Origin of the sequence: Sphingobacterium olei (assembly GCF_005048855.1) — a bacterium.
GTDB lineage: Bacteria > Bacteroidota > Bacteroidia > Sphingobacteriales > Sphingobacteriaceae > Sphingobacterium > Sphingobacterium olei.
In genome coordinates this window covers 57,672-147,563 of sequence record NZ_SUME01000011.1, presented here as the reverse complement: position 1 = coordinate 147,563, position 89,892 = coordinate 57,672, and the positions used below count along the sequence as shown (strand labels likewise).

The 89,892-nt window shown below is 38.8% G+C and carries 80 protein-coding genes, 2 tRNA genes and 1 rRNA gene (1 of these 83 cut by a window edge); 43 read left to right on the top strand and 40 right to left on the bottom strand.

Annotated elements, in window-relative coordinates; translation table 11 throughout:
* Positions 1 to 83 (top strand): 5S ribosomal RNA (gene rrf, locus FAZ15_RS23190); the annotation flags it as partial.
* 149 nt (positions 84 to 232) lie between these two features.
* Here the strand turns inward: rrf and FAZ15_RS20715 are convergent.
* The 3 genes from FAZ15_RS20715 to FAZ15_RS20705 form a co-directional block, all read right to left on the bottom strand.
* The gene (locus tag FAZ15_RS20715) at positions 233 to 2,098 is read right to left on the bottom strand and encodes a CocE/NonD family hydrolase (protein WP_136903280.1); all 1,866 of its coding nucleotides are present in this window, start codon (positions 2,096 to 2,098) and stop codon (positions 233 to 235) included.
* Positions 2,099 to 2,236: 138 nt separating this feature from the next.
* Positions 2,237 to 3,109, bottom strand: coding sequence for a succinate--CoA ligase subunit alpha (sucD, locus tag FAZ15_RS20710; RefSeq protein ID WP_136903279.1), 873 nt, complete (start codon positions 3,107 to 3,109; stop codon positions 2,237 to 2,239).
* 82 nt (positions 3,110 to 3,191) lie between these two features.
* Positions 3,192 to 3,722, bottom strand: a complete 531-nt coding sequence (locus FAZ15_RS20705; RefSeq protein ID WP_136903278.1) for an RNA methyltransferase — start codon at positions 3,720 to 3,722, stop codon at positions 3,192 to 3,194.
* A gap of 194 nt (positions 3,723 to 3,916) precedes the next feature.
* Between FAZ15_RS20705 and rpsT the strand changes: the two genes are divergently transcribed.
* Positions 3,917 to 4,171 (top strand): 30S ribosomal protein S20, encoded by a 255-nt coding sequence (rpsT, locus tag FAZ15_RS20700; protein ID WP_136903277.1) that lies wholly within the window; start codon positions 3,917 to 3,919, stop codon positions 4,169 to 4,171.
* A gap of 100 nt (positions 4,172 to 4,271) precedes the next feature.
* On the opposite strand, the gene FAZ15_RS20695 is transcribed toward rpsT, so the two are convergent.
* Together FAZ15_RS20695 and FAZ15_RS20690 are read right to left on the bottom strand one after the other, a co-directional pair.
* On the bottom strand, positions 4,272 to 5,066 hold the full coding sequence (locus FAZ15_RS20695) for a 3-keto-disaccharide hydrolase (RefSeq protein WP_238387329.1): 795 nt from the start codon (positions 5,064 to 5,066) through the stop codon (positions 4,272 to 4,274).
* Positions 5,067 to 5,232: 166 nt separating this feature from the next.
* The gene (locus FAZ15_RS20690; RefSeq protein WP_136903275.1) at positions 5,233 to 6,045 is read right to left on the bottom strand and encodes an AraC family transcriptional regulator; all 813 of its coding nucleotides are present in this window, start codon (positions 6,043 to 6,045) and stop codon (positions 5,233 to 5,235) included.
* A 211-nt stretch (positions 6,046 to 6,256) separates the two neighbouring features.
* Here FAZ15_RS20690 and FAZ15_RS20685 point away from each other — a divergent pair, with 211 nt between their 5' ends.
* Positions 6,257 to 7,747 (top strand): succinate CoA transferase, encoded by a 1,491-nt coding sequence (locus FAZ15_RS20685; protein ID WP_136903274.1) that lies wholly within the window; start codon positions 6,257 to 6,259, stop codon positions 7,745 to 7,747.
* A gap of 1 nt (position 7,748) precedes the next feature.
* Here FAZ15_RS20685 and gldG read toward each other — a convergent pair whose 3' ends face one another.
* From gldG to FAZ15_RS20655, 6 genes are all read right to left on the bottom strand, one after another.
* A complete protein-coding gene (gene gldG / locus FAZ15_RS20680) occupies positions 7,749 to 10,148 on the bottom strand; it encodes a gliding motility-associated ABC transporter substrate-binding protein GldG (RefSeq protein ID WP_136903273.1) in 2,400 nt (799 codons plus the stop codon).
* 111 nt (positions 10,149 to 10,259) lie between these two features.
* Positions 10,260 to 10,838 carry a porin family protein gene (locus tag FAZ15_RS20675; RefSeq protein WP_136903272.1) on the bottom strand — a complete coding sequence of 193 codons (579 nt, stop codon included), beginning with the start codon at positions 10,836 to 10,838 and terminating at the stop codon, positions 10,260 to 10,262.
* A 51-nt stretch (positions 10,839 to 10,889) separates the two neighbouring features.
* Positions 10,890 to 11,600, bottom strand: coding sequence for an ATP-binding cassette domain-containing protein (locus FAZ15_RS20670; protein ID WP_136903271.1), 711 nt, complete (start codon positions 11,598 to 11,600; stop codon positions 10,890 to 10,892).
* Positions 11,601 to 11,604: 4 nt separating this feature from the next.
* Positions 11,605 to 12,135, bottom strand: coding sequence for a shikimate kinase (locus tag FAZ15_RS20665; RefSeq protein WP_136903270.1), 531 nt, complete (start codon positions 12,133 to 12,135; stop codon positions 11,605 to 11,607).
* 1 nt (position 12,136) lies between these two features.
* Positions 12,137 to 13,342 carry a BT_3928 family protein gene (locus FAZ15_RS20660; RefSeq protein WP_136903269.1) on the bottom strand — a complete coding sequence of 402 codons (1,206 nt, stop codon included), beginning with the start codon at positions 13,340 to 13,342 and terminating at the stop codon, positions 12,137 to 12,139.
* Between the two features lie 6 nt (positions 13,343 to 13,348).
* Entirely contained in the window at positions 13,349 to 13,894 is a 546-nt protein-coding gene (locus FAZ15_RS20655) for a DUF1599 domain-containing protein (RefSeq protein ID WP_136903268.1), read from the bottom strand.
* Between the two features lie 417 nt (positions 13,895 to 14,311).
* On the opposite strand from FAZ15_RS20655, the gene FAZ15_RS20650 reads away from it, so the two are divergent.
* From FAZ15_RS20650 to cysM, 4 genes are all read left to right on the top strand, one after another.
* Positions 14,312 to 15,109: a HipA family kinase gene (locus FAZ15_RS20650; protein WP_136903267.1), complete on the top strand. Its 798-nt coding sequence runs from the start codon at positions 14,312 to 14,314 to the stop codon at positions 15,107 to 15,109.
* Positions 15,087 to 15,470 carry a DUF3037 domain-containing protein gene (locus FAZ15_RS20645; protein WP_136903266.1) on the top strand — a complete coding sequence of 128 codons (384 nt, stop codon included), beginning with the start codon at positions 15,087 to 15,089 and terminating at the stop codon, positions 15,468 to 15,470. Before FAZ15_RS20650 ends, FAZ15_RS20645 begins: the two co-directional genes overlap by 23 nt.
* 69 nt (positions 15,471 to 15,539) lie before the next feature.
* The gene (locus FAZ15_RS20640) at positions 15,540 to 16,349 is read left to right on the top strand and encodes a serine O-acetyltransferase (protein ID WP_136903265.1); all 810 of its coding nucleotides are present in this window, start codon (positions 15,540 to 15,542) and stop codon (positions 16,347 to 16,349) included.
* A complete protein-coding gene (gene cysM / locus FAZ15_RS20635) occupies positions 16,349 to 17,221 on the top strand; it encodes a cysteine synthase CysM (RefSeq protein WP_136903264.1) in 873 nt (290 codons plus the stop codon). Before FAZ15_RS20640 ends, cysM begins: the two co-directional genes overlap by 1 nt.
* A 51-nt stretch (positions 17,222 to 17,272) precedes the next feature.
* Here the strand turns inward: cysM and FAZ15_RS20630 are convergent, their stop codons facing one another.
* Positions 17,273 to 17,965, bottom strand: coding sequence for a hypothetical protein (locus FAZ15_RS20630; RefSeq protein ID WP_136903263.1), 693 nt, complete (start codon positions 17,963 to 17,965; stop codon positions 17,273 to 17,275).
* Between the two features lie 229 nt (positions 17,966 to 18,194).
* Here FAZ15_RS20630 and FAZ15_RS20625 point away from each other — a divergent pair, with 229 nt between their 5' ends.
* Positions 18,195 to 19,286, top strand: coding sequence for an MBL fold metallo-hydrolase (locus tag FAZ15_RS20625; protein ID WP_136903262.1), 1,092 nt, complete (start codon positions 18,195 to 18,197; stop codon positions 19,284 to 19,286).
* A 48-nt stretch (positions 19,287 to 19,334) separates the two neighbouring features.
* On the opposite strand, the gene FAZ15_RS20620 is transcribed toward FAZ15_RS20625, so the two are convergent.
* The 6 genes from FAZ15_RS20620 to FAZ15_RS20595 all read right to left on the bottom strand — a co-directional run bounded on the left by FAZ15_RS20620 (position 19,335) and on the right by FAZ15_RS20595 (position 28,811).
* The gene (locus tag FAZ15_RS20620; protein WP_136903261.1) at positions 19,335 to 20,519 is read right to left on the bottom strand and encodes a C1 family peptidase; all 1,185 of its coding nucleotides are present in this window, start codon (positions 20,517 to 20,519) and stop codon (positions 19,335 to 19,337) included.
* 75 nt (positions 20,520 to 20,594) lie between these two features.
* Positions 20,595 to 24,341, bottom strand: a complete 3,747-nt coding sequence (locus FAZ15_RS20615) for an ATP-binding protein (protein WP_136903260.1) — start codon at positions 24,339 to 24,341, stop codon at positions 20,595 to 20,597.
* Positions 24,342 to 24,437: 96 nt separating this feature from the next.
* The gene (locus FAZ15_RS20610) at positions 24,438 to 25,211 is read right to left on the bottom strand and encodes a succinate dehydrogenase/fumarate reductase iron-sulfur subunit (RefSeq protein ID WP_136903259.1); all 774 of its coding nucleotides are present in this window, start codon (positions 25,209 to 25,211) and stop codon (positions 24,438 to 24,440) included.
* An 87-nt stretch (positions 25,212 to 25,298) separates the two neighbouring features.
* Positions 25,299 to 27,233 carry a fumarate reductase/succinate dehydrogenase flavoprotein subunit gene (locus tag FAZ15_RS20605; protein WP_136903258.1) on the bottom strand — a complete coding sequence of 645 codons (1,935 nt, stop codon included), beginning with the start codon at positions 27,231 to 27,233 and terminating at the stop codon, positions 25,299 to 25,301.
* 48 nt (positions 27,234 to 27,281) lie between these two features.
* Positions 27,282 to 28,058: a succinate dehydrogenase cytochrome b subunit gene (locus tag FAZ15_RS20600; protein WP_136903257.1), complete on the bottom strand. Its 777-nt coding sequence runs from the start codon at positions 28,056 to 28,058 to the stop codon at positions 27,282 to 27,284.
* A 171-nt stretch (positions 28,059 to 28,229) separates the two neighbouring features.
* Positions 28,230 to 28,811: an outer membrane beta-barrel protein gene (locus tag FAZ15_RS20595; protein ID WP_136903256.1), complete on the bottom strand. Its 582-nt coding sequence runs from the start codon at positions 28,809 to 28,811 to the stop codon at positions 28,230 to 28,232.
* 66 nt (positions 28,812 to 28,877) lie between these two features.
* Here FAZ15_RS20595 and FAZ15_RS20590 point away from each other — a divergent pair, with 66 nt between their 5' ends.
* The 7 genes from FAZ15_RS20590 to pruA all read left to right on the top strand — a co-directional run bounded on the left by FAZ15_RS20590 (position 28,878) and on the right by pruA (position 34,211).
* A complete protein-coding gene (locus FAZ15_RS20590; RefSeq protein ID WP_136903255.1) occupies positions 28,878 to 29,093 on the top strand; it encodes a CsbD family protein in 216 nt (71 codons plus the stop codon).
* Between the two features lie 5 nt (positions 29,094 to 29,098).
* Positions 29,099 to 29,434 (top strand): tRNA-binding protein, encoded by a 336-nt coding sequence (locus tag FAZ15_RS20585; RefSeq protein ID WP_136903254.1) that lies wholly within the window; start codon positions 29,099 to 29,101, stop codon positions 29,432 to 29,434.
* A 2-nt stretch (positions 29,435 to 29,436) separates the two neighbouring features.
* Positions 29,437 to 29,904, top strand: a complete 468-nt coding sequence (locus FAZ15_RS20580; protein WP_136903253.1) for a nucleoside deaminase — start codon at positions 29,437 to 29,439, stop codon at positions 29,902 to 29,904.
* Between the two features lie 95 nt (positions 29,905 to 29,999).
* Positions 30,000 to 30,608 carry a superoxide dismutase gene (locus FAZ15_RS20575; RefSeq protein ID WP_136903252.1) on the top strand — a complete coding sequence of 203 codons (609 nt, stop codon included), beginning with the start codon at positions 30,000 to 30,002 and terminating at the stop codon, positions 30,606 to 30,608.
* 160 nt (positions 30,609 to 30,768) lie between these two features.
* Positions 30,769 to 31,404 carry a peptide-methionine (S)-S-oxide reductase MsrA gene (msrA, locus tag FAZ15_RS20570; RefSeq protein ID WP_136903251.1) on the top strand — a complete coding sequence of 212 codons (636 nt, stop codon included), beginning with the start codon at positions 30,769 to 30,771 and terminating at the stop codon, positions 31,402 to 31,404.
* A gap of 17 nt (positions 31,405 to 31,421) precedes the next feature.
* A complete protein-coding gene (locus FAZ15_RS20565; protein WP_136903250.1) occupies positions 31,422 to 32,291 on the top strand; it encodes an AraC family transcriptional regulator in 870 nt (289 codons plus the stop codon).
* Between the two features lie 282 nt (positions 32,292 to 32,573).
* On the top strand, positions 32,574 to 34,211 hold the full coding sequence (gene pruA, locus FAZ15_RS20560; RefSeq protein WP_136903249.1) for an L-glutamate gamma-semialdehyde dehydrogenase: 1,638 nt from the start codon (positions 32,574 to 32,576) through the stop codon (positions 34,209 to 34,211).
* A 73-nt stretch (positions 34,212 to 34,284) separates the two neighbouring features.
* Here pruA and recA read toward each other — a convergent pair whose 3' ends face one another.
* The 4 genes from recA to FAZ15_RS20540 form a co-directional block, all read right to left on the bottom strand.
* Positions 34,285 to 35,310 carry a recombinase RecA gene (recA, locus tag FAZ15_RS20555; protein ID WP_136903248.1) on the bottom strand — a complete coding sequence of 342 codons (1,026 nt, stop codon included), beginning with the start codon at positions 35,308 to 35,310 and terminating at the stop codon, positions 34,285 to 34,287.
* A 235-nt stretch (positions 35,311 to 35,545) separates the two neighbouring features.
* The gene (gene nth, locus FAZ15_RS20550; RefSeq protein ID WP_136903284.1) at positions 35,546 to 36,223 is read right to left on the bottom strand and encodes an endonuclease III; all 678 of its coding nucleotides are present in this window, start codon (positions 36,221 to 36,223) and stop codon (positions 35,546 to 35,548) included.
* A 59-nt stretch (positions 36,224 to 36,282) separates the two neighbouring features.
* Positions 36,283 to 36,462, bottom strand: coding sequence for a hypothetical protein (locus tag FAZ15_RS20545; protein WP_136903247.1), 180 nt, complete (start codon positions 36,460 to 36,462; stop codon positions 36,283 to 36,285).
* A 74-nt stretch (positions 36,463 to 36,536) separates the two neighbouring features.
* Positions 36,537 to 38,162, bottom strand: coding sequence for a S8 family peptidase (locus FAZ15_RS20540; RefSeq protein ID WP_136903246.1), 1,626 nt, complete (start codon positions 38,160 to 38,162; stop codon positions 36,537 to 36,539).
* Between the two features lie 126 nt (positions 38,163 to 38,288).
* Between FAZ15_RS20540 and FAZ15_RS20535 the strand changes: the two genes are divergently transcribed.
* Entirely contained in the window at positions 38,289 to 40,445 is a 2,157-nt protein-coding gene (locus FAZ15_RS20535) for a S9 family peptidase (RefSeq protein ID WP_317130498.1), read from the top strand.
* A 56-nt stretch (positions 40,446 to 40,501) separates the two neighbouring features.
* On the opposite strand, the gene FAZ15_RS20530 is transcribed toward FAZ15_RS20535, so the two are convergent.
* A complete protein-coding gene (locus FAZ15_RS20530) occupies positions 40,502 to 40,744 on the bottom strand; it encodes a hypothetical protein (RefSeq protein ID WP_136903245.1) in 243 nt (80 codons plus the stop codon).
* Positions 40,745 to 41,247: 503 nt separating this feature from the next.
* Here FAZ15_RS20530 and FAZ15_RS20525 point away from each other — a divergent pair.
* The 4 genes from FAZ15_RS20525 to FAZ15_RS20510 all read left to right on the top strand — a co-directional run bounded on the left by FAZ15_RS20525 (position 41,248) and on the right by FAZ15_RS20510 (position 45,723).
* Complete coding sequence (locus FAZ15_RS20525) at positions 41,248 to 41,964, top strand: GNAT family N-acetyltransferase (RefSeq protein ID WP_136903244.1); 717 nt, start codon at positions 41,248 to 41,250, stop codon at positions 41,962 to 41,964.
* Between the two features lie 56 nt (positions 41,965 to 42,020).
* A complete protein-coding gene (gene argG, locus FAZ15_RS20520) occupies positions 42,021 to 43,208 on the top strand; it encodes an argininosuccinate synthase (RefSeq protein WP_136903243.1) in 1,188 nt (395 codons plus the stop codon).
* Positions 43,208 to 44,227, top strand: coding sequence for an N-acetyl-gamma-glutamyl-phosphate reductase (argC, locus tag FAZ15_RS20515; RefSeq protein ID WP_136903242.1), 1,020 nt, complete (start codon positions 43,208 to 43,210; stop codon positions 44,225 to 44,227). The genes argG and argC overlap by 1 nt, the downstream gene beginning before the upstream one ends.
* A 164-nt stretch (positions 44,228 to 44,391) precedes the next feature.
* Positions 44,392 to 45,723 carry a DUF3472 domain-containing protein gene (locus FAZ15_RS20510; protein ID WP_136903241.1) on the top strand — a complete coding sequence of 444 codons (1,332 nt, stop codon included), beginning with the start codon at positions 44,392 to 44,394 and terminating at the stop codon, positions 45,721 to 45,723.
* 55 nt (positions 45,724 to 45,778) lie between these two features.
* Here the strand turns inward: FAZ15_RS20510 and FAZ15_RS20505 are convergent, their stop codons facing one another.
* Genes FAZ15_RS20505 through FAZ15_RS20495 form a run of 3 tightly spaced genes read right to left on the bottom strand, consistent with a single transcriptional unit; the run spans position 45,779 to position 49,016 of the window.
* Positions 45,779 to 47,053 carry an AI-2E family transporter gene (locus FAZ15_RS20505; protein WP_136903240.1) on the bottom strand — a complete coding sequence of 425 codons (1,275 nt, stop codon included), beginning with the start codon at positions 47,051 to 47,053 and terminating at the stop codon, positions 45,779 to 45,781.
* A 24-nt stretch (positions 47,054 to 47,077) separates the two neighbouring features.
* Entirely contained in the window at positions 47,078 to 48,253 is a 1,176-nt protein-coding gene (locus tag FAZ15_RS20500; protein WP_136903239.1) for an MFS transporter, read from the bottom strand.
* A 1-nt stretch (position 48,254) separates the two neighbouring features.
* Complete coding sequence (locus tag FAZ15_RS20495; protein ID WP_136903238.1) at positions 48,255 to 49,016, bottom strand: TrmH family RNA methyltransferase; 762 nt, start codon at positions 49,014 to 49,016, stop codon at positions 48,255 to 48,257.
* Positions 49,017 to 49,021: 5 nt separating this feature from the next.
* Between FAZ15_RS20495 and tamL the strand changes: the two genes are divergently transcribed.
* The gene (gene tamL / locus FAZ15_RS20490) at positions 49,022 to 51,370 is read left to right on the top strand and encodes a translocation and assembly module lipoprotein TamL (RefSeq protein WP_136903237.1); all 2,349 of its coding nucleotides are present in this window, start codon (positions 49,022 to 49,024) and stop codon (positions 51,368 to 51,370) included.
* On the opposite strand, the gene FAZ15_RS20485 is transcribed toward tamL, so the two are convergent.
* On the bottom strand, positions 51,367 to 51,894 hold the full coding sequence (locus FAZ15_RS20485) for a hypothetical protein (RefSeq protein WP_136903236.1): 528 nt from the start codon (positions 51,892 to 51,894) through the stop codon (positions 51,367 to 51,369). The genes tamL and FAZ15_RS20485 overlap by 4 nt on opposite strands.
* 154 nt (positions 51,895 to 52,048) lie before the next feature.
* On the opposite strand from FAZ15_RS20485, the gene FAZ15_RS20480 reads away from it, so the two are divergent.
* The 4 genes from FAZ15_RS20480 to FAZ15_RS20465 all read left to right on the top strand — a co-directional run bounded on the left by FAZ15_RS20480 (position 52,049) and on the right by FAZ15_RS20465 (position 55,428).
* Positions 52,049 to 52,309 carry a hypothetical protein gene (locus FAZ15_RS20480; protein ID WP_136903235.1) on the top strand — a complete coding sequence of 87 codons (261 nt, stop codon included), beginning with the start codon at positions 52,049 to 52,051 and terminating at the stop codon, positions 52,307 to 52,309.
* A gap of 292 nt (positions 52,310 to 52,601) precedes the next feature.
* Positions 52,602 to 54,296 carry an asparagine synthase B gene (asnB, locus tag FAZ15_RS20475; RefSeq protein ID WP_136903234.1) on the top strand — a complete coding sequence of 565 codons (1,695 nt, stop codon included), beginning with the start codon at positions 52,602 to 52,604 and terminating at the stop codon, positions 54,294 to 54,296.
* 84 nt (positions 54,297 to 54,380) lie between these two features.
* A tRNA-Asn gene (locus FAZ15_RS20470) sits at positions 54,381 to 54,454 on the top strand.
* Positions 54,455 to 54,510: 56 nt separating this feature from the next.
* The gene (locus FAZ15_RS20465) at positions 54,511 to 55,428 is read left to right on the top strand and encodes a PfkB family carbohydrate kinase (RefSeq protein ID WP_136903233.1); all 918 of its coding nucleotides are present in this window, start codon (positions 54,511 to 54,513) and stop codon (positions 55,426 to 55,428) included.
* A 10-nt stretch (positions 55,429 to 55,438) separates the two neighbouring features.
* Here FAZ15_RS20465 and FAZ15_RS20460 read toward each other — a convergent pair whose 3' ends face one another.
* The 3 genes from FAZ15_RS20460 to murB all read right to left on the bottom strand — a co-directional run bounded on the left by FAZ15_RS20460 (position 55,439) and on the right by murB (position 57,517).
* Positions 55,439 to 55,693, bottom strand: a complete 255-nt coding sequence (locus tag FAZ15_RS20460) for a cytochrome b5 domain-containing protein (RefSeq protein WP_136903232.1) — start codon at positions 55,691 to 55,693, stop codon at positions 55,439 to 55,441.
* A gap of 16 nt (positions 55,694 to 55,709) precedes the next feature.
* Entirely contained in the window at positions 55,710 to 56,222 is a 513-nt protein-coding gene (locus FAZ15_RS20455; RefSeq protein WP_136903231.1) for a sigma-70 family RNA polymerase sigma factor, read from the bottom strand.
* Positions 56,223 to 56,506: 284 nt separating this feature from the next.
* Positions 56,507 to 57,517 (bottom strand): UDP-N-acetylmuramate dehydrogenase, encoded by a 1,011-nt coding sequence (murB, locus tag FAZ15_RS20450; protein WP_136903230.1) that lies wholly within the window; start codon positions 57,515 to 57,517, stop codon positions 56,507 to 56,509.
* 116 nt (positions 57,518 to 57,633) lie between these two features.
* Between murB and FAZ15_RS20445 the strand changes: the two genes are divergently transcribed.
* Positions 57,634 to 58,242: a TetR/AcrR family transcriptional regulator gene (locus tag FAZ15_RS20445; protein ID WP_136903229.1), complete on the top strand. Its 609-nt coding sequence runs from the start codon at positions 57,634 to 57,636 to the stop codon at positions 58,240 to 58,242.
* On the opposite strand, the gene FAZ15_RS20440 is transcribed toward FAZ15_RS20445, so the two are convergent.
* From FAZ15_RS20440 to FAZ15_RS20430, 3 genes are all read right to left on the bottom strand, one after another.
* The gene (locus FAZ15_RS20440) at positions 58,231 to 59,208 is read right to left on the bottom strand and encodes a YpdA family putative bacillithiol disulfide reductase (RefSeq protein ID WP_136903228.1); all 978 of its coding nucleotides are present in this window, start codon (positions 59,206 to 59,208) and stop codon (positions 58,231 to 58,233) included. The two genes, FAZ15_RS20445 and FAZ15_RS20440, sit on opposite strands and share 12 nt — an antisense overlap.
* A complete protein-coding gene (locus FAZ15_RS20435; protein ID WP_136903227.1) occupies positions 59,192 to 61,378 on the bottom strand; it encodes an FUSC family protein in 2,187 nt (728 codons plus the stop codon). The genes FAZ15_RS20440 and FAZ15_RS20435 overlap by 17 nt, the downstream gene beginning before the upstream one ends.
* A gap of 398 nt (positions 61,379 to 61,776) precedes the next feature.
* Complete coding sequence (locus tag FAZ15_RS20430) at positions 61,777 to 62,190, bottom strand: organic hydroperoxide resistance protein (protein WP_136903226.1); 414 nt, start codon at positions 62,188 to 62,190, stop codon at positions 61,777 to 61,779.
* Between the two features lie 214 nt (positions 62,191 to 62,404).
* Between FAZ15_RS20430 and FAZ15_RS20425 the strand changes: the two genes are divergently transcribed.
* The 17 genes from FAZ15_RS20425 to moaCB all read left to right on the top strand — a co-directional run bounded on the left by FAZ15_RS20425 (position 62,405) and on the right by moaCB (position 79,640).
* Positions 62,405 to 64,981 carry a phosphoenolpyruvate carboxylase gene (locus FAZ15_RS20425; protein ID WP_136903225.1) on the top strand — a complete coding sequence of 859 codons (2,577 nt, stop codon included), beginning with the start codon at positions 62,405 to 62,407 and terminating at the stop codon, positions 64,979 to 64,981.
* 93 nt (positions 64,982 to 65,074) lie between these two features.
* Complete coding sequence (locus FAZ15_RS20420; protein WP_136903224.1) at positions 65,075 to 65,695, top strand: hypothetical protein; 621 nt, start codon at positions 65,075 to 65,077, stop codon at positions 65,693 to 65,695.
* Between the two features lie 13 nt (positions 65,696 to 65,708).
* Positions 65,709 to 66,734 (top strand): Gfo/Idh/MocA family oxidoreductase, encoded by a 1,026-nt coding sequence (locus FAZ15_RS20415; RefSeq protein ID WP_136903223.1) that lies wholly within the window; start codon positions 65,709 to 65,711, stop codon positions 66,732 to 66,734.
* 101 nt (positions 66,735 to 66,835) lie between these two features.
* Complete coding sequence (locus FAZ15_RS20410; protein WP_136903222.1) at positions 66,836 to 67,714, top strand: Ppx/GppA phosphatase family protein; 879 nt, start codon at positions 66,836 to 66,838, stop codon at positions 67,712 to 67,714.
* A gap of 50 nt (positions 67,715 to 67,764) precedes the next feature.
* A tRNA-Leu gene (locus tag FAZ15_RS20405) sits at positions 67,765 to 67,848 on the top strand.
* 311 nt (positions 67,849 to 68,159) lie between these two features.
* Positions 68,160 to 68,339 (top strand): hypothetical protein, encoded by a 180-nt coding sequence (locus tag FAZ15_RS20400; protein WP_136903221.1) that lies wholly within the window; start codon positions 68,160 to 68,162, stop codon positions 68,337 to 68,339.
* Positions 68,326 to 68,919, top strand: coding sequence for a (2Fe-2S)-binding protein (locus FAZ15_RS20395; RefSeq protein ID WP_136903220.1), 594 nt, complete (start codon positions 68,326 to 68,328; stop codon positions 68,917 to 68,919). The genes FAZ15_RS20400 and FAZ15_RS20395 overlap by 14 nt, the downstream gene beginning before the upstream one ends.
* Entirely contained in the window at positions 68,916 to 69,893 is a 978-nt protein-coding gene (locus FAZ15_RS20390) for an FAD binding domain-containing protein (RefSeq protein ID WP_136903219.1), read from the top strand. Before FAZ15_RS20395 ends, FAZ15_RS20390 begins: the two co-directional genes overlap by 4 nt.
* Positions 69,894 to 69,958: 65 nt before the next feature.
* On the top strand, positions 69,959 to 72,166 hold the full coding sequence (locus FAZ15_RS20385; protein ID WP_136903218.1) for a xanthine dehydrogenase family protein molybdopterin-binding subunit: 2,208 nt from the start codon (positions 69,959 to 69,961) through the stop codon (positions 72,164 to 72,166).
* A gap of 73 nt (positions 72,167 to 72,239) precedes the next feature.
* On the top strand, positions 72,240 to 73,370 hold the full coding sequence (locus FAZ15_RS20380; RefSeq protein ID WP_136903217.1) for an XdhC family protein: 1,131 nt from the start codon (positions 72,240 to 72,242) through the stop codon (positions 73,368 to 73,370).
* An 8-nt stretch (positions 73,371 to 73,378) separates the two neighbouring features.
* A complete protein-coding gene (gene moaA, locus FAZ15_RS20375; RefSeq protein WP_136903216.1) occupies positions 73,379 to 74,359 on the top strand; it encodes a GTP 3',8-cyclase MoaA in 981 nt (326 codons plus the stop codon).
* A complete protein-coding gene (locus FAZ15_RS20370) occupies positions 74,359 to 76,122 on the top strand; it encodes an NTP transferase domain-containing protein (RefSeq protein WP_136903215.1) in 1,764 nt (587 codons plus the stop codon). Before moaA ends, FAZ15_RS20370 begins: the two co-directional genes overlap by 1 nt.
* Before the next feature lie 5 nt (positions 76,123 to 76,127).
* Positions 76,128 to 76,862 (top strand): sulfite exporter TauE/SafE family protein, encoded by a 735-nt coding sequence (locus tag FAZ15_RS20365; RefSeq protein ID WP_136903214.1) that lies wholly within the window; start codon positions 76,128 to 76,130, stop codon positions 76,860 to 76,862.
* A gap of 90 nt (positions 76,863 to 76,952) precedes the next feature.
* On the top strand, positions 76,953 to 77,180 hold the full coding sequence (locus tag FAZ15_RS20360; RefSeq protein WP_136903213.1) for a MoaD/ThiS family protein: 228 nt from the start codon (positions 76,953 to 76,955) through the stop codon (positions 77,178 to 77,180).
* Between the two features lies 1 nt (position 77,181).
* Positions 77,182 to 78,291, top strand: a complete 1,110-nt coding sequence (locus tag FAZ15_RS20355) for a HesA/MoeB/ThiF family protein (protein ID WP_136903212.1) — start codon at positions 77,182 to 77,184, stop codon at positions 78,289 to 78,291.
* A gap of 1 nt (position 78,292) precedes the next feature.
* Positions 78,293 to 78,721 carry a molybdenum cofactor biosynthesis protein MoaE gene (locus FAZ15_RS20350; RefSeq protein WP_136903211.1) on the top strand — a complete coding sequence of 143 codons (429 nt, stop codon included), beginning with the start codon at positions 78,293 to 78,295 and terminating at the stop codon, positions 78,719 to 78,721.
* A gap of 1 nt (position 78,722) precedes the next feature.
* Entirely contained in the window at positions 78,723 to 79,640 is a 918-nt protein-coding gene (gene moaCB / locus FAZ15_RS20345) for a bifunctional molybdenum cofactor biosynthesis protein MoaC/MoaB (protein WP_238387328.1), read from the top strand.
* 5 nt (positions 79,641 to 79,645) lie between these two features.
* On the opposite strand, the gene FAZ15_RS20340 is transcribed toward moaCB, so the two are convergent.
* The 7 genes from FAZ15_RS20340 to FAZ15_RS20310 form a co-directional block, all read right to left on the bottom strand.
* Entirely contained in the window at positions 79,646 to 80,776 is a 1,131-nt protein-coding gene (locus FAZ15_RS20340; RefSeq protein ID WP_136903209.1) for a cysteine desulfurase family protein, read from the bottom strand.
* An 86-nt stretch (positions 80,777 to 80,862) separates the two neighbouring features.
* Positions 80,863 to 81,636, bottom strand: coding sequence for an endonuclease/exonuclease/phosphatase family protein (locus FAZ15_RS20335; RefSeq protein WP_262709323.1), 774 nt, complete (start codon positions 81,634 to 81,636; stop codon positions 80,863 to 80,865).
* A gap of 166 nt (positions 81,637 to 81,802) precedes the next feature.
* Entirely contained in the window at positions 81,803 to 83,365 is a 1,563-nt protein-coding gene (locus tag FAZ15_RS20330) for a DUF5689 domain-containing protein (RefSeq protein WP_136903207.1), read from the bottom strand.
* A 37-nt stretch (positions 83,366 to 83,402) separates the two neighbouring features.
* On the bottom strand, positions 83,403 to 84,962 hold the full coding sequence (locus FAZ15_RS20325; RefSeq protein WP_136903206.1) for a SusD/RagB family nutrient-binding outer membrane lipoprotein: 1,560 nt from the start codon (positions 84,960 to 84,962) through the stop codon (positions 83,403 to 83,405).
* An 8-nt stretch (positions 84,963 to 84,970) separates the two neighbouring features.
* Entirely contained in the window at positions 84,971 to 88,390 is a 3,420-nt protein-coding gene (locus FAZ15_RS20320; RefSeq protein WP_238387327.1) for a SusC/RagA family TonB-linked outer membrane protein, read from the bottom strand.
* Between the two features lie 196 nt (positions 88,391 to 88,586).
* Complete coding sequence (locus FAZ15_RS20315; protein WP_136903204.1) at positions 88,587 to 89,783, bottom strand: FecR family protein; 1,197 nt, start codon at positions 89,781 to 89,783, stop codon at positions 88,587 to 88,589.
* Between the two features lie 93 nt (positions 89,784 to 89,876).
* Positions 89,877 to 89,892, bottom strand: the final stretch of a protein-coding gene (locus FAZ15_RS20310) for an RNA polymerase sigma-70 factor (RefSeq protein WP_136903203.1). 563 nt of this gene lie beyond the right edge of the window; only the last 16 of its 579 coding nucleotides appear in the window; its start codon lies beyond the right edge, outside the window; the stop codon is at positions 89,877 to 89,879.

The following is an 89,892-nucleotide window of genomic DNA, read 5'->3' as shown; positions in this document are numbered from 1 at the left end:
CTTCCCATTCCGAACAGAGAAGTCAAGCCCGCCAGAGCCGATGGTATTGCCGTAACAGGTGGGAGAGTAGGTCGGTGCCTTTTTTTATACAGAGCCCTTGCTGGAAACAGTAAGGGCTCTTTTTTTGTGCAACTCCTTGCAAAATTGCTGTTATTATCTTAATTAAGATAGTTATGTCTTTCCAAAAGGAGACATAGATCCTAACATGATTAAATCCCTAAAAAACAGTTTTCTAGGGATTTAATATTGAAAAGCGAATCACACTTTTATTATCTTGATCGAAATGCAAGCGATGTGTGTTTGGCTTGAAATCTTCGGGCTCAGCATTATAGATGTCCATAAATTGATTTGGGTTTCTGTCTACTAATGGAAACCAGCTGTGCTGTATTTGAACCATCAATTTATGACCTTTTTTGAACGTATGTGCTACATCCGGAAGTTTGACATTAACACTGGTAATTTCATCGGGATTGAATGGTTCGGGATTACTAAAGCTATTTCTGAATTTTCCTCTTAAAATTTCACCACGTACAAGCATTTGATACCCCGGCATCACAATTTTTTCGGAAAGAGGAGATGTAGAGTCACTTGTGTCGGGATAGACATCAATTACTTTTACAACGAAATCTGCGTCTGTTCCTGTCATCGATACCTTTAAATTGGCTGTAATAGGACCGACAATAGTCAAGTCTTCTGTTAGCGGATCAGTTTCAAACACGATAACATCTGGTCTATTTGAGGCGAAACGTTGATCATTTATCATATATTCCCTTGTCCGATCGGTAATTACACCCTCTTGAAAAGGCACGGGTTTCGCCGGATCGGAGTAGTATTGGATGTAGGTGTGTTTCGATTTGTTTTCTTGTTGTCCTAATTTCCCATTTGGAAGCAAAAATAATTCGGTAGATGTTATTTCCTTAGGAGGCCATTGTTCAAAATTTTTCCATTCGTTAGATCCGGATATATATACAGTAGCTTCCGCGGGTCTGAAATCGCCTTTTCCTTTCAAATAATACTCGAAAAAAGGTAGTTCTATGTTTTTTTGATAATAATGGCTTGTTTTCTCACCAAACCTGATATCTCCAAAGCTATCGCCTTTTGATCTTACCCAACCCCCGTGATACCATGGTCCAATGACCAATATATTATTATTGTTAACGTTTTGTTTTTCGATGGTCTTATATGTTTCAAATGTTCCGTAGACATCCTCTGCATCAAAGGTCCCTCCTACAACCATAACGGCGGGCTTTACGGTATTGAGATGATTGGTAATCGTCCTATTCATCCAAAATGTATCAAGAGTGGGGTGTTTGGCTAGATCATCCCAGAATTTTACTGTATGACTTAGATATTTTGCTTTAAGACCCTTTAGTGTCGGATTTTCTAAAAAGAATTTGTAATAGTCTTTGGAAGGTAATTGGAATCCTTTGGGGCTATCTGCGTTCGTAACGGGTTTGGGTCTGGAAGCATCAAAGGTGTACATAAACCTGAATGCGTCCATCAAGAAGAGTGCTCCTCCGTGATGGAAGTCATCGCCTATAAACCAGTCCGTTACGGGAGCTTGTGGGGAAACTGCTTTTAGAGCAGAGTGGGAATCGATCAGCGCTGCTGATGCATAGAAACCTGGATAGGATATACCATACATACCTACATTGCCATTATTTTCCTTTAGATTTTTAACCAACCAATCAATGGTATCGTATGTGTCTGTGCTTTCATCTATTTTATGGCTGTTTTCGATAGTACGGGTTGGTCTGATATTTTCAAATGTACCTTCGCTCATCCATTTACCGCGTACATCTTGATAGACAAAAATATAGCCTGCTTTGGTCATTTCTGGAAAATTACCTAAATAGGTCTTCATTTTTTCTACGCCGTAAGGAGCAACCGTGTAAGGGGTGCGGTTTAATAAAATAGGATACTTTTGCGCATTATTTTTTGGGATATAAATGGAAGTAAACAGGCGTACACCATCTCGCATCGGAATGTATTGTTCAACTTTTGTATAGTTATTTTTGATGTACTCCTCATTAATTTCCTGTGCATAAACAGTAATAACGAGAAGAAAATATAATACGGTAAAGAAAAATCTATTCATATCGGTAAATTTCGAATTATCTAATGATGAAGTGAAATTAAATAAAATTTGTCGTATGAAAGAAGTAGATAGAATTTCAAAACATAAAAAAAGCTCGAAATTATTTCGAGCTTTTTTTATGTTAAATAAACGGACAGTTTATTTTGCTAATTCTTCAGCGATAGCTTTTCCAATTTCAGCAGGAGATTCTACCACGCGAATGCCGCACTCTGCCATGATTTTCATCTTTGCAGCAGCAGTATCGTCTGCGCCACCAACGATTGCACCGGCGTGTCCCATACGACGTCCCGGAGGCGCTGTTTGTCCCGCGATGAAACCAACTACTGGTTTTGTTCCGTGTTCTTTAATCCAATGAGCTGCTTCTGCTTCCATTCCGCCGCCGATTTCGCCGATCATAATGATAGCTTCAGTTTCTGGATCATTCATTAATAGCTCTACTGCTTCTTTTGTAGTAGTACCGATAATAGGGTCGCCACCGATACCGATAGCTGTAGTAATACCCAGTCCTGCTTTTACTGTTTGGTCAACAGCCTCGTATGTTAATGTACCTGATTTAGAAACTACACCTACATTACCTTTTTTGAAGATAAATCCTGGCATGATACCAATTTTAGCTTCTTCAGCAGTGATGATACCTGGACAGTTAGGGCCGATTAAACGGGAGTTTTTATCACTTAAATATGATTTTACCTGAATCATATCTTTAGTAGGAATACCTTCAGTAATACATACAATTACTTCTATACCTGCAGCTGCAGCCTCCATAATAGCGTCGGCAGCGAAAGCGGGAGGTACGAATATGATAGAAACATTAGCACCAGTTTTGTCTACGGCATCTTGTACAGAATTGAATACAGGACGATCGAGGTGAGTTTGGCCTCCTTTGCCAGGAGTTACACCTCCAACAACTTGTGTTCCGTACTCAATCATTTGACTTGCGTGGTAAGTACCTTCGGTTCCTGTAAAACCTTGTACGATAACTTTAGAATCTTTATTGACTAATACACTCATTTGTTCTGTTTTTTTGCATAGCAAATCTACTATTTTGCATTGACTTTCGAAAATTTGCTTGGTTATAAATACCAAATAATTATTAAAATTTCATTTTAGTCATAAAATCCCACAGCACTATTCCAATCGTGACGGAAACATTAAAAGAATGTTTGGTTCCGAATTGCGGAATCTCAATGCAGGCGTCTATTATTCCCATAATCTCCTCACTCACACCGTTTACTTCATTGCCAAATACTAAGGCATATTTTTCTGTAGCAAGGGGTTCAAAATTGTTTAACATAATGCTCCCTTTTGCTTGTTCAACGGCAATAATTTTATATCCTTGTTCCTTTAGGGCTATTATTGCTTGCAAACTGTCTTTCTGATAAGACCATTGAACCGATTGGGTTGCTCCTAGCGCTGTTTTCTCGATTTCACGATGTGGCGGTGTGGCGGTAATACCACAAAGAAAAATCTGTTCTATTGCAAATCCATCAGCTGTCCGAAAAGATGATCCCACATTGTGCATACTACGTACATTGTCTAATACGATAGTGATTCCTGTTTTCTCCTGGTTTTTGAAAGTTTCTAGATCTGTGCGGTTCAGCTGATCCATCGATAATTTTTGCATATCTTCAAAATTAAAAAGTCAAAAGTAAAGATTATCCTTGATGAGCTTGTTAACGTACGAGTAAAAAATTAAAAAGGACATGTTATAAGGAAATAATGAAAGAAACTTTAAAATAGATTTTGATTAGTGGAATTAACTCGTTATTTTTGCAGTCCGAAATATAGTAAAAAAGAAAATAAAATTAGCTAAGAGAAATGGCAAATCATAAATCAGCGATCAAAAGAATTAGAGCTAACGCTGCGAAGCGTTTAAGAAATCGTTACCAAGCAAAAACAACGCGTAACGCAATTAAGAAATTACGTACTACTACTTCTGCAGAAGAAGCACAAGCATTATTGCCTCGTGTAATTTCAATGCTTGATCGTTTGGCTAAGAAAAACGTAATTCACAAGAAAAAAGCTTCTAACAACAAATCTAAATTGACTAAATTAGTTAATAAATTAGGTTAATTTTTTAGAAATAGAAATAAGAAGGGATGTATTCATTTACATCCCTTTTCTTGTTGTGCATGATAGTATAAAAGACCGGCTTCATCAGACGGTCTTTTAGCTATTTAATGATCTGCTGGATGATGCTATTCAACTTTTCCGGACTCTCTTTATATGCGGATAGATCATATAATTCGACTTTTCTAAAATCGATGGGGTGGCTCTCACTTTGTAGGTAAATATAACCTTCTGCTAATGCTTTGCCATCTGGTTTTGCCTGTTTGTCAAAACTAGATACATTACCGCCCCCAACCTGAGGCTTAGTATATTCTAATACAGTTTTACCTTCCAGTACATGTCGTATAATGGAATCTCCCAGGACAACGAAATCTGCTGTTACCCACTCATCTCCATGATAGGTCTTGGAGGTAGAACTGGTACAATGTGGCGTAAAAAGTTCGTTCATGTAATGTACATGGGTGCCTGGAGTGCATAAATTAGAGGTAGTACGCTCAGACGTGCCATCACCACCCAGAAATTGTCCTTCTATGGAAATCGGAAAATCTTGATCTTTTAACATACTTTGTGGAGATTGTCCATGCAGCATTGCGCCACTATTACGCCAAGCCCAGCCTTCGCCACCTTTTGCTTGCTCGCCAACAAACCGGTATTCGACACGAAGGATATAATGCCCAAACGGCTTATTGTAAGCTATGTGTCCATATTGTTGTTTGAACTCATCATAACCATCGTATCTTACTTTTAATAATCCGTCTTCTACGCGGAAAGTCTGGGCATAATTTTCACCTGTTTCGTGAAGTCTGATTTTTGGCGTCCAATCGTTCATATCCTTCCCGTTAAAAAGTTGGATCGGAACAGGCACTTTTACACTCGGGTTATCAATATGCGAATTCATGCCGCAAGACATAGTTGATAACATAAATAGGCTTAGTAGTATTGGGGTTAATTTCATCTGTATATAATTACTCATTATTTGTATTCAATGGAATTTATGAATGCTTGGTATTTACTTCGTGAGCTCTCGCAAGCTCCGTTATTCATTTTCATACTAGGGTAAATGGTTAAATCAAGGTGTTTTTGTTTTTGACGTAATCACTGGGTCTCACACCAATAATCTTATTGAATGTATTGCTGAATGTAGGTAAGCTACTATATCCCACCTTTAATGCGACTTCGTTGATGCTTAATTTATCATCCAATAGAAGCTTTAAAGCCGTTAACATTCTTAAGATGGTATAGTACTGAATGAAAGACATGTTCAGCTCTTTTTGAAATAGGCGGGCTAATGTACGTTCGCTAACGTCAAATTTTGAAGCTAGTGTTTTAAAGTTGATATTTTCGGAAATGTTGGCTTCTAGAAATGCAACGATATCTTTTAGCGTTTCATGCTGTGGGTAGGGTAAGGCTAAGGGAAGTTCGGAACTAGATAGCTCAGGTAATACCAGCTTAAAAGCTTTTGCAATTGTGTATTTAGTTTCTTCTGCCGGGAATATATTGCCATTCCAGCGGTTCGTGAACATAATGAGTTCGATCAGAAGATCGTTGACTGGGTATATGTTGATTTTATCATAAAAATCTGTATCTGTTTCAAATATAGGGAAATAGAGGTTGCGCATAATCACATTTGGAGAACTGGGATGGATGCTGTGCTTAATGCCCGGCGGAATCCAGATATAATGTCTTGCAGGTAGAAAATATGATTTTTGGGATGTTTTCAGAAATACGACTCCGCCTTCTGTATATAGGAACTGACCTTTTTTATGCTTATGTTCGGTAATCACACTGTCGCCCAACAGTGCATGATGACAATATATACTATCTGCAACAGCATCTACTTCGGTTATGTAATATTTGTTTACATATTCCTTCTCCATAAACGTTCTTATATTAATCTTTAAATCTCCTTAATTTTAGTTAGAAAACCAAAAAAGTAGGGAATTATTAAGAAGTTAGTCGTAAGCAGGTTCCGTTAATTAAGTAATTGTCTTGTTTGAATAAAATGCTAACCGTAATAATAGTTAATATTGTAGATCATTTTTATGGATAAGATAGATACCTATATTTGATAACAAATTGAATTATAATATGTCATACGAAAGAATACGTTTAGAAAGTCTGAAAGATAAAGTAATGACTGCTGAGCAGGCAGCTCTTCTTATTAATAACGGTATGGTGGTAGGCTCGAGTGGCTTTACAAAAGCAGGGGATAGCAAAGCAGTTCTTCCAGCATTTGCATCGCGCGCAAAAAGTGAGAATATAAAAATAACATTAATGACCGGTGCGTCACTAGGTCATGATACGGATGGTAAATTAGCGGAGGCTGGAGCGTTGTCTAAGCGTATGCCCTTTCAAGTGGATCGCACGTTGCGAAATAAAATAAATGCTGGAGAAGTACTATTTATTGATCAGCATTTAAGCGAAAGTGCAGAATTGTTGCATAATAAAAACTTACCTCCTGTTGATATTGCTGTGATAGAAGTCGCTTATATTGACCGGGATGGAAGTATTGTTCCCACTACATCAGTAGGTAATTCGGTGACATTTGCTGCTTTAGCGAAACAAGTTATTTTGGAAATTAATACAGCTGTATCTGAAGATGTGTATGGTATCCATGATATTTATCAGGCGGAAGATTATCCATATCGCAATGTGATCCCTATCGTAGCACCTTGGAATAAGATCGGTCGCAAAACGATTCCATTAGATCCCAGTAAGGTTGCAGGGATTGTATTCACCAATATGTTAGACAGTCCGGCTGATATTGCGGCAGCTGATCCAAAAACTACCGCTATCGCAAAGCATATTTTAGCGTTTTTTGAAAATGAAGTTCTTCTCGGTCATTTGACAGACCGTCTTCTACCTATTCAAGCGGGGATTGGTAAAGTGGCAAATGCGGTATTAATGGGGTTTAAAGATAGTAACTTTTACGATCTTACTATGTTTTCAGAGGTATTGCAGGATAGTACATTTGACTTGATCGATGCCGGTAAATTAAGTTTTGCTTCGGCTTCATCGGTTACCGTATCTGCAGATTGTTACCAGAGGGTATTTGGTAATTTGCAAAAATACAGGGACAAGTTTGTTTTACGACCGCAAAATATTTCGAATACACCGGGTTTAATCAGACGTTTGGGTATTATTGCAATTAATACGGCAATCGAATTTGACATATATGGCAATGTAAACTCAACGCACATTTCAGGTTCGAAAATAATGAATGGTATAGGTGGATCCGGAGATTTTGCACGTAATGCCTACTTAAGTATTTTTGTTACGCAGGCGGCTTCAAAGGAAAATGTAATCTCGCACGTATTGCCGATGGTATCACATGTGGATCATACAGAGCATGATGTAGATATTTTAGTTACGGATGTTGGACTAGCTGACTTAAGGGGGTTAGCGCCCCGTGAGCGCGCTCAAAAAATTATCGATAACTGTGTCCATCCAGATTATAAAGAACAGCTACAGTCATATTTTAACCGCGCCTGTGAACGTGGAGGCCATACCCCACATGTATTGGAAGAAGCCTTTAGCTGGCATTTGCGGTTAGCGGATACGGGCACCATGAAAAAATAGGCTATGTATATTTCTTCTTGCGTATATATTGTTGAACGAAACCGATAAGGAATAATAGAAGGAGAGGAAGCGCAATGTTAATCATCTGCCATTCCAATTTTTTGTCCTTTACTTTCGCTTGATCGAGTAAACGGAGCTTAACCTCTCTGTTTCGCAATGAAATCAGGCTTTCTTCATTCAAGAGATAATCAACGATATTTTCTAAGAATATTTTGTTGGCAAATTGTTGTTCCGTATAACGATCCCAACCTAATGGATAGGGAGATTGATCTTTTGTATTTACTTGATTTATCAGCCAGTCCCCATCGGAGATTACGAGCATTTTCGCAGGATTTGAGATACTCGATAGATCGATCGGCGATGTGATACCGGATGGAGTAGGGCGATTTTCAAAGATATAGGGGAACTTTCCGGAAAGTAATACAGCAACAGGTTGGGATTTGGTCTGGAATTTAGCAGGATCAGGTTGTTCTTCCACCATTTGTAAGGATAGCGTAGCAGGGGTGTTGAGTAAGCGGGTAAAAGGGGAAGTCTGCAGAATCACTTCTTTTTTTATCCCTGCCGTTGCAATGGTGTCTATGGTGCCGATAAACTCAGTGTGTATCCCATCTAAATTTTTGACAATGGGATGTGTGCTGGTCGGCATGAGAATCGGAAAGAAATACCAGGGCGCAAGTTCAATCTGCGCTTTCCCAGCAATATTTCCAACAGATAATGGAATCTGCCCACAGTTTAGGTCGGCAACCATGTTATAGTTTAAGCGGGCTCCGTATAGGAAAAGTTGGTCATCTATATTTAACTGTCTTCCTATTAGGGGCTGGCTACCTTTTGATCTTAGGTTTTCAAGACCGGCGTCGAGTTGGTCTATGGCCCAAATGACGCTCCCTCCGTGGCGGATAAAAAAATCTAATTTGTACTTTTCACTTTCCGAGAAAGGTTGAGTAGGTTTGGCGATGACAATAACCTGCATCTGCTTCAATCCGCTAAAATCTATGGAATCCAAATTAATTCTTCCTACTTGATTTCCCGCGGTGAGGGTATGCATCGCATCGTATAGTTCCAAATCACTAGGTTCACCATGTCCTTCGGTAAATCCGATATAGGATTTTTTTTGAGCTACAACTTTTTTAATCGCTGAGGCGAAAGCATATTCCAAGTTTTGAATGGAATTATTTAATACTTGTTCGGGATCTGCTCCGGTTTTATTTTGAAGTAAGTTGACATTGACCTCCAGCTCTTCGGTATTGACAATAGCGGCAGGGAAAATAAGTTTTTGAGAAAATCCGCTTTCGGATTTTACACTTAAATTGGTGGGATAGAGCCCCTGGTTTATCAACGCTTGTGTATACTCCTGTTGCTGGTTTTGATCTCCTTCCAGTGGGTCAACCAGATTTATTTTAATCCGGTCATTAGAATATGTTCTTAAGTCGGAAGCCATGTCGATAGCAGCCCGGCGTAACCGTTTGAATCCGCTGGGGAGTTCTCCGTCCAAGAAAATCGTAATGTAAACCTCACTATCTAAGTTTTTAACAAGGTCTTTAGACGTTTCTGTGAGGGTAAAACGCTTGTCTTCGGTGAAATCTATCCGGTCGAATTGATTGTAAAAAAAGGATTGGTTTAGGAGCAATAGAATGACGATTGTTGTCAAATAAACTGTAAACGTTTTTTTTCGAGGATTAAATAACCTACCCAAATGACCGATGGAAAATGTCAGAAATAAAATAGAGAAACTAACGAAATAAATAAAATCCTTTGCTGCTAAAACTCCTCTACTAACGGCATTGTAATGGGATTGTATTCCTACAGCGTTTAGCTGGTCGGCAACTGCTATAAAAACTGCCAGCTGGCTTATGGCGACAATGCCATAGTAGGCAATGAAACAGAGAAATACCGAAACCAAAAAAGCAATAACGGGGTTTTGCGTAAGTGATGAACAGAAAATACATAACGCGGTAAAAGCGCTGGAAAGTAATATTAATCCCAGATAGGAGCCAATCGTTGCTCCCAAGTCAATATTGCCCTTTGGAAATGCAAGTAAATAAATCGTAATTGCGTAGACTATTGTCGGTAATATCGCTAATACAACAATGGTCAAACTACCTAAATATTTTCCAATAACAATTTGCTTCAATGAAATAGGTCTACTCAGGAGTAGGTCATAGGTGCCATCTGCTTTTTCTCCTGCAATACTACGCATTGTAATAGCGGGGACTAAGAATAAAAGTAAATAGGGAGCAATTGAAAAAAAGCCTTCTAACGAAGCGTAACCTGTATCTAAAATAGAAGAATCCGGAAAAAACCATAGCAGGAGGCCTGTTAACAGAAGGAATAATCCGATGGCTAAATATCCGATAAGCGAATTAAAATAACTTGCTACCTCTTTTTTGTAAATGCTAAACAATACGTTCTCTTTTTAATTTGCTTCGAAATTAGGAAAATGATTGCGCTAAAGCAAGAGAGCACAAATCCTCGCGATCTGTGCTCTCTCAAGTTGTATAAAATTAAGCGTGTTTTACCTGTTTCCTGGTAAGTAGATCTGGAATCCAACTCCAACTCCTAGTCCAGTCTGTTTCTCACTTATATTGACATTTGCCTTTGAATAATTATATCCTAAAGTGGCTTCAAGGGCTACAGTTTGAGTAATAAAGTGTGCATAACCTACGTTTGCACCTAGTGCAAGCCCTACATCACTACCGGCGCTACTTCCAGCAATACCCACATTTCCGTGAGCGAAAAATCTCCCGGTGGAGCTTGCCCCCTCCGGAAAATAATAACGTATAAAAGGAGCTACCCCATATGTCCATTCATTGTCTGTATCGGGGATAGTTTTAAGACCCAGATTCACTTCGGCCCCCAAAGCTATTCCGTCCGAAATAAAATATCCGGCTCTGGGCTGAATGGCAGCATTGAAAGATTCGGCTTCGAAACTGTATCCGATATTACCGATGGATCCACCTACCATCCAATTTCCTGCCTTTATAGGAGTAAGGCCTACATTTGCCGACGTTTGGGGAGTGGTGTTGATTTGTTGGGCATTTGCTAGGGAAACAATACCCATAGCAATAGCTAATAATAGTAAATATTTTTTCATGTCTTTGTTCTTTATAGTTGGTTTATAAACAACCGGCAGGAAAAAAAGTTTTTAGGAGCGGGTAAGTTGAACGAAAATTTCTTCCATACTTTGATTCGGAAATCTTATAGCAGCGTCAGATTTAAGGAAATGATCTTTTAATATTCCCTTATCAAGAACAATGATTTCATCACATAGGATTTCCACTTCTTGCATAATGTGTGTAGACAACAGCACTGTTTTATTTTTGCTTAACTCTTTGATAAGTGCTCTTATTTCCAGTATTTGATTAGGGTCAAGTCCAGATGTAGGCTCGTCCAAAATTAAAATTTTAGGATCATGTATAATAGCCATTGCAAGACCGACACGTTGTTTGTATCCTTTCGACAACTGATGCACTCTCTTGTGTTTCTCTTGTGTTAGACCGGTGAGCGATATTACTTGCTGGATTCGATTTTTAGGATTGGGAATCCGATGTAAATTGGCTTCAAACGTTAATATTTCCTGAACGTACATATCCATATATAGCGGATTATTCTCAGGAAGGTAACCGATTGTTTGTTTTGCTTTGATCGATTCAAGGCGGATATTGATGCCGTTTATTAAACATTCTCCTTGGTCAGCAGGAAGGATGCCTGCTAAAATTTTCATCGTAGTAGACTTTCCCGCACCATTCGGGCCAAGAAAACCTATGATATGATTGGATTGGGTTTCAAAAGTTATGGATGTCAATGCTTTTTGACTGCCATAAGTTTTAGTGAGATTTTTTACCTGAATCGACATACGCTTAATATTGGGTATTCTCTCCCTGATATTTTCTTATAAGTTCGATTATTTCTTCCAAGGGGGTGTGGATCTGTTCGAACTTTATATGAGCTTGCTCGTAATACCTTTTTCTTTCATCAAGTTTATTTTCGATAAAAGAAAATAAACTTTCACCAGATAATCCTTTTAATACGGGACGTTTATTGACGTCGGATTGACTTAGTCTAGCGTAAAGTGATTTTGGCGTATGATAAAGATACAGAGAAAGTCCGTTGTTTTTTATCCACTCCATATTGTCGTAGAAACACGGTGTTCCTCCTCCTGTGGAAATTACAGCATGCTTGTCTAGTTGTTTTTTTAGGAATTCGCTTTCTAACACACGGAATTGTTGTTCTCCGTGTAACGAAAAATATTCGGGAATAGACATTTCAATATGTGCAACTATTTCGTGATCGAGATCAATAAACGGAATTTGTAGTACTTGAGCGATTTTTTTTCCCCAAGTCGTCTTACCACTCCCCATAAAGCCTATTAAAAATATTGGTTTCCCCATATTAATGACCTTGAAAATAAGTTTTTTCTAAATTTTCTTTGTTCGGAAAAGATTGCTTCGACCATTTGTTTATCACTACACCATTTTGTAGAAGTAATACCCCAGGATTGGATCTAACCATGCTTTTTAACGGGACTGCATCAGCATAAAAAATTTCCAGTACTAAGTCTAATTGATCATTCAGGTAGTTTGCATCGCTAGAAGAACTTGATGTTAGTAATGTGGCTCTAATATTGTAATCTTTGGAAAGATTCCTTATGGTTTCATTAAGTTTATCTAAGGCAAGAAAATCTGTGGGCGACAGTTTTGTTACGTCCGTGCTTACGACTACAAAATTGTAATAGGGATTTGTGATGATTTCTTGTGTTACGTTGTTGCCTTCTGCATCTGAAATATTCAGATCAGAGATTGGTATTTGATACCCTTTTTTTATCAGTTTGGTTTCTGGTTCGCCTACGATTTCCCAGTTTTCATCCTCCCATATTTTTTCGTCCATATACACCTTATCGGTCACCTTCTTGTTTTCGCCTGTAGTTTTATGTTTTATGGAATATATATGTTGGTATTCATCTTGCGGTGCGTCTTCGGGAATCTCCATTAATTTTGGGATATTATTACCAACTTTGTAGGGTAAGAAGTCAATGAAAGGTAGAAAATAAACGGTATAGATACCTATTCCGAAGGAAGCAACGATAATTAAAAAGGTAACTAAATTGCGGGAGAAATTGTTTTTAATGACGGGCTTTAGTTGTGCTCTGTAAACGAATATATATAGTACGAAAGCTAATAGGATAAGGTCTTTTATAAAAGATTGCCATGGAGTAAGGGGAATTGCATCTCCAAAGCATCCGCAGGATGTCACTACTTCAAAAAAAGCCGAATAGAATGTTAAAAACGTGAAAAAAATAATCAAAAGCAACAATCCCCAAGCAACTTTTTTTCCGGCAATCCCAAGCAATAATAATGCACCTAGAATAATTTCCAAAGCACAAATGATGACAGCAATCCATGTGCTGTAATCATTTAGAAAATTCATATGGAATACATGAAAATATTCTTGCAGTTTAAAACCAAACCCCATAGGATCATTGGCTTTGATTAATCCAGAGAAGATAAAAAGCAAACCTACAAATAACCGTGATATCCAAAGTAGGATATTGGTTTTTTCGGATCTGGTATTATAAGCGGTGTAATATGAAGTTGACATTTCGTTCTATTTTTGTTCAGCTAATCCTAATTTTATTAATGCAAATACAGCATAATTTAGCATATCTTGATAATTGGCTTTCAAGCCTTCTGACACTAAGGTTTGACCGTCGTTGTCTTCAATTTGTTTGACACGATGAATTTTCATCAAAATGAGATCCGTCATGGATGAGGTACGCATATCACGCCATGCTTCGCCATAATCATGGTTTTTAGCGAACATTAAATCTCGCGTCTCATTTACTTTTTCGGCATATTGTTGAGCGACCCATATGGGATCAAGGTTTTCTTCCCCACCTTCACCGAGTTCAAGTTGCATTAGTGCAATAACACAATAATTAATGATACCAACATATTCATCGATGATGCCTTCACCTACTTTGGATACTTTCTTTATTTCCAACGTCCGTATACGCTGAGCCTTGATATAGATCTGATCTGTAATAGATGAAAGCCGTAAGATGCGCCAGGCTGTACCATAATCTTTCGTTTTTTTAATAAATAAATCTTGACAATAGTTTATTACATTATTGTATTCCGTAGTCGTATCCATATGAAATTTTATATTGCTGTATAAGCAAAGTATTGACACAAACTTAGATAAAATGCTTTGCATTCGCCAAAGCCTAATAGAAAAAATACGATTCGCAATTTATTTTCTATGCAATTGTAGTCGCATTGAATATACTGTTGGAGCCAGCTATATTTGTGTAAGAGGGCATAAATTTCAAGAAAAGGAATAATTATATTATTTTAGACAAATAAATAGTTTCGGTGAGCTCAGAAACTCAGTTCTCCTCAGCGTTTGAGAATTTATTTATAGAGGAAACAATTATGATTTTTCTACCGTAGTTAAGGCTCATAAGTACTAACAAGAAATAATCAAACACAAATAAATTACACGGTGGAATGAATGAAATCATCGTATCTTCATCAACTTTAAAAAACAATTTTTTACGGATGAAATAAAATGAATATAAAGAAACCAGAAATACGACATGTAAACATCATCCGTTATGTACAGCCTTTCCGAGAGGGAGGTTCACTTCCTGCTTTGGTGGATGCGGATGACGGTTTTAGTTACGTCATTAAGTTTAGAGGTGCGGGGCAAGGTAAAAAGGCCTTAATAGCCGAATTAATAGGAGGGGAATTGGCTCGGTATCTAGGGTTGCGAATGCCTGAAATGGTATTTGCTGAGTTGAATGAAGCGTTTGGGCGTACAGAGCCAGATGAAGAAATTCAAGATTTATTGAAGTTCTCTGTGGGTAAGAACCTGGGGGTACATTTTCTGAGCGGTGCGATCACTTTCGATGCCAATGTAGATGTTATTAGTGAGGAGGAAGCTTCGAAAATTGTATGGTTGGATGCCTTGCTGATGAATGTTGATCGTACTCCCCGTAATACCAACATGTTGATCTGGCATAAAGAATTGTGGTTGATAGACCATGGAGCTTCCCTATATTTTCACCATTCGTGGGACAATTGGGAAGCACAGGCCGCGAAACCATTTATTCAAATAAAGAACCATGTTTTAATAAAAAATGCCGCGCAGGTAAGAAAGATAGATGAAGAATATAAGCCATTATTCACGGAACAACATATTCGTAACATATTGGCTATTATACCAGACGAGTGGTTGTTACAAGAAGGACGTGATATTTCGCCAGAAGAATCTAGAGCGATATATGCTGAATTTATTATGCGTAGAATTACCCATTCCGAAATTTTTATAAAGCAGATAGAACATGAGCGAGAGAACCGTATATGAGTATGCCATAGTGCGGGTGGTTCCTCGGGTTGAGCGAGAGGAATTTGTAAATGTAGGAGTGGCGCTCTACTGTAGAAAACAGCGGTATGCTCATGTTAAGATCCATATAGATGCTTCCAAGTGTATCGCATTAGATCCTGCAATCGACTTAGATCTGATTCATCGTCATTTGGAGTCATTCGTAAAAATATGTGCGGGAGAAAAAGGGGCTGGAAAGATTGCCGAATTGGATCAAACGGAACGTTTTCGTTGGCTCACAGCGAAAAGGAGTACACTTATCCAGTGTTCGGTAGTCCATCCCGGGTTGTGCTATTCAGCAGAAGAAACTCATCGGGAATTATTTGATAAATTAGTTCTATAGGCTTGATAGATTTTATCGAAAGGATTATTACCTTTGCTTGTCTAGAGAAATATATGTCTAGGAAATACTATGAAAGATTTTTACAATCACTTATATCAGAAGCAACTCGAAGTTCAGGATATGCCGAGTAATAGACGTATTGCCGAGTGGGCTACACATGTGCTTCACCTGTTGTTTCCGGAGCGGAATTCGAAAAGTTTCCAAAGTGTGGAAGAGATAAAATTGGCTTTCGAACAGGCAGAAGTTGAATTATTTGAACTCTTGCTGAAAACTAAAGCTTGCTCACACTGTGATAATCGAAACGTCGCTACGGTTTTTTTTAAGGAATTGCCAAAGATTTATGCGCGTATGTTGACGGATGCTCAAGCAATAGTAGACGGTGATCCGGCTGCGCGTAGTATTCGAGAAGTGATTCGAACCTATCCAGGATTCACTGCTATCTGTATGTATCGTATAGCACACCAACTTTGGACACTGGGTGTGCCCTTGATCCCACGGATTTTGACGGAGCATGCACATTCTAAGACGGGTATAGATATTCACCCGGGTGCCAGGATTGGCGAATATCTATATATTGATCACGGTACCGGACTTGTAATCGGGGAGACTTGTATTATTGGGAACCATGTGAAATTATACCAAGGTGTCACGTTGGGGGCGTTGAGTGTTGCAAAATCAATGGTGGATACGCAGCGTCATCCTATTATCGAGGATTATGTGATTATCTATGCAGGGGCAACTATTTTGGGAGGAGAAACGGTAATCGGCCACCATTCCATTATTGGAGGGAATGTATGGTTGACCAATAGCGTAGAACCATATACCACGGTATATCATTTACCCAATTCAAAATTCATTGACTCAAAACCACTAGTATAATGGGAAATATAATTGATTCTATCGGGAATACGCCTTTAGTAGAAATTACCTCGTTTCATTCCAATCCGAAGGTACGAATTTACGCGAAAATGGAAGGGAATAATCCGGCGGGTTCGGTAAAAGATCGTGCTGCATTGAACATGATCCGTTCGGCTTTAGAAAGGGGAGAAATCACAAAAGACACTAAGCTTATTGAAGCTACAAGTGGCAATACGGGTATTGCGTTGGCGATGATTGCCGGTATGTATAATTTAAGTTTAGAATTGGTAATGCCATCAACCTCTACTCGCGAGCGTATGTTGACTATGGAGGCGTTTGGAGCGAAAGTGACGTTGTTAGATACGATGGAAATCTGTCGTGATTATGCAGAAGAAAAGGCAGCGACGGGAGAATATTTTATTCTGAATCAATTTTCCAATCCAGATAATTATAAGGCACACATCAAGACTACCGGACCTGAAATTTGGCGTGATACGGAAGGTAAAATAACACACTTTGTAAGTGCAATGGGTACTACGGGGACCATAATGGGGAACTCTATTTTTCTAAAAGATAAGAATCCAGCAATCCAGATTATAGGATGTCAGCCTACAGAAGAATCTTCCATTCCGGGGATTAGAAGATGGCCCAAGGCCTACTTACCGAAAATATTTGATGCGTCAAGGATAGACAGGGTTATCGATATTTCTCAACAGGACGCTACCGAAAAAGCACGGGAGCTCACGAAAAGGGAAGGGATATTTTCAGGTATGAGTACAGGAGGTGCTTTTCATGCTGCGCTGCAGGTTGCGAATGAAATTGAAGAGGGTGTGATTGTATTCATTTCCTGCGATCGAGGAGATCGATATCTGAGCTCTGATTTGTTTGGCTAAGTGCTAAATCATCATGTCAACTGCCTACTGGCAGTCGACATGATGAAATTTTTATTCCCTGCTCCAAATCTCATATATGGGATCTCCTTTTGAACTGTTTCCAGAGTGATGCCATTCGTTATCTTTGATTTCTCCTTTGAAATTCAGATGATTCCCGACACGCGAGTTATCACGGGAAAAGAAAAGTAGATGTTCGGTATATTGTTGGTCTTTGTGTGCGTAATGGCCTCCGCCTGTCCCATAGAAGCCTTTTACCGCGGGATTGATGGCCACCCATTGAAAATAACCATCCACCAGAATTTTTATTGTTTTTCGGTCTCCACGTTGTATGGTACTTATTTCATTGCCCTGTTTCCGCCCGCTAATTCGCCATACACCATCAAGATCCTGAATTTTAGCCGGTTGCTTTTTGTAAACGGTCCCTTTTTGATCTTTGAGATTAGTACCATCTTGTTGTATTGGCAATTCTTGTGTTGTACCAACTTCACTGCTGTCCTGATCGCTGTATTCTAGACTGATGGATAGCGTTTTTCCATCATATTTAAAAGGACCTCCCTTTGTAGAGCGATACGCTTTATCCTGATAGATGATCTGCGAACTGTAACCGTCTGTAAAAAGCCACAGGGTATTTATATCCGACGTCTTAGCATGATATACTCCATTTAATGAGGATGACGGTTGGGAAGAGACCGGAATTGTAAAGAGAAGGCCTATTCCGAAAATGATGGTAGATAGCGATTTCATGTTTATAATATATTGGTATTATTAAGAGTACGTAAAAAATATCAGAAATATATTCGTCTAGTGTTTTTTGAATGCCGGGCGTTGATATCACATAATAGATAACATCTGATAGTTAAATTGGTTTTATTTTATTTCTACATTAAATCAACAATTCGCACAAATTCCGGAATTGCTTATTTTGTATTTTAGCAGCGAAATGAAAAATGCTAAAAAAAACAAATATAGAAAAATGTACATCTTCTTTATTATCATTGCTGTTTTGTTGGGAGTTGGTGTCGTCTTTTTAAAACATCCACTCTTTGGCAAAGCAGCGTCGGGAGAAAGACTTCAGCGTATCAAACAATCTAAAAACTTTCGTGACGGTGAGTTTCAGAATCTCTCGCATACACCTGCAATGACGGAAGGTGTTTCTTACTTTGGTGTGATAAAGGAATTACTATTTGCTAAAGTAGAGGAAGCTTATCCAATTGACAGTATACCACACGTACAAACAGATTTAGCGGAATTTCCGACTGATATGGATGGATTAGTTTGGTTCGGACATTCGTCTTATTATATGCAGATAGAAGGAGTGAAATTTTTAGTTGACCCGGTATTTACTAAGAATGCTTCGCCCCTTTATGGTACAAATAATGCATTTAAAGGAGCGGATCTGACACTTTCTGACGATATGCCGCATCTGGATTACTTAATCATCACACATGATCATTACGATCATTTAGATTATACCACTTTTCAACAGCTTAAAGACAAAGTAAGTCATGTTATTTGTCCTTTGGGAGTTGGAGAACATTTGGAATTTTGGGGATATCCTTCTGAACAAATAACAGAATTGGACTGGTATGAAACTATAAAGTTAAAGAATAATATGTCGCTTACGTCTACGCCAGCAAGACACTTTTCAGGCCGATCTTTTAAAAGAAATCAAACGCTTTGGACATCCTATGTGTTAAAAGCAACCAATTTGAAGATATTCGTAGGTGGGGATAGCGGATACGACACGCATTTCAAGATGATTGGTGAAAAATATGGGCCATTTGATTTAGCTATTTTAGAGAATGGACAATATGATTATAAATGGAAATACATTCATATGATGCCGGAAGAAGTGTTGCTGGCAACACAAGATTTGTCTGCTAAACGTGTATTACCCGTTCATTCGGGAAAATTTAAACTCGCTAACCATCCTTGGAAAGAACCTCTGGAAAAGGTTACTTCGTTAAATGATGACGGTCCAAGACTCTCTGTAATAACACCCATGATAGGTGAGCTAGTTGATTTTCGAAATGAAAACCAGTTATTCCAACGGTGGTGGAAATAGGGAGTTCAAATAAAGAAGGTGGTTTTTTCAACCACCTTCTAATAGTATTTAAATATCTAGTTTTGATCTAATTTCTTTTTGTATAGAATGTTTGTGGACTAGGATTGAAATCGTTTTATAGCGCACAAATTCTTTGGTTACATACATATATCCTTTATAGTCGTTGGATTCACCCCAAGAATTTTTAACAATATAGTACTCTTTTCCATTTTGGTCTTTTACTATTCCTACGATGTGCATACCATGATCATCGGTTGTTGAGTAATCATCAAATGCGGCCTGACGTTGGGCTGGAGTAATTTTTGCTTCCGGTTTTGGACCATTAAACATGTTTTCCTGTTCTTCTTTTGTCATCTGTTCAACAGGTTTTTCAGGAACATATGCTACGCCATTTTTCCAGCTAAAGGATTTTTCAGATACATCGGAAGCCCATGCTACTGTATACCCATTCTGTAGGGCATTGTCAATTATGCTTGTCAAATCGTTGATTTGCACATTGTAAAAACTCTCAAAAGACCAATTGTCTGGAATAAGAAGGACAAATGGTTTGTAATATGCATAAGCATCAAATGAAGATATACCTACATAGTCATCTGGATTAATACCCACTACCTGATCCGCCCATGTGCGGGGTGTATATGTTTTACCATTGTATTGGAATTCTTTAGGAGGAGTTCCCAAATAAGCGTTCATTACACCCGTTACGGCATTTTGCCAGTTAGGTGTTAATTTTTTATTTTTTACAATATTCTCGTTTATACCTTGTATGATATTGCTCATTTCTGAGAAATTGTTTCGGGTTTGCCCTTCTTGTAGTCCAGTATATACTTCTCTGGGGACAGCTCCATATTGACGGAATATTGTTAATACATCATGTAATTGACCGCCTTCGCCTTGCGCTTGGTCACCGTGTAGTCTTACATAATTTTTAGCTTTTTCGAGGTAGGTATAGTAGGCAGTGAAAATTTGAGAGATCTCAACAGGTTTTTTTCCCATTCGAATCATTTCAGATTCAAGGAAAGAGTTTCCAGAGTAGGACCAACATGTACCCGATGAACCCTGATCTTTAATGGAAGTATTTCTAAGGTTGATAACCTCAGTGAAAGTAAAACCTTCTTTGCTTTTATCACTTACATTCGTCTTTAAAGCGTTAATTAGATTGTCCTGCGCATATGAATGAGCCGTATAGGACAATAATGCGGCAGCAACAAATAGAGATTTTCTCCAATTCATAATTTATTAAAATTTATATTGCGCGAATATAGTTGATTAAACAATTATTTCTTTATTGTTTTTGTAAAAATATTATTATGAGTCTTCTAACTCATTTATTAATGGCAGCTGAATATAAAAAGTTGTTCCAACATTTAATTCGGTCTCAAACCTAATATTCCCCCCCATTCCATCAATAGTTTGTTTTACAAAAGCGAGTCCTAATCCTGTACCTGAGCTTTTAGTGGTGAAGTTAGGTCTGAAGATATTGGGTAAAGCATCATCAGCGATGCCTAATCCGTTATCCTTAACTTGTACTTCTATCCAATGATCAGGCATGGAATACAATAAAATAGTAATCCGGTGTTTGCGTTTCGTAGGACTAGCTTCAATGGCATTTTTGATCAGATTATTAAATGATCTTAATAATTGGCTACGGTCTCCCAATACGGTAATATTTTTTAAGTTGGTATTATTAACCAATTGAATGACTGTGTTGTGGTTATTGTTGTATAAATCAATAGATTTTAATATTTTTTCGATTAAGTTAATTTCGACCAACTTAGTCTCTGGTAACTTTGCAAAAGCGGAAAATTCCGATGCTATTCGTGATAAGGCATCTATCTGTTCGATAAAAGATGTAGAAATACGTCCGAATCGTTCCTCCAATTTTGGGTCTTTTTCATAGAATGACCGACTAAGTTGTTGTATACCCAATTTCATTGGGGTAAGTGGATTCTTGATTTCGTGTGCGATCTGTTTAGCCATCTCTCGCCAGGTTATCTCTCGCTCTGCATTCCGAAGTTGTTTTGCATTTTCTTCGAGTTTGACCAGCATGTAATTATACTCCTTAATTAAAGCACCTATTTCATCATTTTTCTCCCAATATAGCGGTTCATTCGGTTTACCACTTAAGTTAGTTTGAGATAATTTTTTACTGATAATGTTAAGTGGAGCTGTAATCTTGTTGGATATAAATGCTGAGAAGAATGCAAATGCAATAATAATGATAGTATAGATATTCAAAATGGTATTTAAAATAATATTCTGATTTGAAGTGTCTTCTTTTTTAGCAGCATAATAGGGGACACTCAAATACGCAATTGTTTGGTATTCACTGTTTCTTATAGTGGAATAGGTAGAAGAATATACAAAATTTCCGATCCTTTCCGTGTGCAAAGTTTCTGTTTTTTTCAACACATTTAAATCAATATATGCATCTTGATTGATGTATTCCGATAATAATTTTTGATCGTAAATCTTGGGTTGTGTTGAATAAATTAATTTTCCATTCTTATTATACAAATTAAAGTCTGTGACTAGAATATCGGTAAGGTATTGAAGAATACTTTCTAAGCGATCAAGAGGAACTGTATTGGAATATGAAATTGTATTTTCTATCCGCTTACTTATTTCAGAAATATAATTCAATCTGTCATTTTTCTTGTTGTTTTCGGACTGATAGCTTATACTAAAAAAAGTAATAATACCCGAAATAATAATAGCGAATAATACGGAGGCGATGACCAGCGTTTGGATGCGTGTACTATATTGTATATTACTGAATAGTAATCGGAAATGATATTTTAGGTTTTTGAATTTAAATTTCCGTGAGCTAAAAACTTTATATATTGAACTAAAGAATTTTAATATGGTCGTGGAAATGTATAGAATTAAAAAAGAAAGTGATACCACCGCTATAAATTCCCAATAGGATTGAAATGGTTTACTTACAATAATAGTGGTAAATGAATTCGGTTTATACAGCATATGATGGAATCCAAAGCTGTCATTTAACTTAATAAATTCATTTTCTTTTTTAGGATAATCTTTGTCTCTGTTTGGATAAGTGAATTTTCCATTTTGAGTGATGAGAGCACCATTTTTGTACAGTGCAAAGCTATCTTTATTGATGTTTTCCTGATTAATAAAGTCCAATCTATTGTCTGTTAGAATAACCGGATAGGGAATGGTTGGACTGAATGCTTTGTTTTTGAAATTCAGAAATAACAATATGTTTTGTGTTTCACTAATGGGGAGGGGTATTTGAGCAAAATATTCATGTGTGCCGACCTCACTCGCGACTTTATAAAAGTATTCGGTTTCATTTAGACGAGACGATCTGCTGATAACTTTCTCTCGATATTCGTCTATTTTGTTCTTATTGTAAATTCCCAACGAATTATTGTTGAAATAATAATAGCCTTGGAACTCGTATTTAGAAAGGTATCCACTTAAATACTGTCTTTTTATATATTCATCGATAAAACTAACTTCCTTAGAAGAAATACCTAAAGTAAAGAGATGTTTTAGTTTTTGGTCATTTAGGATATCATCTTCTATTTCGCTGAATAATGTAATGGCATTTATATCATCTTCGGCTTCTAGATTGGTCAGGATTAGCTTCATCTCTTCCTCCTGATTGATTTTCCAAGCCTCTGTGTACTTGATTGTAGAAATTAATGCAATCAAAACCAAAGCAGCAATGTGGGAAGAGAAGTTGCTTTCATGTATTTTATGATTATCAAAAGACCTGATCATGATCAACAATCCTACAATAACATTGAATAAACTATAATCTTCACAGAGTGCTGAAATGATAATCGCTTGTACCAATACGAATAATTGAATATTGAGATTGGTAGTAGTTTTTTCTATTATTTTTTTACCCAAGTCTAGCACTAAATCGGAGAAGGCGACTAAGGATAATATATTTATACAATAAATAGAAATAAATATAAGAGTAATAGAGTTTAAGTCTAGTAATTGGGTTAAGTCATTATTTCTTACTGAAGTATTAGTCGTTAATGTGTTGAGCTGGAAAAAAAAAGCATTAAAAAGTATGTATAACAAAGATAGTAGCAAATAATAGACCACTGTTCCTTTAACTGTTTTTATAATGGCTTGCGGAATCGTAAGAAACTTCTTAATAGAGATTAGGTAGCAAATAAACCACAGCATACTTACACTATTAATAATAAACGCCCATAGGTGAGGAAAGAATTTATTATATGCATAGTACTTTGGATCAAAAATCGCTAAACTTGAGTTTTGTGCAAGCCAATTCGTTTCTAGATCCACTAGTCGTATTCCAACGATAACAGTTGCAAACAATAATGCAGACAGCCAACTACTGCCTTTTTTTGCTAGTTCATAACAGATATTACTCATTAGAATAATAAAAAGCAATGTGCCGAAAATCCAGCAAATAAATTGGATCTGAATGTAAATATTATTATGCTTTCCAGGTTTTAGCTTTACGGAAAAGAGATATGTTTTATTTTTGGAATAGATATTCCGAATGCTTCCAGTATCATTAAATTCAGCAATTTCTAGATTCTCCGTTTTTAGTATCCAATCAAGAAAAGAGTTTTTTAGATATTCATTATTTGTATTAAAATTTCTTTTAACAGGTAGGAGTGCTAATACGGTTATGTTTCCGTCTATTTGTTTTTGTCGGACAATAAATGAACGATTATCAGATTTGATGAAATTTATGTCGTTTTTTAGGCCGTTATGTGTCTCTGGTACGTACACATTCGAAACCCAGTAAACGGGTTTGTTATTTTTATAAATATAGAGGTATATAGATTGTTTCGTATACGTTTTAGCATATTCTCTTACCTGGAGAGGGTATCTTTCGAAGTTGCTAAGTGTTTTTAATAATAGTGTATCCGAAAAAATTTTGTCAATAACATCTTCTTTTTGATGGATGTTATTTGTTAAGGTTTTTGTATCAAGTTCTAATAGATCTTCTTTACCCACTCGATTGTGAACAGTAATAGCCGTTGCAACGAAACATAAGGTAAGAAGAAGTAATAGAATTCGAATTTTATATCCCATTTTAAGATCGGCTATGCAATTAAACGTAGTAAATATAACTAAAAAAGTCCTCGTAAATATTTTTACGAGGACTTTAAATGATATATATTGAAGAAATTAATTATGAATATCTTCTTCTCTAAAGAATTTTGCTGTCAAATATTCTCTATTCATACGAGCGATATTTGTCAATTTAATACCTTTCGGACATTCTGCTTCACAAGCGCCTGTATTTGTGCAATTACCGAAGCCTTCTGCATCCATTTGATCTACCATAGCCTGAGCACGTTCATAGCGTTCGGTTTGACCTTGAGGTAATAGTGCAAATTGAGATATTTTAGCGGATACAAAAAGCATAGCGGAAGCATTTTTACAAGCAGCTACACAAGCTCCACATCCGATACACGTCGCCGATTCAAAAGCTTCATCAGCAATGCGTTTGGGGATTAAGATATTGTTTGCGTCCTGAGCTCCACCTGTGTTGACATTTACATATCCTCCGGCTTGTTGGATACGATCAAATGATGTACGGTCGACCGCTAGATCTTTTAATACAGGAAAAGCAGCTGCTCTCCAAGGTTCGATGACAATAGTCTGTCCGTCATGAAATGAACGCATGTGAAGCTGGCAAGTTGTAATTCCGTATTTAGGTCCATGAGGACGACCGTTAATTACCAACGAACACATCCCACAAATTCCTTCACGACAGTCATGATCAAAATATATAGGATCTTCTCCTTTACGAGTGAGATCATCGTTTACGATGTCAAGCATCTCTAAGAAGGACATATCATCAGCGATGTCATTTGCTTGAATAGTCACAAATTGACCTTTCGATTTATCATTTTTTTGACGCCATACTTTTAGCGTTAAATTCATATGTGCACTCATATCTGTATATGATTTGAGATTGGAGATTGGAGATCTGAGATACTAGGATTTTTCACTGTCTATTATTTCAGATCTTTTATCTCACATCTATTTATAACTTCTTTGTGTTAACTTAACGTTCTCGAATACTAACTCTTCTTTGTGAAGAACTTCTGGTTGATCATCACCTGTATACTCCCATGCTGATACATAAGTGAATTCCTCATCTATACGTAATGCTTCACCTTCTTCAGTTTGTGATTCTAAACGAAAGTGTCCTCCACAGGATTCTCTACGATTCAACGCATCATCTACCATTAGTTCCCCCAGCTCGATAAAGTCGGCTACTCGGCCTGCTTTTTCAAGAGACATATTTAATTCCTCATTCTCGCCTAAGACTTTGACATTGCTCCAGAATTCTTTTTTCAATTCTTGGATTAATCCTTTCGCTTTGGTCAGGCCTTCTGCAGTACGTGCCATACCGCAGTATTCCCACATGATATGCCCCAATTCTTTATGGATATCGTCAACGGTTTTTTCACCTTTTAATGCCAACAGTGCATTGATTTTTTGCTCTACTTCTTGACGGGTTTGTTCGAATGCCGGATGATTTTTATCTACAGGATTGAAGTTTCCTAGTTTTGCCAAATAATCACCTACTGTGTATGGAATTACAAAATAACCGTCTGACAAACCTTGCATTAATGCAGAAGCACCCAGACGATTTGCGCCGTGATCGGAAAAGTTACACTCTCCTAACGCATAAAGACCTGGGACTGTCGTCATCAAATTGTAGTCTACCCACACACCACCCATGGTATAGTGAACAGCCGGGTAAATACGCATGGGTTGCTTATAAGGATTTTCGTCAGTGATTTGGTAGTACATGTCAAATAAGTTGCCATATTTAGCACGTACCGTATCTTCACCCAAACGTTGTATAGCGTCTGCAAAATCTAGAAATACAGCGACACCTGATTTACCCACACCTCGGCCATCATCTACCGCTTCTTTCGCATTTCTTGATGCTACATCACGAGGAACTAAATTACCGAATGAAGGGTATTTACGCTCTAAGAAATAATCCCTATCATCTTCTTTAATATCTGCAGCTTTCAGTTCTCCTTTTCGCAATTTAGCAGCTAGTTCTGTTGTTTTAGGAACCCATACGCGACCATCATTACGTAACGATTCCGACATTAATGTTAATTTAGACTGGTGATCGCCTGTCACAGGAATACAAGTAGGATGGATCTGTGTATAGCAAGGGTTTGCAAAGAAAGCACCCCGTTTGTGGGCCCTCCAAGCTGCAGTTATATTACATCCCATAGCATTTGTAGACAAGAAGAATACGTTTCCATATCCGCCGGTACACAATAATACGGCATGTCCTTCATGTGCTTCGATCTTTCCGGTTACCATATCACGGGTGATAATACCACGTGCCTGACCGTCAACCTTCACTAGATCAAGCATTTCATGACGGGTGTAGGACTGAACTTTACCTTTTTGAATTTGACGGTTTAACGCCGAATAAGCCCCCAATAAAAGTTGTTGTCCCGTCTGACCACGTGCGTAAAACGTACGGGATACTTGCGCACCTCCAAATGAACGGTTGTCTAATAATCCGCCATACTCACGCGCAAAAGGTACACCTTGAGCAACACATTGATCGATAATATTTGTCGAAACTTCCGCTAAGCGGTAAACATTAGCTTCGCGCGCGCGGTAATCACCTCCTTTGATGGTGTCGTAGAATAAACGGAATACAGAGTCTCCGTCATTTTGGTAATCTTTTGCGGCATTAATACCACCTTGAGCGGCAATAGAATGTGCACGACGAGGAGAATCCTGATAACAAAATGTTTTTACATTATAACCCAATTCTGCCAATGAAGCAGCAGCAGAAGCTCCTGCTAAACCTGTACCAACAACGATAATTGTAAATTTACGTTTGTTAGCTGGATTAACTAGCTTCATTTCAAATTTATGTTTTGACCATTTTTCAGCCAATGGGCCTGCAGGTACTTTTGAATCTAACATATGCTTTATTTATTTTAATAGATCTGCGTAATACGCTATCCTAAAATATTACTTAATGAAATAAAAATATAATGGCATTAATGCAAATGCGATAGGGATAATGATACCAAATATCCAAACACCTAAGAATCGGATAATGGGCACATATTTCTTATGATTAAAACCTATTGTCTGAAATGCAGAACCAAAACCATGAATTAAATGGAATGCTAAGGCTGCCATTGCAATAACGTATAATGCAACCAAACCAATGTTTTGAAATGCAAAATCAACTTGTTTGTATAGATTTCGCGCTTTTGTTACCTCTACGCCATTATCAGTAATTACCGAATATTCCGTGAAGTCTGCGGCTTGCAATTCGTAGGTCGTTATGGCTCCGGTAGAAAGGTCTTTACGATATTCTACATAAGGTACTTGATCATTATGGTATTTCCACCAGAAGTTTTGTAAATGAGTAGCTAAAAATACTAAAATGATAGTACCTAAGATGCCCATGTTGCGAGAATTCCATTTACTATTTGATTGTCCATCATATTGTTTGTATCCAATAGGTCTGGCTTTTCTATTATTCATGGTCAATACTATCGCATAGACAGCATGAATGATAATAGAAGCATAAAGTAAGTAAGAAACTACTTTAATAGGTGTAAAATGTGTCATGAAATATGCATAATTGTTAAATGCATACCCGTCATCGCTTTTAAATAACTGCAAGTTACCGATCAAGTGAATAACTAAGAACGTACATAAAAATAGTCCTGTTAAGCTCATGATCAGCTTCTTCCCAATAGAAGAACTTAAAACTGGCTTCGATTTACTACTCATTATCCTTATAATTTATTTTAAGTGCAAAAATATCTATTTACTTTATAATAAATCCTGTTATAATACAAAAAACCTATAATTTAGAATTGTTCTAATCTCTTATTGCTAAAAGAGGTCGGATGCATTAGCATCCGACCTCTTTTAGCTGGTATTTCTATACAGATATACCGCCTATAAGAAAGCGAAACCTACGCCGATGGTCCACATTCTTATTTTTTGATTATCGTTTCCACTGCCGTTAAGGTTAGTCAACCCATGCTCGTAACGTAAATCTACGGTTAGCTTGCTTATATCCGCGCCAATTCCTCCAATGATTCCTGTTGAAGTTTTCTTGTAACTATCCCAATTTGTCGCCTGTGTGAAATCAATATCACCATCCTGTGCAAAGGAAAATACGGGGCCTGCTTGCACACGGAAGCCAATCGGACCTAAACCTATTTTCGTTCCCAGCAAAACAGGTACGTCAAAGCTTTTGAACGTGGCGTCTCCACTTTCATTTCCGTCTTTAAGGCCTACTTTTTTGTTGGCAAAATACGCCTCAGGTTGTACGTGAAAGCCCGCTATTCCTACACGGCCCCATAACCCCAGTTGATAACCTGTCTTCGTATTGGAGTTGAATAATTTACCCTCTGAATGTAGTGTAGAAAAGCCTAGAGCTCCTTTTACACCCAATTTAAATGATGGAAGTAATTGTGCCTGCGAATAAGTTACCGATAGTAAGCATACAATTGCTGCAAGTATTAGTTTTTTCATGTGATAAGTGTTAAATTTAGCAACTAAAATAAGAATTAATCCTTAACTAACATAAATGATTATTATATGATAACGTTCAAAATCTCAAATTCTGATTGGGAAACACTAAAAATAAAACTGCAACGAAAGTATAACCACCTGACGGATGCTGATTTGCGGTACATCGAAGGCGAAGAAGATGAATTATTGACACGCTTAGCAAAAAGGTTACGTAGAAATAGGGAATATGTACTTTTCACACTTTCTAAAGAATTGAGCGATTTAGACAGTAATAGGTTGTAACGGACATGGAGCAGATAAGTTGGGCAGATTTTGAAAAAGTTGATCTTCGTGTAGGTACAATTGTGGAGGTGAATGATTTTCCTGAAGCGCGTAAACCAGCGTATCAACTTCGTATTGATTTTGGCGAATTAGGCGTTAAAAAATCCAGCGCTCAAATTACGAGATTATATACTAAAGAAGAATTAATAAATCGGCAGATTATAGCGGTTGTCAATTTCCCTAAAAAGCAGATCGGCAAGTTTCTATCCGAATGTTTGGTCACTGGATTTGAAGATCAAAATGGGGATATCGTACTCTCCGGTGTGGAGCGCCGATTACCGAATGGCGCCAAATTAAAATAAAAATGCGGGTTTATAATTTTGAAAATGACACGTCTTTATCGACAGACGAGCTATATATGAAGGAGGCACTGCGCTTGGCGCAGCGTGCATTTGAAGAGGATGAAGTACCAATAGGTGCTATAATTGTTTCGCAAGGAAAAATCATTGGAAAAGGCTATAATCTGACTGAGCGCCTGAATGATGTTACGGCGCATGCTGAAATGCAGGCATTTACCGCCGCTTCTAATTTTATTGGAGGGAAATATTTAAAAGATTGTACCTTGTATGTTACTATAGAGCCCTGTGTAATGTGTGCAGGAGCATCCTATTGGACCCAAATATCCCGAATAGTGTATGGTGCAAAAGACGAGAAGCGGGGTTTTACTAAATTTAACCAACAAATTATCCATCCTAAGACAGAAATAATTGGAGGAGTAATGGAAGAGGATTGCGCAACATTAATTAAATCATTTTTTCGTAATAAACGCTGATTTATCCACAAAATCACGATTTGGATAAACAAACGTCGAACGAAATTTGTTATATTCGTGCATTCAATTTTAAATAATTAATAAACATAAAAACTATGGCATTTGAATTAGAGGCATTACCATATGCTGCAGAGGCATTAGAACCACATATTGATAGAGAGACCATGGAAATCCACCATGATCGTCACCATCAAGCTTATATCGACAATTTAAATAAGGCTATCGCCGGAACGGATGCGGAAAATGCGTCTTTAGAAGATATCCTTAAAAATGTGAGTAAATATTCACCAGCTGTTCGTAATAATGGTGGTGGACATTTTAATCACCAGTTATTTTGGTCTGTTTTAGGCCCTAATGCTGGCGGTACTCCAACAGGTGAATTGGCACAAGCTATTGAGGAAACTTTCGGATCTTTTGATGAATTAAAAAAGAAATTGCAAGAAGCAGGAGCAACACGGTTTGGCTCGGGCTGGTCTTGGTTAATTGTTGGTGAGGATGGTAAATTAGCGGTTACATCTACGCCTAATCAGGATAATCCATTAATGGATGTGGCTGAAGTAAAAGGTACTCCAATTTTTGGTATTGATGTTTGGGAACACGCATACTATTTGAAGTACCAAAATAAACGTCCGGCGTACCTAGATGCAATTTTTAACGTTGTTAATTGGGATGCTGTCGCGCAAAACTATGCTTCTGCGAAATAATAATTTTAGAAGTTTAAGGAAGGCGATATAGTATTCTATGTCGCCTTTTTTAGTTCTAGTACCATAATAATTAAGTTGATGGAATAGGAAGTTATCCTGATTTAAGATGAAAAATGAATCGGCACAACTTTATCACCATGGAGAACAAAATTTTATACGGATGAAAAAGATAGGATTGCTGTTGTTATTGTTTCCGGTTTTGGGATCTTGTCAGAATATGAATTCGAAGACAATGGAAATTAAACAAATTAAAAATATGGAAAATGCGTCGAATACGGCAATATTGGCTGCAGGATGTTTTTGGTGTGTAGAAGCACCTTTATTGTTATTGGATGGTGTAGATACCGTAGTATCGGGATATATTGGCGGTCATGTAGCGAATCCGAACTATGCGCAGGTCTCAGCGGGTAATACAGGACATGCTGAAGCGGTTATGATAAAATTTGACCCCTCAAAAATAAGCTACGACGGATTATTGGAAGCCTTTTTCTTAGTACATGATCCTACACAGCTTAATAGACAAGGTAATGATATCGGAACGCAGTATCGTTCTGCTATATTTCCGTTGGATGAGGAGCAGGAAAAAAAGGCGAGATATTATATCGAAAAATTAAACGAGGCTAAAGCTTATGATGAGGCAATCGTTACCACGATAGAGAAAGCCACGGAATTTTACAAGGCGGAAGATTACCACCAAAATTATTATGCCTTGAATCCAAATGAAATGTATTGTCGGTTGGTTATTAAGCCAAAAATGGACAAGTTTAAAAAAGTGTTTGCGGATAAATTAAAATAGGAATTAGTAGCCCAATTATGAAGGCGATACAATTTACTGTTCCGGTGTATGGGGAAGATCTGTTTGCTCTTTTGGAAGATAAGAAGGATAATTTTTATGGTTATTATCATCGACACGAGGAACTTCAGATTACCTATATTCTGAAAGGGAGGGGGACCATCATGATTGGGAATGTTGTTCAATCTTTTAATCAAGACGATGTGTTTATCCTGAAACCGAACGAACCGCATATGTTTGATAAATACGGAGCCGAAAAAGTGGCAGAGGAAGATACGATCCATGCCATCCATCTATTTGTTAATCTCGATAGGATGGCTAAATTTTTTACATTGGCCGAATTCGCCGATCTCAGTACATACTTTCTCGAACTAGATGTAAGTAAAAGAATAGAGTCATCTGTTGCCCAGTCGTTGCGCGATAATTTTTTAAACTTATTGCACAAAGTAGGAATTCCCAAGTTTACTGAATTCATAACACTTTTGCATACCCTTTTGCAATATCGCAATGCCGCTATATCCTTGTATTCCGGTATCCGCAATCTAATTTATTCGGATAAAGACGGAGAGCGGATAAGTTCTGTATTCAAATATACGTTAGATAATTTTGATCATGATATCAGCATTGGTGAAGTTGCTTCCTTGGTTTATATGACTCCCACATCATTTTGTAAGTTTTTTAAAAAGCATACCATGAAAACTTATATTGGTTTTTTAAACGAAGTCAGAATTGAAAAAGCCTGTCAGCTTTTAATGAATAAAAAGACTGAAAGTATTTCTGAAACAGCTTTCCAAGTAGGCTTTAATAACATCGTTCATTTTAATCGTGTTTTTAAGCGTATTATGGGGCTTTCTCCCCATAATTATATGCAGCTACATACAATTGTTTAAGATGTTACGGGTAATGTGTAACATAATTTGTCTTTTGTGCTTCCGCGAAAATCCCCCTCTTTTTTAGTAAAATAAGGTTTTCCGTGGTTAGTTAAGCGATATTTTTTTACTCTTTTCGATTGTATTTTAGTTTGTTATGAATTATTTGATGCGCTAGGGCCGATCATGGCATCGTCTTTTAAGATAAATCCGTTTATGGATAAAATAGGTTAAGTGATGGACAAATGTGGTATACCGATAGAATTAATTATAACGTAACTTTACATAAACAAAAATAGAATTATGTTAAAAGGTTTTTTTAATGTTCCGGCTCCTGTAAATGAACCGGTATATACATACGCTCCCGGGACGAAAGAAAGAAGTTTATTGAAAGCAGCTATTTCTGAGGCGAGAGCAAATGAGATCGACGTTCCGATGTATATCGGTAGCGAAGAAGTTCGCACAGAAAATAAAGTGAAATTAACCCCTCCGCACGATCACCAGCATGTATTGGGATATTATTCTCAAGGTACAAAATCACATGTGACGGATGCTATTCATGCCGCGTTGGCTGCTAAAGCGGATTGGGAAAATCTAGCATGGGAACAACGTGCGGCGATTTTCTTGAAAGCAGCGGAATTAGCTGCTACCAAATACCGGTATAAGTTGAACGCCGCGACGATGCTGGGGCAATCGAAAAGTGCGTATCAAGCTGAAATCGATTCAGCCTGTGAGTTTACTGATTTTTTACGTTTTAACGTACAGTATATGAGTGAGATTTATGCGCAACAACCTCCCGCAAATAGTAAAGGTGTATGGAATCGTGTTGAACAACGTCCATTAGAAGGTTTTGTTTTTGCATTAACACCATTCAATTTTACAGCTATTGCAGGCAATCTGCCTTCATGTGTAGCGATGATGGGAAATGTTGTTGTATGGAAGCCTTCGAATGCCCAAATATATTCTGCAAATATTTTAATGCAAATTTTTAAAGAAGCTGGTCTACCTGATGGCGTAATCAACTTAGTGTACGTATCGGGTCCAGATGCTGGAGATGTTATCTTTAAACATCCAGATTTTGCAGGTATTCATTTTACGGGTTCTACAGGCGTGTTCCAAGATATCTGGAAAACAATTGGACAGAATATTCATTTATACAAAACATACCCTCGCATAGTAGGAGAGACAGGTGGTAAAGATTTTATATTGGCTCATCCCTCTGCAGATTTAGCGGTGTTGAATACTGCTTTAGTGCGTGGGGCATTCGAATATCAAGGGCAAAAATGTTCGGCAGCATCACGTGCATATGTTCCTCAGTCGCTCTGGTCGAAATTACAGCATTCGATGGAAAAAGATATTAAATCTTTTAAAATGGGTGGAACCGAAGATTTCGGTAATTTCATTAATGCTGTAATTGATGAAAAAGCGTTTGATAAGATTACAAAATACATTGATAAGGCAAAAGATTCAGCAGATGCAGAAGTCGTTATCGGTGGAGGTTATGATAAATCCAAAGGTTATTTTATTGAACCAACTGTTATTTTAGCCAAAACACCGGATTATGAAACATTATCTGAAGAGTTATTTGGTCCTGTATTAACGATTTATGTTTATGAGGACAAGGATTGGAGTGAGACGTTGAAATTAGTCGATAGCACATCGATTTATGCACTGACAGGTGCTGTTATTTCTCAAGATCGTTATGCTATCCAAGAAGCGACACATGCATTACGTAATGCCGCTGGTAACTTTTATATCAATGATAAATGTACCGGTGCAGTGGTAGGCCAACAGCCTTTTGGAGGAGCACGCGGTTCAGGTACAAATGATAAAGCAGGTTCGATGATTAACTTATTGCGTTGGGTATCTCCGCGCACAATCAAAGAAACATTTACTCCTGATACGGATTATAGGTATCCGTTTTTGAGTTCTGAAGATTAGAATAGTATAAATAAAAAAGCGACCACTGCACTGCATGCACTGGTCGCTTTTTTATTTATACTTGAATGAAGGTTTAATCCTCTTTACTTAAAGCAGATTGATCTAAATTGACCCCACTAACTTCTGCTCTGATTTTAGCTTCTATTTCATCGCTAAGATCTGGGTTGTCTAATAATAAAGATTTCACCGAATCACGCCCCTGACCTAGTTTTGTGTCACCATAGCTAAACCATGACCCTGATTTTTTGACGATGCCATATTCTACTCCCAAATCTATGATTTCGCCAACTTTAGAAATACCTTCTCCGAACATGATGTCAAATTCAGCTATACGAAAAGGAGGTGCTACTTTATTTTTTACAATTTTTACTTTTACGCGATTTCCTGATACCTCGTCTGCATCTTTGATTTGTGAAGTACGACGAATATCCAAGCGTACTGAGGCGTAGAATTTTAAAGCGTTACCGCCTGTCGTAGTTTCAGGATTACCAAACATTACACCGATTTTTTCACGTAATTGGTTAATGAAGATACAACAACAGTTTGTTTTGGAAATAGTTCCGGTTAACTTACGTAATGCTTGTGACATTAAACGTGCTTGAAGGCCCATTTTTGAATCGCCCATTTCGCCTTCAATTTCACCTTTAGGAACTAAAGCTGCGACAGAGTCGATTACGATAACGTCAATTGCTCCTGATCGAATCAGATTGTCTGCAATCTCTAATCCTTGCTCACCATTATCCGGTTGAGAGATCAAAAGATTTTCAATATCTACCCCTAATTTTTGGGCATAGTACTTGTCAAAAGCATGTTCAGCATCAATTATTGCTGCTATACCACCTTTTTTTTGGGCTTCAGCAACAATGTGAGTGGCTAAGGTCGTTTTACCAGAAGATTCGGGGCCATATATTTCGATCACTCGTCCTTTTGGAACACCTCCAATTCCTAAAGCAATGTCTAATCCCAGTGAACCGGTAGAAATAGATTCGATAGGTTCTACAGCCGAATCCCCTAATTTCATTATGGCACCCTTACCATACGTTTTGTCTAGTTTATCTAATGTAAGCTGTAGTGCTTTTAGTTTGTCTTCTTTACTCATATTGTTAGTATATATAAATCAAAAATAGTATATTAAAATTGTATTACCAAATAAAATACTAAAAAAATTAGTCTATTCTTTCGTGTAATAAAGATAGGATCTAATTCATATAGTTAAACGATTTGTTGAAAAGTTTATTCCTTTTTACAGAAGCTTAATCAGTTTCTAGGAATATCGATTTTCAGTATCCTTCATGTCAAGAATGTCTAGTTCTTCAGCTGTAACAATATTGCTGTTAAGTATCTTTATTAGTGGAAATATTTATTGACAGGGTTTTGTGTGTCTTTTCGAAATACCTGCACATGTAGGTGATGGCACATTCCTCACATTTGGGTCTACGTGCGAGACATGTATAGCGTCCGTGGAGAATTAACCAATGATGTGCAATAGCAATTGTATCTTTTGGTAAATATTTTACTAACTGTTTTTCTACAGCTAACGGGGTAGTCGCGTTGCTGGTCAAACCTAGTCGATTACTCACTCTAAATACGTGCGTATCTACCGCCATCGCAGGTTGGTGGAAAACCACAGAAGATATGACGTTTGCCGTTTTGCGCCCAACGCCAGGCAATTTTATTAAATCTTCTATTTTTTCAGGAACCTCACCGCTAAATTCGGAGAGCAGCTTTTGAGCCATGCCTACAAGGTGTTTCGCCTTATTATTCGGATAACTTACTGAGCGGATAAATGTAAATACTTCCTCTGGATTACTTGCTGCAAGAGATTCTACATTCGGGAATCGTTCGAATAGCATAGGTGTTACCTGGTTAATACGTTTATCCGTGCATTGTGCAGAAAGAATGACGGCCACAAGAAGCTCATAGGGATTGCTATAGTTCAGTTCTGTCTGTGCATCTGGATTATGAGTGGAAAAATAGTCTACAAATTCTTTATACCGTTCTTTCTTTAACATGTTACAAAGATAGTAAAAAGACAAAAGCCACTCTATGATTGAGTAGCTTTTGTTATTACTTACTTAAGTGATTTGGAGTAATTGAGTATTTTTTCAATGATATGATCACTTGGAGCTTTAGTAAATTTTTTGATAGTTGCTTTTAGCTTTTCTTCAAATTGCTCTTCCGTCTCAATTTTGTTATACTCCTCTGTCCCTTCGTAAGTTAGACTTTCATTTTTTGTAAAATTTTCTACCATACGCATCTTATTAATTACAATACACTTACATAACGCAAGTTAAGAATTTATATTATAGAAGATTTAACATTTTTTTACTTTTTATCTGAGATATATTTATTTGCCTCTACGATAGCGTTATAAGCGTTTACGATTCCACCTCCTGTGCTGATCTCATCCAAATAAACTTTTTTAGATGACCCATTTTGATTTATTTTTACTTTTTGATCTACTTTAGTTACTGATTTTAGGATGATATCTTTTGTTTCCTGTGCGGTAAGTTGCGGGTAATAAGCTCTCAGCAGAGCGGCTAACCCTGATACGACCGGCGCAGCCATACTAGTTCCTTGCTGATCTTTGTATTTAGAGTCTGGCATGGTTGAATGGATAGCTACCCCCGGTGCAAATACATCTACCGTTTTGTATCCGTAATTTGAAAATTCTGCTAATAAATCTCCATCTAATTTCCATGATGTTGCGCCTACCGTAATCCAGGAAGCAGCTTCTCCTGCGATAGCACCCAAGCTGTCTGTGAAGTATTTGGTCGGATAATTTTTGGATACATCAATGTTCTTGCCATCATTTCCTGCTGCATGTACAAGCAAAACATCTTTCTCCACAGCATATTTAATAGCTTCATCTACTACTTTTTTATTGTAGGCATAGCCTTTACCAAAGCTCATGTTAATGATTTTGGCGCCATTATCTACTGCATATCGAATCCCATTTGCTACATCTTTATCTCGCTCATCTCCATTCGGAACTACGCGAATAGCCATTATTTTCACTTGATCTGCAACACCATTTATCCCTTTTCCGTTATCCCGTTTTGCGCCAATGATACCTGCCACGTGTGTACCGTGATCTGCGTCAGGGCCTTTTACATCATTGTTGCCGTAAAACTGCTCTGTTGCATCTTCGTAATTATCGCCTACGATGGGGCGTGGATCAAAATCTTTATTTAAATGATATTTTACTTGATCTCCAAAATACGTATCTGCATCTTTGATATCCGCATAAAATTTCTCGAACGAGTTTTTTTCCAATTCTTTTTTTGCAATGCGTACGGCCATTTTCTGGCGGTCAGATACCGCATTAAATGCATCGAAATCGGCTTTGGTAACATCCTTTGGATCTTTTCCAATAGCAGATACAATATTGTCTAACTCCTGTTTTAGTCGGCCGTAGTTGGTTTCTCCAAATTGTGCTTCGTCCATTTTCGTGGTATAATCCGCAATCATTTTTTGATACGCTACAAATTCTCTACGTTCGGATTCAGAAAGTGGGGTAGAGGGTAGGACAGAGATATATTTTGGTTCGTATTTTGCAACTAATCGCGTCACTTCGAGATTGTCGTGGTTTACATTTTCGCCGTTGGCTCCCCCAATAAAATTCCAACCATATTTGTCATCTATATAACCATTCCCATCATCATCTTTTCCATCGTTATTTGAATCCTTTTCATTGATCCACAATACATCTTTTAAATCTTCGTGTTCCACATCTACGCCGCCATCTATCACTGCCACAACTACTGGAGTAGGCTTTTTTCCTTTCAATAGTTCATAGGCTTTTTCGGTACTAATACCCATAATACCATCCGCTTTGTAATCCAAATTAAACCAGTTCGCGGGAGGTGTATCTTTTTTGTCTTGGGCAAAACCCATGAAAGGTAATATACCGATGCCCAGTAAGGCAACTAAATATTTTTTTTTAAGCATATTTTGTAGTTTTTGTTATTGTCTTTATAAGACAAATATAGTGCTATTAATTGCACCAGCTTGTTAAAAAAGGCAAAAAGTCATATACTTTTTACATAACTTTACGCTATACAAACCCTTCATAACATGATGGAAATAACAAAAGTTAATTATATGATTCTAATTGGTGCTATTTTAACCTCCTGTTCGCAACAACCGAAACGATCCACTGTCACTTGGCCCGAAGCAGAAATTCCTGTAGCTGCCATTAAACCGTTTAGTCGTATTATACACAGCGATACGGTAGTGGATAATTATTATTGGCTGAACGATTATTTCAAAAAAGGTCCAGATTCTACACACGTGGTAAAATACCTGGAGGCGGAAAATGTCTATACGTATGAAATGATGAAGAGTACGGAAAGCCTGCAGGCCAAGTTGTTCGATGAAATGAAATCCCGTATCAAAGAAAAGGATGAATCTGTTCCGTATCTTAAAAATGGGTATTATTATTACCGACGTACGGATGAAGGGAAGCAATATTATAAGCTATGCCGTAAAAAGGGAAGTTTGGATGCAAAAGAAGAAGTGCTGTTGGATGTCGACGAAATGGCCAAAGGATACCCCTATTTTGCCGTAGGCGGGTCGTCTGTAAGTCCGGATAACAAATTATTGGCTTATGGAATCGATACAGTTTCAAGAAGGGAGTACACGCTTTATATTAAAAATCTGGAAACAGGAGAAGTATATGCGGATAAAATTGACCGGACTTCAGGAGGTGCAACGTGGGCAGCGGACAATAAAACGATATTCTATACGTCTAAAAACCCAGTTACACTTCTTTCTGAAAAAATAAAAAGACATACTCTGGGGACAGATAGCAAGCAGGATGTAACCGTATATGAGGAGAAAGATAATACCAATTATATAGGAGTAGGAAAGTCGAAAAATGCCCAATATATCTTAATCTATTCGGGTGCTACCCTAAGCTCAGAAGTCTTTTATTTAGATGCCAATGACCCGAATGGAAAATTTAGGGTTTTTCAGCCACGGATGAAAGAAGTGCTGTATTCCGTAATTCCTTTGGCAGATCGTTTCTTGATTTTGACAAATGATGAAGCTACCAACTTTAAAGTAATGCAATGTCCTTTAGATAAAACGGGAAAAGAAAATTGGACTGAATTCATTCCCCATCGACCGGATGTATTGGTTGAGGGAATTGAAGAATTTAAGAATCATCTCGTTATATCGGAACGTAAAAATGGGTTGACTAATCTGGCTATTCGCAATCTAAGCAATCATTCAGAGCACTATCTCGAGATGGGTGAACCTGCCTACAAAGTATTCTCCAGTACAAATGAAGAATATGATTCGGAGGTGGTGCGTTATGGCTATACCTCATTGGTTACGCCTTCCTCTACATACGATTATAATATGGAGAGCAGGGAGAAAACTTTATTGAAACAACAGGAAGTGTTGGGGGGATATAATGCTGAACAATATGTTACCGAGCGCTTGTTTGCTACAGCAAAGGATGGAATAAAAGTACCTATTTCGTTGGTGTATAAACAAGGAACAAAGAAAGACGGTTCTGCTCCCTTGTACCTGTATGCGTATGGATCGTATGGAGCATCAATGGACGCCACCTTTAGTTCCAGCCGGTTGTCTTTGCTTGATCGCGGATTTATTTTTGCCATAGCGCATATACGTGGTGGAGAGGAAATGGGGCGCCAATGGTACGAAGATGGAAAGATGATGAAGAAAATCAATACGTTTACAGATTTCATCGATTGTGGGGAATATCTGATTGCACAAAAATATACATCAAAAGGACACTTGTATGCTGAGGGCGGAAGTGCCGGCGGATTGCTGATGGGTGCCGTGATTAATATGGCTCCTGATCTGTGGAATGGTGTAATAGCTGCGGTTCCCTTTGTAGATGTTGTAAATACGATGTTAGATGAAAGCATCCCCCTTACTACGAATGAATACGATGAATGGGGGAACCCGAATAATAAAGAAGCTTATGAATATATGAAGTCCTATTCTCCGTATGAGAATATTGAAGCTAAAGACTACCCGAACCTACTCGTGACAACTGGCTTACACGACAGTCAGGTGCAATATTTCGAACCTGCCAAATGGGTGGCAAAATTACGGGCAACTAAAACCGGCGATCAGGTAATATTGTTGAAAACCGACATGGATTTTGGCCACGGAGGTGCTTCGGGGCGCTTTGATTACCTAAAAGATCAAGCGTTAGAGTATGCTTTTTTTCTTAAACTCGAGGGTATTGATGACTAATTAGAGTGATCTAAGAATTAAAATAGAAGAGGTGCGTTATACGATACGCACCTCTTCTATTTTAGGGAATCTTGTGATTGTTCCTGCTCGATTTTGCGAGAGTCTATTTGATGTTGTTTGTAATTTTCGATGGCATTTCTGCTTGCTACTTGTGATACATAGATTGCTAAGAGCGCAATAATCGTCACAACTGCTAATCCCCAAGCATATTTTTTTTTATCTTGTTTTACAAGCCAGTACATGACGAAGATATAGGGAACTGCAAAGATGATATAGAAGATAATACTTGGTCCAACCATTATAATGTAATTTAATCCTCAAAATTAGGCTATTTATTATACAATCTAAAAAGTCTTTTTGTTGAATGACAAATAACTGACAACTTCGGGAAATTTTAAACGTTTTAACAGAACTGAGGTCAAATTGATAGTTTATTGAAATATATTTTATATAATTGATTAATATTCAAAAAAACTACAGAAAGATTGCATAAAAGAAAAAAATAATTTTTTACTTTTGCGCTGTCAGATTTAAAGAAAGAACAATCGTTTAAATGTATTGTAGTAAGGCAAATATGGGATGGCTAAAACAAACTTCGAGAAAGTTTGTTGGCTCTTATATGGCCGAAATATATACATTGAACTGTCCAATTTTGCGATTTCGACGACCTATTCTGCCTCGAGCTTGATGCGGAGGCAGGCTAATTCCATTTTTTTAAGATCATCCGGCTCGGTGATTCTTTTCAAATTTAGTTTATATCATAAAGCACTAAAGTGCATTAATTTTTAGGTCGACATCTTAGATGACAATTTCAGATTTTTTAATTACTCCCGCTACATCTGCCCATCTGCATTACGCTGAGCAAATATGTGAGGAAATGTTTGAATCCGCGAAAGCTCGTGGAACAGGTATCGCCCGTCGTAAGCCTGAGTACGTAGCCAAGAAAATGGATGAAGGAAAGGCTGTTATTGCGTTGCACAAGGACGGTACTTGGGCGGGATTTTGCTATATTGAAACATGGGGACATGGCGATTATGTTGCTAATTCCGGATTAATTGTCAACCCGGCTTTTCGGAAGGTCGGATTAGCAAAAGCAATTAAAAAACGTGTGTTCGATCTTTCTCGCGAGAAATACCCCAACTCCAAGATATTTGGTCTGACTACGGGATTGGCGGTTATGAAAATAAATTCCGACCTAGGCTATGAGCCCGTTACCTATTCTGAACTGACACAGGATGAAGAATTTTGGAAAGGTTGCAAGAGCTGTATTAATTACGATATCCTGATGAGTAAAGACCGTAAGAACTGCATGTGTACGGCGATGCTATGGGATCCGGTAGAAAAAGAAAAAGAACTCAAAGAAAAAATTCAACGTAAAGCGGAAGCAAAGGAACGTTTGGATCGTATCGCCAAAAAGCAATCACTCTTAAAACGTATTGAAGCAAAATTGTGGAAATCTACGAAGAAATTTGTAGCGTCAATAATTCCCGTTGGTGCAAAACCGATAAAAGGATATTAATTTGTTAACTTTGTTCGGCTTGATAATAAGCCGCGTATAAATCTTTATAAAGAAGCATGAAAAAAGTAGTTTTAGCATTTAGTGGTGGTTTAGATACATCATTTTGTTGTATTTATCTAACTCAAGATCTAGGTTTGGAAGTTCATTCAGTAGTTGTGAATACAGGTGGTTTTTCAGAAGAAGAAATTCAACATATTGAAAAGCGTGCTTATGAATTGGGTGTAAAATCACATACTACGATCGACGAAACTGAAAACTACTACCGCGAAACTATAAAGTACCTGATTTTTGGGAATGTATTGAAAAATGCTACCTATCCGCTATCGGTGTCCGCAGAACGTGTCTGCCAAGCAACGGCTATCGCAAATTATGCAAAAAAAATAGGTGCAGAATGTGTGGCTCACGGTTCTACGGGAGCAGGTAACGATCAAGTTCGTTTTGATATGATCTTCGAAACGTTAATTCCGGGAATAGAAATCATTACGCCTATTCGTGATCTAAAATTAAGCCGGGAAGCAGAAATTGACTATTTAAATAGTCACGGCGTAGAATATTCGGCCGAAAAAGCGAAATATTCGATTAATAAGGGACTGTGGGGTACTTCAGTAGGAGGGGCGGAGACATTGACCTCGAACCAATATCTTCCGGAGACAGCGTGGCCTACAGCAGTGACGTCGACAGAACCCCGCCAAATAACGATTGATTTTGAATATGGTGAACCAGTCGCTTTAGACGGAGAGAAAATAGGCTCCGTAAAAGTGATTCAGCAGTTACAGGATCTTGCTCAACCTTATGGTATTGGTCGTGACATTCACATAGGTGACACGATCATCGGCATCAAAGGTCGTGTTGGTTTTGAAGCAGCTGCCCCTTTGATCTTGATTAAAGCACATCATACATTAGAAAAACATACGTTGACAAAATGGCAATTGTCCTGGAAAGACCAGATTGCTGCATTCTATGGGAATTATATGCACGAAGGTCAAATGCACGATCCCGTGATGCGTGATATCGAAGCTTTTTTACAAAGTGCTCAATCAACGGTTTCTGGTCGCGTAATTGTCGAATTGCATCCTTACCGTTTTGTAATCATTGGTATCGAGTCGGATCATGATTTAATGTCCAATAAATTTGGTAGCTACGGTGAGATGAATAAGGGATATACGGGTGATGACGTGAAAGGTTTTTCTAAGATATTTGGAAATCAAACACTGATTTGGCACAAAGTGAATAAAGGAGACTAATGAATAATATTAAAGTAGGGATAGTAGGTTCTGCAGGATATACCGGTGGTGAATTATTGCGTATACTAATTTATCATCCAAACGTAGAAATTGTATTTGCAAATAGTGCTTCTAATGCCGGCAATAAGTTGTATAAGGTACACAACGACTTATTGGGCGATACAGAGTTGACATTTTCTTCTGATTTTCATTCGGATATTGATGTCCTTTTTCTTTGCGTCGGTCATGGAGACGCCCGGAAATTTCTAGATGCTCATCCTGTTGATGCTTCCGTAAAAATTATCGATTTATCGCAAGATTATCGTCTCCGTGCAAATACAATGTATCAAGGAGAGAAGTTTATTTACGGCTTACCCGAATTAAATCGGGACGCTATAAAGTCAGCACGGTACATCGCTAATCCAGGCTGTTTTGCCACGAATATTCAATTGGCGTTATTACCATTGGCAAGTGAAGGAATATTACCTAATCAAATTCACGTTAACGCGACTACAGGTTCTACGGGAGCTGGGCAAAAGCCAGGGCCTACAACCCATTTCTCTTGGCGTAATAATAACCTTTCCGCATATAAATCTTTTGAACATCAACATTTACAGGAGATATCAGAATCTTTAGATCAGCTGCAAAATGGATTTTTGCCGCAATCGGAAAAATCTTTATTAGATAGGGCTGCAGAAAAAATCAATTTTGTGCCTCAACGTGGAGATTTTGCCCGGGGAATTTTTTCGACGATTTATCTTGAATCGGATTTGTCGGAACGAGAAGCATACGAATTGTACGAAAGGTATTATGCTTCACATCCTTTTACGCATGTTTTTAAAGAGAACATTGATTTAAAACAAGTTGTCAATACAAATAAAAGTATTATTCATCTAGAAAAACATGGTAATAAACTATTGGTATTGAATGCGACAGACAACCTGTTAAAAGGAGCTTCCGGTCAGGCCGTACAGAATATGAATCTGTTGTTTGGTTTGGATGAGCGTACAGGTTTGAATCTGAAGTCGATCGGATTTTAAGCAAAATATTAACGTCTATACAAGAAAGCCAATTTCAGAAGGAATTGGCTTTCTTGTAGCCCCATTTTTTTTAACGCATTTTGCGCAAACGTTTGATGATGCAACGGGTATATTTTTAACAGAATGCATATCGTATTTTTAGTGCTTATTCTAATTCTAAATGTATGATAGGACAATATTTAAGAAGTGTTATTTTGTTAGGAGTGGTATTCCTAAATAGTAGCTACCCTTTAGAAGCTCATGTTACAGCAGACCATTCTTTTTCTGCCACTAGATTTGAGGACAAAACGTATGAAATTCCGTTGGCAGGAAATGCCTTTTTCACCCATAAAGATTCTCGTGCAAAAGAATCTATTTCTAACACCGGTTTGACAAATTGGTCGGAATCTTCTACCGTTACCAGTATTTATTTTAGAACGTCAAAAGGAGGGGCTTTTTCTTTAAAACTTCGCGCCAAAGCACCCGAAGGTCAAAAGTCCAAGGTTCGGGTTTCTGTTGGTGAAAGATCAAAAGAGGTTGAACTGTCTTCACCTGGTTTTGGGGAGATTAATGTCGGCGAGTTTCACGTAGCGGAAGAAGGTTATGTGAAAGTCAGTGTTCAAGGTATGAATACTTCAGGCAATAGCTATGGAGAGATTTCGCATCTCTTAATTTCAGGTGAAGCTGTAGCAGATGGTGTGTTATATTCTGATGATCCAAATTATTACTATTGGGCAAGAAGAGGACCTTCATGTCATATCAACTACAATGTCTCAGGGATATCGGATGCTACCTATTACTATAATGAAGTTACAATTCCCGAGGGGGAAGACAAGATTGGTTCATATTTTATGGCCATAGGTTTCGGACAGGGCTATTTCGGTATCCAAGTGAATTCCGAACGAGAAAGAAGGATACTGTTTTCTGTATGGAGTCCATTTCAGACGGATGATCCAAGAACAATTCCTGATGATCAGAAAATTGTTTTAAATAAAAAAGGTACAGGTGTTCATACCGGAGAATTTGGTAATGAAGGATCGGGAGGTCAAAGTTATTTGCGGTATAGTTGGAAAGCCGGTATAACCTATCGATTTTTGCTAAAAGGAATTCCTGACGGAAATAACCATACCGATTATTCAGCATGGTTTTTTAATCCTGATACCCGGCAGTGGCAAATTGTCGCAAGCTTTAAGCGCCCGAAGACGAATACCTATTTGACTAGTTTTCACAGCTTCTTAGAGAATTTTAGTCCTAACCAAGGATATTTGGAACGTCAGGTAGAGTTCAAAAATCAATGGGTGTACAATGGTGAGTGGAATAAAATTACGTCAGCACGATTTACAGTAGACAATACATATCATGCGAAACAAAGAATAGATGCCGTAGGAGGAGTAACCCCAAATGGATACTTTCTGAAAAATGGAGGTTTTTTTAATGAAATCGTAACACCAGGTAGTACCTTTTCATTTGACAATAGAAATACCGCTCCAAATATTGATTTTGCAAAATTGCCGTAATGTTGACGAAAATATAAAAAGATGGTGAAAAATAAAAGAGCAAGTAATTGCTCTTTTATTTTTCACCATCTTTTTCGTTACCTGACTCTTCGCTTAAGTTTTCATACGGATTTTGTACCGATTCATTAACTTCTTTATAATTTAACGTCGTTTTTGCGGGCGTAGATTCGGTGTCTACATGTACGTCCAAATGAACTTTCTGTTTATTCCTGGGTTTCCGTACTATTCCCCATTTCATCAACAGTTCCTGTGTGGAATTCGTTTTCAAATGTTCTTTTTCTGGCTCTCCGATTAAAAATCCGATAGCCTGCATACTTGGAATAGCATCGAATAGAACTTTTAAAGTCGCAATAAATGGTAAAGCTAATATTAAACCTGATAAACCGAATAGCATACCACCCAATAAGATACCAATAATAGCCATTAAAGGGTTAATGCTTACCTTACTTCCTACTATATTCGGAGTAATGATGTTGCCCTCTAAAAATTGAACCACTTGAAACCAGGCAATGACACCTATTGCATACCAGGCACTATCTTTTACGGCCAATGCGAATAAAGCAGGAAGAATGGATCCAATAGCAATACCGATATACGGAAGGAGCATCAGCAGGGAGGCCAAAGATCCAAAAAACCATGCGTAGTCAATTCCCATCAACATTAAACCAGCTGTGTTTAAAACGGCTACTATTCCCATTACCGTCACAAGTCCCAATAAATAACTCTGTACTACTTCGTAAATCTTATTTAATACTTCGTTCACCTTACGTTGTGGTGTAGATTTAAATGTTTTGAAGAAAAATTCGCGAAAAAAATCGCGGTAGTAAAGCAAGAAAAAGCTAAAAAGTGGTACTAATACGGTACCGGCTAAGGTGTTGCCTATAGAACCAAAAGTACTTGATAGGAGACTTCCAGTATTTTCCAGTGCCTTGTTGCCCTGCTCCTGAAGTTTGTCCATCATTTGACTGCGTTCTATACCAAATGTTTGTTGAATCCACACCTGCAAACGCTCAAACACAGAAAGAACTTTTTCGGTAATTGCGGATGCATCCTTACTGATAATAATGCTCTGATGAACAATAAACCAGCCAATTGTAGAAATTATGGCAATGGCGACGATAACGGATAGAATCGCGGAAAATGCTTTCCCAAAGCGCAGTCGTTCGAAAAAGCGTGCTAAAGGAAATAATATAATCGATATCAGGATAGAGAATAGCAAGGGCACCAGTACACTTTGCGTTAAATACATCAATGTGATGATAAGCAGTGTCGCTAATAAGCTCGAAGCCAAATCAAGTGAATACGGCCTTTTTGATGAATTATTTTCCATACGATTTAGTTTGTTAAACAACAGTTAAGTTTGTTTTTTGTTTATCAAATCCCAATATAAAATATAAATTACGGAAAATAAAATGACTATTCCATTTCCATACATAATATAAGGAACCCGGGAAATATCGTCGCGATAGATGTAGCCGGCAAACAGTGCTCCTCCGCCGATTCCTATTTCCAAAGCGATATACATGGTCGCCATTGCCTTTCCTCTATATTGCGGTAGTGAAAGATCAATTGTCCAGGCATTTAGTGCGGGCGAAAGGATGCCAGTACCTATTCCATATAGGCAAGCACCGAGAAGGAGACCGTCAATACTATCTCCGAAACCCAATAAGAATAAAGAGACGGATATAATGAGTAACCCCACTAACATGACCTTGATTCTTCCATGACGGTCAGCAACCTTACCTGCAACGAATCGGACACCTATAGATGTTAATGTATATGCGGTAAAAAATAATCCCTTGTTTCCGATACCTAAGTGTTCACTCCAATCAGGAATTAGCGTCAGGATTACACCATAAGCCGAGTACGATAATAATGTTACGATGCCGGCCGGAATTGCTCGTCGCTCAATAATATCGGATCGCGAAATGCGAAGCATATTCCCTGAAAATTTTTGCTTCGGAATCAATGTTTCCTGTATATTCATCACAATCACAATAGAGAGCAAGGCGAATGCTGACGAACAGTAAAACATCGTGTGTATATCAAATGTCTGAGCTACGGCACTTCCTACGGCCGGACCGATTGCACCCCCCAGACTAAAACACAATCCATGCATACCTAAAGCCTCACCCCATCGATTGGATGGAATGATGTCTGCCACATATGCCGATGTTGCGGTGGGTTTAAAACCCGTAGAAAAGCCGTGAATTAATCGTAAAAGAAAAAATCCGGCGACAGAACTTAAAAGCGGATAAAGTAAACTGCAGATTACACAGACAATTGATCCAATTGCCATCACAGGCACTCTTCCCCATTTGTCCGTAAGCCGCCCACTAAAAGGTCTCGATATACCAGCAGTAAGTGTGAAGAGTGCAATGATCAATCCTTTGTGTTCCGCTCCTCCTAAAGAGGTAAGGTAATTTGGAAGTTCGGGAATGATCATGTTAAAACTTGCCGAGAATAACAATGAGCTCAAGCACAGTAAACCAAATTGTAAGGTATATATCGATTCCGGCTTTTCCGACATCTTATTGCTTTTTGGCTAACATGTTTTGTCTCGCTAATTCGGAACAAAATATCGTCGTAGCTACGGCGACATTTAAGGATTCGGCACGACCCATTCTTGGAATGGTTACAGCCTGTTGTATTTTACCAATTATATTTTTTCGAATTCCGTTCCCTTCATTCCCCATAATAATTAACCCTTCGTCTCCGAAGTTCGTTTCGTAAATATTGTTCCCCTCCAGTAAGGCACCGAATGTCGGTAAATTACATTGCGACATGAATTCTTCTATGTCGATATAATAGACTTGTATCCTGGAAAGTGAGCCCATCGTTGCTTGGACTACTTTTGGGTTGTAAATATCTACAGTGCCTGTCGAACATAAAATAGTGCTGATGCCAAACCATTCGGCCGTGCGTATGATGGTGCCTAGATTGCCCGGATCCTGAATGTCATCCAAAACGATACTGTGTTTGCCTTTTAAGGTGCTTACTTCCAGTTGTGCTGTCTGCGGAATTTCTACCAGTGCTAATGCCCCCTGCGGATTTTTAAGGCTGCTTATTTTAGATAGTTCAGCTTCTGTAACTTCTTCACATTTTATATTTTGAGAGATTTTACCCAATTTTGCCCGTATATCGTGTGTAGTGAATATTTTTTGTACATTGTAAGAAGAGTGGACAAATTCTACTACAGATTTGATACCTTCGACCACGAATAAATTGTATTGTGTTCGGAATTTTTTATGTTGCAGTGATGTTATAAAACTGATCTGCGCTTTTGACAGCATATTTAATGACTAAAAATAGAAGCTTTTTAATTTTTACAAGTATAACGCTTTTACTGTTAATTTTTACATCCTGCCGTTCTGCAAAATACTTGGAGGATGATCAAGCTTTAGTAACTGATATAGATTTAAACGGTATTCCCAACGAGTTAAAAGAACAATCCTCTCTCTATATTTCTAACGAAATTAGACCTAACTCTGCGTTGAATTTGACAATTTATAATGTTTTTAATACCCACAATGGGAAATATAAAACAGATAATATACGCCAGGTAGGAGAGGCTCCCCATATTTTAGATTCCTCTTTAGTAGAACTATCTAGTAGTCAGATTCAAAGTTTCCTTAGGACAAAAGGGTATTTCAATGCATCGGTAAATACACAAATAGATATAAACCAAAAAAAGGCACGTCTTGATTTTAATGCAAATCTTGGAAATCCATATCTTTTGGACAAAATAGACTATGAATTTAAGGATACTTCGATACAGCGTATATATATAAATGAGGTATTGCCGACTACCAAAATTAAAATCGGTGAAAAATACGACGCTGCTAAGCTACTGGAGGAACGTGAAAGACTTTACATGGCTATAAAAGACAAAGGTTATTATGACTATGTAAGACAGTATATGCGCGTAGGTGTAGACACCAATGTAAGAGGAGATCGAGTAGATCTCACTATCCAGGTGTTAAATCCGGAAAACGATAAACACCGTATTTATAAAATTAATAATATCTCGCTTTTAATTCGACCTACTTCGGAGGAAATGAATAGAGAAGTAAAGGTATATCACGACAGCAGTTTACATATAGATTTCATGGACGAAACCGGTCATTTCAGGTTGCGTCCGATTGCGCGTTATATGTACCTGCGGGGTGGGCAAACGTATAGTTTAAGTAATGAAAATTTGTCTTATGACCGTTTATATGAAATGAACGGCTTTCGGAGCGTAAAAATTAACTTCGAAAAAATAGATAGTAGCTTGTTAAATGTTAAATACGAATTGATACCGCGTTCGTTGATGGCCAATCAAGTGGAGGGGGAATACACATTCAGCTCCGGGATGAGTGGCTTTAATATCGGAAATACTTTTTCGCATCGAAATGTTTTTGGAGGTGCGGAATTATTGGAAGTAAAATTGCGTTACGGTGTGTTATTCGATCCTCGTTTGGAAGGCAATCTTTCCCAAAAGATTTTTAATAACGATTTTCAAGTAGGTGTCAATTTAGTTATACCCCGGTTATTGTTACCATTCCAGATACGTGGAATCGGGAAATATGGATTGCCTCGCACCACTTTTTCTTCCAGTTTACAGCTATTCAATCAAGATAATACGTATTCTAATCGTTATTTGATCAATACACTGAATTATTCTTGGTGGCAATCATCTACTTTACAGCATAGTTATACTCCTGTCGTGTTGGAATATCGTGTAGGGAAATTCAATGAGACTTTTAAGCAAAATTTACGAAGTGAAGGATATGAGCTATATGTAGAATCCAATGACCGGGAATATTTTGGGTTGGGATCGCAGTATGCGATCACCTGGAATGCGCCCAAGTTGCTTAAACTGGAAGATTTTTCCTATCTGAGAAGTTCACTCGATTTAAGTGGCAATCTATTGGGCTTAGTTAGTCAGGCCTTCAATTTTCGGCGAAACGAAGACAATCAGCGTATTTTGTTTAAAGTCCCTTATCTGCAATATATTAAAGGAGAGGTAGATTACAGGTGGTATAAGCACTTGGAGGGCAATAGGCAATTTGTCCTCCGTTTTAATGGTGGTTTGGCCGTTCCATATGGTAATAATTCCAGACTGCTGATTTTTGAGAAAAGCTTTTTTGCCGGTGGAATGAATGGCATTCGAGCTTGGCAGGCGCGTACGCTAGGTCCCGGTAATTATAATCGCAAGAGTATAGAAGATGAAAATCTTCGACTGAGTCTCCGAAACTTAGATCAGTTGGGAGAGGTGAAATTAGAAACAAATTTAGAATACCGTTTTCGATTGTTAAATAACTTCTTAGGAGCGAAAATGAACGGCGCTACATTCGTCGATATGGGGAACATTTGGCGGCTCCGGGAAGATCGGTTTAATCCGAATGGCCAATTTGAAATCAATAAATTCTTTTCACAGATAGCAATAGGAACGGGGTTCGGTCTACGCTTTGATATGGACTATTTTATCATGCGACTTGATGCTGGGTTAAAAGTAAAGGATCCTCAGTTTGAAGGCAACAATCAATGGGTTATACAGAAATTATTCAATACTAAGGATTTTAAGCGCGAGTATTACAATTCTAACCGTCCGGATCGTTATAATTTTATCCAATATAATTTTGGCGTTGGCTTACCATTTTAGAACAGGTTTTTTATAATTTGCAATGCACTTTCTATAATTTGCGTGAACGCTAAGCCCTTGCTAAAAGATAAGTAGCCAAAAATCAAACCAAGGATTACCAGGGTTAATAGCATTCTTTTGAAAACGTATGCTATTAACAGTAGTAACGCAGGAATGATCAGTAATAATAAACCATTTACTTTGTAAGGTATTAGACTATTATCTTTTTTATAGATAAAATAAAGTCGACCGGTCGAGTTATCGTGGTTTTTATGCTTAAAAAAAACAAACGTTGATCCATCTATTTTTTGGGAAGGTACTGCTACACCTTGATGGAACTGCAAACTATGTTGCAATCCATTCATAGAAAACAGAAATGTACCATCGATACGTTCATCCGCAACCTCTGCCGAATCGACAGCAATAATCGCTATCTTCCCATTTTGTGTTAAATTTTCTTTTATAATAAAATTGTCTATCCGTTGTTCTTGGGCAGCAGAAAGAAAAGGAGTAAGTGCAATTAGAAAATATCGAATGTGTTTCATTTCAAAAATTTACTACAATATTAATGAAAAAAGACAGGACTTCTGAATTGGATATAAAAACGAATTCCGCATAATTGATTTTTTTGCATTAAGTGTTCGTGAATACAAAGCATTTTATCTAAGTTTGTACAATTAATAAAGAAAACGCACTGATATGGAAAATACAGCTATTGAGAGACAACCCAAAAAAACGGATAACAACGCAAATCAAACAAGTTATTATGTATCATTAACCATTGCTATTATTATTGGTTTATTTGGTGTATTCGTGAGATTTGTTCCTGATGTGATCCCTTCGTTGGGTCAATCTACCTTTCTATTTTCGTTAATAGCTAATCTTGCAATTTTGGTGGCGTCGTTTTTAGCTTTTAAAGTTGTTTTCGCTATTTTAGGATTTGGTAGTAAGAAAAACTAATTTAGTTGATGTTCTTCTAAAGAATTTCATATAACATATAGAAAAGAGTAGCGGATTCGCTGCTCTTTTTTTTATCCATTATATTTTGATATACCCACCGCATAGTATAAATGTACCACGTACATTTATAAATAATTTTAATTTGTATGGATTCATTATTTTGGTAATCTTATTTATAATGAAATGTGTTATTTTTTATTAAATTATTAAAGAAAAATAAAAAGCGTTATGAATTTCATTTTTTTATTGCTTCCTTTGTATTATTAAATATTGAACGATAAAAGTTATATGTATGTGCGGAATTATAGGAGCATTCGATTTAAAAGAAGAAGAAGGTAAGATTAGACCTCAAGCCTTAGAGATGTCTAAAAGAATTAGGCATCGTGGGCCAGATTGGTCTGGTATCTTCAGTTCAGAAAAAGCTATTTTAGCCCATGAACGTTTGGCTATTGTAGATCCTAAATCAGGAAGTCAACCGTTATTTAGTCCTGATGGAACAGTTGTTTTAGCTGTAAATGGAGAAATCTATAACCATCAAGAATTAAGAAATTCCCTGCCTAATTATAATTTTGCGACACAATCAGATTCAGAAGTTATACTTGCCCTATATCTAGAAAAAGGTTCTTCATTTGTGGAGGATTTGAACGGTATATTTGGTTTTGCTTTATATGACTCGCGCAATGATTCCTATTTCGTTGCTCGTGACCATATGGGGATTATTCCTCTTTACTATGGTTATGATGAAAAAGGGCAGTTTTTTGTTGCTTCGGAGTTAAAATCATTGGAAGGATTTTGCGCTAGAATAGAACAATTTCCCCCGGGACATTATATATATAGTTTAGAAAGTGCCGAGCCACAAAGATGGTATACCAGAGAATGGGAGTCATATGATAGCGTAAAAGAAAATCAAACGGATATTGCTAAGTTGCGTAAGGCCTTGGAAGATGCCGTGCATCGTCAATTAATGTCGGATGTGCCTTATGGTGTTCTTTTATCAGGGGGGCTAGATTCTTCTGTTATTGCCGCGATTACTAAAAAGTTTGCATCCAAGAGAGTTGAATCTGGTGATGAAGAAGAAGCGTGGTATCCACAGCTGCATTCTTTTGCGGTAGGACTAAAAGGTGCTCCAGACTTAATCGCTGCACAAAAAGCAGCCGATCATATTGGTACCATTCACCACGAAATTAATTTTACCATCCAAGAGGGTTTAGATGCGATTCGTGATGTTATCTATCATTTGGAGACTTATGATGTAACAACGATTCGGGCATCAACACCGATGTATTTATTGGCAAGGGTGATCAAATCTATGGGTATTAAAATGGTTCTTTCGGGAGAGGGGTCCGATGAGCTATTTGGTGGATATTTGTATTTTCATAAAGCGCCAAATGCACAAGAATTCCATGAAGAAACAGTTCGAAAGCTTAAAAAACTATATTTATACGATTGTTTGCGTGCTAACAAGTCTTTGGCAGCATGGGGTGTAGAAGGTCGTGTGCCGTTCTTGGACAAAGAGTTTATGGATGTGGCCATGACAATCAACCCATCGGATAAAATGATAACAGCCGAGAGAATGGAGAAATGGGTCGTTCGAAAAGCATTTGAAGATTATTTGCCAGAAAGTATTGCTTGGCGTCAAAAAGAACAATTTTCGGATGGAGTAGGATACAGTTGGATTGATACCTTGAAAGAGCAAGCAGAAAACAAAGTTACTGATGCTGAATTTGCCGGTGCCGCAGAAAGATTTCCAATTAATCCGCCAAAAAATAAAGAAGAATATCTATACAGGTCTATTTTTGAATCGCATTTTCCTTCGGAAGCCGCTGCGTTGACAGTACCCTCTGTTAAGTCGGTTGCATGTAGTACACCCGAAGCACTGTTGTGGGATGCGTCATTTCAAAACCTTAACGATCCCTCCGGTCGTGCGGTCGCTAGTGTGCACAATGAGAGCTATGGAAAGAAACAAGAAGAAACTGCTGTCAATTAGCGAGGAAAAATGTTTTTTTTCTTTGAATTTTAATTGCGAAGTTTTATCTTTGTAACACTTTAGAAGGAAGTACTTCTAATATGATCCTGAATAGCTCAGCTGGTTAGAGCATCTGACTGTTAATCAGAGGGTCGCTGGTTCGAGCCCAGCTTCAGGAGCTAAAAAAAACCGGCCTAGATGCCGGTTTTTTTATTTACTATATAATATACTACGCATGAGTTTGGTTATAGTTGGTACAGTGGCATTTGATGCAATAGAGACCCCATTCGGTAAAACCGATAAAATCGTAGGTGGTGCAGCTACATTTGCTGGATTGTCTGCATCATATTTATATGACAACGTAAAGTTAGTTAGTGTAATAGGAGAGGATTTTGGGGACAATATAGATATGCTTACACACAAAGGTATTGATGTTGAAGGTGTGGAAGTGATACCTGGAGGAAAGTCATTCTTTTGGTCTGGTAAGTATCATAACGATATGAATAGCCGGGATACGCTAATTACAGAGCTAAATGTGTTGGCAGATTTTGATCCCAAAGTACCAATTTCTTATCAGGACTGTGAATTTTTATTGTTAGGAAACCTTACTCCGCAAGTACAGCAATCTACTTTAGATCGTTTAGAAAAAACACCTAAATTGGTGGTTTTGGATACTATGAACTTTTGGATGGATGTTGCGTTGGACGATTTGAAGTCTGTATTGAAAAAAGTAGATGTACTTACTATTAATGATGCAGAGGCAAGACAACTTGCGGGCGAATATTCGTTAGTAAAAGCAGCTAAAATTATTCAAGATATGGGGCCTAAGTATCTAATTATCAAAAAAGGGGAACACGGCGCTTTGTTGTTTGGAGACGGGCAGGTTTTCTCCGCGCCGGCATTACCTTTAGCCGACGTGTTTGATCCTACAGGAGCAGGAGATACATTTGCCGGAGGTTTTATTGGCTATCTCGCTAAAGTGAAATCCGTAAACTTTAACAATATGAAAAATGCAGTAATCTACGGTTCAGCATTAGCTTCATTCTGCGTAGAGAAATTCGGTACAGAGCGTCTTCAGAATTTGACGCAAGAAGATATCTCTTTGAGACTTAAGCAGTTTATAGCCCTTTCAAAATTTGAGATAAGCGAATAAGCGGCTTATCTCAAATTAGAATTCCAATAATTGAAAATTTTTTAAACACCTCGGCTGAATGAGGTGCATCAGCGAGTTCTTCGGTAAGGTCTTGGCCGGCCCAATGTTCGTAATGCATGCCTTTTTTCCAGAGTCTGCTTTCCGACACATCGTAGATATACCCTTTGTAAGCCACCCAAATCGAAGGCTTATCCTGACCATTCCGAAGCGCTAATTGCGATTGTGTGTATTTTGTGAAGTCTGTATTTTGCTTTTCGGATTCCATTCCGCTAAAATACACCTTAAGCGTGGTATTTATAAGCTGAAAGTGTTTTTTTCATTGCTTTCCGAGCGACATGTATTCTTGTTTTTACAGTTCCGATCGGAATGTTTAGGTGTTCGGAAATTTCGTGGTATTTGAATCCTTCAAAGTACATGGTAAATGGAATGTAATATTCGTCCGAAAGATTAGTTAACGCAGTATTTATATCTTCCATTACAAATTTATCTTCACCTTTGTTTTTGGTGGCCGATACAACCAGGTTAGCCGGCGATATTTCTTCTTCTTTTGTAATAAATGAATTAGTTTTTACAATACGACGATAATTGTTGATGAATGTATTCTTCATTATCGTATACAACCATCCCTTTAAATTCGTTCCCTCCCTAAAATTATTGAAATAGGTTACAGCTTTTAATAGGGTGTCTTGTACAAGATCATTCGCATCGTCATGGTCTTTTGTGAAGTTTTTAGCATACAATTTTAAGGAATCTGAATGCTGGATTACTAAGCTGTTGAATTCTACTCTGTTCATACTAGATTGGATTTAATTCGTTCAACAATATGTAGTTACTTACAAAAAGAGCTGAATATCTAAATGTTCAATAAAGCAATTTTGACGACATCATTTTATAAATAACTACGGTTTCAGTATACATATTTACAAAAGTTATGCTAGAGATTAGGACTAACCTGGATAATTGATATTAATTTTTTGTTAAACGGCAAGAGAATGATTGAAAATTACGCTAACTCTATGTTTAAGGTAGATTTAAATGTTTGCAACATTTAAAATTATCAAGAAATGTGGAAAACTTTTTATAAAACGTTTACTTCCCGTTCCAGTCTAATGCCAAATGTTTTTAGGACATTGTCTATGATTTTGGTCGAAAGGTCATAAATCTCTACACCTGTAGCGTCTTCAATATTGGTCAGTACTAGCGCTTGATTTTTCCAAACGGCGACGTTACCAATTTGTTTACCCTTCCATCCACACTGTTCGATCAACCAGCCTGCTGCAATTTTAACTTGACCGTTTTCCATTGGATAGAAAACGACATTTGGAAAAAGACTTTTTACATCGTCTAATTTAGCCTGCGTTACAATCGGATTTTTAAAAAAGCTTCCGGCGTTTCCTACTGTACTGGGATCAGGTAGTTTTTCAACACGGATGTGTGATACAACTTCCGCAATATCCTTAATGGTAGGTGTGGCAATATTTCTTTTTTTCAATTCTTCTTCAATGGCGCCATAGCTAGTATTCCGTTTGCTATGTAAAAATAGTTTATACGTTACGGCAGTAATGATAAACCTTCCTTTGTATTTGCTTTTAAATATGCTATCTCTATACGTAAATTGGCATTCCGCATTGGTAAAGATAGTGAATTTACCCGTCTTCGTGTCAAAAGCCCTGCAAGAGGAAAAAAAATTCATCAGTTCAGCTCCATAAGCACCGATATTCTGAATAGGAGATGCACCTACTGTACCGGGAATGAGTGCCATGTTTTCTAAACCTGGAAACCCTTGATTGACGCAGTACCATACTAAATCATTCCAGACCTCTCCACCATTCGCTGTGACATATACATAGTTACCTTCGATAAAATGTTGGATTCCTTTGCTGGATATTTTTATAATTGTGCCGTTATAATCCTGTGTGAATAAGACATTACTTCCACCTCCCAAAACAAAAAAATCCTCGTTAAAAACACCATTATCGTATAAAGAATAAAGCTCTTTTTCTTCTTTAATTTCAATGAATTTTTTTGCAAGAGCGTCTACACCAAAAGTATTGAAGGGTTTTAAGGAAATGTTTTGTTCTATATTCACAGTTTGTATTATTTGACTAATTCTTTTAAATATTCAATATAAAATGATAACTTTAATTAATTTATTTGTAAAGATAAGATAAAGAGCAATTTTTGAACAAACTTATTTTACTGATTATGCCTAAAAGTGCTGACGAGAAACGTATTAAAATATTAGAATCTGCGAAAAGACGTTTCGCCCATTATGGAATGTCAAAAACGACAATGGCCGAGATCGCAAAAGATCTTTCTTTTTCAAAAGCTTTATTGTATTACTACTTTCCAGATAAAAATAGTTTGTATTGCGCTGTGTTGGATTATGTAATTACAGAGCAGGAAGAAGATATTTTAGAGGTACTAAAACCTGTGAAGAATACGGAACAGGCTGTAATGATTATATTAGAAAAACGAATGGAGTATATTAAGAAATACTACAATCTTTTTGAGTATACGTTTAATGCGAGTAAAGATGTGCCCGAAGATCTCGGAAAGGTAATAATCTGCTCTTTTGAACAACAACATCTGCAGATAATATCGATTCTCAAAAATGGTGTGAAATGCGGAGAGCTGATCATCGATGATTACGACGAAACGGCCCGTTTACTTTTATTCTCTTTGATGGGCATGCGTATGATTGTAATCAAAGATATCAAGCATTCTTTTTTCCCAACAAAAGAAGAGTTTGATGCAATACTTGAAATGCAGAAAAAAATGGCCAAAATATTTATAAAAGGGTTAAGCGTCTAATTTTTGAGTGATATGGGCAATAATTATCTCAGCATGTATTCTTGAGTTCTCTATAAACCAAAGATGTGTATTTAATCCTCCGCACACCACGCCAGCTAAATACATATTTTTGATGTTTGTTTCCATGGTGTTCGGATCATGATATGGAATGCAGGGCGACTCCTCAGGAATTGTAATACCTAGTTTTTTCAGCAATGCGAAATTGGGTCTGTATCCGGTCAACGCGAGCACAAAATCATTTTTAAGACAAATCCTGTCGGTTGGTGTTTGGATTTCAACCTCCGTCTCGGTGATAGCCGTTAATTTGCTGCTGTAGAACACACTAATTTCTTTCCCCGCTATTCGGTTCTCGATATCCGGTCGTACCCAATACTTGACCCGAGGACTTATTTCAGGGCCGCGAACCACTAAAGTGACCTGTGCTCCCTTACGGTACGTTTCCAATGCTGCGTCGATAGAAGAATTACTGGCGCCAACTACGACGATATGTTGTCCAGCATAGTAATGCGGGTCATTGTAGTAATGTCTTACCTTTGGAAGGTTCTCTCCGGGAATATCGAGCAACGTAGGGATATCGTAGAATCCCGTAGCTACGATAATATGTGCAGCTTCATACGCCGCTTTTGAGGTTTTTACATTGAATCCCCCGGTGTTTTCCTTATCAACAGACAATACCTCTTCAAATAAGTGGATATTTAGCTCAAATGTAGTCTGAATTCGACGGTAATATTCCAACGCTTCAGCTCGCTGTGGCTTAGGACTTGTCGTTACAAACGGTATGTTGCCTATTTCCAGTTTTTCCGATGTGGAAAAGAAAGTCATATTTATAGGGTAATTGTATAATGAATTTACGAGGCAGCCCTTTTCGAAGATCATATATGATAATCCTGCTTTTTTTGCCTCTATCGCACTCGCTAGTCCAATAGGCCCCCCCCCAATAATAATGATGTCAAATCTTTTTTTCATTCGTACTTGATTCTTCTACTGCTTGCACATCTTTAAAGATAATTTCGGCTGTTATTTTTTGTAAATCTGCTGAAATTTTCATCAAAAATTGTAATTGATCTGTAATTAATTTCGCTTCGTCGCTATCAATAGAGATATGTACGATTTTGTCAACGTGGCTAGTAGGAGTGAACGTCTGTGCTTTTTCCAATTCGAGAGATTGGATCGTTTTCTCCAGATTTTGAAGGGTTTTGATCAAAGACTTCAGATGGTCATTGTTGAAATTGATGTTTTCAGCTTCTTTGAGCTGTGTTAATAATGTGGCCGAATATGAAGAAAATATATGATTCAAAATTACGAATCTATTTACTTCTTTCGTGATTTGTTGTCTCCATTTAGGTTCCGTTAAAAGACGTTGAAATGTAGAACCCATATTTGCAGATGCAATATAAACCTCTTTGCGCGCTAATTTATAATCTATGACAGGTAAGGGTTTTCCGGATAGCAGCTTCAATGCCTGCGCTAAATAATGGTAATTTGCAGCTAAAAGGCTTTTTATGTTTGATTTTATTTGAAAACTCTCCCAGTTTGGAAATACGATATAGCTTGATAAAAACGCGATGGTTCCACCCAGAAATGTATCTAAAATTCGTTCTTGCGCGATTTCAAAAGTATTCATTCCTGTAAAACTCGACATAATGAGTACGTAAGGGGTCATAAAAATAACCGCCATAATATAGTTTATTCGGAATAAACTATAGGCTATGAGAAAGAAAAAAATGAGCAAAACAAACCGAATGGATAAATCTTCTATTGTAATTAAAATGATCGCACCGATAATACCGCCTATAACAGTCCCGCCCAACCGCTGAAGATTGCGTTCTTTTGTCAGGCCAAAACCGGGTTTGAGAATCACAAGAATGGTTAACAAAATCCAGTAAGTGCCGAAATTTGAATACTCAAACAAATTTAAAATTAAATAAGTTGAAGAAAGTACAACGCCCATTCGAAGTGCATGTCTAAAAATGCTGGATTCGATACTGATGTTATCTTTGAAATTCTGCCAATTGATTAAATCTGTTTTTATAAATTTTTTCGTATCTATTGTGTCTTCGTCCTGAACTTCAATAACTTTAAATTGGCTATAATGGTAAATGGTGCGTACTTGTTGCGATATTTTACGGATATTAATTAATATTTTTTTGAGTGGAATAGAATTTATTTTTTCTTCTTCGTCTACTTTCTCGATAGCATACCTGATTTTTTCAATCTCCTTATCAAAATCATAGACAGACGTGGGGGTTTTGTTCGCGTTGATTTTGTATGCTAAATTATCTAACTCGTGCGTTACTTTGTACAGCAAGTTCTTAATCTGTTCTAATATCCCCGTTTCCCCATAATTGTTACGAATAGTTTCATAATCATAATGAGTAGTCATACTCTGCTCAAATAAATCGACAATATCTGCAAAGATCAACGTCAGGTATCTTCCCTCTTTGGTTGTATCTTTTATTGATCTTTTACTTTGAAATAAAATGTCTCTTACATTTTCCTGATGTATATTGACGATAACCTGTTTGTCAATTAATTTGAGGTAGTTGTTGTCTAAATTCTGTTTGATGTCGTAAAAATTAGCCTTGAGGCGAATGTAATCTGCAACATGTAAAATTGTTTCCGATAACTCCTGCTGTGCTAGCCTGTATGGTCTCGCCTGCGTAATAGACATACTTATGATCATATACCAGCATGCACCGATTATAAAATACAGAAGATAGGTAAGTTCTTCCTTGAAGGTGTATATATCGTCTACATTGATAAGCATGACCAATATACACATGGTTCCGACTGTAGCTGCTCTCGCATTAAAAACGGCAAACATGGAAAAGACAAAAGACAATATGCCAATTGCAAGTGTCATTGCAATTAAGGAACTATTAAGTAAAGCAGTGATAAAGACCGTAAGAATGCATAAGACGGTGCAATAGAACATGCCTATTCTACGGTGTGTCGGAGCTCCTGGTGTATCGGATAATCCCACGATCAATGCCCCTAGGGAAATCAATGTACCTGTAATAAATTCACCTATTAAGGCGCAAATCATTATAGGAACAATACTTCCAAGTGTGATGCGTAAGCCATCTGCAAAATATTGACTATAAAAAAAACTGCTAAATTCTTCTGTCCTCTTCATCCGTTAAATTAAATTCAGAAACCATATGTCGGACAATTCTCTTATCTCAGCTAAACCTCCGAGAGCTCATGAACGCAAATTCAATACTTTAAAGTCCGCGATAAATTATATTCCACTATGTAACAAAAAATAATTTAAAACACGAATGGTTCACGTTATTTCGTTATGCAAAGATAGCACAAAACCTTCAGGGTAGATACAAATTACGTCACTGCGAGGAGGTACGACGTGGCAGTCTTAAAACATAGATTGCCACGTCGTCGTTTCTCCTCCTCGATGACGATAAAAACACATCAGAACCTTATTACAGGCAACGGGCTAGTGAAAAGCAGACACTTTCAGAAAAGAAGATGTGAAAATCGAAATATAAAAAAAGATAAAAGCAGTTAACCTTCCGGTCAAACTGCTTTTAGAGATGTGTCAATATTTCCTTTAGTGGCTTTTGAATAGGGGCATACGCGATGAGCCTTTTCAATTAAAGCTTGCGTTTGGGCTTTATCTAAAGAAGGTACATAAGCTTCTAGCTCTGCGGAAAGAAACGCACTGTTACCTTCCGAGTTGAAAGAAATTCGCACAGTTACCTGAGTATCTTTCAGGTCTACGTTGTCTTTTTCGCTAACAGCTCCCATCGCTCCGAGAAAGCACGACGACCATGCGGCGGCAAATAACTGTTCCGGGTTAGTCGCTCCGCCCTTTCCGCCCATAGATTCTGGTTTTCTCACCGCGAAGTCTAAAACGCCATCAGATGACTTGATAACGCCATCTCTTCCGCCAATCGCGGTTACTTCTGCTGTATATAGTTTCTCGCTCATTATTTTTTGTTTAATTTATTTTTTAGCATGTATATTTATTAAACAATTCGAAGGAGAATTTGTTTATTTTATACTTTTTTAAAAAAAATTAATTTTAATTGTAATTTTTGTAAAAAATTAATGATTTTAATATAAATTACATATATTTGAAGGGCTGCCATCGTATGGTAGATTTGAATACGCCCAAGCCTTATAGTTATAATTAAAGTAAGTAATGAAATTACATCAAAAAAAAGCGACTTTCGAAAATGAGGTGCTTACACGATTCGATCTGTTCAAGAGTTTGTTCTTGACACTTCCTTTTCAACGTGTAAAACATACAGGAACACTTTTACCCTTTTTTACGACACATTGCGAAAAAGGAGTCGAAGAGCATCTGCCTCCTGAAGATATTATCGACAGTTTCTTTGGCCAGTATGAGCAGTATGTTCAAGAAGAAGATCGTCTTGATCTACTCTTTCGGATCGTACAATATGTAGAACGTCAAGTTGTACTCTTCGATGCGGTTGAAGATTCGGCGTATCAAGTTATCGGTAAAGGAGATGAAATAGGAGGATTGAATTCATTGTTTAAGCTTACCCAGGATGATGATAAATTGAAAAAGCAAATCGTCGAGAAATTGAAAGATTTCTCTGTCCGGCTGGTACTTACCGCACATCCTACACAGTTTTATCCGGGGCCTGTATTGGGGATCATAAATGATCTGATTGAAGCAATAAAGCTTAATGATATTTCCAATATCCATTTACTACTTCAGCAGCTAGGTAAGACCCCGTTTATAAACAAGCAACAACCCACGCCGGTCGATGAGGCCATCAGTTTAGCTTGGTATCTGGAGAATGTTTTTTATAAAGTAGCTTCTGGTATACAGGCGAAAATTGACGATGCCCTGGAGCTGCCTGCCGAAGAAGTTAAACAACTGATTGAATTGGGATTTTGGCCCGGAGGGGATCGGGATGGTAATCCAAATGTTACGGCAGAAAGCACAAAAACGGTTGCTGCGCTCTTGCGTACTATTCTTTTTAGGTGTTATTATCGTGATTTTCGTCAGGTTAAAAGACGGATTACCTTCCGGGGAGTAGAGGGATATTTAGATAATCTTCAGAACCTTTTCTATGAAAATAGCTTTAATCCGGTAGACAATCCGGAGGACGATACGGCAAAGATTTTAGAAAACCTAAATGCGATAAAAGATGTCTTGAATGCACGGCATGATGGATTATTTGTTGGGTTAGTGGAAGATTTGATTCGTAAAGTTAATACGTTTGGGTGCTATTTTACCACATTGGATATTCGTCAGGATAGTAGTATCTTGCGTAATACTATAAGTTACCTAGTTGAAAAATACGACGATACAAAGTTGAAGAGTTCGGATCTAACGTCTTCGGAAGAAGACAAGCAAAAAGCATTTCAATTCAATGAGTTAACCTTAGATTATGCGGATGATGCGGATAGCTTAGTACAGGACACCGTCAATGTAATTCGTCTATTGAAAGACATTCAGAAATCAGGTAGCGAACGTGCCGCACAGCGTTTTATCATCTCCAACTGCCAACAGGCATCGGATATCTTAGGATTAATGCAGTTGTTTTTATGGGAAGGATGGAAAAGGGATGAGCTCTGCATTGATTTTGTTCCTTTGTTTGAAACCGTGGATGACCTTTCCCGTGCTGCAGACGTGATGAAGTCATTGTATACAAATAAGGAATATGCCAAGCATCTGAAGCTGAGAGGCAATAAGCAGACCATTATGCTTGGGTTCTCAGACAGTACGAAAGATGGGGGATATTTGATGGCGAACTGGTCAATATATAGGGCAAAGATAGAACTAACTGCGATTGCCCGTGAGTACGATGTCGATTTGGTTTTCTTTGATGGCAGGGGAGGACCACCAGCAAGAGGTGGTGGGAAAACGCAACGTTTTTATGCTTCAATGGGATCTGAAATTGAAAATAAACACATTCAATTAACTATTCAAGGACAGACGATAAGTAGTCAATATGGCTCATTGGATACTGCTCAATCCAATATAGAACAATTATTACATGCCGGCTTGGTGTCCGAGTTAAGACAGAACGCATCCGATACCCTGACATCGAAACAAAAGGAAGTTATTGATGGTATGGCGGCAGAAAGCCACCGGAAATTTTTAGCATTGCGGCATCATCCACAATTTTTATCTTACCTCGAAACACTGAGTCCGTTAAAGTCGTTAGCTTCGATTAATATCAGTAGTAGACCAGTAAAACGAAACTCCAATCGAGAGTTGCGCTTGGAAGATTTACGTGCTATTTCATTCGTGACTTCGTGGAGCCAACTTAAACAAAATATCCCTGGTTTCTTCGGCGTTGGAACAGCCTTGCAGTGGGCCGAAGAAAATAATTTATGGTCTTATGTCAAGAACCTCTACGAAAGTTCCGGCTTCTTTAATACACTTATCGATAATTGTATGATGTCGATGACAAAATCAAATTTTCATATCACTTCGTATATGAAAGATGATCCGACATTTGGCACATTTTGGAGTTTGCTTCATGATGAGTATCAAAATACAAAGAAATACCTTTTGAAGTTGAGCAATTCTGAAATTTTGATGCAAAATTATCCTGTAGAAAGAGCCTCGATTTTGGAAAGGGAAAAAATCGTTTTGCCTTTGTTAATTATTCAGCATTATGCCATCCGCACGTTAGAAAGGGATAAGAAAATAAGCGAAGAGAAACAGGATGTTTATAAAAAACTTATTGGAAGAACAATTTTTGGGGTGGTAAATGCCGGACGAAACCTAGCATAATTTAAGATCATTTAATTTGAGAATTATATTAGATATTTTATATTTTTGTTGCACGAAAGATAGAATATCTAAGGGACTTACAAAATTATACAGATGAAATTCAATACATTATTTGTTGCAGCAGTTTGTGCAAGTACACTGTTAAACTCATGTGCTCAAAAGACTGCTGAGGAAAGACAGTTAAAATATACACATACTTCATTGGTGGATGGAGACGCCTATGCATTTTTCCAAATCGTAGGTGAACATGTTGCGACAGGATTAGTGCACGCAGATCAGATACAGAACGATGGAGATGTGAAAGCAAAAGAACTAGGGGCCAAACTGAAAGACTTCTATACACAATTAGATCCCGAATTGGATAGTATCGCTACCGCTTTTCATGTTGATTATCCAATTAAAGGTGTGGCAGCGACCCATTCTTCGGACGAAGGCGTAACTGCTCATGCAGCAGCGGCAGCTCCTTCTACGCCAGATACTACGGTTCACTCTGCTACAGTTACTGTTGAGCAGGAAGCACAACATGCGCATGAACCGGTTAGCGATTACGTAAGCCATACACAACACGAATTGGCAACGCTGAAAACACAATTCGAAAGATTAACACGTAATACAAATAAAGACCTACAAAAATTCGCAAAAAAACACCTAGCGGCTATTTCGGATTTGTATGCACAAGCCGGAGGCAAAGAAGATGCCCACGCACATCATTAAGCACAACTAGGATATGGTGGTACAACCAATCGTAACAGGTATATTGTCGTATGGAATGTCCGGAAGGGTATTCCATGCGCCGTTTGTAGAAAATAGTAACTTTTTTGAGTTCAAGGCGGTGGTTGAGCGTTCGAAAAAGAACGCACAATTAGATTATCCCCATGTCATCAGTTATGATAGTATCGACGAGTTATTAAACGATGCCGACATTGAGCTAGTTATTGTTAACACGCCGAATGATACGCATTTTGATTTTGCAAAGAGAGCGCTTCTCTCGGGAAAGCATGTGTTGATCGAAAAACCATTTTCGCCCACTGTAGCCGAAGCACAGGAACTCTTTGAAATAGGCAAAGAAACCGACCGTTGCGTTCTTCCATTTCACAACAGACGCTTTGATTCTGATTTTAAATCTCTAAAATATATCCTGGATAAAAATTTAGTAGGCAAACCCATTGAATTGCATTTGCGTTTTGATCGATTCAAGCCTGAAATTGGGCCTAAGATTTTTAAGGAGACTCCTCGTCCCGCTAGCGGAGTTCTTTATGATCTTGGTTCTCATTTGTTGGATCAGGTTATTTCTTTATTTGGCAGTCCAAAATCTGCAACTAAAATTCTATCGCAAAATAGACCAAACACCAAGGTAGACGACTACGCTTCGTTGATTTTGAACTATCAAGATGGTTTGAATGTATTTATCACAACTAGCCTGTTAGTCGCAAATCCTCAAAAAAGTTTTGTTTTACATGGAGCGAACGGTACGTTTATTAAAGACCGTACTGATGTGCAGGAGGCTCAACTTCAGTTTGGAATGAGTCCGCTAGACTCATCTTATGGCATCGAACATGAAGGTCAGGAAGGGTTGTTAACGGTTATTTTGGATGATGTAGCTGAAGAAATAGAGGTTTCGGCGGAGAAGGGGAATTATATGCACCTATTTGATGCGGTTTACCAGACCATTCGTTTGCGTGAACCTTATTTCGTCACGGCCGAGCAAATTCTTTGTCAGCTTGAAATTTTAGCTCCTGCAAAAAAGAAGTAAATTTCTTATTAACTTAACGTTATTTTAATACAGAAAGCACTGTTATTGGTTGAATTATCAGTAGCTTTATTTCGTTATACATTATTTATTAAAATATTTTTGTGAGATACGCAGCTATAGATATTGGTTCCAATGCAGTCAGGTTACTAATTGCAGATATTCTAGAAAAACAAGACGAGATTACCTATTCCAAAAATACCCTTTTACGTGTTCCACTTCGTTTGGGTGACGATGCATTTATAGAAAAGCATATTTCAGAAACCAAGTTTCAGGATATGGTGAAAACGATGTCGGCATTTCGCCATTTAATGGATGTCTATAAAGTTACGGACTATATGGCCTGTGCCACTTCGGCGATGCGAGATGCAGACAATGGACAGGAGGTCGTGGAAGCCTGTAAGAACATCGGAGTGGATATTCAGATTATAGATGGGGGCGTAGAAGCTCAGATTATCTATAATTCGCATTTAAGTGATAAAATGGATAAAAACAAGGTATATCTATATATTGATGTCGGCGGAGGGAGTACAGAGATTTCTCTTTTTGCTAATGCCAAACTGGTCGACTCTTGTTCGTTCAATCTGGGTACTATTCGTATCTTGGACAATCAAGATAAGCCCGAGACATGGGATGAAATGCGCAGATGGGTAAGAGAAATAACAAAAGGGTATAAAAATATCTATGGAATAGGTACTGGTGGTAATATTAACAAGCTATCGCGATTGGCAAATGAAAATGCGGACAAGCCTATTTCTTATGCTAAGCTTAAAGCATTATACGATTATTTGATTTCTTTCTCGATGAAAGACCGTATTCACGAATTAGGTTTAAAGTCTGATCGTGCCGACGTAATTATTCCGGCTTCGGAGATTTTCCTGACCATTATGAAGGTAGGGCATCTTAAAAATATCGTTGCACCACGGGTGGGATTGGCAGACGGAATTATCCAGACATTGATTGATAAAAACAACAATAAATAGCAGAAAAACAATTGTAAGTTTCCAAAAAAAGTATATTTTTGCGTGAGCAAGCCCAGGTGGCGAAATTGGTAGACGCACCATCTTGAGGGGGTGGCGCCTGAATAGGCGTGGCAGTTCGAATCTGCTCCTGGGCACAACAGAAAAACCTTTGCATATGCAAAGGTTTTTCTGTTTTAACACAAGCTGAAATCGTCCATCTCATTTGCGATATCGCCATCCTGCTAAATTGTTCTGTTTAGCAATCCTGTCTTGGGCAAGTGAATAGAGTATAATCTACCTGTTTCGTAACTTTTATTTTTTATCTTAACAAAATTACGTATTCTGCTATAACAATAACGGCAGATGTATCGTAATCAGTAATATTGGTAGTAATTTCAGTAATCCGTATACCATAGAAGCGTGAGGGTATCACGTACTTTGTATATCAAGAAAAAAGGGAATACAGTTGAAAGCATTAAAAGCAGGTGATGAGAGGGAGCGTTTTTACTTTTTCAGAATGCAGCAAAAACGTAGTAAAAAACCTTTATGCCTTTTTAGTTGTTTCTATGGTAAGCATATTATTGATAGATTGGCTATAAGTCAATATGATACGAGTGAAAATAAATCCGATTATGGCAAAGAATGAAAAATTAAGTAGACGATTTTTTTTAAAAACAACCGGAGTATTGACTTTATTGGCCGCAATTCCCGCTTCCTTAAAGTCTGCTTATAAACAGGTCAAAGACTTTATCGTTATACAAAAGAAGACCGCTCCCTTAACCATCTCTGTAAATAAAAAGGCTTACACATTAGATTCGGATACACGGACCACCTTGCTGGATTTATTACGGGAGAATTTAGCCTTAACCGGTACTAAGAAAGGTTGCGACCATGGCCAATGCGGAGCGTGCACCGTACATGTGGATGGCGAACGTGTCTTAAGCTGCCTTACCTTATCGGCGATGGTTAGCGGAAAAGAGGTAACTACAATAGAAGGAATTGCCAATGACGGCCAATTACACCCCATGCAAGAGGCTTTTATCGTCTGCGATGGTTTTCAATGTGGTTATTGCACACCAGGTCAAATTATGTCTGCCATAGCCTGTATCAAAGAAGGGCATGCCAATTCAGTTACTGAAATCAAGGAACATATGAGTGGTAATCTGTGCCGATGCGGAGCGTATAATGGAATTGTCGAATCTATTCAAAAAGTTGCTACATCATGAAACCATTTAATTTAATAAAAACTAAAGATCCTAAGGATGCGGTGTCACAAAAAAAGGAACAGGTTCAATACATTGCCGGGGGCACCAATCTGGTTGATCTGATGAAAAAAAACATTCAGTTGCCCGATACGTTACTCGATATTACCGATGCTTTAAGTCGTCAGGTGGATAACCAAGGTAGGGCCATTCAAATAGGCGCGATGACACGCAATGCGACGGTGGCTACAAATGTTATGATTTTGCGGGACTTTCCTTTAATCGCAAAGGCAGTACTCGCAGGAGCGTCTCCGCAGATTCGAAACATGGCTTCTACGGCAGGAAATCTTCTGCAACGTACGCGGTGCCCCTACTTTTACGATGTCACGACTGCTTGTAATAAGCGTAAACCTGGTTCGGGATGTAGTGCCTACGATGGACACAATAGAATGAGCGCGGTGGTCGGGTATAGTGCAGATTGTGTGGCGGTACATCCGTCAGATTTATGCGTAGGATTGGTAGCGTTGAATGCAAAAGTGCATATTACTGGTAAGGACCAAAAAGAATCCGTCATTCCTTTTCAAGAGTTCCATCGTTTACCCGGTAACACACCACATCTGGATAACAATCTTCCTGAACATGCCTTGATCACTTCCATTGAAGTACCTGAAAATCTTTTTGGTAAAAATTGTGCCTATCTCAAGATTCGGGATCGCGATTCCTATGCTTTTGCCTTAGTTTCGGTAGCGGCGGCATTACATTTGGATGGCGACCGGATTATTGAAGCACGCTTAGCCTCCGGAGGAGTGGCACATAAGCCTTGGCGCTGGCTTCAAGCAGAACAGTTTTTGAAAGGTAAAAGAGCGACAGCTTCAACCTTCGGCGAAGCAGCTAAACTTGTAGTTAAAGATTTAAAACCATTGACGCACAATGGTTTTAAAATAGATATGTTGAGAGGAGCTGTCGAGACGGCTCTCGGGCAATGCTTACTTGATTAATGGGTATAAATAAGCATGCTCCTTGCTAATCTAAGGGCATCGGGTTTGCTATAAAAAAATAGAGAATGAGATTCTTCGATAAACAGAATAAAGTAATACCGGAAGGCCGTGTGGAGGCAGTAGATAAAGTGACGGGTGGAGGTAAATATGCCGCGGAATACAAAGTTGATAATCTTTGTTACGGCATTTTAGTAGACAGTACGATCCCGAGCGGTTCGATAAAAAATATTGATTTAACAAAAGCGCAACAGGTGAAGGGGGTCGTTGGCTTTGTTACACATCTTCAAAAGCCGAATGTTCCCGGTTTTGCAACGGAGGATTTAATAAAACAATCTCGCTTTGGCCTACCTATTTTTCATACCGATAAAATCTATTTTAAAGGTCAGCCAATAGCGCTAGTTATAGCAGAGACACTCGAAGATGCTACCTACGCCGCCACGCTGATCGAGGTAGAATATAATACGGCGAGTTTCCAAGTTGATTTTGATGCCGTGCACCACAATATTCCCCTACAGGAGGCGGGTAGGGAGCGGGGTCAAATCGATTCATGGCGTAATGCACCGTATGTGATAGAAGAGGAATATAACATCAAGTCGGAAGTGCATAACCCTATGGAAATGCATGCCACTATTGCGGAGTGGACAGGTGAACGTCATTTAAAACTTTATGATAAAACACAGGGCGTCAATAATGTACAGCAGGTGATTGCCCCTTTATTTAACTTAGAGAAAGAAAATCTGGAGGTTGTGAGCGAATTCGTCGGCGGTGGATTTGGTTCTGGTCTGCGCGTATGGCCACATGTATTGGCAACGGTAATGGCGGCGAAACAGGTTAGTCGGCCTGTCAAACTGATGTTGACCAGACCTCAGATGTTTACCGGTACGGGGTACCGTCCAGCTTCTTGGCAAAAAATCAAGCTCGGGGCAGATGCATCTGGAAAATTTTTGGGAATACATCATCAGGCTAAAAATGAAACTTCGCTCTATGAACGTTTTTCGGATCAAATTACGCGTGTTACACGCCTGATCTACAACTTTGACAATTTAAAAACGGAAGATGCACTCGTGCCGCTCAATCTAAGTGCTGCAACTTGGATGCGTGGACCAGGCGATTGCACAGGTGATTTCGCCATTGAATGTGCCATTGATGAATTAAGCTATAAGCTGAAAATGGATCCTGTAGACTTGCGATCCAAAAATATTGCAGCTACACACCATCCAGAAAATAAACTACCATGGTCGTCCAATTATCTGTTGGAATGCATCAGTATAGGGGCAAAACACATTGGTTGGGACAATCGAAGTCCAATGCCTAATTCAATGAAAGATGGCGATTGGCAAATCGGGTATGGTATGGCTGTGGGGATGTGGAACGCGGGAAGAAATAAAACGAGTGCAGCTATTAAAATGTTGGCAGATGGACGTATTATCGTTCAAACGGCTATGACAGACATTGGTACCGGAACAGGTACAGGGATGAAAAATATTGCTCATGAAACGACAGGAATTCCGCAAGATAAAATTACGGTTGAGCTGGGTAATTCAAGCCTGCCTCCAGCGCCAAGTCAAGGAGGCAGTACAGGGATGTCGTCCGTAAGTGGAGCCATCGTAGAAGCTTCTAATGCATTGAAATTAAAACTTGCCGAGTACGCGGCTTTAATCAACATCGATTTTAGAAATCTTTCTCCCGATGCCATTCTCTTGTCCGGAAAAGGGATTTCACGGAAAGAAAATCCAAATGAAACAGTCACTTACGCCGACTTGTGGGAACAAAATAAGCTGGATAATGTAGTGGTGGAAGCAACTTCTGGACCGGGAGAAGAGCGTAAAAAATATGCGTTCTGTTCCTCTGCAGCTCATTTTTGTCAAGTTCGGGTGAATGTTAAGACAGGTAAGGTCAAGATCGAAAAATTAGTATGTATTGCCGATGGCGGCAAAATAGTGAACGAAAAAGCTGCTGCCAATCAAATGTCAGGTGCCGCAGTCGGCGGAATTGGAATGGCATTGATGGAGGAAAAACTGATTGATGCTAAAATAGGTGGATTGATAGGGGACGACTTAGCGGGCTATCATTTTCCAGTAAATGCAGATGCCCCAATGATTGATGTGCATTTTATAGGTAAGCCCGATCCCTATATTAATCCCACAGGTGCCAAAGGTTTGGGCGAAGTCGGTATAATAGGTACAGCTGCCGCTATTGCTAATGCAATTTATCATGCGACAGGCAAAAGATTGCGCAATCTGCCAATTACGCCGGATACGATAGTAGGTTAAAATTAAAATGAATGTTTTGATTTTAGATAATAAATTTATGTATATTATTTTGAAATTAATATAGAGTTGTACGATGAGTGAATTACGGGGCATTATTGAAGCGTACCGCCAAGCCGAACAGATCCATACCAGGACTGTTTTAGCTACTGTGGTAAAGGTAGATGGGTCGTCGTATCGTATGCCTGGTGCACGGATGCTGGTGTCGGAATATGGTGAAATGACAGGAGCTATTAGTGGAGGCTGTTTAGAAGGTGATGCGCTCCGTAGGGCAATGCTAGCGCTGAACCAGCGTACCAATAAATTGGTGACTTATGATACCTCTAAGGATGATGATTTGAGCATGGCAATACAGTTAGGTTGTAATGGTGTTGTTCATATCCTATTTGAATACATTGATCCAACCAACCCGCAAAATCCCATTGCATTATTAGAAAAGCTTCTTGATAAACGTATCGCTTCTGCGGTAGTCACGGTGTGTTCCTTAGATCGTCATGCTGAACAACTGGGGACATGTTGTGTACAGGTAGGGAACGAAGTGATGCTAAAAGAAAATAACCTTGTCTCCATATCCGAGTTAACCAATTCCATCCAACAGGTGTTTGAGCGTCAACGGAGCTTACGCTCGGCAATAGAGCGGAATCAGACAACATACGAAGTGCTATTGGAATATTGCTTGCCTACAATTCAGCTTGTGCTTGTGGGAGCCGGCAACGATGCACAGCCATTAGCCCAAATAGCTTCCCTTATCGGCTGGGATGTCTGTATCGTCGACGGACGTAATAGCCACGCGACAGACAGACGATTCCCTTACGCCAAACAGATAGTAGTTGCTTCTTCGGACGCTTTCCAGCAATATGTCACCACCGATGAATACACGGCCGTAGTGCTGATGTCACATAATTATAACTATGACAAAGCAATATTAAAACAACTTGCCACAAGCAACTGTGTGTATATCGGGCTATTGGGACCTAAAAAACGTTTTCAACGCATGGTAGATGAATTACAAAGGGAAGACCTTGTGCTAGGTGAAAAACAATTAAGCAAGATGTATGGGCCAGTGGGATTAGATATTGGTGCAGAAACATCTGCAGAGATTGCACTTGCCATAACGGCCGAAATAAAATCCGTACTTCAGCAGCGATCATTAAACTCGCTTCGAAACCGGACCGAAAAGATGCACCAGAATATTCCAATTATTTAATTATAACTATGCTTTTTGACAAATTTGGCCGCCAACATACCTATCTCCGCATATCGCTTACCGACAATTGTAATTTGCGTTGTTTTTACTGTATGCCTGAGCAAGAGTACGCATTTGCACCGCCTTCAAAGCTAATGCAGCCCCATGAGATTGTAGAAATTGCCCAGACATTCGTAGAACAGGGAATCACTAAGATACGCCTTACAGGTGGAGAGCCCTTCGTTAGAAAGGATGCCGATAAAATTTTGGCGGGCTTAGCGCCGTTGCCGGTTCAACTTACGTGTACAACCAACGGTGTGCGTACAGATGCCTTATTACCCATGATCAAAGCCGCAAATTTTAGCAGCATAAACATTAGCTTAGATACTCTTAACGCACAGAAGTTTCACAAAATAACGGGGCGTAATCTCTTTGAAAAAGTCCGCTCAAATATTGATCTCTTATTAAACGAAGGTATTCCCTGTAAACTAAATGTCGTCGTGATGAAAGGATTGAATGACGATGAAATTTTGGATTTCGTTGGCCTTACAAAAGAATTACCTTTGGAAGTACGCTTTATTGAATTTATGCCTTTTAGCGGTAATAAATGGACCAGTAATCAGGTATTTACATTAAATGAAATAAAGGAAGTGATTCAACGGCGCTATACTATTCATGCACAAATAGGGGATATACATGATACCGCCAAACGATTCGGAATAGCAGGCCACCAAGGATCCTTTGCCGTAATCAGTACGATGAGTGAACCATTTTGTGCAGGCTGTAACCGTATCCGACTGACAGCCGATGGAAAATTAAAAAATTGTCTATTTTCTACCCAGGAGACTGATTTATTAAGTGCCTTTCGTCGAGGGGAACCAATAATACCACTTATAGAGGCTAATATAACGTCAAAGGCGTATGCTTTGGGTGGACAATTGGAGAAAGACTATATGCAGATAGATGCCGATAAACTCGAAAATAGAAGCATGATAACCATTGGAGGGTAATGAAGGATACAGGAATAATAATTTTAGCTGCCGGTAGTTCCTCACGACTGGGAACCGCTAAACAACTTCTGGAGTATCAGGGAAAAACATTATTAATGCATGTTGTAGAGCAAGCTTTAGCAAGTCAGCCTGCACGTGTTGTCGTTGTTGTTGGGGCGCATGCTGAAGAGATTACCGCAACACTTGCAGGAAAGGATGTAGCTGTCTGTTATAATACGGATTGGTCAACAGGAATGGCATCTTCCATTAATAGAGGAATAACACAGCTATTGATTGAAAATCCCGGTGTAAAGAGTTGTATCTTCTCTGTATGCGATCAACCGTATATATCCGAAGAAAACTTCACCCAATTATTCGTGCGCCAGTCTGAGATAGGTAAAGGAATAGTAGCTTCGACCTATGCGGACACAGTAGGTGTTCCTGTCCTTTTTAGCAAATCATATTTTGAGATGTTGCTTACACTTCATGGTGATCAGGGTGCTAAAAAAATAGTGGAACAACATAACGATGACCTGGCTACCATTCCATTTGATCTAGGGGGTGTTGATATTGACAGACCAAAAGACTTAAATCATTTATGGCATCAAATGGTTTCTGTGTCTGTAGCACGGGAGATTATTAAAAACAATTGTACAAATGGATCCAAGGGAATTAGAAATATAAGAAATGCCGGCGGATATACCGTCGCAGAGTCCATTGTATCAAACCTCGATATTCCGCATTTTAGACAGTCGGCTATGGACGGCTATGCCATCAAGTTCGAAGACAGGCTTAAAACCTTGAATGTGGTAGGCGAGATGCGTGCTGGACAGCCGTTTGTTGAAAAATTGATATCTGGAAATGCTATACGTATTTTTACAGGGGCCCCGTTGCCGGAGGATGCAGATACGGTCGTCATGCAGGAGAAGGTGAAGCGTGACGGCGATTGGATAACGATCACAGATGATCATCTTGCAATGGGTTCGAATGTGCGGCAAAAAGGAAGTGAAGCTCAGAAGGGGACATTAGCCCTTGCAGCAGGCACTTTAATGACACCTGCCGCTATTGGATTTCTGGCGGGAATAGGATGCCAAGAAGTCCTGATTTTTGAACCCCCGAAAATTGCCATCATTTTGACCGGTGACGAACTGCAAGAACTCGGCAAACCACTCTCTTTTGGACAAGTTTATGAGTCTAATTCGTTGCAGCTTCATGCCGCTTTAAAAAAAGCTGGAGTTGTAGCGGTTAACGTATACCACTCCCAAGATGATCCAGATAAATTGAAAGCTGTACTGGCGGAAGCATTGCAGGAGTCGGATATGGTCTTGTTGGTGGGCGGTGTGAGTGTCGGTGAGTATGATTTTGTCGTTCAAACCGCGTTAAGAGAAGGGGTGCAACCACACTTTCATAAGGTGAAACAGAAGCCCGGGAAACCGCTTTTTTTTGGAACAAAGGAAGGGAAAATGGTGTTCGGTTTACCCGGAAATCCTTCTTCCGCGTTAACCTGTTTGTATTTGTACGTACTGCCTGCCATCGATCAGATCATGCAAAGGCCTGATTCATTGACGACTATTTCGGCCATTACGACAGCTGATTACAGTAAAAATGTCGGCTTGACCTATTTTATTAAAGCACATTTAAAAGATGGTAAGGTATCGCCGTTACATGCACAAGAGTCTTATCGCTTGCAGTCCTATGCCCAAGCCAATTGTTTGCTTGTCTTGGAAGAGGCATCAGCGGGGGCTAAAGTGGGGGACGTAGTACAGGTAATCTTATTGTCCTAAAGGCTATGGAAACCGAATTATTTTATCTTATCTTATTTATCGTTGCTTTTTTGTACGCAGCGGTCGGACATGGTGGGGCAAGTGGTTATTTGGCTTTGATGGCGTTGTATGGCATAGCCCCCCAAGAAATGAAACCTACTGCACTCTTTTTGAATTTATTTGTGTCGCTTACCTCTTTTATTCAATATTATCGCGGGCATCATTTTAAGAGGGATATTTTTATTCCCATAGCACTTGCTTCGATACCCTTTGCATTTTTAGGTGGTATGTTGTCCATTGACGATTACATCTATAAAAAAATACTAGGTATTTTGTTACTGCTGCCCATCATCCGCTTTTTCTTTTTTAGGAATGTAGGGGATGACCGTTTGGTTAGACCCATAAAGTGGATCTCGATTCTTTTGGGAACGATCATAGGCTTGCTGTCTGGAATGATTGGAATTGGCGGAGGGATCATACTTTCACCCATTTTGATTTTGTTGTTATGGACCAACCAAAAACAAACTGCGGCTATTAGCGCTGCCTTTATTTTTGTAAATTCGCTAGCCGGGTTGGGCGGCATGCTAACACAAGGAATTTCGTTGACTTCCAATATGATTTTATATATTGTGGTTGCATTCACAGGAGGCTTACTGGGAGCTTATTTAGGATCTAAAAAATTTAACCAGGAAATATTAAAATACGTTTTAGCAACCGTGTTGGTACTGGCGGCCTACAAACTACTCTTTACTTCGGCTTAAGGTGGGTTTTATAGGCATTACGGTAATTAATTAAATAAAAACAACAGATGAAGCCATCATAGCTACATCGCCTTGAATAAATTTATACTGATGAAAATTAAAGTACGTGCATTTGGACCACTGTTAGACGTTATGGAGAGTGAATTTTTTGTGGAAGCTTCAGATACAAAAGCCTTAGTGGATGTTCTCATACAACAATTTCCGGGGATGGCCGATCGTAAAATAGCTGTCGCTGTCAACGGAAAGATAACAAACACTTTGGTGAAATTGCAGGATCAAGATACAGTGGCACTTTTACCCCCTTATTCCGGAGGTTAAGATGAATTGGGATCCTCGTTACGAAAGACATTATACCTTGCCTGGGTTTGGCCATGTGGCACAGGAAAAACTAGCGACATCCAAAGTGTTGGTGGTGGGAGCGGGCGGCCTGGGTTGTCCTGTACTGCAATATTTAACAGCATCGGGAGTAGGGTATATTGGTGTCATGGATTTTGATACCATTCAATTAAGTAACCTCCAACGGCAAACGATTTATCCCACCGCTTCGGTAGGGCAATTAAAGACTAAAGTAGCTGCAGAACAACTTCGACTAAATAACCCTTCCATTGAGATCATCGAGCATCCCGCCCGACTCAGTAAAAGTAATGCAGGTAAAATTTTGCAGCAGTATGATATCATTGTGGATTGTACTGATAATTTCGAGGCTCGCTATGTATTGAACGACTACTGCGTTGTACTGCAAAAACCACTTGTTTTCGCCGCTATATATCAATACGAAGGCCAGGTGGCCATATTCAATGTGTCGGATGAACAAGGTACTGCCTGCAATTACAGGGATCTATTTCCCGAAATCCCCAATGCAAATGAAGCGCCTAATTGTTCAGAAAATGGTGTGCTGGGCGTGCTGCCTGGAATAATTGGTCTTATACAGGCGACGGAAGTGATTAAGTTGATTACGGGGCTCGGTGATCCTCTTGTAAATAAATTAATGACCTGGAATGTGCTAAATTACCAATCCATGATTCTGGAGATCACGCATCGTGCAGACTTTCATATACCGGATATCGAGTCTTTAGACAGCCAGCAGGATGTAGACGACGCTCACCGCTATAGGAGTGAAGATCCTATCGACGGAATACACCCACGGGAAATAGAAACATACCTTCACAATCCTGAAGTGTGTTTGCTTGATGTACGCGAGCTATATGAAGAACCACCGTTTCCTTTAGTGCACCAAGGGATACCATTATCTACTTTATCCCAGCGGATAAATGAATTATCGGCAAGGCATATTATTGTAGTTTGTCAAAGCGGGCAGCGCAGTATGCATGCTGCTCAGTATCTGAAAGAACACTTTGGGAAAAATAGAAGAATTAGTCATCTGGTAGGCGGGATCGTACATTATTTAAATTATAAGAAAGCAGAATAATATGAAAAATATATTTGTACAAGGGGCAATATTGCCAGAACAAATTGCTGAAAGCATAGCAAAACATAGCCATAAAAAGAACATCGGAGCCCATGAAATATTTTTGGGCCAGATAAGGGCAGATGAAATAAATGAGCAGAGAGTGACATCTATCGTTTATACAGCTTATGAAGATATGGCCTTGACCAAGATGGATGGTATACGGGAGGCACTTTTTTCCAAGTACGATTTAACCTGTATGCATGTATACCACAGCCTTGGTGAAGTGTATGCAGGACAACTTTGCCTCTTTGTATTTGTGTCTTCTAAACATCGTGCTGATGCCCAAAATGCCTGTCAGGAACTTGTTGAGCAAATCAAAAAAGAACTTCCTATTTGGGGGAAAGAAGTATTCGAAGACGATACATATCAGTGGAAACAAAATAATTAAGATGGTCGACATTACGCATAAGCAGTGTACCTTGCGTAAAGGTATTGCTACAGCATCCGTGCTCACTTCCAGTGAAATAACAATCGAAGCAATAAAAGCCGGTCAAGTTCCTAAAGGAAATGTATATGAGTTTGCCCGAGCGGCCACTTTATTGGCCATTAAAAAAACAAGCGATATTATTCCTGACTGTCATCCATTACCTATTGAATATGCGGCGGTGGATTTTCACATCGAAGGTCTTTCGATCGTGATTACAGTGACCGTTCATACCATTTATAAAACTGGCGTAGAAGTCGAGGCCATGCATGGTGCTTCTGTCGCGGCATTAGTACTATACGATATGCTGAAACCCATCGACAAAAATATCGAAATTGGTTCCATCCGTTTATTACATAAATCGGGAGGTAAAAGTGATCATGGTCATGTCGCAAAGGAACGAGCTATTCGCGCTGCAGTGGTCGTTTGCAGCGATTCTGTTTTTGCAGGTGAAAAACAGGATCGTTCCGGGTTACTATTAAAAGAGCTGTTGGAAGAGCAGGGCATTGAAGTCCTCAAGTTTGAAGTCGTTCCAGATGATATTGCGGCCATTCAAAATCAATTAAGAGCTTCTCGGCAGGCTGGTGTTGATATCCTTGTATATACTGGCGGGACTGGTGTTTCAGATAGGGATGTTACACCGGAGGCTATTTTGCCCCTATTAACTAAACAGTTGCCGGGAGTGATGGAAATAGCAAGACAATATGGACAGCAATTTGTTCAAACTGCTATGTTGTCCAGAGCTGTCGCAGGATTTGCGGACGGTATGTTAGTGCTGACATTTCCCGGATCTACAAATGCGGTCAAAGAAAATATGAAAGTGCTATTTCCGCAGATTCTTCATGTATTTCCTATTAAAAATAATCAGGGACATAACGAGTAAGGTTGCTATTGTCTCAATTTGTTAACGAGTTTTTTAACAGTTTCGATAGTATAGCTAATTTCATCGACTGTCGTAAACCTTCCCAAACTAAAGCGTATAGAACTCAGACTATAAAGGTTTTCCAGTCCCATTGCTTGTAGTACATGGGAAGGTTTGTTGGTTATCGCGGAACAAGCGGATCCGTTAGAAACAGCAATATTACCGAGTGATAGAATAAGTTGTTGTGCAATTACTCCCGGGAAGCAGACATTAGATGTATTATGGATTCTTGTGGCCGAAAAGCCATTAATAAAGACATCCTCAATTTCCAGCAATGCGCTTTCCAAGTAGTCTCGCAAAGATTTAATTTGTTCCGTTTCGATAACCATTTCTTTTTGGGCTATATTGGCAGCTTCTCCCAGCGCGATAATTCCGGGAACGTTCAATGTGCCGCTTCTGATCCCACCTTGTTGTTGTCCGCCATGTAGAAGAGGGGTTAACCTCGGTACATTCGCGTTGACATACAATGCACCTATACCTTTCGGGCCGCAGAATTTATGTGCAGACAGCGGCATTAAATCAATACCTAATTTGTTTACATCTATTGGGATTTTTCCCACGGCTTGGGTTGCGTCACATAATAACAAGGCACTTGACCGATGTACGATACCTGCAATGCTTTCTATATCCTGTATTACACCGGTTTCGTTATTCACCAACATAATACAGACCAATAAGGTGTCTGATCGAAGGCTGTTTTTGAGAAGATCTAAATTAATAACTCCATCCTTGGACACGGGAAGATAGGTCACGGTATACCCATTTTTTTCCATAAAACTGCAAGAGTCCAATACGGCTGTATGTTCAGTGGATGCACATATGATATGCCTGCGATTTTGATTTTCTATTCCTTTTAAGGCAAGATTAATAGCTTCCGTGGCACCGGAGGTGTAGATAAGCTCGGAAGGCCCGCACCCGATAAGATGGGCTAAGTCTTGTTGGGCACACTCTATTTGCTCCAATACCTCTATACCAAAAAGATGTGGGCTACTTGGATTGGCGTATTGGGAGCTGAAGTAGGGTAACATTTTATTTAACACTCGGTTATCAACTGGTGTCGTCGCATTGTAGTCGAGGTATACGATTGATGATTGCATAGGTTATAAATCTAATAAATTAAATTGATTAGACTATCCGTAAAACCTACGAATCTGATAAATCTAAGAAGTACTTACCTTATGGATCAAGGTTCAATTTTTACCGTGATCATCAGAGGATTGTGATCTGATGGATAGAGATCTCCTCGGTGTTCATCGATATTCTCAAAACGGACTACAGGAATTCTTTTATTCGAGAAAATGTAATCAATTTTTGATCGTTTTTCTATAGGCATCAATCCAAAGTTATGTAACGTCCAAGCGGGGCCAAGGTAGTTTTGGGCAAGTTTACTCGTATCATAGAGTGGTTTTGTTATGTCCTGCTTGGTGGTGAGTATCTTATAGTAAGGGCTTTCTTCCGTAAAATTGAAATCTCCAGTAATAAAAGCCTGGTTATCTCCCGCTATGTCCTCAATCTTTTGTAATAGGAGCTTGGCGCTTTCTTCTATGGCTTTTTTTCCTTTATGATCGAAATGGGTAACGAACAAATAAACCTTCTGGCCATTGGACTTGATCTGGAATGCTCCCCAGGTAACCGTTCTTCTCAAATTGGCATCCCATCCCACACTTTGTTCTTCTGGTGTTTCCGAGAGCCAGAATGTTCCTGAATCGAGACATGTTAACTGATTTTTTCGATAGAATGCAGCAACCGATTCGGCTCCCTGTCTGCCCTCTACCGGACCGAAAGAATCATAATCAGGAAGCAGGTCTTTCATGTCCACATATTGGGGATAATAGGCCTCTTGTATTCCAAGCAAGTCTGGCTGATAGCGTTTGATAAAGTCGGTCATATAGACGCGCCGATGTTCCCAGTTATTGATACCGTCGTCTTGATAATTCATCCGGATATTAAAGGACATAATATTTAATGAGTTTCCTTTTTGGGCGTAAGTCTCTCTTAAATCAATTAGATATACGGATAATAAAAAGATAAAAAACAGCGGTTGCTTCATTTGATTTGAATCATTTATGAAATCTCCGACAAAATACTTTTGTCGGAGATTCCTATTCCTTCTTATGCATATTCTATTCTACGGCTTTCGTTGGCAGCCAACCTTCGGATGTACCATCCGCTAGCGGAAACTCTGTTTCCAACTCTTCTAATGTCGATTGTAGTGATAAAAGCATCGCCCTATCCATCCGTGCCTTTACCCATCGTCCTAAGCGGACATTGTATTCTCCACCCAGTTTATAAAAATAACCAGCTCCTTTTCGGGTCAGGTAAATGGTATTGGCTCCTTGTTTGTAAAAAGGCTGCTCTTGCAACGTAACCGGATTGATGATGTCGTACCAATCTGTATTGGCTATACGTAAACCGGCTTCTTGTGCTATATTCAAGATAGCACCATTGTAACCTGTCACGATAACATCAATGGGGACGGAATACGCATCTACGGTTGTTCCTTCGAATACAGCGATAGCATCTGTAAATGCGCTGGTTGCGTTGAGGAATAAGTCGGTACTTACATCACCGATACCATCGCCCGGTATAGAGCCGGTCACCCTAGACACGATCCATTTACCATGTGCTATAGAAGCGGATCCTACTCCATTGACCAACTTGGAAGAGTTACCTACATAGAAATATTCTCCTTTGTTAACTGTACCACTGGTAAGATCAAATTTGTAGGAACGTCGGCCACCGGTGGCCCAGCCTTTTAGCGGCACGCCGGTTGGTTGATAACCGGAACTGGTGTTGTGGGTTACAACGGAGAATGGTGTCACTGAAAAGTCGATGTCCTCTGTCGCCAGAAACTGCATATACTCACCGTCCAAATCTGTACCCTGTACGTCACCGATATACCCTGAAATCACGATGGGCGAACGTATAATCGAAGAACTCAACACTGTAATGTCTTCGGGTCGGCGAATACGTAAATGCGGTTTGAAATTCCCGCTATTGTCTTTGTTGTAGGCGACTACCCCAAAGAAATTCGCCATCCCCGGAAGAGGGTCGTTGGCAAAGCTGGCGTTTGGTTCCGTATGCAAAACAAAGTTACCAAAGCCGTCATTGACGAGCCTGTCTCCGCTGTATGTATCGGTAGGGTTCGGTATCGGATCAAATCCACCTTTTACAATTACCAATTCCGTACTTTCGTATTTGTCCGGGTCCGCTAAAATATAACTACTGGGAACTCTGTTGACGGCGATTGGTCTATCTGAAGCAATTTTGGTAACTATCGAACCATCCAGACCTGTTACTTGTAAAATCCCGTCGACACGCGTCAGTACGCCTCCCGCTAGATCAACTGTCACCGAATCTCCCGGAACATATTTTGTTGCATCTGTTCCAATATTAACGGCAATTCCTCTCAGTTCGTTTAAACGCATCTTATCCTGTACCATTAATAATCCGGCAGGGAGATTCTGACCGCTATGGTCGGAGACGACGATGCCAGTGATGCCGTTCGCTCCCAGCATGGATTCTACTGTCAACGAATAATCCGCATCCTTATAAAAACTCCGCAAATCATAAATAGCAATATGTGGGTTGACCTGCGCTCCGGGAAAATTCCCCGTTTTATCGCATGCCTCTAATAGCAACAATACGCAGAATAGCGATATTATGTTTATTATTAATCTGTTCATATACATCAATATTTTTTTAAATAGAACATTCCATTAATTAAGGCTTCTGCCACCAAACCAGTGTGTTGATATTGTCGCCCCCCATATTTGCCACCGCTTGTCTATAGTTGGTCGAATTCGCAGATTGAACATATATTGGGTAGTTTAATCTTACAGGCAAGTTTCCGCCATTTCGCAGCCCAGATCCTTTAGGCAATATCGGGTGCCCCGTGCGCCTATGCTCGAACCATTGTTGAAAATCCGTCATAAAAAGACAAAAGTACTTCTGTACATGTATGCGTTCCATCTTACTATCGCCAATAGGTGCATCTAGCGGTAGCGCATCATTCCACTCAATCCCGGCGTTCGTCACGTAATTTGTAAACTCAACATCGGAAATATCCGTTGTAAAAGCAGGTACCCAATAGTGGATAGCATTGGCTATTCCACGATGATAGTGGTCGGCAGCGGAACTGCCTATCCAGCCTTTTGCTGCAACCTCTGCCTTAATGAACTCCAACTCTGCATACGTCATGATTATACCCGTTAGCGGACTTTTGTGTATGGAAAAATCAGAAGTGCCAAATGCATAAAAATATGCTTGCTTGTCCTCAGCTGCACCGGGTTCGTAGCCGCTTTCTATACCAATAAATCCTCCAGAACCGGGTGCAATTCCCATCCGGTTACGCGTATTAAGACCGTACGGTTCGGCGATATCGATCCGAGGGTCGTTCCAGTTGCTCAGTTTAAGAATAAAAAAGTTGCATAATGACGGAATAGTGAAATCTATTTCACGCAATGACGTAACATAAGGACTCGTAAAAGGATCCGTAGTCACGGTTCCCCCCGTCCATTTCAGCACAGCAGATTCGTCATTGGAAGCGAAAATCGGGTACTGAGCCGGACTGTCTTCTATTATTTCCTTGATTTTGGCAATGATATCAGCAGATACTTCTGCCTTTCCCGAAATTCTCAAAAGTAACCTTAGATACAGACTGTTTCCGAATTTACGCCACAAAGCTACGTCACCTTTATATACCGGATCACTCGATTCCACTACGCCTGCCGTACTATTGGACAACAAGGTGTTCGCTTCTTCGAGTTTGTCAAACAACCCCATGTAGATATCTTTTTGCGTATCAAAAGCGGGTTCAACGATGCCTAGTTTTCCCTTGTTGGCTTCAGTAAAGGGCACGTCACCATAGGTATCTGTCAATAAAGAAAATCCCCAGACTTCGCAAATCAAAGCGATACCTTTATAGGCGTCATTTTCGTGTTCTTCTGTAGAAGCAATTTCATAGATATCCCTAAAGTTAGTCAATTCAGAATACCAGCCGTTCCAAGTATAATCTGCCATATTGGGTCTAAAGTCATATCGGAATACTGCGGTTTCGTCTTCGCTTCTAGTCACGGTAACCTGCATGAGCTCGTTATTAAAATTGCGGTTTCGTATTAAGTTTGTACGCAACATATTCACTAAAGCCGGCGCTAGTAATTTTTCGGGCGGCGAACTCGTGATGCTGATGGGATCGGTGTTTATTTTCTCAAAATCTTTTGTGCAGGCTGTGAAACAGATAATAGTCCATAAAGCCACTGCAACAGTTGATATCGTTTTCATGTTTCTGTTTATTTAATACCTACAACTAAATTAAAACCATATGTACGGGTAGAGGGAAATTGTCCGACCTCAAAGCCTTGTACAATATCGGTACCGCTCAATGTACCAAACTCCGGATCAAACATCGGCCAGCTGGACCAGATAAACAGGTTACGACCGTATACGCCGACAGTTACCCTTGACAACTTAAGCGAAGATAAGATCGATTTTGGCAATGTATAGTCCAGTCTGGCCTCCCTAAATTTGATGAAGTCGGTTTTATATGTTGCTCCCTCGCCATTTGCGGTACCCATGGTGAAATTATAAAAAGAAGTAATATCTCGGGTAATCGTCGTATTTGGGCTAAATGTACCATCCTGGTTTTGGACGACACCATTTCCAATAATACCACTATATCTTCCAGGCAATGTGGCTGTTAATTTTCCGAAATCTGCCAGACGACCATGCGTATAAGAGTGACCGATTCCTCCGAGCTGTCCGTCAAACAATACGTTTAATCGTAATCCTTTGTATGTGAACTCTGTACCGATACTGCCTTTGTATTTAGGAATCGTATTGCCCAAATAAATAGGTTCTGAAGTCAATTGTGCAAGTCCGGAGCTAGCATCGTATATTACCTCGCCATCTGGAGAGCGCTGGAACCCGATACCGTACATATCACCCATGCTTCCTCCTACGTTCGCTACAATTTGTGCTCCACCAACGGGGCTAGTCCGTAGAATGACTGTGCTATCCTGTTCGGCCATAGATACGATCTTGTTCTTGTTGGTGGAGAATATAGAAAATGTTTTCCATTTGAAATTCTCGGTTTGTACTAATGTGCCGTTCAATGCTATTTCCAATCCAGAATTGTCGATCTGACCAGCATTGATAATTTGCCTGGTGTAACCAGATGAACGATCCACTATCCTGTTTAGGATTTGGTTTTTGGTATTTCCACTATACCAAGCCACGTCCAATCCCAATCGGTTTTTAAACATCCGTATATCAGTTCCTATTTCGAAAGTCGTTGTTTTCAAGGGTTTCAGATCTGGGTTGGGTAAGATCGTTGGATTTTGTAAAGAGCCGTCTGGGTAAATGCCATTGTTTGCCAGCGGATAGGCATAAGCCGTCAAATAAGGAGTAACACCGCCACTACCCGTTTGGGACAATGAAACACGAAACTTAGCCAAGTCGAAAATTTGTGGCATTTCAAAATAATCCGATGCTACAAAGCTGACGTTTGCCGACGGATAGAAGAAACCCACGCGGTCTTTACGTGTAGGTGTAGCCAAAATACTGCTCCAGTCTTGGCGTGCGGTTAGATCTAGATAAAGATAATCTTTATAGCTTGTCGACAATAAGCCATATACGCTGTTAATATCGAAGCGAGCTGTATCGGGAATGGTGACAAGGTCATAAGCCGCATTATCAAAGCTGTATACATTGGGCTCTGTCAGACCATCTGCCCGGATTTCATTTTTATAATAGCGGTTTCTCAGCATACTTCCGCCAATGGAGGTAGTCATCTGAATATCCGTGCTTAATTTCTTGTCGTATTTTAGTAAAAAATCCCCACTAATTTCTCTGATGTTAATATCCTGTGTTCGGTAGGAACCTAAGGGCAAGCGAGCTGCTGTCCACGGCCGCTTTTGATGTCTGTCGTCGTCCGATTTATCTAAGGTGGCTCGGACTTGAAGATTCAGCTCTTTTGTGAACGCGTAGTTTGCCTGTAGATTACCGGTAATACTGTTGCGGTTAGAACCATTGATAAATTCATGAGATATAGCATAGGGGTTTTCCGGGGCGGTTGTAAAAATATCATGCAGCTCTTCGTATTCTTTGTCTTTTACCCAATAGTTTCTTAACCAATCAATGTCAGCATTCGGCACCCAAAAGACATACCAATACATGACAGATTGGTTACCATAACCCATTCCGGGTAGGTTATTACTGAACTTATTCGTGTAGTTCGCTTTCAAGGAAAGATCCAATTTGGGCGTGATTTTACTATTCGTTGACAATGAAACATTACTACGTCTATAACCTGTATTAGGAATAATCCAAGTATTCTCTCCATGTGTTGCAGAGAGTCTATAGGTTGTATTCTTGATATTTCCGTTAATGCTAAGTGAATTCGTAAATGTACGACCCGTTTCAAAAAATTCACGAGCTTGATTACGATACGGTACCCAAGGCGTCGGTTCTGTTCCGGCTCCTTGCGTTTCCGGATTGTACTGAATAAAAGACTGTCCATTAAATCTTGGACCCCATGTCAAACTTGTTCCGCTATTCGTACCATACGTATAGGTCGCTGCACCATTGAGCCCCTGTCCGTACTCGTATTGTAGGTCGGGCCAACGGTTGGCTTCTTCAAACGATGCATTGGAAGTGAACGTAATACTGGGCACGGCCGTTTTGCGTTTGCCACTACCCGATTTAGTAGTAATGATAATCGCACCATTTGCTCCCCGCTGACCATATAGAGCCGATGCTCCAGGGCCTCTTAGCACCGTTACACTCTCTATATCTTCAGGATTAATATCGTTGATTCCACTACCGAAATCTGTAGGTTGAACCCCATCCGCCGGTCCCGCTGCATCTCCGCCGGTCGCTGTTCTACGTCCGCTACTCGTATTCAAGACCACGCCATCCACTACGATTAAGGCTTCGTTTTCGCCGGTAAGGTTGTTTTCGCCACGTAAAATAACTTTAATCGACCCGGTAGGACCACCATTGGATCGTACCAGATTCAGTCCGGGTACTTTTCCCGATAAGGCATCGATCCAGTTTCCGGAAATGGCATCAGTTAATTGTGTGCTGTCTATTTTAGTGATTGCATAGCCCAATGACTTTTCTTCACGTCGGATGCCAAGTGCGGTAACGACAACATCGCTGAGACTCTGTACGGTTTCTTTGAGTACAACATCAATGATCTTTCTGTTGCCCACGATTGTTTCCATGCTTTCAAATCCCAACAACGTGAATATCAATATGGGGTCGTTGTTTGTAACTTGGATGCTGTATTCTCCATTGTCGTTGGTGACTGCCGCCGTAGATGTATTCCTGATTTTGACGGTCACACCGGCCAACGGTTTAGCACTTTGATCGACGACTTTCCCCTGTATACTATATTGTACAGGCGCTTCCGCTATTTTGTTGATGACAACGATCGTATTGCCATTTATTTTATAGCTCAAGGGTTGATTTTGAAAAATTTTATCTAAAACTTCAGGTAGGGAGGCATTCTTAAGGTTGAACGTGACCACATGACTAGCCTCCAACATCTTTGCATTATAGATGAAGTTATAACCTGTTTGAGATTCGAGATCCCTGAGTACATGTTGTAAGGAGGCCTGTTGTTTAGACATACTTATCCGTTGAGCATATCCGGTGGCACTTACCATCTGAAACATTAAAGTAAGTCCGAAGAATAAGGTTAGTTTCATTGCTAGCAAGAGTTTATATTGTTTGCAAAGACGAAATTTATTTAAAAAGGTATTTTTTTTATACATTTGATCAAGTTTGTTTAGATTGAACTGGTTCCTTCTACGCAATTAGTTAGTTACTGGCAAGCTCTAAGCTTTAGATCGGGAGAGGGGCAACTCTCCTGATTTTTTGTAACTGTGCTGTTGAAATTTAAACTTAAGGCATAACAGTTACCCTCCTTCCTTCAATACTAAATTTCACCGTACCGGTGAGTTCTAAACTCTTTAGCAGTTCCGACAGATTGTCTTTCTTGGAGAATTTACCACCGAAGATCTTTCCTTTAAGATCACCTTGATATTGCACGTCTATATCATACCAACGAGCGATAGTTCGCATGAGTTCTTCGATAGGTTGGTCTCGAAATAAGAAATATCCATTTTTCCAATCCACTACTTCGGCAATATCAATAGGAGTTATGGCAATATCATGTTGTCTATTAGTTATGGCCTGCATACCGGGCGACAGCATTTTACTGCTACTGCCTTGTGTTATCCGTACAGATCCTTCAACGAGGGTGGTGTGTACCAGTCCTTCCTTTTCATAGGTAGAGACATTGAAATGTGTCCCCAATACATGTATGCTAGATGTGCCGGCATTTACTATGAAAGGCATTTCTTTGTTCTTATAAACTTCAAAATAGCCTTCACCCGTTAATTGGACTGTTCTATATTCACCGTTGAAAGATACGGGGAACTTAAGCGATGATAAGGCATTTAACCATACTTTAGTGCCATCGGGAAGCACGACTTTATATTGCCCACCGACGGGAGTAGTAATGGTATTGTAGGAAATTTCCGATTCCATATTACTACCCATATTTGATAAATCGTATATTAGATCTCCATCGGCATTCTTGCGTATGAAGGCATTCTGTTGCTCGGCCAATATACCTTCATTGAATTCATCTAGACTTATCATAGTACCATCCGCTAATGTTAAGATGGCTTTATTTCCTCCTGGAGCGATGTCGTTAACCAGCATTTCTACAGGAGCTTCTTCCAAGGCTATAGGGTTTAATTTTTTAGATATCCATATGGTTGGAAGCAGCAGAAGTAGTGCACAGGCCACATATTTAGAAAACTGAATATATCTTTTTGATGGAGAATAACCTAAGGCGCTTTGATTGGTTCCTGCTAACACTTTTTTCCAAGCATCTTCTTTATTGTTTGCTGTAAAACGTGCAAACTCGACATCCAATAGATGTTGGTCGGTGAGTCTGTTGAATAATTTCTGATTATGGGGAGCTTCTAACAACCAACTATCAAGCTGTTTCTTCTCTTCTTCGGATAAGCGGCCTTCCAGATGTTTGATGACCCACTCGCTAACTTTATAATATTTATCAAACTGTTCCATTTTTAGGTATTACAATATATAGACACCTAACCTGTTAAAGTGGATAATAAAAAATGAAAAAAAAAGAAACTTTTATTTCTAAACAGGACGAGTCTATTGGAAAATCAAC

Excerpts from the sequence above, each read along its gene's own strand:
- FAZ15_RS20535 (WP_317130498.1), top strand. The coding sequence starts at position 38,289 with ATGATGGAAATAACAAAAGTTAATTATATGATTCTAATTGGTGCTATT.
- argG (WP_136903243.1), top strand. The coding sequence starts at position 42,021 with ATGAAAAAAGTAGTTTTAGCATTTAGTGGTGGTTTAGATACATCATTT.
- FAZ15_RS20565 (WP_136903250.1), top strand. The coding sequence starts at position 31,422 with ATGAAGGCGATACAATTTACTGTTCCGGTGTATGGGGAAGATCTGTTT.
- FAZ15_RS20715 (WP_136903280.1), bottom strand. The coding sequence starts at position 2,098 with ATGAATAGATTTTTCTTTACCGTATTATATTTTCTTCTCGTTATTACT.
- FAZ15_RS20360 (WP_136903213.1), top strand. The coding sequence starts at position 76,953 with ATGAAAATTAAAGTACGTGCATTTGGACCACTGTTAGACGTTATGGAG.
- FAZ15_RS20315 (WP_136903204.1), bottom strand. The coding sequence starts at position 89,783 with ATGGAACAGTTTGATAAATATTATAAAGTTAGCGAGTGGGTCATCAAA.
- FAZ15_RS20365 (WP_136903214.1), top strand. The coding sequence starts at position 76,128 with ATGGAAACCGAATTATTTTATCTTATCTTATTTATCGTTGCTTTTTTG.
- FAZ15_RS20445 (WP_136903229.1), top strand. The coding sequence starts at position 57,634 with ATGCCTAAAAGTGCTGACGAGAAACGTATTAAAATATTAGAATCTGCG.
- FAZ15_RS20430 (WP_136903226.1), bottom strand. The coding sequence starts at position 62,190 with ATGAGCGAGAAACTATATACAGCAGAAGTAACCGCGATTGGCGGAAGA.
- FAZ15_RS20425 (WP_136903225.1), top strand. The coding sequence starts at position 62,405 with ATGAAATTACATCAAAAAAAAGCGACTTTCGAAAATGAGGTGCTTACA.
- FAZ15_RS20440 (WP_136903228.1), bottom strand. The coding sequence starts at position 59,208 with ATGAAAAAAAGATTTGACATCATTATTATTGGGGGGGGGCCTATTGGA.
- FAZ15_RS20625 (WP_136903262.1), top strand. The coding sequence starts at position 18,195 with ATGTACATCTTCTTTATTATCATTGCTGTTTTGTTGGGAGTTGGTGTC.
- FAZ15_RS20385 (WP_136903218.1), top strand. The coding sequence starts at position 69,959 with ATGAGATTCTTCGATAAACAGAATAAAGTAATACCGGAAGGCCGTGTG.
- sucD (WP_136903279.1), bottom strand. The coding sequence starts at position 3,109 with ATGAGTGTATTAGTCAATAAAGATTCTAAAGTTATCGTACAAGGTTTT.
- FAZ15_RS20485 (WP_136903236.1), bottom strand. The coding sequence starts at position 51,894 with ATGAAACACATTCGATATTTTCTAATTGCACTTACTCCTTTTCTTTCT.
- FAZ15_RS20500 (WP_136903239.1), bottom strand. The coding sequence starts at position 48,253 with ATGTCGGAAAAGCCGGAATCGATATATACCTTACAATTTGGTTTACTG.
- FAZ15_RS20615 (WP_136903260.1), bottom strand. The coding sequence starts at position 24,341 with ATGGGATATAAAATTCGAATTCTATTACTTCTTCTTACCTTATGTTTC.
- FAZ15_RS20380 (WP_136903217.1), top strand. The coding sequence starts at position 72,240 with ATGAGTGAATTACGGGGCATTATTGAAGCGTACCGCCAAGCCGAACAG.
- FAZ15_RS20705 (WP_136903278.1), bottom strand. The coding sequence starts at position 3,722 with ATGCAAAAATTATCGATGGATCAGCTGAACCGCACAGATCTAGAAACT.
- FAZ15_RS20665 (WP_136903270.1), bottom strand. The coding sequence starts at position 12,135 with ATGGGGAAACCAATATTTTTAATAGGCTTTATGGGGAGTGGTAAGACG.
- FAZ15_RS20670 (WP_136903271.1), bottom strand. The coding sequence starts at position 11,600 with ATGTCGATTCAGGTAAAAAATCTCACTAAAACTTATGGCAGTCAAAAA.
- FAZ15_RS20395 (WP_136903220.1), top strand. The coding sequence starts at position 68,326 with ATGGCAAAGAATGAAAAATTAAGTAGACGATTTTTTTTAAAAACAACC.
- FAZ15_RS20675 (WP_136903272.1), bottom strand. The coding sequence starts at position 10,838 with ATGAAAAAATATTTACTATTATTAGCTATTGCTATGGGTATTGTTTCC.
- FAZ15_RS20650 (WP_136903267.1), top strand. The coding sequence starts at position 14,312 with ATGAATATAAAGAAACCAGAAATACGACATGTAAACATCATCCGTTAT.
- tamL (WP_136903237.1), top strand. The coding sequence starts at position 49,022 with ATGACTAAAAATAGAAGCTTTTTAATTTTTACAAGTATAACGCTTTTA.
- FAZ15_RS20355 (WP_136903212.1), top strand. The coding sequence starts at position 77,182 with ATGAATTGGGATCCTCGTTACGAAAGACATTATACCTTGCCTGGGTTT.
- FAZ15_RS20645 (WP_136903266.1), top strand. The coding sequence starts at position 15,087 with ATGAGCGAGAGAACCGTATATGAGTATGCCATAGTGCGGGTGGTTCCT.
- FAZ15_RS20330 (WP_136903207.1), bottom strand. The coding sequence starts at position 83,365 with ATGAACAGATTAATAATAAACATAATATCGCTATTCTGCGTATTGTTG.
- FAZ15_RS20390 (WP_136903219.1), top strand. The coding sequence starts at position 68,916 with ATGAAACCATTTAATTTAATAAAAACTAAAGATCCTAAGGATGCGGTG.
- FAZ15_RS20505 (WP_136903240.1), bottom strand. The coding sequence starts at position 47,053 with ATGGAAAATAATTCATCAAAAAGGCCGTATTCACTTGATTTGGCTTCG.
- FAZ15_RS20640 (WP_136903265.1), top strand. The coding sequence starts at position 15,540 with ATGAAAGATTTTTACAATCACTTATATCAGAAGCAACTCGAAGTTCAG.
- recA (WP_136903248.1), bottom strand. The coding sequence starts at position 35,310 with ATGAGTAAAGAAGACAAACTAAAAGCACTACAGCTTACATTAGATAAA.
- FAZ15_RS20370 (WP_136903215.1), top strand. The coding sequence starts at position 74,359 with ATGAAGGATACAGGAATAATAATTTTAGCTGCCGGTAGTTCCTCACGA.
- FAZ15_RS20620 (WP_136903261.1), bottom strand. The coding sequence starts at position 20,519 with ATGAATTGGAGAAAATCTCTATTTGTTGCTGCCGCATTATTGTCCTAT.
- asnB (WP_136903234.1), top strand. The coding sequence starts at position 52,602 with ATGTGCGGAATTATAGGAGCATTCGATTTAAAAGAAGAAGAAGGTAAG.
- FAZ15_RS20660 (WP_136903269.1), bottom strand. The coding sequence starts at position 13,342 with ATGTCAACTTCATATTACACCGCTTATAATACCAGATCCGAAAAAACC.
- FAZ15_RS20685 (WP_136903274.1), top strand. The coding sequence starts at position 6,257 with ATGTCATACGAAAGAATACGTTTAGAAAGTCTGAAAGATAAAGTAATG.
- FAZ15_RS20480 (WP_136903235.1), top strand. The coding sequence starts at position 52,049 with ATGGAAAATACAGCTATTGAGAGACAACCCAAAAAAACGGATAACAAC.
- FAZ15_RS20495 (WP_136903238.1), bottom strand. The coding sequence starts at position 49,016 with ATGCTGTCAAAAGCGCAGATCAGTTTTATAACATCACTGCAACATAAA.
- FAZ15_RS20340 (WP_136903209.1), bottom strand. The coding sequence starts at position 80,776 with ATGCAATCATCAATCGTATACCTCGACTACAATGCGACGACACCAGTT.
- FAZ15_RS20325 (WP_136903206.1), bottom strand. The coding sequence starts at position 84,962 with ATGAAAACGATATCAACTGTTGCAGTGGCTTTATGGACTATTATCTGT.
- FAZ15_RS20695 (WP_238387329.1), bottom strand. The coding sequence starts at position 5,066 with ATGAATTCGCATATTGATAACCCGAGTGTAAAAGTGCCTGTTCCGATC.
- FAZ15_RS20320 (WP_238387327.1), bottom strand. The coding sequence starts at position 88,390 with ATGAAACTAACCTTATTCTTCGGACTTACTTTAATGTTTCAGATGGTA.
- FAZ15_RS20690 (WP_136903275.1), bottom strand. The coding sequence starts at position 6,045 with ATGGAGAAGGAATATGTAAACAAATATTACATAACCGAAGTAGATGCT.
- FAZ15_RS20510 (WP_136903241.1), top strand. The coding sequence starts at position 44,392 with ATGATAGGACAATATTTAAGAAGTGTTATTTTGTTAGGAGTGGTATTC.
- FAZ15_RS20580 (WP_136903253.1), top strand. The coding sequence starts at position 29,437 with ATGCGGGTTTATAATTTTGAAAATGACACGTCTTTATCGACAGACGAG.
- FAZ15_RS20465 (WP_136903233.1), top strand. The coding sequence starts at position 54,511 with ATGAGTTTGGTTATAGTTGGTACAGTGGCATTTGATGCAATAGAGACC.
- FAZ15_RS20575 (WP_136903252.1), top strand. The coding sequence starts at position 30,000 with ATGGCATTTGAATTAGAGGCATTACCATATGCTGCAGAGGCATTAGAA.
- FAZ15_RS20610 (WP_136903259.1), bottom strand. The coding sequence starts at position 25,211 with ATGAGTGCACATATGAATTTAACGCTAAAAGTATGGCGTCAAAAAAAT.
- argC (WP_136903242.1), top strand. The coding sequence starts at position 43,208 with ATGAATAATATTAAAGTAGGGATAGTAGGTTCTGCAGGATATACCGGT.
- FAZ15_RS20595 (WP_136903256.1), bottom strand. The coding sequence starts at position 28,811 with ATGAAAAAACTAATACTTGCAGCAATTGTATGCTTACTATCGGTAACT.
- moaA (WP_136903216.1), top strand. The coding sequence starts at position 73,379 with ATGCTTTTTGACAAATTTGGCCGCCAACATACCTATCTCCGCATATCG.
- FAZ15_RS20460 (WP_136903232.1), bottom strand. The coding sequence starts at position 55,693 with ATGGAATCCGAAAAGCAAAATACAGACTTCACAAAATACACACAATCG.
- FAZ15_RS20545 (WP_136903247.1), bottom strand. The coding sequence starts at position 36,462 with ATGGTAGAAAATTTTACAAAAAATGAAAGTCTAACTTACGAAGGGACA.
- FAZ15_RS20605 (WP_136903258.1), bottom strand. The coding sequence starts at position 27,233 with ATGTTAGATTCAAAAGTACCTGCAGGCCCATTGGCTGAAAAATGGTCA.
- FAZ15_RS20530 (WP_136903245.1), bottom strand. The coding sequence starts at position 40,744 with ATGGTTGGACCAAGTATTATCTTCTATATCATCTTTGCAGTTCCCTAT.
- nth (WP_136903284.1), bottom strand. The coding sequence starts at position 36,223 with ATGTTAAAGAAAGAACGGTATAAAGAATTTGTAGACTATTTTTCCACT.
- moaCB (WP_238387328.1), top strand. The coding sequence starts at position 78,723 with ATGGTCGACATTACGCATAAGCAGTGTACCTTGCGTAAAGGTATTGCT.
- FAZ15_RS20335 (WP_262709323.1), bottom strand. The coding sequence starts at position 81,636 with ATGTCCTTTAATATCCGGATGAATTATCAAGACGACGGTATCAATAAC.
- FAZ15_RS20455 (WP_136903231.1), bottom strand. The coding sequence starts at position 56,222 with ATGAACAGAGTAGAATTCAACAGCTTAGTAATCCAGCATTCAGATTCC.
- pruA (WP_136903249.1), top strand. The coding sequence starts at position 32,574 with ATGTTAAAAGGTTTTTTTAATGTTCCGGCTCCTGTAAATGAACCGGTA.
- FAZ15_RS20630 (WP_136903263.1), bottom strand. The coding sequence starts at position 17,965 with ATGAAATCGCTATCTACCATCATTTTCGGAATAGGCCTTCTCTTTACA.
- msrA (WP_136903251.1), top strand. The coding sequence starts at position 30,769 with ATGAAAAAGATAGGATTGCTGTTGTTATTGTTTCCGGTTTTGGGATCT.
- FAZ15_RS20415 (WP_136903223.1), top strand. The coding sequence starts at position 65,709 with ATGGTGGTACAACCAATCGTAACAGGTATATTGTCGTATGGAATGTCC.
- FAZ15_RS20435 (WP_136903227.1), bottom strand. The coding sequence starts at position 61,378 with ATGAAGAGGACAGAAGAATTTAGCAGTTTTTTTTATAGTCAATATTTT.
- FAZ15_RS20420 (WP_136903224.1), top strand. The coding sequence starts at position 65,075 with ATGAAATTCAATACATTATTTGTTGCAGCAGTTTGTGCAAGTACACTG.
- rpsT (WP_136903277.1), top strand. The coding sequence starts at position 3,917 with ATGGCAAATCATAAATCAGCGATCAAAAGAATTAGAGCTAACGCTGCG.
- FAZ15_RS20600 (WP_136903257.1), bottom strand. The coding sequence starts at position 28,058 with ATGAGTAGTAAATCGAAGCCAGTTTTAAGTTCTTCTATTGGGAAGAAG.
- FAZ15_RS20525 (WP_136903244.1), top strand. The coding sequence starts at position 41,248 with ATGACAATTTCAGATTTTTTAATTACTCCCGCTACATCTGCCCATCTG.
- FAZ15_RS20540 (WP_136903246.1), bottom strand. The coding sequence starts at position 38,162 with ATGCTTAAAAAAAAATATTTAGTTGCCTTACTGGGCATCGGTATATTA.
- FAZ15_RS20590 (WP_136903255.1), top strand. The coding sequence starts at position 28,878 with ATGATAACGTTCAAAATCTCAAATTCTGATTGGGAAACACTAAAAATA.
- FAZ15_RS20350 (WP_136903211.1), top strand. The coding sequence starts at position 78,293 with ATGAAAAATATATTTGTACAAGGGGCAATATTGCCAGAACAAATTGCT.
- cysM (WP_136903264.1), top strand. The coding sequence starts at position 16,349 with ATGGGAAATATAATTGATTCTATCGGGAATACGCCTTTAGTAGAAATT.
- FAZ15_RS20655 (WP_136903268.1), bottom strand. The coding sequence starts at position 13,894 with ATGGATACGACTACGGAATACAATAATGTAATAAACTATTGTCAAGAT.
- FAZ15_RS20585 (WP_136903254.1), top strand. The coding sequence starts at position 29,099 with ATGGAGCAGATAAGTTGGGCAGATTTTGAAAAAGTTGATCTTCGTGTA.